This window comes from Psychrobacter okhotskensis, from assembly GCF_965638355.1.
Lineage (GTDB): Bacteria > Pseudomonadota > Gammaproteobacteria > Pseudomonadales > Moraxellaceae > Psychrobacter > Psychrobacter okhotskensis.
In genome coordinates this window covers 1,268,773-1,384,115 of the sequence record NZ_OZ281822.1, presented here as the reverse complement: position 1 = coordinate 1,384,115, position 115,343 = coordinate 1,268,773, and the positions used below count along the sequence as shown (strand labels likewise).

Here is a 115,343-nt window from a genome sequence, read left to right as displayed (position 1 = left end):
CTTTTCGAAAAACAGCACTTGATCCTCAGCATCATTAACAACATAGATAATTTGCTGCGGAAATAAACGTGGATTGATGGTATGACATACCATGCCGGAGCCGGACACCCCATACCATATCTCAAGATGACGACGGTTATTCCATGCGATGGTCGCTAAGCGATCGCCCTGCTCTATGCCCAGCTTGGCTAAAGCGTTTGCGAGGCGCTTACTGTTATTATGTATCGTTTTCCAATCAGTATGAGTCGTACTACCATCAGTCTCACGCGAATAAATCGGTGTATCACCATGGTAATCGGCAGCGTGTTCAATCAAATGGCTAATCAACAATGGCCGTTGCATCATGTGTCCGAGCATACTTTTCATACTTTCTTCCTTGAAAGTTCGTTCTGAATAATAAATATAAAATAGAGGTATAAAAGGGGTATAAAGTACTGATATCAAAAAACCGCTTTTACATAAAACGTGAGGCCAGTTCCTTCATAATCTCATTGGTACCGCCATAGATTTTTTGTACTCGGGCATCGGCATAGAGTCGTGCAATTGGATATTCCATCATGTAGCCATAACCACCAAATAGTTGTACGCATTCATCCATGACGATGCATTGCTTTTCGGTCACCCAATACTTAATTAAAGCCGCATGTTGAACCGTTAGCTCTTTTTCCAGTAATGATTCAATAGCAGCATCGCATAGGGCACTTGAAGCGATATAATGACTGTTACACTCTGCTAACTTAAAGCGGGTATTTTGAAAGCTCCATACTGGCTTACCAAAAGCGGTGCGCTCTTTGGTGTAATCAATGGTGAGATCCAGTGCCAATTTCATGGCACCAACCCCCGCCAAGGCGACGATGAGACGCTCTTGCGGCAGCTCTTGCATCAGCTGCATAAACCCCATACCTTCAACCGTACCCAAGAGGTTCTTTTGTGGCACTCGCATATTACTAAAAAACAGCTCCGAGGTATCTTGAGACGCCATACCGAGCTTTTTTAGCTTCTTGCCACGCTCAAACCCGGGCGCATTGTCCGTCTCTACTACAATCAGCGAAACGCCTTTCGCCCCTTGCTCTCTATCCGTTTTGCAAGCCACGATTATTAAATTGCCCAATTGACCATTAGTAATAAAGGTTTTAGAGCCATTGATAATATAATCATCACCGTCTTTGACTGCGAAGGTTTTGATATTCTGTAAGTCAGAGCCTGTACCCGGCTCAGTCATCGCGATTGCACCAATCAGCTCACCGGTCGCCATCTTGGGTAGCCATTTCTGCTTTTGCTCTTCGGTACCATGATGCAAAATATAAGGGGCGACAATTCCTGAATGCAAAAAGCCGCCAAAACCTGCTTGATTGGCTTCTGACTGTGCATAAATCAGCGCCGCTTCATGACGAAAATCACCGCCTGCGCCGCCATATTCCTCTGGCATCGAGGCGCATAAAAAGCCCATCTCGCCAGCTTCTAGCCAAGCTGCGCGGTCAAGCATGCCGTTCTCACGCCATTTTTCATCATGCACTTCCCAACCTTTAAACACTTTTAGCGCACTCTCATGCAGCATCTCGATTTCTTCGTCCATCCACTTCGGTTTAAAACAGGCGATAGTCATAAAGTCTTCCTTGATATGGTATTAGTTTTAATGGATGTTAAACTTCTTACACGGATAATATAATAAAAAATTATAAAATAGTAATTAATATTACCTTTTATAAAGTTATAAAAATACATATTAATACTAGCCTAGTTGCTTTTATCTTATAAAATAAATCTTACATTTGCAACAGAGTTCATTATAATGGTAATTATAATTATCCTAAATATTAACTGCTGGTTTTAAAAATTGATAAGCTAGAATTATCAAGGAGATACTAAATATGAAAACCACTCGCTCAAAAGCGCAAGCAAGTAGCAAAACTGACATTGATAAAAAAAGCGCCAAAAATAAACGTGGCAAACATAAAAGCAACTCTGCTAATTTGATTGCTCAAACGGAGTCTTTAGCCTTAGCGCCATTGTCCGATATGCGCCCTGCTACTTTAGATAAAATAGAGAAAGCCGTACGCCAGCTTTTTGCTAGTAGTGATGCTAGCGATATTACGATGATACAAATTGCTAAGGCTGCAAACGTCTCGTTGCAAACACTCTATAAGTATTTTGGCGATAAACAAACGGTACTTTATACTATTATGGATATAGTGCTTGGTAGGCTAGCGACAAGGATGATGGATCATTTGCAAGGTATTGATAGCGTAGAAGATCGTCTGCGTAAGACGTTATGGGTGTGCTTAGATTTTGTCGACACTCATCCTGACGCCGTGATGGTGTTATCGAAGGTATCGATAGCGCGTTTTCATAACATCGCTATTTACAATAATAAAGAGCTTATCAATGCTTTTTTGAGCGTGCTTGAGGATGGTCAAAAGCGAGGGGTACTGGTGGAGACGGTTCCACTGCATATCTTATTTGACGTGTTTATGGGGTTTATCAGCCGTCTCGGTATTATGAAAACGATTCGTCAAGCAGATGCCCCGCTCAATGCAAATTTTGATGCCTTATTTGATATATTATGGCGTTCGATGTCAAAACCTGAGGCAATGCAAAACTCGTCTTAGTAGCGCTAGAAGAAGAGAGACACCACTTTAATAAAACCCTCTTATCAGCCGTCCTGAATTAGTTGACTACCACAATAATGAAAAAAGCCAAATGCTACTTTTAACGGTAACGTTTGGCCTTATTATATGTATAGTCAAAATATCCTAAAAACGCGACGGTATTGCTGATATCAATTTTTTGTCGCCTCTGTCTGCGCAGGCACAGCAAGCAAGAAAAATAGATATCAGCAGTGTGTGATGGTTCGATATTATTTTTCACTGACTATATTTTATTATGAGTGCTTTTTAGCAGCTACTTTTTGACTACTAAAAAGAAGTACGACGATAGTTGCGGTATTTTGGTAACCAAAAATTGGCTTGTAATTGACGTTCTAAATTCTCTGCCGTGACAGGTAGCGCCAATTTATCTTCAATTGCTTGTCGTGCAACTGCGTAGGCTATTTTTTCACTGATCTCTCTAATGACTCTAATTGGCGGTAATATTGCACCTGGTGCTTTTTCATATTCCATAGATATATCTGCCAGTGCTTGGCTTGCGGCCATTAACATATTATCGCTGATACCCGTCGCACGTGAGGCTAACACTCCTAGGCCAATACCAGGGAAAATATAGCTGTTATTACACTGCGACACTTCGAAAGTCTGACCTTCAAAAGTGGTGTGAGGAAAAGGGCTTCCGGTTGCAATAATTGCGCGACCTTTGCTCCAATTGGTCACTTCTTGCGGCGTTGCTTCGACACGAGACGTTGGGTTTGAAAGCGGTAAGACAATGGGATGTTCAGTATTAGCACATAACGTTTCGATCACCTCTTGGGTAAACAGACCTTTTTGGCCACTGACGCCAAATAATACCGTTATTTTTGCTTGTTTCACCACTTGGGCTAAACCAAGCTTCTTACTTTTATCCCAATTTGCAATGGCCGATTCTTTTTGTACCAACGGTTCTTGGAATTTTTGTAGCTCTGTCATGCTATCAGTAAGTAGGCCATAACGATCCACCATAAATACTTGGCTACGCGCCTGCGCCTCCGTTAACCCTTCACGCTGCATTTGGCGAATGATATGCTCGGCGATACCGCAACCTGCAGATCCTGCACCCAAAAACGCTATTTTTTGTTCGCTAAGCTTTTGACCCTTATTTAAACACGCTGCAATCAAGGTGCCGACTGAAACAGCAGCAGTACCCTGAATATCATCATTGAAGCAGCATAATTGGTCACGATATCTATTCAATAATGGCGTCGCGTTCTCTTGGGCAAAATCTTCAAATTGCAATAATGCCTCTGGCCAGCGACGTTTGACCGCTTGAATAAACAAGTCTACAAACTCATTATAGTCATCACCAGAGATGCGTGGATTTCTCCAGCCCATGTACATAGGGTCGTCAATTAGCTGTTGATTATTGGTGCCGACGTCTAACAAAATCGGTAAGCAGTAAGCTGGGCTAATACCACCACAAGCCGTATATAACGCTAACTTACCAATGGGGATTCCCATGCCGCCAATACCTTGGTCGCCTAGGCCTAATATACGCTCACCATCGGTGACAACGATCACTTTTACGTTTTGTTTGGTGGCATTTTGCAGCATGTCATCGATTTTATGGCGCTCAGGATAAGAGATAAACAAACCACGTTTGCGGCGATAAATTTGCGAGAATTTTTCACATGCTTGACCAACCGTTGGGGTATATATGAGCGGCATGACCTCTTCAATATGCTGTTCAATTAGATGATGAAATAAGGTTTCATTAGTGTCTTGTATATTACGCAGATAAATATGCTTATCCATATCACTAGTGAATGAGCGCAGTTGATGATAAGCGCGCAGAGATTGCTCTTCAATCGTCTCAATGTTATGAGGTAGCAAACCTGTCAGATTAAAGCTATCACGCTCTTCTGATGAAAAAGCGCTGCCTTTATTTAGTAAAGGGGTTTCTAATAATGCAGGACCTGCAAAGGGAATATATAGTGGACGTTTGGTTTGCATAATAAAGTCTTCTTATTAATTATTAAAGGCGTATGGATGAAAAATCAATGGGTCAAATATTTTACTGATTTATTAGAGCGTGTTGAAAAAATCGTAGTGGTGAACTTGGTAAAACAGCCACTCTATGATGAGTGTATCATGACCAAAAAATTGCAGAGCAATAATGCGGAATTCAAAGCAGAAGCGGTCAAAAGAAGGCATGCTTGTCGTCACAGCAACCTATTATACTGGAGTGCTGACCGTTCTTGAAGGAATCAAGCCACTTAAACGCCAATTAAAAATAGCGGAAGAGAAATGAGAGATATTAAATAAGGAAGGATTAAGCTTCAAACAATTAACCTGAATATTTAACTATAGTCGATGTACTCTAAAAAGAACATAGCGCTACTGGGATGCTGTCTTTAAATATGGGTTGCGCAGCCTATGGGAACGCAGCACGTAAGTAACATTTATACCAGTAGCGCGTTTAAATTTATATAATCGTTTTATTTTTAATGAACTATAATATCAAACTATTCACTAGCGTAAATCATCAACGACCGCCAACATAGCAACTAGCGACGCTTCACCCAGTTTAGCAGAACGCTCTGGTGACCAGCCTGTATCCTCAAAAGGTAAATTATTATTGTCTTTAAACGGCATCTCTAAAGTATTGGCAAGGCAATCAAAACGTTCCGCCACCCAGTGAGTTGCGATAGTCATATTGGCCGTACCTGGCGCATCAATGTCATAGCCAACTTCGGACTGAAAATCAGCACTGGCTATCTTTAACACCTCGGAGAATTTATCGCGTAAACGGGCAAGGCGGTCACTATAACTTGGTGTGCCTTGCGACCCTGCTAAGAAAACATAAGGTAAGGCTTCATCACCATGCACATCATAAAATAGGTCAACGCCTGTCGTCTCCATTTTATTAATGACATGAAAGACTTCAGGGCTTTTTTCTAAGCTTGGATTGGACCATTCACGGTTTAAGTTCGTCCCGACAGCATTGGTACGCAGATGTCCACGCACACTACCATCAGGGTTCATATTGGGTACAATATAGACGTTCGCTTTTTCTAATAATAATTTAGCAGTAGCGTTATCACTGTCTAAGAGGCTATATAATAGTCCCTCAACCAGCCACTCAGCCATGGTTTCGCCCGGATGCTGACGTGCCGTGATCCAAATGTTGCGTTTATTGACCTCATTATTGCCATCGCTAATGTTAACTAAGGTTAAATCGCGCTTATCCAGCGTTTCGCCTAAATGTTCTAAGGTTACCAAGGGATGCGTTTGTACAGCTGCCAATAAGTCTTGATGACGCTCATAACTGTACGGGGCAAAGTAGGCAATTTGAATGGTATCGCATTCAAGCTCTACCGTTATGGTCAACTTGCCATCTGTATAAGAGGTTGGCAAACGGAACCAATACTCTCGATCATAGGAGGCAACCGCTTGGTAATTCTCCCAGCCTGCAAGGTAGGATGCCTGCCCTGCATTCACAATATTCAGCACATACTGCTCGCCCACTTCGCCTGATAAACGAAAGTTAAACCACTGAAAAAACTCTTCGCCAACGTCAGGACGAATCGCCAACTGAATATTGTTTTTATTGTCCAAGTTAATAACGTCAATATTACCCGCATCGAAATTTGCCGTGATATGCATAACTTTTCCTTCCTTCATTATTATCATCGTTTTTGAGACTGCTTACCTTTAAGCTGAAACAATAACAGTCTGGTTAACTCATCTGACTCTGTGTCTTTATGAGCTTAAATATAACATTTTTTCTTTAGATGTCGCCTCTTCTTTGCTGCCTCAGCGTGCTTTTTCAAGCATCACTGCCAAACATCGCTCTCAAACGTTATCCGCAAAAGATTAATCATCATTATCTTCTCAACTTATCGAGGTTAAGCCCTTCTCTTTTATATGCTCAGTCTTAAATAAATTTAAAAGACAGAAATCATTTCTCAGCCTCAAAATATAAGAAAGCCTGTCACGCTGGATACTTTATAGCGTGACAGGCTTAACAAAGGCATGTGCTCAATCTAAGTGATAATAACTAATTTACTGTAAATAACCATCTTCAGACATTAATTCAGGGGGAAGCTCCGTCTCTCCCAATGCTTCGAGCAGATTGATTTCGATGGTGCGGGATATAGCAGTGAGGGGCAAGTGATTGGCAGCAACGCCAAAAGGATCGGTAATTTCTTCATTGAGCGCATCTAAACCAAAAAAAGTATAGGCAATGACACCGCAAACCAAAGGAGTGACCCAGCCCAAAGATGTTGCCAAGCCAAAAGGCAGCATAAAGCAATATAGATAGGTGGTACGATGCACGAGTAAGGTATAGGCAAATGGCAAAGGCGTATTATGAATGCGCTCGCAAGCTGCCAATACTATCGTCATCGAGGTCACACGCTCATCCATGTTCTGTATCATAAGATCTGATGATAGCTGCTGGCGTCGACTATATCCGAGCTTTTTACCCATTAGGCGCAGTAGATACTCGGGTAGATTGCCTGCTTGGCGCATACTAATGTGATGCTCCGGCTCTACAAATCGCTCGACATCCTCCCATGGAGACGTCTTGCGAAGCCTGTGCCGCAGTGCGTGCGTAAAAGCAATCGTCAGATGAATCATAGACTGCTGTGTGTGGCGTCCAGTCTCAGTTTCATCATCTATAAAAGAGAGGACTTGGCGGGTAAAGCTACGAGCATCATAGACCAGTTGCCCCCATAAACACCGACCTTCCCACCAGCGTTGGTAGCTTGCATTGTTACGAAAGCCTAAAAACAACGATAAGGCGATACCAAGCAAGGTAAATGGCGCAGCACCATAAGAGGAAAAAGAGCTTGGAAACCAATGCTGAACCGCTGAAATGATGGCACTTAGTAGGGTAATCAGCAAAACTTGGGGGTAAATATGGGGTATGACAGAGCCGCGCAAAGTAAAAAGTATTCTGAATGCATTCGGTTTTTGCCAAACGATCATGAGAGCTTCCTATTAATATAATATTGGTACGCGCGGTATCAAATACATGATTTGATCGATGATGCGATTAGCCCATTTACACAGGCACTAGCGGCTGGGGTAATAATGACTGGCGATTTTAGCATTAAATCTTTTACCGCTGTTGAGGCAGTTGTGTAATAAGTAGAATACAGTTATTAAAAAATGGAATATTTAGGGCGTACGCCATAAAATTACCCCCATCAGTTGCATCCAACTGATGGGGGTAGGCTTAAATTCTTATATCAAATCTTTAGATCAAATCCTTTTTAGATAACGTAAAGGATTTGTAGGGCATGTCATCGTACCCTTCTTTAATAATCTACAGTGTAGCTCAAGCCGTAAGTTGTGCCCGAGGCAGGTAGACGATTCAAGTCGCCATAGGTTGTTTGATGATAGACCGTTAGATAATCCTTATTGAGTAAGTTATAAACCCCATAGTCTACTCGGCCTACTGGCATTTTTACTTGTCCCAAAACGTCTAGTGTCATATAACCTGTCACTGGCAATGCGCTAGAATCAGGGTCTTTCTGTTGATCCTTAAAGGCTTTATCATCACCGCCAATTGCTAACGCTTGTAGACGTACATTACTGCCTTCATCAAAGTTGTATTGCGCAAATGCGGTGCCTTTAAGTGGCGTCAAGCGCACGGCATCGAGCTCCAACCAATCGCCATCTTTGTCGTACTGACCACGGGTATAGGCGACACTGCCACCCACTTGCCATTGCTCATTAATATCGTGACTGAATGAGCCTTCTACGCCGTAGACACGCTCATCGGTATCGACCACTTCTACCGTATAGTCATTGGTAAAGCGTACCGTTTTGTCTGATTCGTTATAAAAACCGCTCAAGCGTGCCGCTGTATCACCGTGTTTTCCTTGCCAACCAAACTCATAGTTATTGGTTGCAATCGGTTGAACATTGTCTGAATTAACCACGAAACCGGCACGCACATCACGCAGTGCTCGCTGTATATCTGCAGTATCAAGACCTTGTGAAAAATTGGCAAACAATTGATCTTTCGGTGTTATCTGATAGCTGGTACCAAGATTGAAAAGTACTTTGTCATGGTCGGTGTTGCCTTTTTCTACGTCGCCTGCTTGATAGTCAATGCCATAAGCTGCACTTGTCCCGCTAATAGCAGAACTATTAAAATACTCTTCAAGCAGCTGCTCATAGATGGGCGTAAAGGTATCAGTCTCAGATTTTAGCTTTTGATAACGTACGCCAGCACTAGTATGCCACTTGTCGGTCAAGTCAACATCTGCATTGACAAAAGCACCCAATTTATCGATGGTAGTATCTGGCCCACCATTGTAAGTAAGCCCATTGGTTTGGGCGGTCAAGCCATTACTAGCAAGAAATATATTTAAGTCTTGACCATAGTAGGTCTGCTCACTGTTTTCGCGTTCGACATCCACACCATAACTAAACAGTGTGTTTTTGCCTGCGATTTCGGTTTCAGTTTGCATGGCTGCACGTAGACCCATCACTTCGATATCAGCTTCTGACTGGGTCACAAATACTGCGGCACTGGTAAGCTTGTTCACTGTGTTTTCGTTAGTCAAACCATTGGCCTGCCATACTTCAGCTGCTTGGGTTGCTGCACTCTTGGCAGAAGGATAAAAACGGCCTTTTTCATCTCTATAGTAGCCCGTTACACTTAAGCTAGAACCTGAACCCGCAAAATCATCATCACTATAATTTAAATTCACGGAGCTTTTTTCGGTATAAGGCTGGTTTTCTACGTTGGCGCCATCAATGGCTACTAAAGATGGGCTGGCACCATATAACACGGCTAAACCATCACCGTAGTCTGGGCCGTAGTCAGTATCTTGCTTATCTTTATAATAAGTCACTGCGAGATCAAGACGTTGGGTGTCCGTTAGCTCTATACCTAAGCTACCATTCACACTTAGTGATTCGGTATCTTGTTGATCCGTTTGGTTGACATCTGGGCTAACTCGATCGCCCTTGCTATCGAACTTTCCACCTTTGGTCTCATAATCAACATCTAAGCGTCCATAAGCCCGCTCGCCGCCATATCCTAAGGTTTGCCCTACATTATAGCCAAATGAATCTGAGTCAAAGTCGCGGCTACTACTAACGCCCACTCTGGTTTGTCTAATAGGGCCATAACCCACCAGAGATTTAGTCACAAGGTTAATCAGGCCACCTGACGCGCCAGCACCATAGATACTAGTGGCACCCGAAAGCACCTCTACCCGCTCAAGCTGTGACGTATCAATACTGTTAAGCTCACGTGAAAGACTGCGTGAACCGCTTAATGGCACACCATTTAGCAAAAACTGTACTGGACGGCCATGCATGGTGGTGCCGTAGTTACTGGTCGAACCACTACTGGTACCCAAGCTCGGAATCAGCTGTGCCAAGATGTCACCAGTGGTACGGTTGCCCGTCGCCTGCATCTGAATCTCGCTTTCAGTAATTACTTGCGTGACGGCTGGCATCTCACTAATCTTCTGAGCCAGCGCCGTACCCGTTCTGGCTTTAGCAGTGACATTGATAGTGTCTAAAGTCACATTGGGAGTCTCATCAGACACAGTACTTGAAGCCAGTTCCGCTGAGGTCTGTGCATCTAATACGGCATCCGCTTCATTGACATTGTTTTGTGCATATAATTGCTGACTAATACAAAGGGTGAGAACAGATAGAGCAACTTGATGATGGCGTTTCATATTCACTTCACTTAGTTGGAGGGTCAAATAGTGGTAAAAGTTATATTTAGCTAATAATACTGTGTGTACTAAGTTTGTGAATGATATTGTAAATGATAATCATTTTTATTTCTACAATTATTTACAGTATTGTGAATGCCATCCTTGGCTAAAAGAGCTTGCTTAAGCGTTGTTTAAGTAATGACTACTTAAAGAGTTGATCTAACTGATTATGACGATAAGCATCAAAAAATAGCTGAAACTTTATCTCATCTGCTTTGTGCTTGTTTTGGCAATCTAATAATAACTTCTGCGCCACGTCAATAGGCAAGATAAACACGCCATCATTATCCATAATGACGATGTCTCCTGAACGAATCGTCGTAATCTGCTCACCAAAGCGATAGCAAATATCGGACGCTAGCGTGCCTGGTGCTTGGTTGCTCTTGAAAGTGGTTATGGAACTGATACCTTGTGCAAACACAGGAAAGCCCAGCTGCTTAATTTGTACCGAGTCAGTTGCCTGCCCAATGACAATGACGGCTGATAGCTTCTCATAGATAGCCGCGCAAGTTCGCAGTGCTCCCCAACATGCTTTAATGCCTAATACTTGAGCATCAATACATAGCACATCATTTGGCGCTGCTTGAATCAATGCCTGATTGATCACATCCGTGTTGTCAGAGGTTAGCTGTACCGTTAACACTCGGCCGACTATGGTAGCCGTACAAGGATTCAGCGCTTTGATATCTGGCAAATACCCTTCCCCAGTCAGATGACCAATAGTCGATGTACCGATTTTTTTATAAATATTTATGAGTTTATTAATATCAACTTCGCTCATTTTTTTCTCATCATAATACGTTTTAGTTGGATATTATTTTTATAGCGCTATGAGCTAGATGTTTCTATTGACGCGCATAAAGGGGTTTATCGTCCTACTTTCTCCAGCTGGCATACTGCCATGAGGGTCAGAGCCACGTGCTATCACAGGCAGTAGCAATGTCTTATGCGGGTAGTGTGAGTTGCTCAATAACTCGTCACGAATAATCTGACGTTGATCATCATCAAAATCGATAGTCATCAACGCCTCCTCAATACTTGTCATTGCTTCACGCCATAGGGCATCCTCATTAATTTCGTAGTGCTCGACCAAGGATTCGATAATGGCGCGAATATTGACCAACAACCCTAATGACTGTAGATAGAATACCAGCGCTTGCGGCGTCTCTCGGTATAGCCGATTTTTAAAATCTGGCGGGCTCAGATAGTCAGGATCTGCGATTTGGTGGCGTGCCAGCCATGGTAGATAGATACGTACTGAATCATGATCACGCAGTAACAGACTGGTAAAACGATTATCTTTTAGCACGATAACAATATTTTGCCCATGCATCTCAGGCGCAAACCCTAAGCGTAAGCAGCGCAGCATCGTCCCCAAAAACACCTCACACAGATTGCTAAAGCACTTGATAACCGCTATTTTTTTATTCTGCGGCGAGCCTTCTTGAACACTGCTTTGACTACTATTCTGAATACCTTCCTGAACAATATCGTCAAAAATATGGTGACTGACACCTTGCTGATATACCAACATACCCAAGCTTGCCATGGGTAACAGTTGAATTGTATCGTCGCATAGATCTGCTGGTAGTTGGCGTAGCATCGCGCCTAAGTGCGTGGGTTTTCCTTGATAAAAGTAAGGATTGATTGAGCTTTTATCGTGCACATGAGACGGCGACATATAGCCCCACCAAAGACGTTCATCCCATAATCGTAGCTGCGCTGATAGTGCAGGGTCTAACGTTCTTGCCTGCATCAGTATGGCTTGGTTTTTTTCGCCATTGATCAGCTTAAGTGCTGGTAGATAGCGCTTTGAGTTCAGTGCATACACCCCTATAGGCAGCTTAATGCTATTCGGCGTATCCGCGTCAATCAGCATACTACGCATGGATGAGCTGGCATAAGTGATGAGCGTATCAAACTTGAGAGTGACAACTGTGCCATTAGCAAGATCGTCGGCATACATCTCATCAATTACATGAGTTATTTGCCAAGGGTGTACGGGCATCGCAATGTGCGTATCCACAATGCCTTTTTCGTCTAGCTCTCGCATCAAACTCTGCTGCTGCATAGTATCCAAAAGATAAGTCGCTGGATTTTGTATTGTCATGTCTTGAACATGCTCTGCCACCATGACATGGCTTTTGGCAATGGCGACCCATACCAGCTTAATGGGTTGGTTAAAATCTGCCATATAACGTTGGTATTCTGTTGCCGTAAAGCCCAATTTACCTTTTGCCAATGGATGAAAAGGACGATCCATCAACGATGCCCATTGCTCCGCTGCAATCAAGGTTTGATGCCAGTGCGGATGTTGACAAACTGCCGTCGTGATATTTGCAGTTGTTGATTGTTGCTGAGCTATAAAAGAAGCCTCTAAGCTTTCTTTTAGCTTTAAAACACCGACATCAGACAACGTGGCACTATCCATCATTGATAAAAAGATATCTAACAATTGCTGTGCTGAGCTTACTGGCTCTAGCAAAGCGCTATCTTTGTGATGCTTGTTATTGAGGATGCTATTAAGATCGTTATTAAAGTTGTTATTACGACTGTCATTGACACTGTGTATGACAGGCAAACAGGATTTAGATAGTCGCCATGGTGACGTGTAAGCAGGCTCGACCAGTAGTAATAACTGTCTATTTTGGTCAACTTTCATAACCATTAACGAGTTATCTTGGTCAAAGAAGTCTTGATACTGCTGTGGTAGTGATTCTAAAAATTGACGGGTATCTTGAGTTTTAGAAGCTTCATGAATTGATAGATAATATGTCGTTGTTGTCACTTGAATAAGTTGCTCATCCACCCATTGCTCTAATAGAAAACACTCTACTAAATGACTCATCAGCGACCATTGAATGGCCTCGATATCTGGCTCAGGATTTACATCAAGATGGCTGTTTTGCGCAGAAGTTTGCACAGGAAATAATGTATGCATCATTTCACCCCCGACTTTTAAACAATGGGTTATTAATGTATTTAATCGGGAATGCTTTGTCTCCGAATAATCGGCGCTTAGCCAATGACTCAATGCGAGTTTGCTTGGCAAATATATCAAACAAGCCGAACCGTATTTGATGCTCTGGATGGGAGGTTTGATAGTCAGTCACGCAGTCAGTAACCTGTTGCCAAAACGCCACTTCAGCATAGTGATAATGCGTCTGCATAAAAATCGCAATGTCTGACAACGCCACAAAAAATAAGCAAGCAACCGTCATATCCCGAATGCCATCGGTATCTTCGGTCTCGATAAATGAGCCTCTATTTAAGGCAGCATGAGCAGGTGGCAAGCTATAGAAATCTGGACGCAAGTGTTGTTGGGTTAAGTGCTCAGGTGAATAGCGAACCCCGTCATGCAAATCTTTTAATAATATTTTTACGGGATAGCCATCTTCATGTACCAAGATGATGTTTTGCGCATGGCACTCTAATGCCACACCATAACCAAATAAGACATGTAATAAAGGGGTGACAGTGACCTTAATTAACTGCGCAATCCATGTCTCTACGCCATATTTATCAAGCCAAGGTGCTATCAGATGCGAGCCGTCAGCATTGACATAACTGACACCATTGAGCGGAAATGCTACTTGCTCTTTTGATAGATACTGGTTCACGTTTTCTCGCCAAATCGCAGCCAGCCCGCCATACATATTTGGATGCTGATAGCCGCGCGCGCGTAACGCCTCATGGTCTAAACTGACGCCAACCGTCTCACCCAAAAACGCAATGGGTAATGCTTGGGCGGTCTTGTCGTCTGCAATCAGTTGATTTAACCAAGTAGTGACAACAGCAGCGTTCATCACGGTATGCTTTGCTAGTATTCGCGTGCTTGAGGTATTAATCAGATGCATACTTAGTTTTAGGTAGGCTTTATCATTAATAGTGTCATTGTTACCATTGTCATCGCTATTACCAAGTATCGTCAGTGAGCGAATAGACTGCTGAGCGCGGTATTGATGACCCGCGCTACCCAAATAGATAATCTCTTGCGTGGCAAGTAATGGTTGTAATGCTTGAATCAAGGTGTTTTGCCATTGCCAAGGATGCGCAGGTATTAGGCAATAGTCATTAGCCGTCTCATTTGCGATTGTAAGTACTTCTGTCAGTTTGGCATTAAGTGCAGCAAATTCATCAGTACCCACATAATCTTTCACCCATTCATTTATATCGATGCCGGTGGTGGTATTGCTCACCAGTAGCTGTTTTTTGACCGCCAACCACACCACACCGATATTTTGATCAAACTCTGGGCCATAGTCATAGTTATCTTGCAAATCAAAACCAATACGAGACTTAAAACACGGATGATAAGGATGCCCTGCCGTCAAATAGCCTTCGAGTTGCTCATAAGTGAGCGTATCAATAGGCACAGGTATGCTAGAAGCCAGTATCTGAGCTTGTGTTTCATTTACTAAGGTATGACGCAGCTCTTTAATAAAGCTGTCTTTGAGTTCTGCACCCTCAATGTTGAGCAAGATATCACTGATTACATGCTCAAGAATAGCGTCTTCGGCAACACCGTTAACCACTCGCTGCACATTCAAGTCATTTAAACGAATGATGTCAAAACTATAATGAATATGACCTTGCGCGGTATAGTTGACATCATTACCTGCTTTGATAACAAAATTCAGCAGCGTTTCATTACCAGTACTTTCATGAGTGGTGTTCGCACTTTCAGATTCAAACTCAATGATATTTTCATATAGCAATGCTTGTAGCAATTGCTTAATCACTCGTTGCTCAGCGCGTGCTATAATTTTAGAATCGACAGGCGCTTGCCACGGTTTATTTGCATAAGTGATATCAGCACTATGATTGCTATTATTGTTTTTGGTAGAGTTTGCTAGATGATTGGACATAGATATAAGCTTCCTGTCTGAAAATTGAATCAAGTAAAAGTATGAATTTAGATGCGTGCAAAGCGAATGATAATTATTTACATTAATAAGTTAAAGTAAACCCCGATACGGGGTGTTTGTTTATGGGGATCGTGGTAATTTGCACGCTGAAGGAATCGTAAATATCAAAATTACAGCGATAATTACCAATACTTCTTGGATCGCGCTTGCCGTGCTTTCTCGACTGCCTGCCGCTAATAATTGAGCGCCTCGACCATCTATATAAATAGTAGCCAATGCTATGAACAATGTAGAAACGATACGGCGACTGATGTTATTAAGCGCCGCCCCTTCAGTGACCGAGTCTTTGGGTAAACTACTAAACCCAACGGTAGTGGTTGGTAGGTATGCTAGACCCACTCCGACACCGCGCACGCACATAATCAGCATCAGTAGCCAAAGCGTGGGCTGATACAAGCACCACGCCAGCATAAAGGTAGACAGCGCACTAATCACAATTCCAAAAATGCCAATGCTTCTTGCACCGCGCCTGTCTACAATCTTGCCAGCGTAATGCGTGGTGATACTGGCTACGAGGGTCGCGACCATCAAGACAACACCTGTCCATAAAGCACTCTCGCCCATCACGTCTTGTATCAACACGGGTAATAACAAGAGACACAGCATCAAACCGACTGTTTGGGTAATGCTGATAATGGTACTGTGCAAATAGGTTTGATTACTAAACAAGCGCACGTTCAGTAATGGGTGACGCTGACGACGTTCATATGCCCACCAAACCATCGCGGACAGTAAAAATCCGACAGACAACAAACCCAACGTGGCTATCTCTAATAAACCATCATTGCTTGACAGACCACTAGTAAAATCTATTTTCAGTGTACTCAGCCAAACCATCATCGCGAGCAGCCAAATTAGTAAGCTGACAAATCCGATGGTATCGAAAGGGCTTTTTTTGTCATGTGAGCGCATGTCAGGTATTAACCACCACACCATCGCCATGACCGCCATACTAAGTGGTAACGTAATGGCAAACAATGTCCACCACGCAAACTGCTCAACCAAGTAAGCCCCGACCAAAGGGCCAAACGCTAATGACATCATAATAACAATGCCCCATAGCGCCATTACTCTGCCGTGCTGCTTCTGCGGATAAATCTGATATAGAATGCCAATAGACAGCGGGATAATCAGACCGCCACTCAGCCCTTGTATGGCTCTGGCAATGATGACAAAGCCCATACTGGACGCCAACATGCCAATGACTGAGCCTAGCATAAACCCGAAAATCGCGGCTAAATAAACATACTTGAAAGGAAACTTTTTGTTTAAGTAGCCACTCAGCATCAGCCCCACACTCATGGCCAAGACATAAGCATTTAGCACCCAGCCGCCCATCACAATGTCGACATCAAACACCGACATAAAGACAGGAATTGCTGGATTGAGCGCGCTATTACTAAAGCTGACCACCGTGCCGCCGAGTAGTAGTGTCAGTAACACTCGTTGTACTTGCTTGTCGTTCAAGCCATCGCTCTCCTCAAGGGCACTATTTGAAGACAGCTGTGAAGAAGGTTGCTCTGTAGGCAATTCACCTATAGGCGCTTCATTGATAGAGGTGTTGCTCATTAAGCGGTGGCACCATAAAAGCTGAGATATCCTCTAGATTCTAAGAACTCATCACGATTGCAAAAATACAAGGAGGCGGTCTTTTCTGGCATATCAATCAGTCGTTGCACTCTATAAGCGAAGCTATCTGCAATCCATTGGTATACTTCAACTTTGCTATCCGGCTCAACCACGATTTTTTTGGCTTCAGTATGCTCAAATATAAACTTACTAATCATCATCCCAGTTGGTTTTAGATAGCCTTTGCCAACCACCGCTGGATCGCCAAGCAAGATATGCCAGCCCATATCCGTCTCTTTGGCTTTGTAATACTGAGACAACCGGTCACGAGCCGTTTCATAAATCTCTGTATAGCCAATCGGCTCATCATTACAAAGTATGAGGTAAAGACGCTGATGGTCATCGGCAAGCATTTTTTCAAAATGGGTTTTTAGCTGCGCCATTGGTAGATGCAGCTGCCACTGATCAACCACATGTTCGGCATGCATCCATTGATATAGTAATGGCATGTCTTCTGGATAGCTGACAGGTCTCAATGCAAATGTCTTTTGATACGCTTCAATACTAAAAGTATCTGGCAGGTTTTGGGTGATGGTCGGCATGACTTGCTCCTAATTATTATTTTGTTAGATGATTAATATTCTCTAATATCGTTTCTGTTAAATATGAGTCTGATAAAGCACTACGCGCCAAAATTTTGAAACACTGTTAAGGCGTCGGTGTCATAAGTCTGCTCACCCGTCAACTGATTAATGATGCAACCTGCTCGGTACGCACCCAGTCCCAAGTCTGGAGCGCCAACGCCATGGGTATGCACCTCTTGGTTTTGCACAAAAATCTTGCCGTCAGTCGCCATCTCTTTTTGATACGTCAGCACATATTTCAGCACATAGTTTCGATCAATGATTGGCTGCTCAAACTCATCGTGTGCGATGCTAGGTAGTATCGTGTTTAAACACTCAGGCAGACCATAACGATAGCCTGTACCAGCAATCACACAATCATACTCAGCAGTAAAATCTTGATTTTGTTCACGCTGTCTACCTACTAGTTTTATGGTGCCTGTCGGCTCTGGCTCTTCTAGCATTGTTGTCAGCGTTGCCTCAACCACTTCACAGTTAGACAGCAACGTTGAATACAAGTCTTGATTGGTGATACTGCGCTCATAGAGACGATAATAAATATCTCGTATGGTCTCAAAGCCCATGCCTTTATAGAGCAGGTCTTGCTTGGCAGTGATTTGGGGTTTGGTTACTGAGTCTAAATGATAAAAGTAATCGGTATATGCAGGGCTAAAATGCTCCAAGCCTAATGGGGAGTATTCCATGGGGAAAAATCCTGCCGAGCGCGTCATCCAATCTAGCTGAAACTTAGGGTTGTCATTAGTACTATCATCGCCATCAAACTGTTGATCGAATAAGGTTCGATATACCTCTGCTGAGGACTGACCAGATCCCAATACCAATATTTTGGGTAACCCCTCTTCTACCTTACCGCTATTTGGCTTTAGACTATCTAAGTCAAAACTGTCTGCAAAATGGGCGGTGTGCATACAACGGTTGGGTGCTTGCTTGGCAATGTCTTGCAACGATAGTGGTAGCGTGGCCTGTGTGCCCGTGCCTATGACTAAATTTTTAGCATGATAGGTGTTTTGTATACCTTGCTCACAGACCGTCACGACAAACCCATCGTTACTGTCGTCAAACGCCACATCTATGACTGTCGCATCAAAACTCAGACTATCCAGCTGCCCTGCTACCCATTGGCAATAGTGGTTATACTCTTTGCGATAAATTTTAAATTCTTCTAAAAAGTAAAACTTAAGCAATCGCTGCTGAGTATGCAAATAATTTAGAAAGGAATACGGGCTGGTTGGGTCTATTAATGTCACCAAGTCTGCCATAAACGGCACTTGCAGTGTAGTATTCGGTAAAATCATACCTTTATGCCAATTAAACTCGGCTTTTTGCTCAAAAAATTTGGCCGTTACCTCTGTTTTCGTCAGTAATGCCGCTAAACTGAGATTGAATGGCCCGACGCCAATACCGATAATATCTAACACTGTCACCCCTTAGTGATTACTTTTATTCTACTGCTAGTTTCTGTCGTACGCTTATTTGTGCTTTCGTTTCGTGATATAAAAGGCTACGTCATCATAGGGTTTGGAATATCGACATAAATAGACTGGGTCTCAACAGGTGCGGTTAACTCATCCAGCGCATAGAGTCTGGTGAGTAGATTGCCCTTAAACGGCAATGTAGGGCTACGCAACAACAAGTCAAATAACGAACGATGCGGGTATTGTTGCTCTAACGCCATTAGACAATTTCTAAACATCGCAATTAATGCATCCTCACTCACAAGCTGAGTACGAGCAATGGCGGTAATAAGGCCAAATATGCTATTACCAACTAAATAATAGGCAAATCTTGAGTCAGCAAAGTCCTCTGGAATGACGCACTCTCCTTCGCTAATAAGCTCTGGATAAGCATCAATGAGCCGCGTAGCGTACTCTGCGATATAACCAAACCCTTGATTGTCTCTGGCCCAAAACTTAGTAGGATAGCCGTCTGTTAGCTCGATCAGACTGTTTTGCTGATGTACCTCAAACCCAATACCATGCTGATAATACATATGAATGAGCGGTATAAAACCGACTTGCAAATAAGTATCAAACCACTGGACAGCAATTTTATCCAACGGCTCGTCGGTGCCTTTATGAATAGACTTAAACAACGTTTCTAACCGGTTGGTGAGACGAGTCGGATGGTCTTGGCTTAAGCTAGCAAGATTGGTGACTTGCGTATCCTCTGTAAAAGGGTTGTCACGTAAGATACAAATAGTCTCATCAATAATTTTACCGTCGACACGTAAGGCAATCCAAGCAGGATCATTCAATACCGCAATCGTAGGGTACTCGGTTTTGAGCTGGGTACCATAGTCGCTACGCCAGATTCGGCAGGCATGCATCCCGCGTTTGCATTCTTTAGGCAGGTTAATCCGCACCGAATTGGTAATTGCTACAGACAACGACAGTTTAAACATCCAAGGCGCATCAAAGGCCGCTAGCGTGCGTACTGATGTTGTTGGGTGCAAATACCAACCGAGCTCACCCAAGTCAAACAATTGGCCTTTTTCTAGCAGCTTTTGATACCACGGCTGCTGCTGCAAAAACCTTGCTTGCCAAGGGTGCAGTGGCAACAGCTTATAGTCAGGATGCTCATCGACCAGTTGCTGTTGATAATGACTCATGCCAGCTGTTAGCTTTAGTTTGAGCGCTGTGGTAATGCTCTCGCCATCTACGAATTCTTCTGCAATGCAGCTGGGGTGCACCAGCCAATAATGCAGCTGGGTTTTGCTGCTGGTCTCGGGCGCATACTTTGCCCACTCGTCAGCATAAAACCCTGCACGGCCTTTGGGTGTGGGATGCATGGCATGACCGTAAATAAGGTTTTGTTCGGTCTGAATAAAGTCTTGCTGATAGTCAATAATGTCATCAATCTCATCATTGCGATGCTCTAAGATAATCTGTAGCCCTTCATAACTCTCAATCCAACGCTTTAATACCCCATTGGCATCTAGCATCGCTTTGTCTTTATAACGATGGACAATGTCTTCAATAATCAAAGATGCTAAGCTCATAGCAGAAGACTTTATCCATTGTTTGTTTTGCAATGAGCTATCCGTTTGCTTGTTTAATATAAGCGGCGTACCTGCAAAACGGTGCTGACCCAATTGGCTTACTCTATCGACAGGTACGACCATTACTGTGTTTAAAGGCGCTAACGTTAGCACTAATAGAGGCTTATTCTGTGAGGCCTGCTTCTGTATATCATCCTGCTGCTCTACGGCAATAATGTCACCGCGCCCAGTCTCAAAACAGTAAGCGTTGATTAGATTTTGTAGCGTGAGACGATCAAGCGTTTTATGCTGCATCATGTTGTTTCTTCCCATCAACTTTCGATTTGTCAGAATTGAGTTGGTTAAAACCAGCAATAGCCATCTGCTCAATGATGCCTGCAATATCATTGATGTGAGTACTGGGATTTAAAATGGTGAATTTAAGGCAAAGGCGCTGTTCAAACTGAGTGGTGGCCACATTGGCAATATTATTGACCAATAATGCTTGCGCAATGTGACGATTGAGCTGTGCTAGTTGGTCGTTAGATAGTGCAGCCTCTTTAGGGGTAAAATAAAACAAAACACTGCTAATGATGGGCTCATGTACCAGTACAAAATTGTCGTTGGCACCAATCAGCTGTGCCGCCTGCTTAGCGGTATCCAAACAGTTATCAATCAAGGTTGCATAGCCATCCGTACCTAGTAAGTCCAGAGCCATCCACAGCTTCAAGGCATCGAATCGGCGTGTAGTCTGTAAAGAGTACGTCACCAAGTTTGGGATATTGTCTTGTTCATCATCAGTAGAGTTTAGATACTCGCTATGATGGCGAATGCTCTCGAAATTTTGATTGTCTCGTAAGAGAAAAGCACCGCAGCTAATCGGTAAGAAAAAATGCTTGTGAAAGTCCAAGGTGATAGAATCAGCTTGATTCAGACCATCAATCAAGTGTTGATAGCGCTGTGATAATAGTAATGCCCCGCCCCATGCCGCATCGACATGTAGCCATATCTGTGCATCACGGCAAATTTTGCCAATAGCCATGAGAGGGTCAATAGCACCCAAGTCAGTCGTGCCAGCGGTTGCGATGATAGCCATCACATTGTCAGCGCCTAGCTGATTTATCTGATGTTGTAAGTCAGACACCAGCATGGCACCCGATGCATCGGTCGCTATTTTAATAACAGATTGTTGACCTATACCCAATAGTGCTGCATTTTTTTCGATAGAAAAGTGCGCTTGGTCTGAGCATAGAATACTACTAATAGGCTGACCGATCAGGCCGTCCTTTTGCACATCAACGCCTTTAGACTCATAGAACCTATTGCGTGCCAGCAGTAAACCCATCAGATTACTTTGCGTACCGCCACTAGTAAAAACACCACCAGAGTCGCTATCAGCCTGACTATCAAAGCTGTTATCGAAACTGTTATCAAAACCACTGCCAAACTGACATAATTTGCACAGCCATTTGATTAAATCTTTTTCGATATAGGTTGCTGCTGGGCTTTGATTCCACGAGTCCATACTCTGATTGGTAGCCGCGATAATCATCTCAGCAATCTGACCGATGACCAAGGTTGGCGGATGCAAGTGTGCCAAACAATTCGCATTGGCCGTCGAGACACAACTGGGTAAAAACTTGCTTTGAATATCAGCGAGTATCGTGTCGATGTCTCGGCCCTGCTCACGGATGCTAAAAGTATTGGTCGCTTGCACTTGTTGCGGTGTGCCGCCCAAATATACGTTATTGTCGTCTAGCCACTGTTTGATAACAGCGCTGGTTTTTTGCATATGCGTGACATATTGCTCACTGGTTTGTTGATTTAATAAATGCAAAATGTCCTCACCCGTCCTATCCTACGATGTTATAAATCATAGATAAGTGACTTGTTATTAGAGTTGTTATCAGAGTTTTTTTATAGATATGTGAATCATCCTAAGGCGTTGGCAACGCTATTGATTTTCTTCTAGCGCCATATCAAGCCTTTGCAAGACTTGCTGTAGCTCATCTTTGGTCACGTTAAGCGGTGGTAATAATCGCAGTACTGTGCCACCGCGTCCGCCCTTTTCAATCACTAGACCATGTTTAAAACACGCTTGCTGAATTTTGGCAGCCACATCGCTGTCTGCTGGATAGCTACCATCATTTTGCTTAGACAAGCTAGGGTTGATAATTTCTATACCAATCATGAGGCCTCGCCCTCTGACTTGACCAATGCTCGGATAACGCTGTTGAAGTGTCTTTAACTGTGACATAAACCATGCGCCTATTTCTAAAACATAGTCAGCGACATTGTTGTCGTTCAAGTAATTGAGGGTGGCAAGGCCAGTCGCCATTGCCAATTGATTGCCTCTAAACGTGCCAGAATGATTGCCCGCTTGCCATACATCGTATTGTCTTTTGATACCCAATACCGCAAGTGGCAAACCGCCACCAATCGCTTTTGACATGACGATCATATCGGGATCGATATCCGCGTGTTGATAGGCAAACCAACGTCCTGTACGGCAAAACCCTGTTTGTACTTCGTCGATAATCAGCATAATGCCAAGCTCTTTTGTCACTCGGCGCACATGCTTTAACCACTCAATTGGGGCAGGATTGACACCGCCTTCACCTTGTATAACTTCCAAAATAACGGCTGCTGGTTTGACCACGCCGCTCTCTACATCTTTTAAGAAGTTTTCGAAATAGTTCATATGGGCATGAATGCTTTGCTCAAAAGGCAAACCAAATGCACAGCGATACATATTGGGATAAGGTAAAAACTGTACCGAACTCATCAGACCTTCAATACCTTCTTTCGGTGCCAGATTCCCTGTGACAGCCAGCGCGCCATGCGTCATGCCATGATAACCGCCACTAAAACTAACAAGCCCTGAACGCCCAGTGACTTGCTTCGCCAACTTGATAGCCGCTTCTACCGCATCGGCACCCGTTGGCCCGCAAAACTGCAAACAATACTCGTCGCTATTGGTGCCAAGTAGCTCATACATAAATTGGCTAAATTTGTCTTTTAACGGTGTGGTGATATCCAATGTATGCATTGGTAGATTACTGTCTAACAGCGCTTTGATGCTTTCTATGACCACAGGATGGTTGTGTCCAAGTGCTAATGTGCCAGCACCTGACAGGCAATCTATGTAATCATTGCCTTCAACATCGGTAATCCATGCCCCTTTTGCCGATTGAATCGCAAAGGGCAGCTTGCGTGGATAACTACGAACCTTGGATTCAAACTTTGCTTGGCGATGTAAATAGCAGTCGTTATCAAGTGGTTCGTCTAAAAGCAGCGTGTCCATAGCATCAACCTTGTTGTTAGTAATCTTGAATAAACAATCAAACATAAACCTTACGTCTGAAAAGTCATTTTTATTGAAACATTGAATAATAATGTAAATGATAATCATTATCTTTAATGGGGTGTAGTATTTACTATCAGCAATTTGCTGTCAACTCATTTTTTATGATTTTCTGCAATGTTAAAGTCAATCAACTCACATAGCGATTTTTGAGCTATGTCTTTATGAGGCATAGCTGACAAACGCAGCTGAGTTAAGAATTTATCCTAACCTGCGTTTGTCATTATGAAATATCTAGGGCGTGTTGAACATTCACAAGATGTCACTGCCACGGTCAAAAGATCAAACACGCCCCGATCAAAGCAGAAAACTATCGGCTCACTGCGACTGGCACTTTACGAATCAGCCATAAGAAATATCCACCACCGATAATGGCAGCAATGGTACCCGCAGGCAGCTCATAGGGGAAAATGACATAACGTCCAATCCAGTCTGCTATGACCATCACCCCTGCGCCTAACAAAGCCGCTAAAGGTAATTGGCGCTCCAGCCTCACAGCTCCGAGTGATGTCGCCAAGTGCGGCACCATTAGACCAATAAAACTTAATGGCCCGACCGCGAGTGTACTGGCCGTACTTAGCGCTGCTACCAATACCAATAGCGCGAGCGTCACTGGTGTCACTGCCACTCCCAAATTACGAGCGATTCCTGTACCCAAACCAAGTACGCGCAGCGGTTTGATAATCAGCAAACTGAGCGCAAATAAAATAAGAGCAATAGCAATAAGATACCAGACCGTACTCGGCTGGGCGCTATAAGTCGTCCCCGATAGCCAACTGAGCATCGCTTCTAGGCGCGGGTCACCAGATAACTTGACCATATGCATTACCCCATCCATCATCGCGGCAATACCGATACCCACCAATAATAGATAGCCTGAGCTTACCTTGCGTGCTAGCCAAATGATCAGCAATAGTACAGCCATAGCACCTGACAGTCCTGAAATCAGCAACGTCCCTGCCCCAGCGGACAACCCCAAGCTTGGTAACAGCAAAAATCCTAAGATGACCCCAAGCGCCGCCCCCGAGCTGACCCCTAAAACCTCGGGGCTTGCCATCGGATTGCGGGTGAGCGTTTGCAATAGTACGCCAGCGATAGCCAACATAAGACCTGTTGCCGCCGCGCTCAAACTGCGTGGCAATCGATACTGCTGGGTAATCACCCAATCAGTACTAAGCCCCCAACCGTTAACGTCTTGGACAAAAAGACAAGCCAACATGATAAGTGCGAGCACGCTGATGCCCCAGCGCCAAAATGCAATAGACGTATGCTTGCCGGTAAGCATTGGTGTCACGGTTTCTATACGCTCACGGCGCTGGCGTAAAATCAGCCAAATAATCAGTGGCGCACCAAGAATACCTGTCAGCGCTCCTGCTGGGATTTGCATATCGAGTATCGGCTCTAACAGTAGCGCGACATTACTGGTCAGCCATAACAGCAGCGCACCTAGGGCAAAAGCTGCTGCCAAGCGTTTGCTAATGGAGGAGATACCCAGCGCATTGACCAAACTGGCAGCACCCAGACCAATAAAACCAATCAGACCCACTTCACTGATGACCAAAGCCGTTACGATAGCCACAATGAGCACTACTAATGCACGTATACCATTAATAGGCACACCCAACCGCTTGGCTTGCAAATCATCCAAACTCATTAGGGTTAATGGTTTTAGCAGTGGCAGACAGACGAGCGCCATTACGACTGCCGTGATCGCCAGTATCGTACTGGTATGCCAGCTATTTTGTGCCAAAAAGCCAGCCGCCCATGACAACATACCATTACTACGCTCAGCGAAAAACAACACTAGTACATTAGCAACGGCAGCGAGCAAAATATTCACCACCAGACCCGCTAATATGAGAATCAAAGGATTAAAACGACTCGGTGCGGATAAAGCAAATACCAGCCCCATACTGATGAGTGCGCCGACGAAGGCCACATAAAGCCCACCATAAATCGCCAAGCTTGGCAGAAATAGCGTCACGATAAGCATGGCTAATTGCGCACCAACACCGACGCCCAATGTGGTGTCTGAGGCCAATGGGTTTTTGACCAATTGCTGCAGCAAAATACTGACAACGCCCAGCAGTCCCCCTGCCAATAGCGCCACTATACTGGTCGCTACTATATGCAGCTGCGTCGCAAGACTGGTAATATCCAATTGCGCGCTGGGTATCAATAAGTCGCTAACAGGCCGCGTCCACTCTTGATCTATTAATGCCCAGACGCTCCATAGTGATAAAATCGTGAGGCTAAAAAGCGCCGCCCATAATCGTCCTGAACTGGCAGTAGAGGAAGTGTTTTGCGGTCGAGGTGACTTTGGTGATGGGTTTGGTAACGGATTTGATGAGAGCTTAGATTGTGCTTTTTGCGAGTTTGAAGGCTGTTGTGATAGATCAGAAGACTGTGATGAAGAGAGCGAAGTCATAGCATTGCCGTGATGGGTCGTATTGATTGTCATTATGCCGCTCCACCTTTTAACACTACGGTTGATAAATTATCCGCCAAGCTGACCAATGACGACATACCACCATAAATCCATACGGGTGGTAGCTCACCCACACAGCGTGTATCGCCATAGCCTAAACGTTGCCAAACCAAACTATCCTCTATCTCAGCCCGTGTTATCGGACTCAGCGGTTCTATGATTAACAGGCAGGTATCCTCATCTAGTTGTGCCAAGTCACCCATTCGTATGGGCACAAAACCCCAGCTGTTTCCTTTACCTAAAACCACAAGCTCCTTATCCATTTTGTCAAAAGCAGGTTTGAACAAGCTATTGGCCACATACATGCGCATATTATTGGCATCGGCAAACTGCACAACGGCGAATTTCTTCACTTTAGGATAGCGCTTTTTAAACCGCTCACCGGCCAGATTGATGTCTTTCTGACTTTTTGCAATATAGTCTTCAGCTAATTTAGGATTGTCAATCAGCTCACCCAACTTGCGGGTCGGCTCAGTATAATCTGCCCAAGTCGCGGTATCGCCTTTGGCTGCGAACATGACAGACTCAGCGGGCACGTCCCCATAGAGACTGCGCGCATGCTCATAAAAAAAGTTATCCACGACCATATCAACAGGCAATTGGGCAATGAGTTCCGCATTGGGTTGATAGCGAATGCCCAAATCAATGATTGAGCTTGGCAGTGTAGGCTTACCCACCCACCTGTCCCAGACCCTAACATCGCCAGTAGCAATCGGCGGATAACCCATAGCGGTCAAGGTCGCCGCATTACCCCAGTCAGGGGATACGATATTAATGGTTTTGTTAGTATGATTGGTTTTGCCAGTATGGTTGTCTGCTTTTAGAGCATTCTTAGAATGTGGCTCATCAAGTTGGTCAGCGCTTTGTGCAGTCGTTGCATTATTACAAGCCGTTAAAGCTAAACATACTGAAACCGTTAGCCATTTTAGGGTTGCTAGCGGCACAACAGTTGATAGCTTGGATAGTTTGGACGATTTATACTTATAAAAAACAGGACGCATAGAAGCATATCTTTGTAGGCGAGTTAAGAAGAAAGAGCAAATTGAATAGCAAGTTAAGTACCGAGTGCTAAGCCACTGCGACGGGCTGACCAGTAACTGGATGACTGAGTAATTGCATATCGATATTGAATATATCGTGCAATATTTTGGGTTGCATAGTGCTGGACACATCACCGTTATGACAAACACGACCGTTCTTTAGCGCAATGATTCGATCTGCATACTGAGCGGCTAAATTAATATCATGCACAATGATGACCACACTCAAACCTTGCTCATCGACTAAACGACGAATAAGCTGGATGACCTCGATCTGATAGTGAATATCAAGGGCAGCCAGTGGCTCATCAAGTAACAAATATCTGGTATCTTGCGCCAGACACATCGCCAGCCAAGCTCGGGCGCGCTCACCTCCTGAAAGTGTGGCAGTAACACGGTCGGCGAACGCATCTGTTTGGGTCACTCTCATCGCCTGCGTGACTTTATTTTTATCGATTTGGGTTGGCTTTTGTAGCCATTTTTGATGCGGATAACGACCTAGCATGACCAGCTCACGTATGGTAAATCCAGCCGCTTCAGGCAACTGCTGCGGCAGATAAGCCATTTGCCGCGCCAACTCTTTACTGCCGTAATCTCTAATAGATCGCTCATCCAGAGTGATGCTACCGCTACTGCTGCTCATCTCGCCTGCCAAAGCTTTAATCAAAGTCGATTTGCCCGAGCCGTTATGCCCTACCAGTGCGACCAATTGATTGCTGGCAATCTCACAGCTCACGTTGTCTAGTAAAGTATTTCCTTGACGACTGATAGTTAGTTGGTTTGCACGTAGCATATAGGCACTCGTTGTTAATGAAATTAATGGTCAGTAAGATTGTTGTCTGTAAATTGATATAACAATAAAAACCGATTTTACTCGCAAACAATAATAAAAACAATTATCATTACCAAAAAATCACTGACTCTATATCCTAATTCACTGTTGCTTGTGAGTATTACTATGACAGCACCTCTTTTAACTACTAACAAAAGCGTACATAACCAAGTACGCCCCTATACCTTAATGAATGACCCTGAAATATCGAACATTATTGCCCATCTTAATGAAGAGCATCTTGATGAGCTACTTGGGTTTATTAGGGTGTTTACGCCGCTATCTTTAGATGAGTTAAATAACATAGACGTGCAGTTAACCGCTATCTACTCTGAGGGTGTGGCGTTACAAGTACAGCCCAAAAATCAAGAGCAACAGCCCACAGACTCTCAAGATAAAACCCTTTATGATCAGACTTTTTTTATTGCTTTTGCAACCCCCATTACAGAGCCTGATGAGTTACAAACTCAATATATTTTGCTCAAACAAAAAGCGGATAAAAAGCTGGGTAAGAAAAGCATCAAATTAACCAAGCAGACCTTTATAGTGCAGGACAGCTACAGAGTCAGCAAAAATATGCTGCGTCTTACACTGAACGTGCCAACATTAAACGTTCCCGCATCGAGTGAAAATGACCCATCAAACACCAACCCAACCTCGATACCCATTAATGAGGCCGGTTACGCGTATTTGTTTGATTTAGAACACAACGTCATTGTTAGTGATAGCATAAACAGTATAAAAGACAGCTCGCACCCCGCTCGTCAGCATTGCTATTACACCCTAAGAAAGGCATGGCAAAGCTCTGATGGTGTGCAAGCATGGGTCGATGTCTTTGTTCATGGCAATACCCCGGGCGGGGATTGGGCGACAGCCTTGCAGGCAGGTGATACGGTTATCACTAAAAGGGAGTTTCCAGAAAAGGTTGAGCATTTACTTGATGGTCAAGCGCTACTGATCGTTGACGAGACTTCAATGCCAACAGCTGCACGTTTGCTAGAGCTTTGGGACAACCCTAAACCGCCACTGGTTGTATGTGTCACGCAAGATGTAGCCGATCAAAGCTATTTTGATGACATCAAAATGAACGACGACGTTGAGGGCGGTACGGATCGAAACTTTACCGTACTACCTATCGTAACCAGCTCAATAAACTCAGAGCAGAGTTTAGCCACAGTGATCGATAGTAAGCTAAGCGATTACTTGACTCAACATCCATTGCAAATTGATAAGGTATGGGGCGCACTAGAGGCTAGCACGGTGAAAGCGCTCCGACCTATGTTAAGAGAGAGGTTCGAGCTCAGCCGTGCAGAAGTCGTTGTGAAAGTGTATTGGCGTCAAGACTGAGTCGACATAAATATAGTGTGGGTTGAATGAAATAAAGATTTTGAATGACAGGACTTTTGAGTGAGGCTAGCGAGACTGTAGATATAGTTGGCAAGCTAGAAAGGCGATTGAAAGTACGAAAAATATGAAACTTTCTCAAATTGAGGCTTTCCTAAAAACGGTGCCATTGCTTATAATCCTGTAACAGGAGAATAAGCAATGATTAGAGCCTGTGATCAATAAAAAATTAACTAGAGGGTATATTTAACATGATTTGAATACAAAGAAGGTGAGTGAAAATACGACAAATAGTAGACCAAGCGCGAACCTCATACCATATCTGATTTATATAGGACTCACTATATTCAACTTAAAATTCGTATTTGGCCATTACTTCAACTTCTTGACCTTTTTTTACCTGCGAAAGGGTTTTGTCGCTTCGATCTCTAAATTCAATACCGATATCTAGATCTGGCAAATATTCATAGATGAGGTTAATACTTTTTACATTCACAGAGGTATCTGCGGCATCATCTACTTTAATCTCGCCATAACGCGCATTACTCATCAGTTTTTTTGTGAACTTGTGCCTATACCCTACCGTGTAACCCGTTTGCGAGACAAGTTTGCCATCTTCTGCATCACAATCTAAATCACCGGTCATACTAGCGACCTTTCCAACACATACTGTGGAATAGACGCCCATACCTTTGCCGTTGTATACGCTTGCATGTAGCGAATCGTCGCCCAACTTTAGTTTGCCTGCCAGTGAGACACCTACACCTACATCCGAACCTTCTCCATTTTTAGCCTCACGAGCAGTAACAGCCACGTTATAGCCAAAATTAGATATATTATCCTTGTAGCTGACAACCATATCAGGCAGATTAGCTTCCTCGTCAACAGGTTCTTGAGCAGTAAAACGAAACCCCTTATGAACATAATGCACAGTTAAATCTGGGCGAATATAAGCACCGCCACCAGAGATGGTGCCCAAACCCGTGCCCCGAAAATCCATCTGTTCAGTTAAAAGTGGGTAGACAGCTAAGAACTGACCATTCCACGTCTTACCAACAGTTAAATCATCGACCTGAACATAAGCATGGCGGAGCCGCAATTCTGAACCACCATTTGCGGCGTTTCCATAAAAATCGCCTTCAATAAAACCCGTTATTTTTTTATCTTCTAGCATTTTAGTGGTTTTAACATTAATCCGAGATTGGCGTGCACTTCCTTTGAACTCAGACTCTCCTTCATCTGGAGAATAAAATATGCCTTCCGCTTTAACATAACCGCCAATACTTAATGTGGTATCTCCATTTGTGACAATATCTATTGCTTGTGCCTGTGCGCATACCGCAAAAGCGGCCAAACCAAAAGACAGCTTTTTTATATAAAGCATGATTGATACATTCCCTGTTTCATTTTAAAATCCCTTAAGTCCCTTTAAGTAAATCCCACTACTGTGCTTTTAATACCATAACTATCAGCGCCACCTTTTTGTGTAAAACCCATGCAGCCTATTTTAGTTAGAACGTTCAAAAGCAGTAATCGCGGCTTTTTTGGTGTCATCGATATTTTTCTTTTTTCCACTGGTTTTATCAAGATATACCAGCACGGACTCACTCTTAGCAACGATGGTATTTAACACCGTACTATAATAGGTATATTCATGAATCAAGCTGGCATTACCAATTTTCTTAACTCGAACCCCAATCCATAAGGTATCGGGGTGAGTCACGGGTTTGAAGTATTGACAGGATGATGCTGCCATGACGGAAAAAGTGTTTTCATTAAATAGATTTAATTGACTGTTGTAGTAAATTCGAGCGTTTTGGGCATAAGTGTAATAGACCACATTATTGACGTGACCAAAAGCATCCATATCGCCCCACGCTACTTGTTGAGAGTAGATAACCGCGAAGCCATGCATGGGATGGTTTTTGTCTTTGTCCAGCACCTCTTGGATTTCCGGTAATATAGCTAAAGCTTTCATAGTTTTTTCGTCTCGTCATGCCAGTGAACGTACATGTTATTGACACATACGTTAAAATTATTAGGGTCTGTTGAACATTCAAAAAAAAATTTGCAATTATCTTTTGCAGTCATCGATAGAATTTTTGGATTAAATGAGTTTTTCTGCGCACATTATCCGCATTCTTTTCTTATCGAGCTTACCCACACTGGTTCTTGGCATTTCTGCTAAGAACTTGATTTCGCTTGGCACGCCATACTTTGGTAAATGGCCTTTCTCTACCGCTTGATGACCTAAGGCTAAAATATCATCCGCTTTGGTATCGATATATTCAGGTTTTAAAACCACTAACGCTAAAGGGCATTCGCCCCATCTTTCATGTGGCACGCCAATGACAGCAACATCAGCGACGCTGGGATGGAAGGATAAAATCGTTTCGACCTCAAGCGAAGATACCCACTCACCACCAGACTTAATCACATCCTTAAGCCTATCCGTAATGCTTAGAGTACCGTCAGAGGAAATACAGGCAATATCTTGGGTATGCATCCAGCCACCGCGCCATAACTCATTGCCAGCATCTGGGTTTTTAAAATAACTCTGGGTCAGCCAAGGCGCTCGAATGACCAACTCCCCTGTCGATTCACCATCCATTGGTACCGGCTTGCCATTTTCATCCCAAATTTCCATTGAAACGAGCATAATGGGTGAGCCAGAAAGACACCGATAATTGAGCTGATCCTTCATCTCCATCGAGCCCGTTTTATCATCGAATACTGCTCTAGATAGCACAGGACAGGATTCTGACATGCCAAATCCAGACATAAACTCAATACCGCTTTCAATGGCTGCTTTGGCCAACCCTTCATTCAACTTTGAGCCACCGAGTAACAACTTCAGCCCATCAAACTTACGTCCTCGTGCTGCCATCTCTTTTAATAGCATCTGTAAAATCGCAGGAACACCATGTGAAAGCGTGACTTTGTGCTGCTCAATTAAATCCACCAACGTGGGGGCTAGATAGCGCCCCGGATACACTTGCTTAAGCCCTATCATGGTTGCCCCATACGGCCAGCACCAAGCATGCACATGGAATAATGGCGTCATTGGCATGTACACATCATTGTAGCGCGCGCCTTGACCTTCGGCATTTAGCGCAGATGCTAATGTACTTGCCAGCGTCTGCAATACGATCTGGCGATGGGTAAAAAAGACGCCCTTTGGATCGCCCGTCGTGCCACTGGTATAAAATGTGGTAGCGATGGTATTTTCATCGAAATCTGGAAAATCAAACGCATCACTAGCAGCTGCTAGCATGGCTTCATACTCACCCTCAACATAATCTGGCATTCTAACTTGCTCAGTTTTTATTTTATCTTTATCATATTGGTCTTCGATATACTGCGTGTCATCGAGCCAAACAATTTTCTCGATAGAAGGGGCTTCATGACGGTAATTTTTCGCCATTGGCTCAAATTCAGCATTTAGCAACAAAGCTTTGGGCTTAGCATGATTAATGGTATACAGCACTTTATCTTCGGCCAAGCGTACATTGACCGTTTGTAAAATCATGCCAGACATCGGCACGGCAAAATACGCTTCAAGGTAACGATGACTGTCCCAATCCATAACAGCAACCACATCGCCTGCTTGCAAACCCATGTTTTTCAGGACGTTTGCCAAGCGATTAACGCGCTTAAAAAATTCAGCATAGGTATAAGTAACCTTATCGGCATAACTAATGGTTTGATCCGTAGAGGCAATTTTTGCACGGTTAAGCAACTGTTTGATAATTAAAGGAAAACCATACGCTTCTTCAGCTTGTTGGTAGTCCTCATGTTGGTTAAGTATAGAAGTCATTATTGTCGTCCTTGATAATAAAATAGTATGGCGAGGGCATATAGTTGATTCAATTTAAAAGAAGGGCAAGGCAAGCGAGGTTAACGTTGTCACTCTTTTACAGTGGATTAACGAAAGAATTAAACTCGTTCTATTACCATGGCAAGCCCTTGCCCAATGCCAATGCACAAGCTGACCACTGCGTATTTTTCGCCCGTACGCTGTAGCTCGCGCGCTGTGCTCAATGCAAGTCTTGCCCCTGATGCACCCAGCGGATGTCCGACAGCGATCGCCCCACCATTGGGGTTGACACGCTTGTCATCAAAATCAATATCTAAACCTTTTAGACAGCCGAGTACTTGCGAGGCAAAGGCTTCATTAATCTCAATGATGGACATGTCATCAAGGGTCAAGTCAGCACGTTTTAGTGCCAATTTGATGGCCTCAACAGGTCCTACGCCCATAATATTAGGCTCAACACCCATAGCACCAGATGACAGAATCTTGGCAATAGGCTTAAAGCCTAATTTTTCTTCTGCCTGCTTTGAGCCAATAATTAAAGCCGCTGCGCCATCATTAATACCTGACGCATTACCTGCTGTGACGACACCTTCATTGTTTAAAGGTTTAAGTTTTTGTAGCGCTTCCACAGTAGATGTGGCGCGAGGATGCTCATCTTCTGTTATCGCCTTTTCTGGTAATTTTCTACCTTGCGACACCATGATTGGTGTTATTTCATCATCAAAGAACCCAGCTTGCTTTGCCGCTTGGTATTTAGCTTGTGAGGCTGCTGCGAATTTGTCTGCTTGCTCGCGAGTGATACCATATTTGCGGGCGACATTATCACCCGTTTGCGGCATGCTGTCGCTGCCAAACTCTTTAGTCAAAAGTGGATTGGGAAAGCGGCTGCCAATAGTTGTATCGAATACTTTAAATTCACGACTAAAAGGCTGCTCTGTCTTAGCAAACACAAAGGGTGCGCGGGTCATTGACTCAACGCCACCTGCTAAAAATATATCCCCCTCATTACAAGTAATTGCGCGAGCGGCATCAATGACAGTAGATAACCCTGAAGCACATAAACGGTTGACGGTTTGACCGGGGGTTTTGACATCTAGTCCTGCTAGCAATGCAGCATTACGAGCGATGTTGCGTGAGTCCTCACCGGCCTGATTGGTGTTACCGATCAGCACTTCATCAAAAATATCGTTAGGCAGTTGATGCTTTTCGATCAGAGTCTTCATCACTGTGGCGATTAAGTCATCAGGACGCACGGTTGCTAATGCTCCACCATGGCGACCAAAAGGGCTTCTTAATCCGTCATAAATATAGGCATCTAACATAACTGTTCCTTGTTGTGTTTTGAGAATTTGAATTATAGGGTTTATTAAATTGGTCTAGCTCTTAACGTTGACAATTGCTCTGTTGAGTAAACAATGAGACGCCTAACTTGGCACGGCGCTGTAACCATGGGCTTGGACGGTAACGCGGATCACCCGTTAACCCATAAATACGTTCTAAGATAAGTAAAATACGCTCGGCACCAAGCTCGTCCCCCCATGAGATAGGGCCATACGGATAACCCAATCCAAGCTTAACGGCATTGTCGATATCTTTTGGTGTGGCAATACCTTGCATCGCAATATCGCAACCTAAATTAATGACCATAGTAACGACTCGCTGCGCCACAAAACCAGTGCTTTCAGTAATCAGCGTGGCATCGACAGCCATATTTGAGCCCTCATCCGAGCTTTTACCAAACTTATTATTTCTAGAAAATAGAGCATAAGCTTGCGCCACAAAATTATCCTCTGTAACGATACTTGGCATGAGAGTACGATGCTGGGATAAGTCAGTCAGCATATCAATGGCGACCGCTTGCTTTGGATTAACTTGATAGCGAATAGCCGCATTGGTGGTATCTTCGCCATAAATTGCCAGTAATATTAAACTGTCAGGATTTGGCTGATCATTATCGTCGATAGTGATGTCATTAGCGTTTAGATGATCAATCAGCTGTTGTTTATCTTCTGCTAAATCTGCGCCAATCCAAACTGAGAGGTTGGAGGTATCGGAATCTGTCTTATAAGGTAATTGTTGATTTGTATTTGATGTCACTTTTTGACCGTCTTTGTACTGGTAGAAGCCTTCACCAACTTTACGACCAAGCTTGTTACCCGTTAGCATTTGACGGGTCAAAGGATGCGGACGATAGCGAGGCTCAAAGTAATATTGGTTATAAATCGACTCCATCACTGGATGCGAGACATCGATACCAGTGAGATCCAGTAGCTCAAACGGCCCCATTCGAAAGCCAGCGCCATCACGTAAAATACGATCTATATCCTCAAAACTAGCAACGCCCTCGCCTAATATTTTCAACGCTTCTGTGCCATAAGCTCTACCGCCATGATTGACAATAAACCCTGGAGTATCTTTTGCAACGACCCCTAAATGTCCCATGCGTTTGGCTAGAGTTGTAAGCGTTTCTACTACTGAAGATTTGGTAGAGAGTCCCGGAATCACTTCAACGATTTTCATTAAGGGTACTGGATTAAAGAAGTGAAATCCTGCCACGCGCTCTGGATGCTCACAATCGGAGGCTATCGCCGTCACCGCTAGCGATGAGGTATTGGTTGCCAAAATCGTCTCGGCAGGGACAATGCCTTCTAGCTGCTTAAACAGCTGTTTTTTTATGTCTAAATTTTCAATGATTGCTTCAATAACGACATCAACATCGGCAATTTTGGCTATATCTTCGATCACGGTTAGATTCGATAAAGTAGACTGTAGCTGCTCATCGGTGAATTTGCCTTTAGCCGCTAGCTTCTCTAACATAGCTTGAAGCGATTGACGTCCCTGCTCAGCAGCGCCTGCTTTGGCATCAAATAACAGCACTTGAATGTCTGCTTGGGCGGCGATTTGGGCAATACCCATACCCATAATACCGGTGCCAATAATGGCCAATGATTTAACAGTCATAATAATCCTTTATATGGTCTTGTTAATTTATATGCTCTTATTGAATAGTCTCGTTTTCAAAGTATATGTGCTGTTTCTTTCTATGCTTTGAGAAATTTACGCTTTGAGAAATCTATGTCTCGGAAAGTCTATGCTTTGACAAGCTACTGACCTTTATAATTCGCGTCACGCTTTTCTAAAAAGGCTTTCGCGCCTTCCTTTTGATCTTCGGTATCAAATAAAATCTGAAAGGCTTTACGCTCCAAAGCTAAGGCAGCTTGTAGCGGCATATCTACCCCGAGATTGGCGACTTCTTTAATTTGGGTTAGAGCAATCGGTGAATACCCTGCGAGTTGTTCAGCGATTTCAATAGCACGATTAATAGTCGCCTCATCTTCGACCACTTCAGAGACCAGCCCCATTTGATCCGCTGCATCAGCGCTTATCATGTCGCCTGTTAGTATCAGCTTCATGGCTTTATGTTTGCCAATCACGCGAAACAAACGCTGCGTACCTCCTGCACCGGGCATCAGTCCGATTTTGATTTCTGGTTGTCCAAACTTAGCAGACTTGCCAGCGACGATGATGTCGGCATGCATAGCAAGCTCACAGCCACCGCCAAGGGCATAGCCATTTACCGCCGCGATAATCGGCTTACGACAATTGGTGATAGCATCCCAATAACGCTCGCTATGACGGAGATACACATCAACCGTTTTGGCGGTTAAGAAATCATTGATGTCAGCACCAGCCGCAAACACCTTATCACCACCCGTCAGCACGATAGCTTTGGTCTTTGGGTCATCGTTTAATTTGATGAAAATCTCTGCCATTTTTTCGCGTAGTTCAGTGTTTAAAGCATTGCGAACCTTGGGACGATTCAGTCTTATCACACTAACGCCACTATCTAACGTTTCACAAATAATGATTTGCTCTTCCATGATGCTGTCCTTTAAGTAATGTCCTTAGGTAAACTGCCCACCCTTAAAACACCCTAACAATTATGATTATTAATATCGCATAGCGATATTCAGTACCAATATATACTGTTTATTTTCTTTTGTGAAGAGTAAAATCCAGTTAAATTGATAAATAATCAGTTCATTAATACCTTACTTCATTTATAAATACCGCATTGCGGTTTTTTAAACCAAAAGTATTGTAATTTAATAAACTATCGATTATGCTGTTTGTTCGAATTAACCATAAAGTCCCTATTAGCAATATTAGATATCATTTCAACAAGGAAGAACTACATGATTAGAGATAAGGAAGTACTCGACCATATTGTCCAAACCATTCGTCAATTTGTGAATAACCAACTCATACCGAAAGAAGATTGGGTGGCAGAAAATGACCGCCTACCAGAAGAGATTATTAGTCAAATGCGTGAGTTGGGTCTATTTGGACTGACCATTCCCGAAGAGTACGGCGGGCTTGGCGTTACAATGGAAGAAGAGGTCACACTGGCATTTGAGTTAGGGCGCACCTCACCGGCTTTTCGCTCATTAATAGGCACTAATAATGGTATTGGTTCTTCTGGCCTTGTCATCGATGGTACTGAAGCACAAAAACAAAAATATCTACCAAGGCTCGCCAGTGGTGAAATTATTGGCTCTTTTTGCTTGACCGAACCTGAGTCAGGCTCCGATGCCGCATCGCTGCGAACCACTGCAATTAAAGACGGCGATACTTACGTACTCAACGGCACCAAGCGTTATATCACCAATGCCCCTCAAGCCGGTATATTTACTGTGATGGCACGCACTGACCCCGAAAACAAAAGATCGGGCGGTATTTCAGCATTCATCGTTGAGAGCGACACCCCTGGTATTACACTTGGTAAAATCGACAAAAAAATGGGGCAAAAAGGCGCACATACTTGTGATGTCATTTTTGATAACTGCGTCGTACCTGTTGATGCGTTGATCGGCGGTGTAGAAGGCGTAGGTTTTAAAACCGCCATGAAGGTTCTGGATAAAGGCCGCTTACATATCGCTGCAGCGAGTACAGGCGCAGCCACTCGCATGTTAGATGACGCGCTACGCTATGCCGTCGAGCGTAAACAGTTTGGTCAACCCATTGCCAATTTTCAGCTGATTCAAGCGATGCTTGCTGACTCAAAAGCAGAGATTTATGCGGCCAAATCGATGGTATTAGATGCTTCACGCTTGCGCGATGATGGCAAAGATGTCGTTACCGAGTCGTCATGTGCCAAGATGTTTGCCACCGAAATGTGTGGCCGTGTTGCTGATAGAGCCGTGCAAATTCATGGCGGTGCTGGTTATATTGCCGATTATGGCATTGAACGTTTTTATCGTGATGTGCGCTTATATCGTTTGTATGAAGGCACGACCCAAATCCAGCAGATCATTATTGCCCGCAATATGATTAAAGAAGTTAGCGAGTAGTTGTCATTTATTTGAATGCTATTTATTTGATTATTAAAAGGTATTTACATTATCAAAGCATATCGAGGTATTTGCTAGGACGCAGATATCTGGTTTATGTCGCTGTTACCATAAAATTTCTTTCTCACAACAATAAGGATATACATTGTGAAAAGTGCTGCTATAACGTCAACTCCAAGCTCAAGCTCTATCCAAAAGCAACCTTGGAAATTGGCCTTCTTTTTTTGTTTTCTAGTGCTGTTATGTGATGGGGCTGATATTGGGATTCTCGCCTTTACCCTGTCAAGTCTCAAGCTAGAGTTTGGATTGACCAATATACAAGCGGGTGCTTTGGGCAGTTGGTCGTTATTTGGCATGGCCATCGGTGGATTTTTCGGTGGCTGGGCCTGTGATCGTTTTGGCCGGGTACGTGTTATCGTGATTGCGACAGCGATGTTCTCTGTGTTATCTGGTTTTAGTGGCTTTGTACAGAGCTACGAGCAGTTTGTAGCATTGCGATTCACCGCTTGCTTGGGTCTTGGCAGTTTATATATTGCCACTAACACCCTGATGTCTGAAATGGTACCTACCAAACATCGAACGACGGTACTTGCAGCACTGATGACAGGTTTTACGTTAGGGTCTTTAGTGATCACAAGCATTTCGGCTTGGATTATTCCTACCTATGGTTGGCGTACCTTATATCTCTTAACATTCTTACCTATCATTCTCTCGATATCGATGTATTTCCTTATCCCTGAACCAAATTCTTGGAAAGAGGCTCGTGCTCTCAAACTTAGTGGTACGAAAAACTCACTCACAAAACCTGAAAACCCTTATAAAGCCATCTTTGAAAATCCAAAACATCGCATCATGTTCATTTTATGGTCCATGAGTTCAGGGCTATTACTATTTGGTTATTTCGGTGTAAGTAACTGGCTACCGTCTTATCTAGAAACTGAACTGGGTATCAAGTTTAAGGAGATGGCACTATATATGGCGGGTACTTACTTGACGATGATGTTTGCTAAAGTCGTGGCAGGTTTAGTGGCTGATAGAATTGGTCGCAAAATAGTATTTGCCTTCGGCACTATGGGCACAGCGCTATTTATTCCAGTGTTAGTCTATATGCATACTCCAGAGAACATCGGTTGGTTAATGATAACCTTTGGTTTCTTATACGGCATCCCTTATGCGATCAATGCCACTTACTTGACGGAAAGCTTTCCTACCGCTATTCGAGGTACGGCCATTGGCGGTGCGTTCAATATCGGACGACTGGGCTCAGTTATTGCACCAGTTGCCATTGGTTATATGGCTATGCAAAACTCTATCGGCGCAGGTCTGTTACTTATGGCAGGCGCGTATTTCTTATGTGGTCTTATTCCAACGTTGTTCATCAAAGAACAGCAATATGATCCACAAAAGGCGTGATACTTTTAAGTCCATATATACCGCATAGCGAAATACTTTATATTTATAATAGCTATGTTAATAATTTCAATGTACATTAATAGAGTGTTATCAGAAGCGGTATACTACTATTAGCGTACAACTATTGGCTTGCAAAGTACTAGGGCGTGTCTTCATTTCAAAAATGGTGATAAAAATGAGATAAATTGCCGTCAAACAAGAAAAATAGTGCAGATAATATCGGGATATTAACCAGCTATTTGACGATGTTTGGCAAAATTTAGCCATTTTTAGCCCATTTAGATGACTATCGAGTGAATTGAAGACACGCCCTAAAAGTAGTGGATTCTATGCTATTTAAATCAATTTAACTAAGAGCAACAAATCGTATATGACAACTAATATCCTTGCTGATGAAGACTCTAATAAATCAACACATATTGAGCTGTTAGAGCCGATTAGTGACATGAGAGATAAAAACGATAGGCAGTTCATTACCGCTTTGGCACGCGGGCTAGAGCTGCTGCGTTGTTTTACCCCGCAGCGCCCTTATCTGGGTAATCAAGACTTAAGCCAATTAACTGGGCTGCCTAAAGGGACAATTACGCGTCTGACTTATACTCTTGTGAAGTTAGGATATCTAAAGCAATCGACCAACAGTAGTAAATATCAGCTTTCTGCCGGTGTCTTAGGGTTTGGCTATACGATGATGGCGAATATCTCTATCAACAATTTAGTCACCCCCTATATGGAAGAACTGGCAGATTATGCCAATAGTGCGGTCGCTATGGCAACCCGTGATCGCCTGAGGATGGTATATCTCAATGTCGTACAAGGGTCTGGGACGACTACCATGCGACGTAATGTCGGCTCATATCTACCCATTCATTTAAGCTCAATGGGACGTGCGTGTTTAGCCAGTATGCCCGCTGCTGAGCAAGAATTTATCCTTGATGCCATCCGTAGTAAGTATAAAGATGATTGGCTGAAAATTAGACGCGGACTGGATAAAGCCTTTAGAGATTATGACGACTATGGTTATTGCTTTTCGATTAGTGAATGGCAAAAAGACGTCAACGCTGTCGCCACTGCCATCATGCATCCAACTGAGGGCTTACTGACTTTTAATTGCGGCGCACCTAGTTTTGTTCTTAGTCGTACTAAACTAGAAGAAGACATTGCCCCGCGTCTACTGCATATGAAGAATAATATTGAGAGTAATATGTATATTAGCTAAAGCATGTAAGCCATACTTCACATGCTAAGCTCGCCTAATCATCGATGATCCTAACGATCATTTTAATATAATTCCAAAGCTAAAATAGACTGCCCGTATTCAACACCTTGCCCATCCTCAACCAATATATCGCTCACAACCCCTTCTTTGTCACTGACCACAGGTAGCAGTCGAGTCAACTCTTCAATAAAGCAAATCGTTTGACCTTTTTCAATATGATCGCCCTTGCTCACTAAAGGATCAGTTGCCCCATCTTCACTTAAATAAACCCGTCCAACATGCGTCGCGCGCACCTTCGGTAGATTATTTTTAATGGCGCTACCATTTTGATCTGCACTGTTTTTATCCGTACTATCTTGAACAGCCTTTGTTTTTACGGGGCTGGCAGTCTTCTGCTGGTTTATGTTATTAACTACGGTAATTGACTGCCCGTTATCTTCAATCGTTACTTTATACAATCGGCTGCTTTCAACGAGTTTAACCACCCGCGCCACTTGTTCTATATCCATCATAAACTCCTTAACTGATACCAAGATATTGAGCGATAGTCATCACGCTTAGAATACTCATCGCAATAGCAATCAACCAACCAAAGACAGCGATCCAAATAGGGTGTTTATAATTGCCGACGATAGTTTTTCTATAGGCCGCAATAAGTATAATCACCATAGCGATAGGTAGTACTAAGCCATTTAACGTCCCGACTAATACAAGTACTTGAGCTGGCTTGCCGATAGTGGCAAAGACGAATGTCGAGATGACAATAAAACCAATAATAAAATAGCGCTTATGGGTCTCGATAAAGGGATGAAAATTGGTCATAAAAGATACGGAAGTATACGCAGCGCCAATAACAGAGGTCACTGAGGCCGCCCAAATCACCATACCAAAAACAACTTTACCAGTATTGCCTAGGATATACTGAAAAGGCGACATTGCTGGATTTGAGGGGTCTAACGCGATACCTTTGGAGACCACGCCCAAGACAGCAAGGAATAAGAAGACGCGAATAACAGAGGCAATCAAAATGCCAGAGACCGAGCTTCTGGTCACAGAGTCTAGGTTTTCTTCTCCGCTGACGCCTGCTTCTAACAAGCGATGAGCACCAGAGAAAGTAATATAACCACCAACCGTACCGCCTACTAAGGTTACGATCGCTACCGCATCTATCTTATCAGGCATAATGGTTTTGGTAACTGCTTCAGCTAATGGTGGATCAGACTTAAACATTACATAGATAATTAACACAATTAAAATAAAGCCCATTAGCTGAGTGAACTTATCCATGATAGGGCCGGTTTCGCGGCCTAGAAATATAGCAACAGCGATAACACCACTGATCAGTGCGCCAGTAATGGGCGAGATATTGAACATCGACTGCATACCAAGACCAGCGCCGCCAATATTACCGATATTAAATGCTAAGCCTCCAGCAATAATCAGGAAAGCGAGCAAATAACCCACTCCAGGAAACACCAAGTTAGCAATTTCCTGCGCGCGCTTTTTGGATACGGCGACTACTCGCCAAACGTTAAGCTGGACGCCAATATCCATGACAATAGAGATTAAAATAACAAAACCAAAGCTTGCCATCAGGCTTTCGGTAAAAGTAGCAGTTTGTGTCAAAAACCCTGGCCCTACTGCTGAGGTTGCCATCAAAAAGGCGGCACCTAAAATAGCTGTATTGTGTTTTTTTAAGGTACTCATAAACATCCTTGTTTTATACAGAGTAGGTTGTTCAAACTATTATTAATCTAATATTAAGCTGATATCTCAATACCTTTTAGCTCAAGCTGCTTTTTTATTTCTTGAGCAAAAAGAATGGCGTGTTCGCCGTCGCCATGTAAGCAGACGCTTTGGGCATCTACCGGCACTTTTTCACCGCATACACTGGTTACAAACCCTTCAGTAATCATTTGTAGCACATGATTGGTCGCTTCATCCGTGTCCGTTATTAGGGCATTGTCTTTGCTACGCGAGACTAGCGAGCCATCCTTCTCATAGTTCCTATCAGCGAATACTTCAGATATCACCTCTAGACCATGATTTTTTGCTGACTTGACCAGATAGCCACCCGACAAACCCATCACTTTTAAATTGGAATCGAAATTCTTAATTTCACTGACCAGAATATCTGCTAATGATTCATTGGCAGCGGCTTGGTTATATAAAGCGCCATGCGGTTTAACATACTCTAACGGCACACCAACCAAGTCGCAAAGCGCTTTGGTTGCTCCCAACTGATACCGCATTAAGGCACGATAGCCTTCTTCGTCTAAAACTTGATCGGTACGACCAAAGTTCTCTCTATCGTCTAGACTGGGATGGGCCCCTACCCTGACGTTATTTTCTTTTGCCAACTGTAAGGTGATTAGCATCTCGGCATAAGAACCGGCATGTAATCCACAGCACACGTTAGCCGAACTTACTATGGTCATCAGCTTCTCATCTTGTCCGCAGCCTTCGGCAACGTCGGCATTTAAATCAACTTTCATGGGCGTACTCCTTAATTTGCTCGATATAGTATTGTCTTTTTTGCTGCTCACGCAATGCTTGCTCTACCTCTATGATGACAAATTGACAAGTTTTACCAAACCGAATTTGCGCCATGAGCCCTATATCAGCGTTAATTACCGTCGCAATTTTAGGATAGCCACCCGTCGTTTGGGCATCAGCCATCAGAACAATCGGCTGCCCTTGCGGCGGTACTTGAATCATGCCAATATCGACACCGTGCGAGCTCATTTGCGTAGCTTCATTAAACTCAAGTGCGGTACCATCCAAGCGATAGCCCATACGGTTGCTACTGCTTTGTAGTTGCCATTGCTGTGATTCAAACGCGGCTTTTGAGGCAGAGGTAAAGTACTCATACTCACTGTTTTTTATTACTCTAATCCTATTGGTTGGCTCAAGGCGAGCCACTCCTATAACCCGTAAGCTTGAGGATGTTCTCACTTTTAGAACATCATCTGCTTTAAGGTATCTACCTTTAAAACCGCCAAAACTGGCTTTTAGATTGGTGCTGGACGATTGTAGGACTGGCTCGATATCAAAGCCGCCATGTACACACAGATAGGTATACATACCTTGTAATGGACGCAGCAGTTTAAGCGTTTGCCCTGCCTGCGCATTAATACGCCAATAGCAAGGAATACGCTTATCATCTATATATGCCTCGTAGAGCGCACCCGTTAAACAAAAACTGACGTCCTCTTCAAACTGTATCGTGAGACTACCGACCGCTATTTCGATAGCAGGCTCGTTAAGGTCGTTCTTTAACAACGCATTTCCCGCTTGCAAAGCCCAGCTATCCATTACCCCACTTCTATCCACGCCCATGCTTCGATAGCCAAATCGTCCCGAGTCTTGGATGCTAGCAAGCGCACTAGTGGTTAAAATCTTCATTGATAGCCCCTATTTATTGGTATGAGCAGATACCTGATTTAAAGGTGTTTTATTCATAAATATCAATAGCGGTAAATTTCAAGGTATCGCCTGCGTTAAGCAAAGTAGGAGACGCTTTTGTTAAATCAAATAAAGGTATATCAGTTTGGCCTAACAGCTGCCAACCACCTGGGGATTCAAAAGGATAGACACCGGTTTGTTCACCACCGATGCCGACCGAACCTGCAGGCACTTTCGTTCTTGGGGTCGCATGTCTTGGAAAATATAAGGATTCAGATAAGCCGCCAAGATAAGGAAATCCGGGCTGAAAACCAATGAAATAAATCGTATAAGTCGCCTCGGTGTGTAAATTAACAACCGCTTCAACGGAGAGACCCAGTTCAGTGGCCAGTGTTTTTAAATCAGGGCCATATTTGCCGCCATAATGTACGGGAATATCCACATGCTTACCGTTTATGGTTTTTGAAGGAATGTCATCAAGTAGAGCTGATAGTTTATCTTTAAACGCTTCAAGCTCCACCCATGTTAAGGAGACGGTGAAGACACTTAGTGTATTCATGCCGATGACGACTTCTAAGACTTCTGGCATTTGCTGTATGCTGTCGGCGAGCGCCCAGCACTGTTGCTGCTTCTCTAACGTTATAGGTTTAGGGAAAAACAAAGTTAGATTGGTCTCACTGCATAGCTGCCATTGTAATTCCATTAGCACACGCTCCGTTATCTTTGTCTTTCATGTCGGCTTCAGATCTATTTTTAGATATTAAAACTTAACTTAGATATTCTCTTTTATCCATTCGGTTAGATAATGAATACTCACTTGACCCTGACGAAACGCTTCATCTTTAAACAGTCGCTCGTGCAGGCTGATATTGGTATCAATGCCTGTAATTTGCGCTTCTGATAAGGCTGCTTGCATCTTCTTAATCGCCGCTTCCCTTGAATGGTCATACACGCATATTTTCGCGATTAAACTGTCATAAGAGGGCGGAACGGTATAGTTCGACTCGATATGGCTATCAACTCGAATACCGAGCCCTGCTGGCATATGACAGTAATCTATACGGCCAGCATTAGGCAAAAACGTATTCGGATTTTCAGCGTTAATACGGCACTCAAAAGCGTGTCCAGTGATAACGATATCACTTTGTTTATGTGATAGCTCTAACCCTGCGGCCACTCGTATTTGTTCTTGAACGATGTCGACCCCAGTAACCATCTCGGTAATAGGATGCTCAACCTGAACACGAGTGTTCATCTCGATAAAAAAGAACTCGTCGTTTTCGTATAAAAACTCAAACGTACCCGCCCCTCTATATTTCATTTGCTGACAGGCAGTCGCGCAAGCTTGACCTATCCGCTGTCTTTGTTCATCAGTAATCCCTGGTGCTGGCGCTTCCTCTATTACTTTTTGGTGGCGGCGCTGCATAGAGCAATCGCGCTCACCTAGATAAATAGCATTGCCATGGGTATCAGACAGCACTTGGATTTCAACATGCCGTGGCGCTTGTAGGTACTTTTCGAGATAAACGATAGCACTACCAAAATTGGCTTTGGCTTCTGTCTGCGTCATAGAAATAGCGGATAATAAATCGGCCTCTTGTTCCACGACTCGCATACCGCGTCCACCACCACCACTCGCAGCTTTGATAATGACGGGATAGCCAACATCACTTGCAATCTTGATTATCTGATCGCTATCTGCGGGCAAAGCACCTTCGGAACCAGGTACACAAGGCACACTCGCGGCAATCATTTGCTTTTTAGCAGCGACCTTGTCTCCCATCTGTCTAATATTATCTGCGGTCGGCCCGATAAAAACGAGACCCGACTTTTCAATCAAATCCGCAAATTCAGCATTTTCGGACAAAAACCCATAGCCTGGGTGGATGGCGTCGGCATTGGTCATTTTTGCCGCAGAGACAATCGCTTTTTTATTTAAGTAGCTGTGTGTTGCATTGGCAGGGCCGATACATATGCTCTCATCAGCTAAACGTACGGGTAGCGAGTCTCTATCCGCCTCCGAATGGGCTATGACTGATTGGATACCCAACTGTTTACAAGCTCGCACAATGCGTAAGGCAATCTCGCCACGGTTAGCAATTAAGATTTTTGAGAACATGTCGATTTTCCTAAGCTGATATTCCTAAAAAGTATAGTACGTAAGCAATGTACGCTAATCTTAGCTGGCTGGTTCAATAACAAACAAGGCCTGTCCATATTCTACAACATCACCTTCATCAACTAATGCCTCTTTAATAGTGCATGGAAACTCAGCTTTGACCTCGTGCATCATTTTCATAGCCTCAATAATACATAGCGTCTGTCCTTTGTCTACCTTATCCCCTACTTTAACAAACTCGTCAGCTGTAGGCTCTGAGCGTCGATAAAAAGTGCCTAGCATAGGTGCTGTTACTTGTTTTTGGGCGTCTTCATTTGCCTCTTTTTTATTGAGAACTGCGTCATCATTACCAACATCGTTTTGATTGCTCTCAGCGCTTATATTCGCTCGCTGTTTTGAGCCGGAAGTGCTAGCAAGATTGCGCTTATTGTTATTGTTGTTGTCACCACTGATACTCTCGTTGCCATCAGATCGACATATTATAGAGATACGCGCGTCACCATCCGTTACTTCTAAGGAATTTATGTTAGAGCGTTCAGCTATCTTTATCAGCTTTTCGAGGTCAGGGAAGTTAATATTCATATTATTATCTAGTCCATTAGAGTGAAAAGAACACCATTATTTTATTTGAATATATTGAATTGCTTCATTTAATCGTAGCATATATTTTTCGTCGGATTTTAACTAAATAACCATCATCAGCTTGATATCAAACCTATTTAAAAACAGTCAATTCACTATAAAAAAATTACACTCTTAAGCGTGCTTGAGTTATTACATATACATCGGCACTCAGTCACTTTTTATCTTTTTTAAATTGTATAAACTATAGCTTAACACCAGTCAAAAGTTATTATTTACAACCACTAAAAATTGGTTAAGCCTATGTAGAAGTAGAATTAATCGCGTCAAACTTAGCCAAAACCATCAGTTATATCTGATAATTTTGACTAAGTATCAATATATCTAACTAGTATAGAAGATGGGCTACTGAGGTGATAATAACTAAGCTAATTAAAGTACGGAGAATGAAGATCATAAACAGCTCTAACACATTGAGCTTGATATTTGATTTCAAAATTAGCGCCCCGACCTCAGACATATAAATAATCTGGGTAATAGAGGCCGCTCCAACGATAAATCGTGTCATCTCACTTTCAATGCTTTTACCAACCAACGCTGGTAGATACATATCAGCAAAGCCCATAATCATGGCAGGCGCAGCTTCTGCCGCTTCTGGAATCTTTAACAATTCAAGCACTGGCACGAGGGGCGCGGATATCCAGTTGAATACAGGCGTGTACTCTGCTAGCCCCAGACCAATGGTGCCGATAGCGAAAATAACAGGGATTAAGCCGAAATAAATATCAAATAGATTCTTTACGCTATGCTTAAATACGCTCGCCAGACTGGGCATAGAGTGCGCACGCGTCACGGCACGATTGAGCGCCCACTGCGGCATACTATACTGCGCAGGAATCTCTTCATCTAGCATACATTTGCCAGAATGGTAAGTGTTGGCCTTTAATGACAATGGCGGGATACGTGGCATGATAATGGCCGCGACAAAACCGGTCAACGCGATGGTGAGATAAAAGAAGACAAAGTTATTGTCAACGCCAATAGTCTTGGCAACGACATACGTAAAGGCAATTGAGGTCACCGAAAAAGTCGTGGCAATAATCGCCGCTTCACGCTGGCTATAGTAGCTTTTGTCATACTCTTGCATGGTCACGAGCAAACCAATAGACGCCGCGCCAAACCAAGAAGACATCGCATCGACCGCTGAGCGTCCGGGCAGTTTAAACAGCTTGATAAATACCTTGCTCGATAGCGTCCCTAAAAATTCCATCAAGCCAAAATCGGTCAAAAACGGTAACGATAAGATGGCGAAAAAGAAGAGAGGAATCAAAATCGGAATCAAATCTTCAAAAATAACGCCGCCAGTATTACGATTAATAATAAACTCGGGGCCTACTTGTAAAAAGATCATCCAGATAAATACTGCGCCTAAAAAACGGGCGGCGAGCCATAACCATTCAACATCGAAGAGCTTCTTTAGCATCGAGTCTTGCTGCAAAGTAGGTCGTAGCAGCTTAATAGCAAGTGCACCGATAAAGGAGGTAGTAACAATCGCTAAGGCCACGTAAACCACATAGTCTCCTATCCAGCCTTGCAGCGCATCGGTCAATACCCCTAATAAAATAGTAACCTTGCCATCCCACTGGAATGGAATGATAAATAAGGCGATACCAAGGGCGGAAAATAACAGGAATTTCCACAATGCTGCTCGCCATTGTGTGCCCTCTGGTGTTTTTGGATCGACAGCATTGTTACCTAAAACTGGCTGCTGTGACTTACTAATATGACTCGTCATTTTATTCCTCCATGATAGGCGACGACCGCCAATGTTTCTTTCGCTTTTTGACCGATCCTTGGGTTGAGCGAATGAGTCGATTCAGTTTCTTATGGGTAAATTTCTGATGGTTCGGTTTTTCAATCTCTCAAATAAATAAATAGCGATACCGTATCATCGATACCGTATTTAGCAATGAGTTTTTTATCTGCCTCTTTATGTCCTTCATTCAGCACACTTTAATATAGCCAGCCTCACTATTGTTAGTGTTCTTACTATTAATGTCACTGCCTTTAACCTTTAACTAAAACAACTAAAACTCTTACCCATTTCGGTTAGAAATGCATCAGATTCATCAACTTCATAAATAATAGGTTGCTTGCCTTTAATATCTTCTTTCAATGCATCTAGCAGTTGCTGTTTGGCTGTAATTCTACGATAACCAACACCAAAGCCTGCGGCTAATGGCTCAAAATTCGGCGTCTTAATATTAACCCCGATCAGTGGCAACCCGCCCTCCTCCATATAACGACGAATCTCGCCATAGCCTTGGTTATTCCACAGCAGGACAATTAACGGCAGCTCAAGCTCAGCGGCGCAGATGAGCTCGGCAATCGTAAACTGAATACCACCGTCGCCAATCAAGCTAACCACCGGACTGTTTGAGCCAATCATAGCCCCAATTGCAGCAGGCAAACCATAGCCTAACGTGCCAAATCCAGTCGATGAGTTAAACCATCGACGCGTTGCCAACGCTTCAAAGCCAAGGTTGCCGCTATAGACAGGCTGGGTCGAATCACCAACAAAGATAACGTCTTCTACCTCATCCCGAATCAGCTGCAGCAGCGCGTTTTGACCCGCAAAATCTGGTGTCATGTTTTCTATAAGTGACTGTTTTGCATCAGCTACTCGCGCTACTGCTTGATGGTTTAACGCCTGATCCTCTAAACGGCTACACAGCCCACTGATAGCCACTTGCGCATCGGATAATACGGCGATATCGGCTCTAAAAGGACGCTGCAATTGCTGAGCATCGCAGTCAATGCGAATCAGCGTGCCATTGATTTTAAACTCACCATTAAAGAACACGTCATAATCAGTCTCACCCAGCTCAGTGCCAATGGCTAATACTAAATCAGCCTCGCTAATAACAGCACGGCCGGTATCTAATGACTGATTGCTACCCAAACTCAACGGATGATTAGGTGGTAGCAACCCTTTAGCATTGATGGTCAAAAAGGTTGGGGCATCTATCAGCTCTGCCAGTTTTTGTGCATCATGGTCGACATCAACACAGCCACCACCATAAAGAATCACGGGATTCTTTGCGGCTTTCAAAGTTTCAACAATCAAATCTAATTGCGCAGGATTGGGCAGCGGTCGCATCACTTGCGGAAAGGTCAAGCCATTCGTATTATCTTGACCTTTTGCAATATGACTCAAGCTAGGAGGCTTGGCGACATGACTGGCATCGGCGGTAATCACATCAATAGGTAGCTGGATATGCACGGGGCCCGGACGCGCGCCATTAAACAAAGCAAAAGCTTCAGCGATGACTTTCGGTAATGCTTCAGGCTGCCAGATGGTTTTGCTGGTGAGCGCTACCTTACTAACCATGCCTTGTTGGTCATGCAATTCATGCAAGTGCCCTTCACCGCTACCCGTATCTTTTACCTTATTGACACTAGAGATTACCAGCATTGGGATAGAGTCAGCCAAGGCTTGCGCCATAGCAGTCATGATGTTGGTCATACCGGGGCCAGTAATGATAAAGCAGACGCCAACTTTGCCAGACGCACGGTAATAGCCATCAGCCATAAACCCAGCACCTTGCTCGTGACGCGGTGTCACGTGGCGAATACTGGTACTCGGTAGACCTCGATATAGCTCGACCGTATGGACACCCGGAATACCAAATACGGTCTCTACCCCATAATACTCTAGCCATTGCACGAGCAGCTCACCGCAGGTTAGAGACGGCGTGGCTGGTGCTGAAGCAGGCGTTTGCATCGTTTGCGTCATGAGTTAATCATCCTAAAATATTTAATTATTATTTAAAGAAATCGTTAAATCTAATATAAAAACCAATACCACCCTATTAACAAAGGATGAATTTGGCGAAAAGATAACGAATGATGATTAATAGATCGCTTTGACTTTATCGTCGTAGCGGACGCCCGGCAAGATACACAGCATCTCAAACAATAAGTTCGCGGCTAATACAGAGGTGTTACCAAATGGGTCGTACGGTGGTGACACTTCTACTAAATCACCTCCGACGACATCAAGGCCACGCATACCGCGAATAATCTCGATACCTTGCGTCGAGGTTAAGCCACCGATTTCAGCCGTGCCCGTACCCGGTGCAAATGCAGGATCAATACCATCGATATCGAAACTTAGATAAACAGGACCATCGCCTAACTTTTCACGCACTTCTGCCATCAATGGCGTCAGTGACTTATACCAACATTCCTCAGCAGGTACCACGCGAAAGCCTTGCTGGGTTGACCAATCAAACTCTTCAGCACTATATCCAGTGCCACGCAGACCGATCTGCACCACACGATTGCCATCGATGAGGTTCTCTTCGACAGCACGGCGAAATGGCGTACCATGAGCGATTTTTTCACCGAACATCTCATCATTGATATCTGCATGCGCATCAATATGTACCATACCGACAGGGCCATGTTTTTTGGCGAGTGCACGCAGAATAGGCAAAGCAATGGTATGATCGCCGCCCAATGTCAATGGGATAGCACCATGATTCACGACTTTTTCTGTATAGAACTTTTCGATGATATCGATACTTTTTAAGAGATTGAAGGTATTGATAGGTACGTCGCCGATATCAGCGACTTGTAAAGACTCAAAGGGTGCCGCGCGAGTGGCAACGTTATAAGGGCGAATCATGCGTGATTCATCGCGAATCTGGCGAGGGCCCAATCTGGCACCGCTACGGTTTGACGCCCCAATATCCATAGGTACACCAACGAAAGCCACGTCTAATCCTGCTGCATCAGCCTGAGTTGGCAGGCGCATCATAGAAGCAAAACCGCCAAATCTTGGCATGTCGTTGCCGCTCAATGGTTGATTGAATTTCATAATTCACATCCTTGTTTTATGTCGTCGAAATAGACAATTTGTTATATATCAATTTTTATATGACTCTGACAATACCTAAATATCGGTAGGCAGACCATGGTAAAATTCAGAAGTAAACTTCTATTTTTTCGTAGTAAGTTAGATTTAATCGTTATTATTAGAAGTTTTATAAAAGTTTTGGTCAAGACAATAGATACGGGAACATAACTTTCGATGTTAGATGAATTGATAAAAATAGACATCAAAACCTTGCGTAGCTTTATGGCAATCGTGGAGTGTCAAGGCGTGACCGCCGCTCAGTCGCGCTTAAATGTGACGCCCTCTGTTATTAGTGGACATTTAACCCATTTAGAAGATCGCTTGGGTATGACGCTTTGTCATCGTGGCCGCGCGGGTTTTAAGCTGACAGAAGATGGCGCTGCGGTTTACGAGGCTTGCTTGAGTTTTACTGAAGCGGTGGCCAGCTTTCAGCATCAACTGCACTATATTCGCCAATTAGATTCGGTGCGTGGCGGTCATATCCGACTGTGTCTCATTGACCAGATGCCGACGTTTTTTTATGACGCCTTGCGCCAATGCTTGGCTGCTAGCTATCGTGACAATCCACTCATTCATTTTTCTATCGATGTGCAAAGCCCTGAAAGCATGCTGGAGAAGCTGCTGAGTAACGAGAGTGATATTGGCGTGGGTTATTTTGGTAGTTTTCCACCATTACTCACTTTTCAGCCAGCATTTATTGAAAGACAGGTCGTCTGCTGCGGACGCGAGCATAAACTGTTTTATGACTCAGAAAACTTAAGCTTTGAGGACTTGGAACAAAACCATCCATGGATAAAACGAGGGTATATTACTGATATGAGCATCAATCATGTCCGCCCCAAGACGTTAAGCGCTACCACTTATCATATGGAGGCAACCGCGCAGCTGATTTTGGCAGGTCATCATGTTGGCTATTTGCCACGCGATCTAGCAATGCGCTATGAAGAGATGGGGCTGATGAAAATACTACTGCCTGATGAGGCAAGCTATGAAGTGAAGCATCACTGGGCATACCGAGAAAACCTACACAAACATGTGGCAGATTTTTTGAATAAAATGATAAATTTGTTGTCAGAGAATTATTCTAAAGCGTAATTTATCAGCAGATTTTGCTACTCGGATTCTCAGTGTTTCTTAATCACAGTGTCCTAATAGCTGGTGCATTGTCTTGTATTGAAAGTAATGCCTTTAAAGACAAGGCTTTATCTTACTGTTTTGATCATCAGCTGTTAACAATTTGCGACAAAATTTTAGGCGGTCGCTGCTTGGTCTTGGTACTTTAGACCAATGGTTCTTAGCTTCCCTTTGTCATCGACTTCCTTAATAACCAATGACCATTCATCGCTTATCACAACAGTATCGCCTGACACTGGCGCAGTACCTAAGTGTGATTTCACGTACTCGGCCACCGTCTGCTCCCACATGTTTTTTGCGCTGTCTTCATCGGACGTTTTAAGTGTTTTTACCAATGTCTCAGACGCCATAATTCCTGTAAAAAACGGCAAGTCTCCAAGCTTGACACTCGGTGATAGCAACCAATCGCCATAGAAGTCATCGATAGCTTTGCGATCCAATGTCGTGTCATTAAAAATCTTAGCGATTTTGCTCGCGTGATTACCTCTCATGGCATACCAGACACTATCGCCGAATTTTAGCTTTGTGTTGTCATTGACTACTACGATTTGCTGATTACGGACTAGCGCAAAGACACTGATTTCATCTGGATTGATGCCTTTAGAGATACCCATAGGATGACGCCCAATGGCAAATGCACCTGACTTTGCCTCAAACTCATATAGCGTGATACTGGCCTTATCGGATACCCAGACCTCGTGCTCCTCTTTTGGGTCTTTATTGGTTGGAATACGTACTTTAAATAGATTGGCCATCGTCGGGATAGTTGTGCCTTGCAAAATCAATGATAAGACCACGACACCAAAGGCAATATCAAACAGCATAAAGGCATTATCTATACCAGCCATAACAGGTAAAATTGCCAAAGTAATAGGCACTGCACCGCGTAAACCAACCCAAGAGATAAACCCGATCTCTCTGTCTTTAAATTTGAAAGGTTTGACACTGGTATAGACGGCAATAGGACGCGCGACAAAGATCATAAAGAGCGCGATTGCAACCGAATAATGCCAGACATTGAGGACGTTTGACGGAGTGACCAGCAGTCCTAATACCACAAACAGCACCGCCTGAGACAGCCAAGCAAAGCTGTCCATCACTCGCATGACATGCTCAGTCGAGCGCACTTTATGGTTACCGATTAACACACCAGTGAGGTATACCGCCAAAAATCCACTGCCGCCAATGAGATTGGTCGCGGCGAACACAGCCAAGCCAGCGGAGAGGATTAAAATGGCGTACATGCCTTCTGCCAAATGTACCTTGGGCAATAATCGGGATAAGAAATAACCGAATAACAAGCCCATCCCTAGCCCAAAGCTCAGCTGCTGTAGCAATAAAACTAAAAAGCCAGACACTGTCTGACCAGCAGGATCAACATTTAGGGCAATCAAACCAGTGACTAATAAAATAGCCAAAGGATCGTTGGCACCAGACTCAAGTTCAAGCGTGGCTTGTACACGGTCGTTAAGCTTGACACCGCCATTACGTAATAGAGAAAATACTGCTGCCGCATCGGTTGAGCCGACAATCGCTGCCATCAGCAAACCAAAGCGCCAATCGACATCGAGCAGCCAAGTGACAAATACACCTAGCACCATGACCGTGACCAACACGCCCCACGTGGCCAGCGTAATCGCAGGCTTTAGACCCACTCGGAACGATTTAAAGGAAGTGCGTAAACCACCATCTAGCAAGATACAGGCTAAGGCTGCCTGCCCAACGAAATTGGCTAGCGCATATTGAGAGAACTCAATACCCAAGATACCCTGCTCGCCTGCCAACATACCCACTATCAAAAACAGCAACAATAATGGTACGCCTAAGCGCGCCGATAATGTACTCGCCATGATACTGGCGAAAATTAATATCGCGCCTACCAAGTAGAGGATATTTAAGGTATCCATTTTTTAAGCCCTATTTTGTCGTTGTCGTGATTGTATTTGTGGTTATATTTATGATGAGTGGGATATTACTTGATTCAAAAAAAACTTACGTTGTCGCACTGTCAGTAGATATCACACCAGATAAGCGCCTATCAGCGATGGTCAATCGACCACTGCCAAGCGTAACATCTACTATCAAATTTTATAAAAGATATTTTAGCCAAATCATATCCGTTTATAGATGAAAGCTGTCTGTACTACCTCATGTAAACGTCAACTTTTATTCAACGATAATTGTCATCTGTATCAGCTAATCTAAGCCTGAATGCTTAAGCTTGAATGTATTGCCATGTCAGTACTAAGATAGCCGCGGCTATCATCCAAGCGACGACGCCCAATAGTAAAGCCTTATATAAGCTCATATAGCCAATACTGAAAAACACCACAAAAGTATAAATAAGATGCGGGATGACACCAAGCATACTAAATATCAATGCCACTCTTAGATCCGCGGCACTACGCTCAGTACCAACGATGAAATGACTGATCAGGGTAAATGTAGGGAATAGCGGTGCCAATGCCGCCAGATAGAAGAATTTGGTCTGCGCAAATAATTGAATGAGCAAAACCATCAAAGCGCCAATAAGCATTTTTAGCCAAATCACGACGGGGTCATCTCCTATGGAATGATAAGGGCTGGAAATAACCCAATCTACCATGATACTAAAGTCTGCAAACCGACATAAGAGCAATAACTGATTAATTAATCTATAGGATAAAAAAGTGCAAGAAGCCCCATTTAGCAACATTGCTAGATGGGGCTTCTTGCACTTTTTTATGAAGCGAGTTTTTTATTAATTACTCAATCATTTTTTGGCTTCAGCGCGGCACTGATGTCGGCCAGTAGTGGCGGGATATCATGCTTACCAGCGATGACTTCCAACATAACCAGCTTGTCTTTGGCGGCAGCTGCTTGCTTGAGAGCTGCTTTTAACTCACCCGCTGTCTCTGCTTTTAGTAGCAGACTATTATCATCAGTAGCACCAAACGCTTTTGGCATCAGCTGCCAGTCACATTTAGGGATGTCGTTATAATACTGATTTTCACCATGAATCGCCCGCTCAACGGTATAGCCGTCATTATTAATCAGTACAATCACAGGATTGACCCGCTCTTGAATCATGACCGCAATCTCTTGAATGGTTAATAATGCCGAGCCATCACCAATCAGCAAAATACTACGCTTATGCGGCGATGCAATGGCCGCGCCTAAACTCGCCGGCAAAGTATAACCGATAGAACCCCACATAGGCTGTCCATAAGACGTCACGCCTTCTGGCAGACGCACATCACTGATACCAAAATAGGCAGTACCTTGTTCAGAAAACACCAAGTTTTTATCATCAAGCGCATCAGCGATGATATGCCATAAGTCATCTTGACGGATAGCCTCATCATCCTTGCCATGTTGCTCATGCGGCTTTACCTCTTCACAGAACTGCTTTGGCACAATGTTAATATCTGAAGTCATCACCTCATGCAATGTTTTTAGAGCATCTTTTAGGGCAATGGGTGCAAAGTTTCTGCCTGCGATACTTGCACGCTCATAATGCAGGTCAACCACCACATTTTCATCAATATTTTGGCTAAAACCCGCTGTCGTCGTATCCGTATACTGCACGCCAATCTTAATCAAACATTCACAGTTTTCGACCATATCCTTAACGACGGGACGCGATGCCACGCCTGCATAAGTCCCTGCCCAACGATCACTGTTTTCGTCAAGCAAAGTTTTGCCCCACGATAGCGTCGTATAAGGAATATTGGTATCGGCAAGCAACGCTTTTAACTGCTTTTGCAGCCCTAAACGATGCACCATCAAGTCTGCCATAAGCGTGGTGGTTTTGTTTGGCAGAAATTCTATTAGCGCTTGCTTAAAATCATCTAACGCCGCTTGACTGGTGATATCTTCTTCACTATCGACAAGTTTGGTCGTTGGCGGATAAATTGGCGTTTTTGCAACATCTGGTGATAACAGTAAATAACCGGGACGATGCTTTTTAAGAATCAGACGAATAACCCGATCAATCTCAGAAGCAGCATTTTCAGGTGTAATGTGCGCGCGCGCCACAGTCACCGGCTCGACCATTTTAATAAAATGGTTAAATACCCCGTCACCCAAAGTATGGTGAATCCGGCGTTTGGAATCTTGCAATGCTGTGCTTGGTGCGCCGACCACATGCAATACCGGTGCATACTCTGCAAACGAGCCTGCCGTTGCATTAATCGCTGACAGCTCACCGACGCCAAAAGTCGTTACCATAGCGGCAAAACCACGCTCACGTGCATAGCCGTCAGCTGCGTAGCCTGCATTCAACTCATTGGTGTTACCCACCCAGCGCAATTTATCAGAAGCGATAACATTGTCTAAAAATGTTAAATTAAAATCACCGGGCACACCAAATATTTCAGTGGCACCCGCTTCAGCGATTCGATCAAACAAATAATCAGCGATGGTATATTGTTGACTCATTTCTTATCCTTTGACTTATCATTCTAAGTATTGTTGGTTTTTAATTTGATTATGACTAACTATAAAGTACATCCCAGCTTATTTATTTAATGCAAAGCTTTTGGAATGCATATTATAAGAAACTGTTATAACATACATTTATGGCCAGATAACATACCTGTCTTACTAACTTTTACTTTTTTCGTCATAGGTATTGACACTCTTAAAAAACTGCGTATAATACGCCTTCATCAACTAACGACAGTTAATTGATAATCAGCGGGAATAGCTCAGTGGTAGAGCATAACCTTGCCAAGGTTGGGGTCGAGAGTTCGAATCTCTTTTCCCGCTCCAAATTAGCTTGAATAAAGCGCAAAAGCCTCACATCTCTTAATGGGAGATGTGAGGCTTTTTTTTGTCTATTTTTAGGGGATTACGCAGAGCACCTATGATATTCAAATATGGGCGGACTACTGGGCATACAATAATAAAGGCGGCTTTATTAAGCACGTAAAGACGCTTTGCGGGAATTATGAGCTTAGCGCATAAATACAATTTGAGATGATTTCTCAACGCTATGCTCACTTAGATGATGTTGTATGTAAATACTATGGTTATAACTATCCGATTGAAGTACACATATACGTCAGCATGATTTTTAGCAGACAGATAAGTACCAAGAATTAAAAAAGCCAGACAACTAAGCTGTCTGGCTTTTCTTGTGTGCATCATCTATTAAAAACAGTTTAAGGCTTCTATGCCACTACAGTCTCTAACGCTTACGTCCTATAAAGCACTTTAACCACATGCCAGCCAAATTTGGTTTTCACTAAATGTGGGGTAAAGAGTTCGCCGCTGAAGCAGACTTTATCAAATGCTGGTACCATGTCGCCTTTTTCAAACTCACCTAAGCTGCCACCTTTTTTGCCTGATGGGCAGGTGGAGTGTTTCTTAGCCAGTACATCAAACTGCGCGCCTTTTTTGAGTTTGGCAATAATGTCGTCAGCCAATGCTTTATCTTTGACTAAAATGTGTAATGCGCTAGCGGTGCGAGCCATAACGTAAACCTTCATAAAATATTGATTATCAGGGCATTATATCACTACTTACTTTGGTTTCTCACCTAACTTGACTGCGCTATTTTATCAAAAGCCATTATCTACACAGGCGATTTTATAAAGCGCTGAGTTCTTTTATCCAATTTTTCAGGTTTGGAGGGAATTTCAATGTTAGCTCATGTAAATAAATTTTTAATAAATGGACAACCATTAAATGAACAGAAAACAGGTTATCATTACTCTTAAAATGCCCTGTATAACAATGCATAAATACCCATTAACAATTAACCATTAGGAAGAATCTTATGGCAAAATTAGAATCCAACATCGAATTAGAAGCCGCAGCATTCCGTCGTTTATTGGCTCACTTGGACGAGCGTAAAGATGTACAAAATATTGATTTAATGAACCTTGCTGACTTTTGTCGCAACTGTTTATCCAAATGGTATAAAGCAGCTGGTGAAGAGCGTGGGATTGACATCGACTACGAAGACGCGCGTGAGCTTGTTTATGGCATGCCCTATTCTGAGTGGAAAGAGAAGCATCAACAACCAGCAACACCAGAGCAATTGGCACGCTTTAACGACATTGAAGCCGCCAAGAACGAGTCCAATTAAGAGTAATTGTAGTTGCTCTCAATCAATGAATCAATATTGATTGAGAACAACTATAAAAACGCTAAGCAATACTTGGAATACAATCAAGCGAGGCCGCTAGTTTAGCGGCTTTTAGTTTATCTGCTCTCTAAAGACTTGAGCATACTATTAAATACTTTTGTACCTTGTTTTTGCATTTTACGATCCAACGCCCATCCAATTAATGGCACAACTATTCGACCTTCAGACAGCCAAGTCACGTGTGTGGTTCCGTCTCCTAAATCTTTTAGATCAATCATGCCTTTGTTATGTTGCATTCTTATAGGTTTAGATTTTTCGATTTTGTATTGCATATGGGTGGGACGCTCAAACGCCGTAATGCGCTCCCATACTTTAAAGGTGCCCGTTTGTACTGATCGTAAAGCGCCAACGCCATTGCGTTCCTCGTCACCTTCAGTCAACAATTTAGCAGTACCTACAGCTTTAAATAATCCATAGCTAGCGTGGTCACTTAGTGCTTCAAAAACCTCATTAATCGGTTTTTTGACAATGCGTTCTACTTTTATCTTGAACATAATATTATCTCATTAAGGTTAAGATTATTTAGCTTATTGCCATTTCATAAATGAATAAAGCAATCAAACTTTAAGTTATCTGGATTTTGATACAGTATCTTTTGTAAAACGCTCTAAACCAGTCAACCACTACTTACCAATCTATGACTTTGAAGACTGTTACCGCTTAGAGCCTCGACCTTTTGAAGGCCGATTGCCACGTGCAGTAGGTTTGCCATTGCCACGAGATTTATTGCTATCACCAAAAGGACGCTTATCTTTAGAACCTTTCGGCTTTCTAGCACCATCCTTTGAGTGTTTGGTACTTCCCTTTGCGGCGCCCGTTGGTTTTGAAGATGATTTTGGCTTTGATGAGCTATCAGTGCGAGCTTTTTTTCGAGGCGCATTCTGAGACTTCTTGCCCGATTTATTGTCCTCTGAAGAAGACGCTCCTATAGACTTCAGTAAAACAGACAGCTCTTTTTCGGTCAAATCTCGCCAGTCTCCAACGGGAATTCCCTTAAGACTGACATTCATAATCCGTGTACGTTCAAGCTTCACCACTTCATAGCCAAAATGCTCACACATACGGCGAATTTGGCGGTTCAAACCCTGAACTAGCGTGATGTTAAACACGGTGGGTGCGACCTTAGTAACCGGGCATTTCTTTGTCATCTGCCCCAAAATAGGCACACCACCGGCCAAACCCTCGATGAAACTATCGGTGATCGGTTTATTGACCGTGACCAAATATTCTTTTTCGTGATTATTGCCAGCACGTAATACCTTATTCACCAGATCGCCATTGTTGGTCAAAAAGATTAAACCTTGGGAGTCCTTATCCAAACGACCGATGGGGAAAATACGTAAACTATGTCTCACAAAATCGACGATGTTGTTTTTCTCAGAGCTCTCGGTGGTGCTGACAATACCTACTGGCTTATTCAACACAATAAAAACAAAATCATCAGGCTCTCGTGGCTCAATAAGCTGGCCGTTAACTTTTACCGCATCTCCAGCGACTACTTGCGCGCCTACTTGAGCACGCTTGCCATTGACGTACACATTACCTTGTTCAATAAAGCGGTCAGCGTCGCGTCTGGAGCAAATACCGCTTTCGCTGATGTATTTATTTAAACGAGTCGAGGAAGCGTTAAACATAAAGCACCGTTTTACTTAATAAAAGGCTTTTCCTGCTAAGAAAAAAACCTAAATTGAATGAATAATTAATAACTGGATGGCTCGTATTATATAGGAAACTCAGTGCTCATTTGTATCGTCGCTTTTAGAAAACCAATTGACTTCTTATATCAAATTGAAAGCACAGAGCAATCAAACCCACCCTTCTTCCAAAAGCTGCTCGGTGTTACTTATTTTGAATTCATGATATAAATTGAAGAATACCGCAGGGTCTTCAATGTTATCGAGCAACTCGCGTTTATTAAGCGCCACAAACATCGCCAGCGCATAAGCGGCACAATGGATAGTTTTTTTGGGATTAAAATCACGATCAGTAAAGGCCTGATATTGCATGACTTCCTCATGCAGATGCGGGTTTTGCTTTAGGGCATTGATATACAGCCAGTCATAAAATGTCGTCAACGGCTCTACGCTCCATTCCATGCCAAAATAATTATAGCCAATCAGCTCACCTGAAGTTATTAAGCGCTCGTCCTTTTTGGCTTGTCTTGGCGGCACACTTAGCAAGTCGATATAAGGGCCATCATCCTCAAAAACCATACTGCTTTGAAAGGCGTTTTCGACACTATATTGCTGCCCATCTTGCTCATTCGTGAGCTTTAAGCTCAATGGACTGAGCGGAAAACTCAATTTATTGCCCGATTTACTCGATAGCTCTAGGACATGACTAAAGCCATACTTTTTACGAATGACTTGATGCATATCATTAATGGATTTTTTCTTTTGGCGACTCGCAAACCCCACATGCCGCTCAAACCGAACCATGTCCGTTTTGACCAGATTATCACTGTTGGTTCTCGGCATGAATACGGGTTTATGTTCTACAGCATCTTGTCTTTGATCCACAGGGTTCTGTGTTTGTTGCATAGCAATGTGCCTTATATCAATAATCTTGTATAAATGTTCTTTTGTAACGGCTTTTTTATAACAGCTTTGGCATAAACAGTATTTTAAAATAACTGTCATGCGAATTTAGGACATACCCTACTCTTAGCGCTTGCTACCTACTCAGCAGCATCTAATAAGGTGTTAAGCTCGTCCACCATGGCATCGTCTATGATGTTGTCCTCAACATAGCTCACTGTCTCATCTATAGTGTTCAGATCCATTTCTCGAATACCTAAGCTGGCTAGCTGCTTATTGATCGAGTCTAAACTGTCATTCTCTTCGGTATCGTCCAATAGATTTTCTTCGAATCTGCCTCTAACGAACCAGTACATTTTTTCTAATACGGTTTCTTTTTTGGTCAAAGTAGAATAACCGTCACCATAAATGAACAAGTTAAAATGATAAGGTATCTCTACATCGTTAATGAAAAAGGTGCGCTTGCACTCTAGTGTATAAGCTTGAATCTCTTTGTCTTCAGCGTCTAGGTCTTCAATACCTTCATCATTTTTATTGTCTTCATCATATTCAATCACTTCTTTTACCAACTCGCCTAGGATTTCATAGCGCCCTGCTTTGACCTTATGATTATAAATGATAGAGGACTCCGCGATTGCGTCAAAAATAATCGCACTGACGTCTAACGTATGATTGTCAATATCATAAAAACTCTTTAGCGCGGGTAAAAACTCGGTCAGCTTTTCTTCAGGTACTTGAATGAGAAACTGCTGCTCGTATATTTTAATCATGTCTTCAGGAGCATAAGTGTTAGCAGTATCAGTCTCGTTTCTACCAGTCGGCTGCAAAGGTAAAAAATTATACGGGTTATTATTGCTCATTCAGGACGGCCTTTTTATTTGGAGGTACTTTGTTAAATTTTTATTGCTGCTAATTGCTATTAGATAATAAGTGATACATAAAATACCGCTCACACTCTGGCAGCTCACACCCTGGCAGCTCATACTCAACGCTATCAATAATCTCATTACGCTGTTTAGTGATAAGTCGATAACCACTAATTACCAATGACTAATCACGCCGTTATACGGCAGGTTACCATTATACGTCTTATAGTGCTTGTCGATACACTTTTACCCGTACAGTTTCGCCTTAGGAGGCCAAATACTGCTTTTAACCATGAAGCGTGGTTATATCCACTAAGCATCTCGTTAATAACGCACGTTCATCTTAATGAACCCTTATCGTTAAGCACTTAGGGTTAAGAAGGAAACAACACCACATCATCCTCTTCTTGCCAAGGCTGGTACTTTTTCATTGCCTGCAGGAATGATGGATGCGCCAGCCAATCTTGCAACCAGCGCTGTAGATTTGGGTAAGGTAGATCATAAAAAACATCGCGATCCACATGTGCAAACTGACGGACAAAAGGCATGACGCCAATATCGGCAATCGTTATGCTATCGCCTAGCAAATAAGGGTTTTTAGTCAGCAGTTCTTCTAGCACCTGTAAAAAGACTTCGCCCCGTTGTCGATACTCTTCCTGAGTCATCTCAGGATGACGGTCGGCATATTTATAACGATCTAGCCAATGTTTAAATTCGTTATCGTTTTTATCGATCAGAGCGTTGGCCTGTTGCAAAACCTCTGAATCCAGCAACCTTTGCGGATCTTGCTGCTCAAGCACCCACTCCATTATCTCTCTACTCTCTTCAATCACCCTACCATCAGCCAGTTGCAAAACAGGCACTGTAGCTTTGGGACTTATCGCTAGCATCTGCATCGGTTTATTTTTGAGCGTTATCTCCCGCAGCTCCACTTGTAACTCAGCGAATAAGATGCCAAGCCTAGCACGCATGGCATAAGGACAACGACGAAAAGAATACAGGCGATGCAGTGGAACAGTCATAATATCTCTCACAGGTAACTCAAAATCAGGAAAGAAGAATAAAAAAGACCTCGCCCCTAACTCAAAGCAAGGTCATTACTTTAGCATTTATTTATAAGAACAATAATCCCAGACCAATCACAACGCCACTGACAATCAACACGATGACACAAAAGCCCATGATATCTTTGGCTTTTAGTCCAGCGATTGCTAAGGCGGGCAATGCCCAAAATGGCTGGATCATATTTGTCCAAGCATCGCCCCATGCCACCGCCATGGCAACTTTTGCAGGGTCACTACCAAGCATTTCTGCCGCTTCCAACATAATCGGCGCTTGCACTGCCCACTGTCCACCCCCTGACGGGACAAAGAAGTTGACGAGTCCTGCACTTAAGAAGGCAAAAAGTGGCAACGTGTCTGCTGACGAAACGCTGACGAACGCTTCTGACATAACAGCTGCCAAGCCAGACGCCGTCATCATACCCATAATGCCTGCATAAAACGGAAATTGGACAATAATTGCGCCTGCGCCTTTGACCGCTTCTTGCACGGCAATCAAATACTTGCGCGGTGTTCCGTGAAATATGATGCCAAGGAACAAGAACATAAAGTTGACCAAGTCGAGCGTCAATGCAAAGCCGTTTTGCACAAAATAATAGATGATAAAGGCTATGCCCATGACACCGATAACCATCGATAGTATCCAGCTGTTTTCCAAACGCTCTGCTGGTGTCATGGCTGATTTTTCTGGTAGTTCCTCAATGATTGGATCAGCCAACACTTTTGGATCCACCGTCACCGTATCTTCTTTTTTTGGCATCATCAGACGGTTTAATAACGGCACAATAATAACCAAGGCTGCAACGATAATTAAATTATAACTCGCAAAGATAGTCGCACTCGTCGGAATAATACCAATTTTATCAACGAACGGATGGCCTTCTGTGGCAATCGATAGAGGAATCGATCCCGAGAATCCGGCATGCCAAATAATAAAACCAGAATAAGCACTGGCAATCAATAAGCGGTAATCGACATGTTCAACACGCTTCGCTAATTCTTTGGCGAATAACGCACCGATGACCAAGCCAAATCCCCAGTTGATCCAACTCGCTGCAAGCGAGACTAAGGTTACTAAAATAATCGCACTACCGGGCGACTTGGCAAAGCCGGCAAGTTTGCCCAATCCTTTTTTAAATATTGGGCTGCTTGCCAATACAAAGCCAGTGACGAGTACCAGTACCATCTGCATTGAGAACGCGAGTAATGCCCAGAAGCCCTCACCCCAATATGCCACCATCTGTACCGGTGAAGAATCGGTTAGACCTAAGCCCATACCAAAAATCACGACGGTTAAGATGATGACAAATAAAAATGGATCCGGTAAGTATTTTTCCATCAAACTATTCGAAAAACGCGTGATTCCCTTCATTGTAAAACTCCCTTTTTATTGAAAATCGTCCCTTACTTCTAACGCTAATGTTACCTCATTCTTCCTTTATATTCTTACTCATTCAGCAAGAATTAGCTCTTATTACGCTGTATTAGCTTCTAAAATCTTCTGTCTCATTAGTTAACAGAAAAAGTCTTTGCAGAGCGATATCGCTCTGCAAAGACTTCTAATGATCAACAACAGTTATCAAAATTTTTTATAAGCTCTCATAGTCTTTGATAATCTGTCAGATGCAATCAATAAATAGATAATATTTAAACTTTTATCTTTTTCACGATAAACAGCAGCAACATCTTTCACTCGCTTATGATAACAATGCGAACACTGACCCTCAATAATAATTTTCACTCTTAGAGGATATGGTACTCATAGGCTCCTTTAGGTGTATGACAATGGTGAGATCATAAGAAATAAAATTGGAGGATACAAACGTTTAATCTAATTATCAAAATAGAAATTAAATGAAATCTATTGATTTCAAACATCTATCTTAAACGTGTCATAAGCGAGTAACAGTTATCTTTATAAAGAATTCAATTGCTTTTACTTATCGTAGGATATAGATTTGAGGGAGCCGTGCGGACAAAATGATGGATTCATCGCCTTTCAAAAATAGCTAAGAAATTCAAGGATGACATAATGAAAAGCAATTCAACACTCAATGTAAATGAAACGTAAAAGACAATGTAACTGAACAAGAATGGCAGATGCGAGTCAACCTTGCCGCTTGTTATCGATTGATTGCCTTGTATGGCTGGGATGATTTGGTCTTTACTCATATTTCGGCACGTGTGCCAAATACTGAGGATGAATTTTTGATTAACCCTTATGGTTTACTATTTGAAGAGATTACCGCCTCTAGTCTGGTCAAAGTCAATCAAGCTGGTGAAAAAGTGTCGTCATCAGAATTCGATATCAATCCTGCAGGGTTTACCATTCATAGTGCCGTCCACGAAGCTCGTAATGATGCCCATTGCGTTATCCACCTCCATACCAGCGACGGTGTGGCTGTATCTACCCAACAGCAAGGATTACTGCCTATCTCGCAACAATCCTTATTTCCATTATCTAACTTGGCTTATCATGACTATGAAGGTGTCGCTTTGAACCCTGAAGAAAAAGTGCGCTTAGTGTCTGATCTTGGAGAAGCCAATTTCATGATTTTACGCAATCATGGTTTGCTCACTTGTGCAAGCACTGTGGCCGATGCCTTTTTAAACATGTACATCTTGCAAAAAGCGTGCGAGGTCCAAATCAAAGCGCAGAGCGGCGGCAGTGAATTAACCTTGATATCACCGCAAATATTGGCTGGCATTCAAGCGGCATCGAAGCAAGTAACTAAAGAAGCCAATGGTGATATTGCGTGGCCGGCCTTATTAAGAAAGCTGCACCGAACTGATCCGTCTTTTGAGGAGTGAGCCAATAATGATAACGCTGAATGAATGGCAACAACAGGGACAATTCGTATTTATTGACGGTCAGAAAATTTTTACCCGTCAGGGTGGAGATAAAAATGCGCCAGTATTACTGTTAATTCATGGTTTCCCCAGTGCCAGTTGGGATTGGGAAGGTATGTGGGAGAAGCTCACTGAGCATTATTACGTTGTCACTCTCGATATGTTGGGGTTTGGCTTGTCTGACAAACCCAAAGACGCGCGCTACTTAATTAGTGAGCAGGCTGATATTTTTGAGACTTTTTTGCAAAATCTTGGCATCCATGACTATCATATTTTGGCACACGATTATGGTGACACAGTCGCACAAGAGTTATTAGCTAGGCAAGTTAGTGGCAGTAGTGACAATAGTAAAAGGCGCATTGACAGTGTTTGTTTTCTAAATGGTGGCCTGTTTCCTGAGACTCACAAACCAATCTTGATTCAAAAATTATTATTGTCGCCCTTAGGTCCTTTGGTATCCAAATTCATTAATAAGCAGAAGTTTGCGGATAATTTACAACAAATATTTGGGCCAGCAACGCCGCCAACCCCTGAGGTCATCGAAACGTTATGGCAGCTGTTAACTCATAATAATGGTCTAGCAGTGATGCATAAACTGATTAACTATATACCACAACGTCAACAATATCGTGAACGCTGGGTAGACGCGATTATCAATAGCAGCATACCAATTAAACTGGTGGCAGGGGCCAAAGATCCCATCTCAGGTAAACATATGATTCAGCGTTACCGTGAATTGATCCCGAATGCCAATGTTACTGAGATGTCAGCGTTGGGACATTATCCACAAATTGAAGATGCCAATGCTATCACTGCCGAATATCTAAGCTTTAGAAGTAATGTGAATTAAAGAATATCTGTAACAAGACGAGCAAGGAAAGGTGTGTGAAAAAGCGCCGTTAAGTGACTAGTCAAATCTCGCACTCGGCACCACTGTCAGCAGTCTGACATTACCGTCAGGCTTTGCTTAGACATTTAGCATTTAACACGCCTTAGATTTTGGTAGAGCATATTTTACGCTATCAACCACTTCATTACGCTGTTCAGTGATTAATTGATAACCTTTAACCATACCATTATTAGGTAGGTTGCCCTCGTACTGCCAATAATGCTCGGCAATGCTTTTTTTCACTATCGACGCTCGCTCAGACTCATCTAGTTTGGCAAATCCCTCTGGCAGCCTTATATGAGCCAAGCGTGAAGCAGCACCACGAGCCATCCAGTTCACGTTCGCAGTAAACTCAAAGTTTACCTCTGCTCGCAAACTATATTTTGGCAACCGGCTAGGATAATGCGTTAAATCCTCTTTAATTTGAGCAATATCTTCTGCAAACGGTACATGAGGTATCTCAAGCACTGTAAATAATGCTATTAAAAACTCATCAGCAGTAAAATATTTATCAAGATAGCTGCCATCAAGCCCAAGATATTTGTTCGACAATACATGACGCAGTCGCTCACAAGCAGGGATGGTATGCTTGATAGGATAACCCATGGCTTTGATAATATCTTGCGGACGCAGCTCAAGTGTTGCTATCTGATTGATCGCATACTGTGCAAGAAGATGACGTGGATGATAATGACGGGTATATTTGGATTGGTTGGCAATGTGGCTCATGATATTGAACACCTTAGACTCCTGTAACTCCGACGAAAAAGGTTGAAATAAGCCCAAGTAGGCAAATAAAAACAGGCACAGATGAGGATGTCGGAGTACAGGCTCATGCGCTTTACCAGAATTGTTTTATATCGTGCTGGAAGTTGCAAGGTTTGTACGCTGCCATTCATTAAAATAACGGATGACGATACAAAACTGTTAAACCCACGATAATGACTCAGTGATGATAGCATATCAGATACTAGAAAATAAATATTGATATTGATACGCTTTAGTAATCAAACAAATATTAATGTCTTTCTATCATCGTCAAAGTCTAAATATCTTGATATTTAAAAAAATTTAGCAAAATCAGACGATAACTCAATAAAGTTATCCAATATAAAGCTATCCAATGATTCTCAAGCATTGACCCGCATGATATAAAGTCAGTCCCAGCTCAGTAAAGCCAGACTTAATCCCTCCAAAAGAGACTTTTGCCTCTTCTAACCTCTTAAATGGTAAGGGAATACTGTCTCTATTACCTGTCATTATATAATCTGCAAAGCACTTACCCATTAGCGTGCCTGTGGTAATGCCACGACCATTATAAGCCGTTGCTGTCAGTAAACCTTCAGCGGGTTCCATGACTCGAAAGATATGATCTTGCGTAAAGCCGAAGCTACCAGTCCACTCATACTGCCACTTAAATGCTGGCAAATCTGGATAGTAGCTTTGTTGCACCGCATTGGCCCAAGATTGATAGAAGGATTTAGGTTTAAGCTGTGTACCACCCACTGTTCCCAATAAGAGGCGATCATCGTCATCACGGCGAAAGCTAGACAAGGCCAAGCGTGTATCCCATGCCCCTGTTTTGTATGGCAAAATACGATCTGCCGCCTCTCCGCTGAGCGGCTCAGACGCAATCTGATAGTAATACACTAGATAAAACGTCTTTTTGATTTCTGTCCACTCGCCTTCGGTATAAGCGTTGGTTGCAATAATGACGCGCTCAGATTTCACGCGCGCTTTAGTGGTTCTTGTATACCAATGACCGTCTACTTTTTCTAGTGCCTCAACGGCTGAATGTTCGTAGATAGTGACACCAAGACTGGCCGCTACTTTGGCCAGTCCTCTGACATAAGCCAGCGGATTGATGGTACCCGCACGGTGATCGAGTAACGCTTTATTGATATTTTTGGTGCCACAATATTCGTGGCATTTACTGCCAGTTAATACCTCAACATTCGCGCCGCGACGACTTAGCTGCTCGTATCTAACATCGACATCGACTTCACCTTTAGCGTTATGTGCCATGTGGATATTGCCAGCTTGAGTGGCTTGTGCATCGATATTATAACGCTTGATTAAGTCGAATACTAAGCTTGGGGCTTGTCCAAGGGCTTCAGTTAAACGCTCACCTGCTGCTTCACCTAGCGCAATATTCAAATCATCAGGGCGCGCCCAAGTACCTGCATTGACGAGCCCTACGCTTTTTCCTGAACCGCCACTGCCAATGGTATGGCTCTCTAAGAGGATAACTTTGACACCTTTTTCTGCCAAATGAATCGCAGCCGATAACCCGGTATAACCGCCGCCTATAATACAGATAGTTGCTTGAGTATCATTAGTCATTTGACTGTGGGACTCAATATTGGGTGCAGTCATGTTCCATAAACAGTGCTCTTGTAACATCTCATGCTCCCTTGTATCACACGTCACTAATTGACGTTGAAGTAGTCGTGTCAAGCTTTTCTACGGATGGCTCTTCACGTGGTATAAATTTACCCAAGAATGCCCATAACAAACCAAATAGCGGCGATAACCAGCAGGCAAAGGCAAAGGGCGCATAAGTAAGGGTCGCAATACCTAGGGTTGCCGCAACGAAACTACCACCCATGTTCCAAGGAATCAGAGGAGATAACAGAGTGCCAGTATCTTCAATAGAGCGCGTAAGCGTCGTGCGCTTATAGCCCATTTCTTGATATTTGTCTTTGAGTAGACGACCTGGCAACACCAGTGTGGTATAGACGTCACCAATCAAAGTACCGACACCGATCGTGCTGGCATAAGTGGTTATCACTAAACCAAATCTCGATTTCACCATCTTATTAATTTTTGCCATGATGGCTTTGAGCGTACCGTAATGCTCAATGGCGCCGACGAATGCTAAGGCAAAGATGGTCAAGGTCACAACCCATGTCATTGACATGACACCGCCTTTAGACAGCAGTTGGTCGACGACAGCAAAGCCAGTTTCGCTGACAAAACCATTTTGTAAGACGTTGAAGATGTCATGAACACCCACGCCTTGCATAAAAAAAGCAACCAGCCCTGCAACCACTACACCGGATAATACCGTTGGGATGGCTGGCATTTTCATCACCGCCGCAATGACAACCACGAGTGCAGGTAATAAAGTAATAATACTGAGGTTATAGTTTGCCGCTAGTGAGGTTTGAATGTCTTTAATCGACGATAAATCGACATTTTCTGCACCGTAACCCATACCAATCCAAGCGTAGATAATTAATGCAGTCACCATGGCAGGTACCGTCGTTGGCAACATACCGCGAATATGATCCCAAAGCTCAACACCAGCCGCTGCTGGCGTTAAGTTGGTGGTGTCTGATAGAGGAGACATCTTGTCGCCAAAAAAAGCACCAGAAACGATAGCGCCGCCCGTTAGTGACGGCGGGATTCCCAAGCCTAGCCCAATACCCATCATAGCAAGACCGACTGTACCAACCGTGCCCCAAGAGGTACCGGTTGCGACAGAAATAATGGCGCAGATAAGACAAACGGAGACTAGAAATGATGAAGGGGAAAAAATGCTAAAACCGTAGTATAAAATCGTAGGGACGGTACCAGCGATAATCCAAGCCCCGATGAGCATACCAACGCCCATCAAGATAATCATGGCCGGTAGACCAATTTTAACAACCTTTAAAAAGCGTTGTTCCATGCCGTCCCAATCACGGCCACGCAGCTTCATAAACAAGCCGGTGATTAAAAGACCGCAAGCTAAGGGAATGTGAGGGGTAAAATCTTTGAATACAAAAAACTGCACCATCAGAATAATGGCAGTCAACACCAGAGGTGCAATATCTAATAAAAAACTAGAAGACGGACCGTAGCCATCTTTAGCTTCGTCATAAGGTTTATCATCCATCATAAGACACCTACCTTCCTTAGTAGTGGTTACTGTTGTCATAGATATAACAGTAGTGGGAACAACCAATCCATGGCTGCTGATAATGCTAAAAAAAACGCTGAAAAGAGTACTAAAAAGGGAGTAAAAAAACCTGTTTTTGAAATCATGAATAGTTATTCATCACTTGCGCAGGCTTTCATACCAAAACAATAAATACTTAATAATTGGCTACCAAAACAATTGATACTTGGCTTGTTAAATAGGCGCTGAGCCTACTTAACAAGCGTCACATCACATCACATCACATTCTTACTAGCCAAAGTTGATGCCTTGCGCCAGTGGCAGCTCGGTTGAATAGTTGACCGTATTGGTCTGACGACGCATATAAGCTTTCCATGCATCAGAACCTGATTCACGACCACCGCCGGTTTCTTTTTCGCCGCCAAATGCGCCGCCAATCTCAGCACCGCTGGTGCCGATATTGACGTTGGCGATACCGCAATCACTACCGCGATCGCTGAGGAACGTTTCAGCTTCACGCAAGTCATTGGTAAAGATACAAGAAGACAGCCCTTGTGGTACATCGTTTTGCATCGCTAGCGCATCGTCAAATTCTTTATAAGGCATGACATATAAAATAGGCGCAAACGTCTCACTACGTGCCACGTCATTTTGCTCATCAAGCTCAACAATCGCAGGGGTCACATAATAAGCATCGGGGAATTTATCCATTAGTACACGTTCGCCGCCCGTGACTGTACCGCCAGTATTGCGAGCCTTTTCTAACGCCGCTTGCATGTTATTAAAGCTGTCTTCATCAATCAGTGGACCGACCAAATTGCCTTCAAGCGGATGGCCGATGCTCACCGTCTCGTATGCAGACTTAACGCGCGGTAAGATATCGTCTTTGACTGACTCATGAACGAACAGACGGCGTAAGGTGGTGCAACGCTGCCCTGCCGTTCCTACTGCTGAGAATAAAATGCCACGTAGCGCCAAATCTAAATCGGCAGTGGGTGCCAAAATCATGGCGTTATTACCGCCAAGCTCAAGCAAGCATTTACCAAAACGCTCAGCGACTTTTGGCCCCACTTCTCGGCCCATGCGCGTACTACCGGTGGCACTGACTAAAGCGATGTCTTTGTTTTCAACCAACGCATTACCGATATCGGTTTTGCCCAATATAATTTGCGATAAATGTGCTGGTGCTTCACCAAATTTTGCCAAGGCTTTTTCAAATAACGCTTGGCAAGCTAAGGCGACAAGTGGGGTTTTTTCTGAAGGTTTCCAGATGACAGGGTTGCCACAGACGATGGCCAGTGCCGTATTCCAAGACCAAACGGCGACTGGGAAGTTAAAGGCAGAGATGACGCCGATGACGCCAAGTGGATGCCATGTCTCACGCATGTGGTGACCTGGGCGTTCTGAGGCGATGGTTAGACCATAAAGCTGACGCGATACGCCCACGGCAAAGTCACAAATATCAATCATTTCTTGTACTTCGCCAAGGCCTTCTTCTTTGATTTTTCCGGCTTCTAGCGATACTAAGATACCTAAGTCTTCTTTGTGTTCACGCAGGACTTCACCCAACAGACGAATCAGCTCACCACGTTTAGGGGCAGGAACGACACGCCATTCTTGAAAGGCTTGTTTGGCATTTTGGATTTTATTATTAACATCATCAACGCTATCTAGAGTTATCTTGCCAATAACCGTACCGTCTATAGGCGTATTGACTTCAAAATCGCCATGTTGATATTGTTCTTCTTTGACACCCATGGCAGACATGTATTGCTTAATCATAATCAATCCTTTGCTTATTGGTATAATGGTTTACTACGTCCTTGACTGACTTATAAAATTACCCTGCTACCTACTAAGTTGCAAAATAATAAATTTCTTGCAGTCATTCCTTTTTGGAATGACGTAGTAATAAGTCGGCTATACGCTGGCTATTTTTAGCCTAAATTTTACTAAATATTGACACTAGACAGGCACTGCTCAAGGCTTTGCGCCTGCATCGCTTCATACAATGCCATCTCATCGTAAATGACTGCCCCCAAATCACGTTCAAACTCTTGTTGGCTTGAGTAACCATCATATTGGCTTGGCTGCGCCTGTTGCAGATTCGATTGAAAGATACCGGCGGCACTGACAGGCAAAAAGTCCTCATAAACGATGGGTTCAATGCGAAGCACTTCATCATTAATCAGAGCAGTCAGCTTAGCATTAGGCAGTTTATTCAAATCATCATTGCTTAAGCTGCCGGCCAACAACGCTTGACCGTCCTCAGAATCAAGGGTGCTGTCCGTCAACTGGTAATAAAAATACGCCAGCCCCTCATCGTGTAGAGTTTGATAATCATCAGGAAAAGCGGTAAATACCTCAGTTAAAATTTGATTATACTGAGCCGCATTGTCCTCATTTGGGGTAGCACCAAGCTGGCGGCGAGCTGCGGCCAATAATTCATCATAAAGCGCGCGGCCCTTTTGTGTTAACGCCACACCGCGTTGCTCAATCTCTCCAAAGCGCGCGGTATGATGCCCTTGCTCGTACTCTTCATGGCTAGCGTCTGAGTTATTAGCAACTTTAAAGCCAACCGCTTCTTGTAGCGCTTTAAAACTGGTTTGCCTTAATAAGATAGGACACGCTCTACGCGGTGGCCCTTCGATAATGGCTTTTGAGGGTATGCCTCTTGCTTGCATGCCTTGTTGTACGGCATCAATATCCAAGGTTCGAGGCGTTAAATGATTGATATGTGGACCCTTAAAGCCGACCACATCAGCGACGAGCGGATGCTGATTTAATAGACGCTGATAGAGCGCTTTTGCCACCGGCGTTTTATCATGCCAACGAAATGTCTCTAACGCTTCTTGGACAAATTGCTCTGCTTGCTCAGTAGTCAAACCACCTTGCGCCTCAAAGACTTCAATAAGCTCAATAACGCCAGCAGTGAATATCTGACGCTGCGCCAGTGTGGCCGTGGCTTCTTGTTGTAAATTTTCATCGACAATCAAATCTAAACGCAATAACGAGGTAAAAACGCGAAAGGGGCTTTTATGCAATGAATGCGAGTCAAGCGCGCGAAAAGCTGTTGAATGCACCGGCACGCCAGCAGGCGCTAAATCGTAGTAGCCGACAGGGTGCATACCCATCACGGCAAAAAGACGGCGCATCATGCTCAGCTCTGCTGCGCTACCCAGCCGAATCGCCCCGTGGCGCTCCATGCTTAGGCGCTCAATCTCGCCCGTATGCAGCAGTTGTGATTTGATATCAGGATGTGAGGTTAATACTTCGGTATTGACCTCACTGACCAAATCAACCAAGTCGCCGTATAGCGGCACCTCGTTCTGATACATGGCTGACATGGCCATAGAAAAATGATGGCGGATATCATCGCTGCAGATAAAATCCTTATCTGGACTGACGCTACTATTTTTCACAAATAAACATCCTTGTAATAGAGTTAATAAATCTTTAGCTTAATAATAAGTATTTTGTTTCGAGCATTTGGTTATGACGATGCGCTATCTATCCTCAGCACGCCTAAGCACTCCTAAACATGCCTAAGCACTCCTAAACATTAAGCGGCAGGCAATCCATCAGGAAGCGCGATGAGTACCTCTTTTAGAATATCCAACCCTTCTTTTAGGGTGTCAGAATCTATGGTAAGTGGCGGTAATAAGCGAATGATATGGCGATATTGCCCACTTGGCATCAGCAATAGACCACGCTCGCGGGCTTTGGTTAATACTTGCGCCATCACACTTGGATGCACATCATGCTCAGGATGGCGCAGCTCGATACCGCGCATCGCACCGATACCAGTAAGACCAAATAACCAAGGTGAGATACCTTCTTGCTGCCATTGGCTGATGGTCGTCTCAATCGTCTGGGCATAATGCTTGGCTGACTGCCAAACGTCATTAGCTTGCATGATATCAAGCGTGGCATTGGCAGCGGCGCAAGCAACTGGATTGCCAGAATAAGTACCGCCCAAACTGCCTTTAGGAAGACCATTGACCACACTAGCCTTGCCTATGACCGCACCTAAAGGCAAGCCGCCTGCTATACTTTTGCCAAGTAAAATAAGGTCAGGCTCAATCCCTAAATGGGTAAAAGCAAACGGCGTACCCGTACGACCATAGCCGGATTGAATTTCGTCCATGATGAGTAACATGCCGTGCTCATCACAAAACTTACGTAGATATTGCGCAAAGGTGGGCGACATCAATTGAAAACCGCCTTCCCCTTGTACAGGTTCGACGATGATGGCACCGATATTATCGATATCGGTTTCTACCATAAATAAACGCTGGAGCGCATCAATCGCTTGCTCGTCGCTGATATTGTTATCGGGGCTGGGAAAAGGAATATGATAAACGCCGCTCCCTAATGCACCAAGCCCGCGCTTATAAGGCGCGACCTTACCATTGAGATTGACCGCAGCCAGTGTGCGCCCATGAAAGCCACCATCAAACGCAATGACGCCTGTGCGACCCGTTTTCATGCATGCTATCTTTATAGCGTTTTCGGTTGCTTCTGCACCGCAGTTGGTGAGCATCCCTGCCAGCTCGCCGCTAATAGGCACAAGCTCACACAATCGCGGCATAAAGCTTTGATACGGCTGATGCGCTGCCGCATTGTAGGCATAGTGAATCAGCGCCTGGGCTTGCTGAATGATGGCGTCAACGATGTAAGGATGGCAATGACCAAAGTTTAAAACGCCGATACCGCCGACAAAATCGATATAGCTGCGGTCATTGTCGTCCCAAACTCTGGCATTTTTGCCTTTGACGAGCGTGAGCGGATGCACCATCGTAAAGGCATCGGTCACGTTATAAAGCTTGTCCATGATGAATCTCTATCTCTTCCTTGAGTTAGACTCATTTCAACAAAACATCATTCCGGCAGCAAACGAATAATAGTTGTGGTGGCATTCCTTTTTGTCATTGCCAGTAAATTAGCTCCCTAAACGAATCCTTTAAAAACAAAAAAAACTGCGTATTAAGGCAGTTTTTTTAGCTTGTTAAATTTTCACAGCAAATAACTTTGTAGGATAAAAAAAACAAGACCAGTGCTATAAAAAACACTTTAGATTATCGAAAAAAACAGCAGGACATTATAAAACCAACCCTAACGCCTTTTCACGCTCATCTGAGATTGCTAAATAAGCCGTAATCCATTCTAAAACCGCTTTGACCTTATGCGATTGCCCTGAAGAGACAGGATAAGTCACATAATAGCTGCCGCGACCCTTTGCCGCATAATCCCACGCCAGCACTAAAGCGCCTGATTGTAGCTCGGGCTCAACCAAACGTAACGGCACTAAGGCTATACCATAGCCCAGTAAGGCGGCAGAAATGCAAGCATGGAAAGTCTCAAAACGTGGACCTACAAAAGTGCCATCGACGCTGATATCTTGTTGCTTAAAGTACTCATACCACGCACTTAAGCGCGAGCTTATTTGCAATAACACATAGTCATTTATACACTCAGTACTCAGTGTTTTATCTCGCAAATACTGCGGCTGACAGACCGCAACGCAGTATTCATCGAACAGTTTTATGGCCTCCATATTGCTCCACATGCCATCACCATATAAAAAAGCAATATCGACATTTTGGTCTTCAGAAAAAAATGGCCCCGCCAGCTCTTTAATATCCAAGTTAATAAGCGGGTATTCTTGACTAAAGCCACTGAGTGCTGGAATCAACCAACGGGCACAAAATGTCGGATGTGAGACGATTTTTAGCAGCTCGGTATTACTGCTATGCGACATCAAATTGGTGGTCGCCACCTCGATATGTTTTAAAATCTCTAACACTTCAAGATAATATGACTTGCCAGCAGGGGTCAGTGAAATCCGGTGCGGCGTCCGATAAAACAAAGACAGGTTTAGCATCTCCTCCAACTGCGCCACTTGCTTACTGATGGCGCTTTGGGTCATGTGCATCTCTTGCGCGGCATTGGTAAAACTCAAATGACGAGCAGCGGTCTCAAAACATTGCAGCGCCGTCGTTGAAGGATATCGTCTAAAGGCTAATGGTTTATTGGTGTCGGTTTTCATAGATTGCTTTTCTTTTATCCCATCTTAGGGCGTGTTTTCAATTCACTCGATAGTCATCTAAATGGGCTAAAAATGGCTAAATCTTGCCAAACATCGTCAAATAGCTTGTTAATATCCCGATATTATCTACGCTATTTTTCTTGGTTGACGGCAATTTATCTCATTTTTATCGCCATTTTTGAAATGAAGACACGCCCTAGTAAAATATCAATGATTATTTAAAATCACGTTATCAGGCATTCCTAGCCTATGGCGTCATCATACCTATATTCAAGCGTAAATAGCGATACCTCACTATAAACACTATGTAACTGACACTGATGCCATCATCAGATTTACTTAGCCATTCAACCAATTATTTGGTCGCTAATTTTAAAGACTCTCCTACAAAAAAACGGTCGATTCCTGATAAAATAGTAGGGTCTGATGATAGGCTCTGACATACCGCAACTGATTTGCTATCTTGCCCTCCTCTTTTTCATCATTACGACCTATGCCGCCATGTATTTCCGACATCACGCTTAAACTCATGAATTATTTTTCAGCTAATTTGCACTATTAGCGCCTTCTTTATTTGTATTGGATCATATGAAACATAACCTTGAGGTGAGCGCAAATGCTCGCCGAACTCAGTATTTCCAAGTATTTTTGATGGGCGTCAGCGCCTTTATTATGAATACTACCGAATTTGTCCCCGTTGCCCTATTAAGTGACATCGCCCAAGATTTTTCCATCACTACAGCAGAAACTGGCTGGATGTTGACGCTGTATGCGTGGATTGTCGCGGCCATGTCATTGCCATTGATGCTGCTCACCAGCCGATTTGAGCGTAAAAGCTTACTTTTGGGCTTGTTTGTGGTATTTATTGCCAGCCACGTGTTATCAGTATTTGCTTGGAGCTTTGATGTATTGCTGATTAGCCGCGTTGGTATTGCACTTTCGCACGCGATATTTTGGTCAATCACAGCGGCGATTGCGATACGCGTAGCACCAGAAGGCAAAAAAGCACTGGCACTTAGTGTACTTGCAACCGGTACTTCATTGGCGATGGTGCTCGGCGTGCCACTAGGGCGCTTAGTCGGTCAATGGTTTGGCTGGCGGGCAACCTTTGGCGGTATTGGGGTGATTGCTTTTATCGTCTTTATCTTGCAAGCAAGGCTATTGCCCATGCTACCAAGTATGTTTGAAGGCTCGTTTAGAAAAATTCCAGAATTGCTTAAAAACCCCTTATTGGTCTGTTTGTATCTACTCATTTTACTGGTCTTTACCGCGCACTATGCCGCTTATTCTTATATCGAACCCTTTATGCGGCAGGTTGGCGCTATAAGTGAAAACGCCGCGACGGTTGTCTTGCTATTATTTGGAGTAGCAGGGATTGCAGGCAGTGTGATATTCAGTCGCTGGGGTGATCGTTTTAATACCAGATTGATGCTGATATCGATCATATTAATGCTGATATCTATGCTGGTGCTATTGTTTGCCGTGACCTCCATCTGGGCGCTGAGTTTCATTGCGTTACTGTGGGGCGCGGCGCTGATGCTGCTGATTATCTCCATGCAAGCCAAAGTCATCATGGTCGATGTCACGGCGCAAGACATGCTGATGTCGATGTTCTCAGGGATTATTAATTTAGGCATTGGCGCAGGTGCGCTGTTTGGTGGTTATGCAGTAACGCATATTTCAATATCAAGCGTCGGCTATGTTGGTGCCGCTATCGCCAGTGTGTCACTGCTACTGATGTTATTTATGATAAAGCGCTTTCCCGAATTAAGCAGAAGACTTGGTTAGCTAAAAATCTGATAATAAATAAGCCTATATAAAATGCCAGCCAATTAAATGGGCTGGCATTTTGCTGTTTGGTTTATTTAAAAGTAGCAAACAAGCAGTCTATTTAAAAATCTACCTTGCCACGTAACGCTTTGGTCTTACCGCGCTGGGTTTTTTGATCGACGCGTTTACGTTTGGCATTTCTGCTAGGTTTGGTCGCTTTGCGGGTTTTATTGACATGAGTGGCTTTTATAATAAAGCTTTGCAGCCGCTCAAGCGCATCAATTCGATTACGTTCTTGGGTACGAAACTGCTGCGCTTTAATAATAAGCACACCTTCTTTGGTGATTCGGCTGTCTTTGCTGTCCAATAAACGCTGTTTAATGACATCGCTCAAGCTCGAAGCGGGAATATCAAAACGCAAATGAATCGCAGAAGAGACTTTATTGACGTTTTGCCCGCCTGCTCCTTGCGCGCGTATGGCGCTAATCTCTACTTCACTGTCATTCAGGCTAATGGTATTGCTGATAAAAATCATAGAATGCTTTTATAAATGATTGATAGATAAGGTTAATGATAAAGCATTCTCAATTAACGCGCCACTTGCCCGCTTAATAGCGTTCAAAACGCCGTATCTCTTAACCTCTATAATCTGCAATTTATAGGGTAAACCTTATAAAGGTTATCGTTTGACGTTGCTGTGTCTATCCTCTGTATATAAAGCGTAAGCCTGCGCAGTGATTTGATTTTAAGGTGGTAGGATGACTTTAAGCAGATACGATATTAAAAGAACACAGTATCAAACAGATAGGGTATTGTTGAATCAAAGCGTTAATAAGCCGATTTTAGTCAAAGGAATAAGCGTTGTATGACAACCAATAATAAGAAATCTAATCATAGAAAATCTAACACTTCTCTCAAAAATCACAACCTTACCGCTGCACAAAGCATTCAGGTCAGGGGCGCGCGGGTGCACAATCTCAAAAATGTCGATGTAGATTTACCGCGTAATGCGTTGGTCGTTTTTACCGGTATATCAGGCTCAGGCAAATCGTCACTGGCATTTGGTACCTTGTTTGCTGAGTCGCAACGCCGCTACCTTGATTCGGTATCGCCTTATGCGCGGCGCTTGATTGACCAAGTTGGCGAGCCTGATGTCGATTCGATAGAAGGCTTACCGCCTGCGGTCGCCTTGCAACAGCAGCGCGGTACGCCGTCGGTACGTTCATCGGTTGGTAGCGTGACGACGATTTCAAATGGTCTACGCATGCTGTACTCGCGAGCAGGCGAATATCCTGCTGGGCAAGACATGCTATATGCCGATGCCTTTTCGCCAAATACGCCAGAAGGTGCTTGCCCTACTTGCTCAGGTATTGGCCGCGTGTTTGAGGTCACAGAAGATTTGCTCGTGCCTGACAAGACGAAAACCATTCGAGAACGCGCCATTGCTGCTTGGCCACCAGCATGGCAAGGGCAGAATCTGAGCCGGATATTGACCACACTGGGCTACGATATCGACAAACCTTGGAACACCTTACCCAAGGAAACCCGCGATTGGATTTTATTTACCGATGAAACCCCAGAAGTGCCAGTTTACCCAGAATACAATCTCGAGCAAGTACGCGAAGCAATCAAAAAAGGTGAAAAACCCAATTATAAAGGCACTTTTACCAGTGCAAAAAATTTCGTCTTACATTCTTTTGCCACCACTCAAAGTCCACGTACCAAAAAACGTGTGGCGCAGTTTATGCAAATTTCAGAATGCCCAAGCTGCCATGGCAAAAAGTTAAAACAAGAATCGCTGTCGGTTAAATTTGCAGGGCTTGATATTGGCGAGTTGTCACAATTAACCTTGACTGAACTGGCGCTTAAACTTCACAACGCTGCCAATAAAAAACTCAGCGATGATATGCCCGATCGTGAAAAAGCCATCGTTGCCAAGCGTATTGCCAGCGACATTTTATCGCGTGTAGAAGCGTTAACCAGACTTGGGCTAGGTTACTTATCACTTGAACGTACCACACCTACCTTGTCGCCCGGTGAGCTACAGCGCCTAAGACTTGCCACTCAAATTCGCTCTAAACTATTTGGCGTGGTTTATGTACTCGATGAACCGTCCGCTGGCCTGCATCCTGCCGATACTCAGGCGCTATTAGGCGCTCTAGATGAACTGGTAGCCGCGGGTAATTCATTATTCATTGTCGAGCATGATGTCAGCGTCATTCGCCACGCCGATTGGATAGTCGATGTCGGACCAAAAGCGGGCAGTCACGGCGGTGAAATCATCTATAGCGGCCCTGTCGCAGGCTTGCAAGATATCTCTGATTCCTATACTGGACAATATCTTTTTAATGGGGATTCCAAAAATAAAAAATTAAAAACCCAGCAACCAAAAGCCCATCAATTAACAAGCCAGCAGCCAAGACAACCTAATCATTGGCTAAAACTTGCCAATATCGAGCGTAATAATCTACAAGGGTTAGATGCGGCATTTCCTTTAGGGGTGTTAACCACAGTGACGGGCGTTTCAGGTTCGGGGAAATCGAGTTTGGTCAGTCAAGCGTTGGTTGAACTGGTCTACAATGCGCTAGGGCAAAAAACTGTGATTGAAGCGCCCACCGATGAAGCGGCCTTACTGGAGCAAGAACAAGAAACGCCAATAGGCGGAGAGATAGTCAGTGGTATGGAGCATATCAAACGCTTAGTCACTGTAGACCAAAAAGCCATCGGGCGCACACCGCGCTCAAATCTGGCCACTTATACTGGACTGTTTGACCATGTGCGCAAGTTATTTGCTGCCACCAAAGTAGCAAAAGCAAGGCACTATGATGCTGGACGTTTTTCATTTAACGTTAAAAAAGGACGTTGCCCAAATTGCGAAGGTGTCGGTTTTGTCAGCGTTGAGCTGCTATTTCTGCCGAGTGTTTACTCGCCTTGCCAAGTGTGCCACGGTCAGCGCTACAATGACGAAACCTTAGAAATTACTTATCAAGGTAAAAATATCGCTGAAGTACTTGATTTAACGGTCGAAGCGGCTTCTGAATTTTTCGTTGATGATGCCCCAATAATGCGCGCCTTAGATGCCTTGCTAAAAGTTGGGCTTGGCTACCTAAGACTTGGGCAACCAGCGACCGAGTTGTCTGGTGGCGAAGCACAGCGCATCAAGCTTGCTACCGAACTGCAGCGTACCCAGCGCGGCGATACACTGTATGTGCTCGATGAACCAACGACTGGCTTACATCCTTCTGATGTCGCGATGCTGATGGCACAGTTAAATGGGCTGGTCGCAACCGGTAATACGGTGATTATGGTTGAGCACGATATGCAAGTTGCTAGCAACAGCGATTGGATTATCGATATGGGTCCGGGTGCTGGTGATGAGGGCGGTCTTATTGTGGTAGAAGGCACGCCAGCAGAAGTCGCAAAGTCAAAAACCAGCCGTACTGCGCCTTTTTTACTTTTTTAGCCTATTTCGGCGCACTCTATTAACAACCTTTTATCCACTCAGCAACTGACGGCAGCGCTCGATTACGGGCGCATCGACCATCTGACCTGCTATTTTAAACACCGCTTGTCCGCTTCTGTCGTACTCTTCTAGCACTTGTTTGGCAAATGACAATTCGCTCTCTGTTGGTTGTAAAGATGCTTGCACGGTGGCGACTTGCTTGGGATGAATACACAGCATCCCTGACATGCCCATCTGTGACCAAAGCTGTACTGTAGCACTTAAACCTTCGTCGTCCTTAAAGTCAGGATAAACCGTATCAATAGGCGCTAATAATTGATGTACTGTTGCCGTTAAGATTAATTGATAGCGAATCTGATTGGCGATGATGTCTGCTGCTGGCGTTCCAACAGTGACACCCAAGTCATTACACAAATCTAAAAAACCATAGCTAAATGTCAACAGCCCTGATGCTTTTGCCATCTCGTCTATCTGATACAGACCAAGCGCACTTTCTATTAAGGCAATTACCGATAAGTTAGTGGCTTGATAAACTGCTTCAATATCCGATGCTTGTTCGGCTTTCGCCAATACGACACCCGCCAGATTAGGCAGCTGTTGGCACAATTCTAAATCCTTTTTATACTCATCACTACCCGCTTTATTGATACGTAGCCAAATCGGTCGTGGGTTTTGTACATTATCCTGCTCGTCATAATAACTTTTTACAGAGTCGCGAGCTTGCGTTTTATCTTCGCAGGCGACCGCATCTTCTAGATCGACAATCACTGCATCTGCGCCGCTCGTAAAGGCTTTTGCTACTCTATCGATTCGAGTCGCAGGGACAAATAGCCACGTCTTCGTTTTTATATGATTGTTTATCATTACATTATGATGAGGCTGCTTTTTATCTTTAATAGGACTTTTCATATTTGCTTCTATTGTGGTTTCTATTGTTGTTTTCATCGTTATCCTCACAATTAATCGCCCGTAGTCATCCATCTATTTGTGACCAACATTCACGTTATGGCGTTGATTTTTTGCTATGGGATTTGCGGTAATGACTGGGTGACTGCCCGTAACGCCGCTTGAATGCACCACTAAACGAGTGATCTGACGCATAGCCTACCAATTCGCTAATCTTGCTAATTGAATACTGTTCTTGCCGCAAAAATCTTGCCGCCAGTCGCAAGCGATAGTGACTCAGATATGCCAGCGGCGTGATACCAACGGACTGCTTAAAACGCTCATTAAGTCCTGAGCGCGACAGCCCAGATGCTTTTGCTAGGCTCTGTAGCGTCCAAGCATCTTCTGGGTAGCGGTGCATCAAATAGAGGGTATTTGATAGATAAGGATCTTTTAGGGCAGCTAGCCAGTTGCCCTTTTCATCTCCGTTACTAATGGCATTATTTTCACCACTGTTGTCGGCATCAATGTTTATCTGCCATGGATGATCAATCCACGATGGCGTACTGTCTAGGGTATTATCCGTAGCGTGATTTATGCTGTCATTAAATCCTGATGCCATTTCTAGCTGTTCGACATACTCGCGTATACATTCAATCATCAACATGCCAGCCAAGCGCTTAAGCATCGTGGTTTTGCCGGGGCGCTGCAAGCTCACTTCTAATAAGAAAAACTGCAACCCAATATTCACCACATCATTGTAAGCCGAGTGCTTTTGGGTCACTGGCGGCAGACTGGCTGGCAACGCAGATAGCAAAGGTCTTGCCATATCGGTGTCAAACTGACTGCGTACCACAATAAATTGAGTCTCATTATCTTGCATATGATTAGTTTGAGTATGCTTAGTTTGAACATGGTTACCTTGGGCAATAATTTTATGACCGCTATCTGTATTGTCAATCTCTAAGCCAATCTGACCTTCAGTGTGTGCAGGCATGATTGTTTTAGCCGTTAGATTAGACACCATTGGTGCTGATTGACAGACATAGCTGTCTTGTGTGGTCAACATCATCATATTGTTGGCTGTGATCACTTGCCTGTCATTATTATCATTACCATAGCACAGATGCACCTCGCCACTGATAACCACAATAAAGCTCAAATAATCATCCTGTCTACTCTGTACCAGTTGCCAAGAGCCGCGCGCATTGACAGTGATATATTGCACCTTTTGCAAATGCATCTCATCAAACAGTCGACTTAAAATATCCATATTTTAGACCAATACTAGGGTGTGTCATCATTTAGATTGTGAGGCTTAAAATGAGGAAAATTGCAGCCAAACAAGGAAGTAATTGCCGTAAATATGAACATATTGACAAGATTTCTGACGATGTTTGGCAAAATTTAGCCATTTTAAGACCACTAAATGTATCAATATGCTAATTGATGACACGCCCAAACTACTCACTTCAAAGAGCGTTATCAACGTTAATTACCGTATATACGCTATGTATAAGTTCTCAACATAACGAAGTCCGACGATTAAATCTGAATATATTTGCACTTTTGGACGCAAAGTGAGATTTTTTTGTCAATCAACGCCGTCTTGAATGATATCAAAGGTCATAATAAATTATCAGAATTTTGATTGATACTATAGTCAATTCGACATAAAACCGATACGCTAATATTACCAGTGCTACTGGTATAAATTTTACTTGCATGCTGTGTCTGCGCTGACAGAGGCTGCGCAAAATTCATCCCAGCAGCACTATATTTTTTATAGTGATTCAACTATATATAAATGGAACGGTTTGAAGTGGCTATCAGGCAATCAAGTAAGAGTGCAATAAATAATAGACTGGATAAGTCTGAGACCGTTTCTGATTTATAGAAGCTTAACTATACAAGGACCGTATAATGACTAAGACATTAAGCATCAAAGAACATGCCATCATTCAAGATGCGGTGGATGGCTCATTATGGCGCGACCCAGAAAGGCGGTTTTGGTTGTGTAGTCCATCACTGCCTCTATTAGGCTGCTTGTTCGCGTTAGGATTACGAGATCAAAAAGGTTTTGAGCTTAAAAATACAGCGCTGGCGTGGGCAGGGACTATCTTGATCCACGGTATCATACCGTTGGCGGATGTGTTGGTCGGTCGAGATGATAGCAACCCACCTGATAGCGCTATGCAAGCGCTTGCCCAAGACCCCTATTATAAGTGGATTGCTCATGCTTTTATACCGTTACAATATATGGCTTTTGGTCTGCTAGCTTACCAGTATAGTCAGCGAAAATTGCCTTGGTATAATCGTTTAGGCGTTGCCTTGACAGCAGGCATTGGCAGTGGTATTGCGATTAATACCGCGCACGAGCTTGGTCATAAGTCTGACCACTTAAATCGTACTTTGGCGCGCGTCAGCCTTGCACCAGCGGCCTATGGACATTTCGCCATAGAGCATAATTTCGGTCATCACCGCTGGGTCGCGACCCCAAAAGATCCAGCCAGTAGCAAGTACAACGAGAGCTTTTGGCAGTTTTTGCCGCGTACGGTTTTTGGTGGTCTACGTTCCGCCGTAAACATTGAAACCGAACGGCTCGCCCGTCGACAAAAAGGCTTTTGGAGTAAAGACAACGAGCTGTTGCAAGGTTGGGCGATGTCGGCGGTACTTTATGCCACCCTTTATAAGGCTTTTGGCAAAAAGATTCTACCCTTTATTGGCTTGCAGGCGGTATACGGCTTTAGTCTGTTAGAAGTGGTGAACTATCTAGAGCACTACGGTCTGCTCAGAGAGCAAGACGATAACGGGCAGTTTGAGCGTACGCAGCCGGAGCACAGCTGGAATAGTAATCACACGGTGACCAATTTGTTTTTGTATCAGTTGCAGCGCCATTCTGATCATCATGCGCATCCAAGCCGCGCCTATCAACTGCTTAGACACTTTGAGGAAGCGCCGCAACTGCCGATAGGTTATGCCACGATGATTATGCCCGCCTATATCCCGCCACTGTGGTTTGCTATTATGAATAATCGTGTCAGAGCCCATTATGGTAATGATATGAGTAAAATTAATATGCACCCCAAGCCATTGAGTCCATTAATGCAGCGGACGACGAATATCATTGAAAAGGGCTTACACTTATTAAATCGCCTCATATCAAAACGTGCGAGTAGATAAATTTAAAGCAATGAGCTGAAAGTAGTGAACTAAAAGTAATGAACGTTGAGACATAAAAAAACACGTTACTAATGAACGTGTTTTTTATTATAAAAATATAGCGATAGTGATAAACGGATTAAGCCAACATGCCGCCATCAACCACGACCGTTGCGCCCGTCGTATAACTTGACGCGTCAGAGACTAGGTACAATACCGTACCTGCCATCTCGTCAGGATTAGCCACGCGTCCTAACGGAATTGCATGTAGCGCCATCTTTAAGACTTTATCATTGGTAGTCAATGCTGAGGCAAATTTGGTGTCGGTTAACCCTGGCAGCAGCGCATTAACGCGAATATTTAATGGCCCGCATTCTTTGGCAAAGGCTTTGGTCATGCTAATGACAGCCGCCTTAGTGATTGAGTAGATACCTTGCTTGTCACCCGCGACCAAACCATTGACCGATGCGGTATTTAAAATCACTCCGCCGCCCTGCTCGCGCATCATCTTACCTGCTGCCGTCGACATAAAGAAATAACCGCGGATATTGACCTCTACAGTTTTATCAAAAGCGGCTAAGTCGGTATCTAAGATATGGCCGTAATAAGGGTTTGCCGCGGCGTTATTAACTAAAATATCGATTTGACCAAATTCGCTTTTGATATGCTCAAAAATCGCCTCAATCTGATCCATATCACCCACATGACAAGCAAAGGCGCTGGCTTTATGACCGTCGGCGACGATGCTATCAGCGACCGCTTGGCAAGCATCAATCTTACGGCTAGAGACAATCACATGCGCGCCTCTTGACGCCAATAAGCGGGCGATAGATTCGCCAATACCACGACTGGCACCAGTGACTAAAGCAATCTTGCCGGTTAAATCAAATAAATCTTTCATCGTTATTCCTTATATTTTGAATTAGCTATTCAGTTTTCAATTTTTTATCGTAACCACTTAATAAATTATAGTCGAAAAACTGCAAATCTATTACAAGGCAGCTGAGTGTAGATAGTACGCATGGTACATCGAGCGAGGCTAACAGCGTAATGATTTAGCAGTTATTTGACTATTAAGCCAACATACCGCCATCAAGGGTAAACGCATGACCATTCATAAAGCTGCTTTCATCACTCGCGAGCCAAGCAATCGCGCCAGACACTTCATCGACTTTACCTAAACGGCGTAATGGACTGGCATTAATAGTGGCTTTTTGCGCGCGCTCGCCCATCTTCGCCATGGTATTCTGCACCATTGGCGTATCAATAAAGCTTGGACATACGGCGTTAAAACGAATATTGACGCGCGCATATTCATGAGCAGCAGACTTCGTCAGTCCCATCACGCCATGTTTGGCAGCGCTATAAGCTGATAGCAACGGCGCAGAACGAAGTCCTGCGATTGATGCCACATTAATCACATGACCACCGCCATTCGGAGCCATACAAGTGACGGCGGCACGCATACAATGCCAAACACCCTTTAAATTAACGGCGATATTGCGGTCAAAATCCTCATCGCTTAGCTCATGCATCGGTGCAGGCTGATGGTCGATGCCCGCATTATTTACCACCACATCAAGACCACCCAGCGTTTCCATGGCAAAGGTAAATAATGCGCGCACTTCGTCGCCACTCGTCACATCAACTTTTTTAAAGACGATACTATTGCCCGCATCTTGACCTTGCTTGGCAACGGCTGCGCCCATCTCTTCGGCCATATCACCGATCACGACTTTCGCACCGCGACTGGCTAACAATAACGCACTTGCCGCACCAATGCCAGACGCACCGCCCGTGATTAAAATACGTTTACCAGAAACGTTACTGGCTACGTCTGATGCAATTCCATTTGTATTCAGTGTCATGATTTATCCCTCTACCTTAAGTACCAGTTTGCCGAAATTTTCACCTTTAAAGAGCATCATCAACGTATCAGGGAAAGTCTCGATACCTTCAACGATATGATCTTTTACTTTTAACTCACCCGACTGAATCCAGCCAGCAATCTCTTTCATCGCGATTGGATACTCTTTGATATTATCAAAGACAACGATGCCTTCCATACGGGCACGATTGACCAATAATGACAGATAGTTTGACGGCCCTTCTACCGCTGTGGTGTTGTTATATTGGCTAATCGCACCGCAAATCACGATACGCGCGCGCAGATTAATTTGGGTCAGGACGTCATTTAAGATATCGCCGCCTACGTTGTCAAAGAAGACATCTACCCCATTTGGACAAGCTTGCTTTAAGCCTTTTTTGACATCCTCATTTTTATAATCTACCGCAGCATCGAAGCCTAGCTCATCGACTAAGAATTTACATTTCTCAGCACCGCCTGCGATACCAACGACACGGCAGCCTTTTAGTTTTGCAATCTGTCCAACCAAACCACCAACCGCACCCGCAGCACCAGAGACGACCACCGTCTCGCCAGCTTTTGGCTCACCTGTTTTTAATAAGCCAAAGTAACCGGTCATACCCGGCATACCGAGCACGCCTAAGTAATAAGATAAGGGTGCAAGGTTTGGATCAACTTTGTATAAACCAGTACCATCACTAACTGCATACGACTGCACGCCATTGTGACCACAGACATAATCGCCGACGGCAAACTTCTCATGCTTACTTTCAATCACTTCGCCCACGGTACCCGCGCGCATGACATCACCAATCTGTACCGGTTCGATATAAGATTTGGCATCGTTTAACCAGCCACGCATCGCTGGATCCATCGAGATATATTCAATTTTTATCAGTAACTGACCGTCTGTGATGGTCGGTAGTTCTGACTCGGTATAATCCCAAGTCTCCGCACTCGGTGCGCCAACAGGTCTTTCTTTTAAACGCCACTGCTTATTCATTGTTGTCATTATTTATTCCTTTAAATTTTTATAAAAAGCCATTGGTATCGTTTGCTTAAAAAGAGTTTATTCAAAATAAGCCAAATATATTAAAAAGCGTTCTTCTGGGATAAATTTTTCTCGCTTGCTGTGCGCTTTGCACTCCAGAGGCTTCGAAAAATTCATCCCAGCATCACATTAGTCGTATTGTTCAGGCATGTTCTTATATTGAAAACATTCCAAACAATTACTTAAAACCATTCTGCTTGCATATTGGTACATACCGCATTGTCATTATTTAGCAGTTCGATATCACGATTGATTAACGGCAACTCCCAATCGATAAAGTATTTTGCTGCTTGGATTTTACCTTGATAGAAGTTTTGCTTTTCAATATCTGTTGTCTCGCTTAGCAATTGCTCAGCTTTACTCGCTTGGCGAATCCAAATCCAGCTGACCACGATAGAGGCAAAGATATTCATTAGTGCTTGTGCGTTACCCGTTAATGTAAGTGCTTTTTCCGTTTGCAGGATTTTGCTTAGATGTACCAATACTTCATGCAGATGACCCATATAAGGCATCAATTTACCGGCAAGTTTGGCGGTTTCTGGTGTGCTGATACTTTCTAAGTCTTGGGTAATTTCACGTTTTAGAATTTGAATACCAAGACCCTTGTTTTGCCATAACTTACGGAATGACAAATCTAACGCTTGCACGCCATTTGTGCCTTCATGAATGGGATTGAGACGATTGTCACGCCAAAACTGCTCGGCTTGATATTCACGCGTATAACCTGCGCCGCCCAATACTTGAATGCCTAAATCATTGGCTTTTGGACCATATTCAGATGGCCATGCTTTTAACACTGGCGTGAGCAAGTCCAATAACTCTGATAGCTCAGCTTTTAGTGTTGCATCTTCACAAGTATTGATACGGTCGATCAGGTTTGAGCCGTATAAACACAGCGAGATACCGCCCTCGCTATAGGCTTTTTGCGCCAACAACATACGCTTCACATCGCCATGCTGGATAATCGCCGTTGCTGCATCTTCAGGCTTATTATTGGGCGCGATTCTGCCCTGTGTTCTGTCTTTGGCATAATCGAGCGAGTATTGATAACCACGATAGCCAATCATCGCTGCGCCAAAGCCAACCGCGATGCGCGCTTCATTCATCATCTTAAACATATAACGCAGACCAAAATGCTCTTCGCCGATAAGATAGCCATAGCACTCGCCTGCATCACCAAAGCTTAATGCCGTGGAAGTCGCGCCTCGATAGCCAAGCTTATGAATGAGTCCGGTTAAATGTACATCATTGCGCTCGCCGACCGATGCATCGTCATTTAAACGATACTTCGGCACGGCAAATAAAGAAATACCTTTGACGCCACCAGGACCGCCGGGCACTTTAGCTAAGACCAAATGCACGATATTGTCAGACAATTCGTGATCGCCTGCTGAGATATAAATCTTGCTGCCTTTTACGCGATAGCTGCCGTCGTCTTGTTTAACAGCGGTAGTTTTGATATCGGCAAGCGATGAGCCAGCATGCGGCTCGGTTAACGCCATGGTGCCGGTAAATTCACCCGTTAGCATACGCGGCATAAAGGCATTTTTAATCTCATCACTGGCGAAATGTGAGATAACATTAATCGCCGCCGTGGTCAAAAACGGATAAGCCGTCGTTGATGGGTTGGCCGCCATAAAATAGCCTGCCACTGCGGTCATAACCGTTTCGGGTAATTGCATGCCACCATCGTCAAAGCTATAACGACCAGCGATGAAACCCGACTCGCGGAACGCATCAAAGGCGACTTTTACGTCACTTATCATGCTGACTTTTTTGCCATCGAACTGTGGCTCGTTTTTATCTGCCACATGGTTATGGGGCAAGAATAAATTGGTCGCGATTTTATTGGCGGTGCCTAATACCGCATCAAAGGTTTCGCGGCTGTGTTCTGCAAACTTCGGATGCTCGGTTAAATGTTCAGTGCCCAATACATCATATAGTTGGAACGGTAACTCAAAGTCATTGATAAGCGTATCTGCTGCCATAGTATTCTCGTTAACTCATTAAATTTGATGATTCATTGATATTAATCTAATTTAACGCCTTGCCGTATTGTCATTTATGACATAATTATGGTCAAATAAGACATCTTCTCTAACCTATAGTGAGTGAATTTCAAATTACGTATCGTGCGGCTGGTGAATATCAGCTATAAATTTGCATACACTTAAAGGAAGCCAAATTTTGCCCTACTTCAAACCGTTTAAAGTGATTATCGTTGGCTTCGATGGCGTGCTCGGTAGTGTGCTTGCTGGGGCGCTAGATTTATTTTCGTTTACTGGCGTCAGCTGGCAGCGATTCTTGGATGAGGCAGTAGAACCAAGGTTTGACGTGCAGATTGCAAGCTTAGGTGGCGCGGATATCAGATGCAGCAACCGTTTGATTATGCGAGCGCATTGCGATATTCAGGAAGTCACAGAGTGCGACTTACTATTAATTCCAACCATTGGCGATTCAATTGATAAAGTATTGAGCCAAAATAGCGATTTAATTTCACACATCAAGCGACTGGCGAATACCAAGGCGGATATCGCTAGTAATTGTAGCGGGGCTTTCTTTTTGGCAAAAGCAGGCTTGCTCGATGGCAAAGTAGCCACCACCCATTGGGGTTATGCCCGTAAGTTTAAGACCGATTTTCCATTGGTTGATTTGCAGGAAAACCAGTTTGTCACTCAATCAAAGAATCAATCTGGCAATATATTCTGTGCGGCAGGCGGTAGCGCCTTTTATGACTTGGGACTATTATTAATCGAGCGGTATTGCGGACGTGAGATTTCTACCCAAGTGGCAAAAACTCAAATTATTGATAGTAAACGCGGCAATCAAAACAGCTATACCAATGTAACCTTGCATAAACCACATGCTGACCAGTTGGTTAAGCAGGTACAAGAATTTATCGAGGAAAACTTCAAACAACCTATGCAGGTGAGCAATTTGGCTGCTATGGTGAATATCACCCCGCGCACCTTAAACAGGCGTTTTCAGTCATGCGTTACTATGCGCCCAATTGAGTATATTCAAGCAGTACGAATTGAGCAGGCCAAGCGCTTACTGGAATTGGGCGATGTGACGATAAAATCGCTAGCTGAGCAAGTCGGCTATGATGATATCTCGTCATTTACGCGGCTGTTTAAACGCGCTACTGAGCTAACCCCGAAAGAATATCAGGATAAATTTTCACGACTGGCGATTTAACTTGATAGTAGACTTTTTAGAAGTAATACGTGGCTGCAATAAATTTATCACAGCAACAATTTTTATATAATTCATTCGATATAAAAACGATACAGCGAGATGAAACGTTGTTTTTTGTAGCCTCTGTCGGCGTAGGCACAGCACGCAAGAAAAACAACGTTTCATTGAGCGACCTGATAACTACGTATCTGATTTATTTGGATTTGACTATAGGCTTAAACTTTTTTGCCACAAGCCTTCGACATGAATGGCATCGGCTTTAATCGTTGGATAATCGCTAAATGCCAATTGATAGCCACCAACTGTATTTGGACTAATCTGACACATCGCGCCAAGTGTAAAGCTGTGCTTTTGCCCAATATGACCAAAGCGCATGCCGCTATAAATCGGCAATCCTGTCAGCTGATGCAATTGACGAATGACGGTGGCGACATCATAACGCTTATCATAACTGTCCTCACCGCTACCCGATAACGCACCGAATACAATCGCTTGCTGACCTTTAAACACCCCTGCCAAATACAAATCATAGAGCATGCGCTCGATGCGGTAAGCTTGCTCGCCGACGTCTTCTAAAAATACGATACCGCCAGCAATACGTGGCAAATACTCACTACCTGCCAGCGCCGATACCACGCTTAGATTGCCACCCCACATAGTGCCGGTTAGATTTTTTGGCTCAGAATTTGTCAGAATACTGGGTAAATTTACACTGGTTAACGACGCATCTGCTATATTGATAGTCAGATTGGGATTGGTTAATGCTTCTACAAATTGGCGACAGCTGACTTGGTCGGGTTTGGTTTTGCCAAACTCGCTATAGAGCATCGGCGCGGCAAGTGAGCTCATACCGCCTTTTGCCAGTAGCGCACACTGAATCGCGGTCACATCGCTAAAGCCCGCCAGTATCGTGCCGCGCTCCTTCATAATACGACCTAAAGTTGACCAATCAACCATCGGCAATAAACGCATCGCACCATAGCCGCCGCGTACACCAAGTAGCAGTTTAGGCGCTTTAATCGCACCCGTAGCAATGTTTTGCAAATCACTAGCGCGCTGCGAATCTGTACCTGCAAAGCGTAAATACTGCCGTTTGGTAATCGCAGGATTATCCACCTTAAAGCCCGCACAAGCCATGCGATCTAACGCCAACTCATTACGCTCGTCACTACCGCCGACATTGGAGCTGGCAAAAAGCCGCGTCTCAATATTTGGCGTGATACAACTCGTTTGCACCTGCAATGTTTCGGGCGCTGCTTGTTGTGCTTGTCCTGATGGCAGGCTCTCATCCATCAACGCCGTTGGCAGATCATCTTTGGTAAATTGCGTGCTGTTATCTTGCCCAGTAGTATTAGCAGCCAGTGCTTGAGTAATGCTTTGGGTCGCTAACAGCCCTGCCCCTGCGCTGATTCCGACTTGACGTAAAAACTGGCGACGATTCAGCTCAGAAAATTTCTTAGTCATTATTCTACCTTTTTTGCCATGCAGCTAGGGTCTGTTGGACAGACGTCTTTAGCACACGTTAAATATTTGTTTTATAAGATCTCATAAACTGGATTATAACGCAGGTTTGGACAATATCGCGTCTTAGGATGGTTTAGCTCAGCTCAATCTATCGCTGCTATAGTCAACAAAACGATACAGAATCACTCACAGTCTTATTTGGCTGAAGTCGCTACTCTTGTTATAGTAAAGGGCGTTCAATAGTCTTTAACAAAAAATAAGGAATATGAGTATGGCTGACAAAGAGAAAGATAATAAAAGCCTGATAGACAGTATTAAGGTCATTTTAGGTAAAGAAGATAAGCTCAATGACCAGCTCGAAAATGGTCGCGGCCTTGAGCGTTATGCTAAGGATTTGCTACTGCTGATGAGTTTAGTCAAAGATTATTATCAAGGCAACTATCGCGATATTCCCTACAAAACTATTTCTGCGGCAGTGGTCGGTCTGCTCTATGTCCTAAACCCTATTGACATCATTCCAGATTTTATTCCCTTTATCGGTCAAATCGATGATGCATTGGTACTGAAATTTTGTCTCAAGCTCATGGAAAAAGACTTGCGCAAGTACAAAACTTGGAAAGATGAGCAGACAGCTTCTAAAGATGAAAAGTCTAATAAAGACGCTGCCTCAAAGCCGACTGATAAAAAGCTAGAAGATAAAAGTAAAAGCTCAAAGAAAACAGATAAATAATCTAGTAAACAATCACTTATAAAAAACACGATCAATGAGGCACTCACTGACCGTGTTTTTTACAAGCTTAGAATAGAAACCTTTTAAGCTATTTATACATTTACCTTTTCAACTCTTTATCAATCTGGCACATCATAACGGGCTTTTTCTGGATTAAGACCGAATGAATAAACAAAGGTCGCAACGAGGCTGTTTATAATGATAAACGGCAAATCGATAGCGGTATGCCCAAGCAAGTAGCGACCGATGAGCCATGAGATAATGAGCATAACAATAAAGAACCCGCCCAAATACGCCAAGATGGCTGGATGCTTAAGATTATAAGGCTGCTCAGGTTCAGGTTTTTTGTTTAATACATAGCTTCTTATCGCCCAACCAGCCGCATAAGAAAACCCACCCAACACCACATAACTAAAAAAATTCATATTACCTGACTCTAATGACTTGACTACTTATGAGAAAAGACTACTTATAAGAATAGACTGCTTATAACAAAAGATTGTTTATAATCGATGACCTATGCTTAGCTGCCTGTACCAACATTATCAATGATGATATTGGCATGGGGATTGGCTAAAATATCAGTATTAACGTCATCACACTCTACGCGATAGATAGTATTGGCACCGCGATAGATATACGACAAATACTCACTGTCCAGTAGCGGATCGATATTGGCATAGACAGGCTTCACATGAGCCAGTACCAGCACCCTATCGGGACGGCCGATGACTGCATCGACATTGTCAGGGTCGATAGAGAAAAACGTGGGTATCTCGCTATTTTCGAGTACTTCTAACGGTTCAGCGTCATCCCAAACACGCTTGGCGCTTGCTGGCTCCTTCATTTGCATCACCCAAGCGCCGTCCTGTTGACTGACTTTTATTTGCGCAGGCTCGTCATGACTGACCGTATAGCAGCCTTCAAAGACAGACAGATCTGCTGCGGCTTCAACCACGTCGGTATCGGCTTGGGTATTACTATCATTACAAGCGCTCAACAGTAACGCGCTGCTTGCCGTGATACTGACCATCAACAGCGTCAATCTTTTATAAAAAACGTTTGAGCGTAAGGACATAATAGGGTTATCCTGCATTCATGCATTAAAACTTTTAGGAAGCAAGCCGTTGATAAACAGTATCGTTAATTTTAATTGTTAATGGCGAAAAAGTAGCCATGACCATCGTTATTTAAATGGCAGTTTACGCTATTTTTTATGCATTCATCTTTAAAACGACGCAGCTACTTTGAGAATTGCTACTAGTGCTATTTTGGGTTAAATACGTTGATGCTCGTGCTGCCAAATGCTGGTCAGCTTGGCGCAATCCTGCTTATTTTAACAGAAAACTGCAGGGTTACTATTATGATATGTGGTTTTGCGATTTTGTGCGTTACGATTGCCCATATCAGCGATAGATTTGTTATACTCAAGCGCAGTTAAGTGGTGCGCCGCTATTGTTTTTATGGTGCTCCCAAAATCTCTTAACGCCACCCTACGTTTCTCATTTATTAGGTCACAAAGTTTTTATGTCAGACAATCGTACCTCTACGCCACATAGTTATAAAGACCACGCGATTGATCCGTTGGCCGCCAAAGCAAACACCACAGTGGCCTACACCGATGGCGCCTGCAAAGGCAACCCGGGCGCTGGTGGTTGGGGCGCGCATTTGATATTCAGTGATGGGCGTACGCAGGATTTATATGGTGGCGATAAAGAAACGACCAATAATCGCATGGAGCTGATGGGCGCGATACAAGCATTGACTCATAGTCCACATGAGCAAAACCTCGAGATTTGGACAGACTCCAGCTATGTCAAAAAAGGCATTACCGAATGGATTGAAGGCTGGAAAAAACGAGGCTGGAAAACAGCCAGTAAAAAACCCGTCGCTAATCAAGACCTTTGGCAACAATTAGATGCGCTATGCCAACAGCGCGATGTTGACTGGCACTGGGTGAAGGGTCACGCCGGACATGCGGGCAATGAAAAAGCCGATGAGCTGGCAAACTTAGGCGTGACGTCCAGTAGTGAAGCATCATCGAGCATAGAGTCGCAAGAAATGGCTAAAAAAAAAGAGCAAATAATGCCTGATAAAGCACAAAGTGGCTCTAATCAAAGCGCCTCTAATCAAAGTGGCTCTAATAATGATGACTGGCTAAAATATGATCCGTTGGGTCTTGATATCGATGATGAGCTTGACGAAGAAGCGCTTGACGAAGAAGCGCTTGATGAAGAAGTCCTCGATGATGAACCATTCGACAACCCTTTATTAGACGAACAAAGCCATGACAATGCTAGCAAACCAATGAGTACCCCCAACATGCCAGAAGCCCAGACGATGACGACTGACACCATAATAAATAATGATAATCCAGATATGGCAACTGATGAGCCAAAATTTGATGGTGACACCAGTCGTGCCAATCCATATTTTAAGCCATTGCTACCCAAGCCGATACACCGTCACGAGTCCGATCGCCAGCTCATTATGGATACCGAGACCACCGGACTTGATCCACAAAAAGGTGACCGTATCATTGAAGTTGGTATTGTTGAGATGATCGGGCGCAAATTCACCGGTGAAAAGCTACACGTCTATATCAACCCGCAGCGCGGGATGGATGAGGAAGTGATTCGCATTCATGGTATCTCTGAAGCGTTTTTAACCGACAAGCCAACCTTTGATCAAGTCGCTCAGTCGCTCTATGACTTTATGGACGGTGCTGAAATCATCGCTCACAACGCCACCTTTGATATGAACTTCTTAAACATGGAGTTCGCTAAAGTTGGCATGCATGACTTTGCACAGCGGGTAAAAGTCACTGACTCGCTAGTCATGGCCAAACAGCAATATCCAGGACAAAAAAACACCCTAGATGCCCTCGTGCGCCGCTTAGATGTCGGTAAACAAGACCGTACTTTCCACGGGGCATTATTGGATTCCGAGATTTTAGCTGAAGTCTATCTAGCAATGACGGGCGGTCAGGTCACCCTCGCCATCGAAGAAGACTCACAAGCAGACGGCGGACAAACAGCCCACGCCAGCTTTGCTAATTTGGCGTCCTTATTATTAGTGTCACCCACCGATGAGATGGCCAGCCAGCAGTGGTATAGCGAGTTGGCCGAACAATATCCTGAATTAAAAGCAAACATGTAGCACGTGATTAAAATAACCTCTTATACTGACATTTGGATACGGTAGTCTTGATTGTTATAAGCGTTAGCCTTTACGCATAAACGCCTGTTAACTCATCCTCTAAATGATCGCTATTTTCATCAGTACGTTATGGAAAAACACCTATGAACCAGTCTGCCCAAATGAAATTAACTGCTCCCACGCTTAGCGTTACTGACTTTAATTTGCCATCGCTACATTTGTTGCATGATGAAATTATCGTCACCCTTAAAGACACTGAGATTCATCTAAGCGAATTTAACGATGATAACAGTCAAGCGCCTTTATTATTAGACTCTATTACCGTGCTAAAGCAGCTGTCTTGTATTTTTGAGCTGATTTCTTTGGTTGGTGCAGAAGTGTTAAATACCGCCATCGTCAATGGTCTGCAGCGCCTTTATGACAGTGGTGATAATAATGATACTGCCTTGATTATGGATTTATCAGAAGCCATCATGACCCTCGATCGTTATGTGGAATTTGTACTGTTGACAGAGTCAGTAGAGCCGACTTTATTATTACCAATCATTAATAAGCTTAATGCTCATGGGCAGCTAGCGCCAATCGAATCGGATTATTTTGCGAAGTTTGGTAGTAGTAGTGTCATTATTGCCAACCCTGAAAAGAACTTTCAGCCCTTACAAGAGCTTAACCTTGACAGTGAGCTACTGACGTATGCGTATCGTAGTGGTCTTGGTATTGCACTGCTCAACCAAGATGGCGTAGTGACTCAAGACGCTCAGAAAAAATTAGATGCCATGAGTGCTGCTTGTGCTTTGATAGCTGCTCAGAGCAAGAGTCTATTCTGGCAAGCTGCCGCCGCCGCTGTCACTGATATCGCGACCATTTTGCCGCTTAACCTCAGCCAAAAGCATACGCTTATTTATTTAGAGCAGCAGTTCCAGAGCTATCTACCTATCATGGACACGCGTTTTGCTGATCTAGTCAGCTTTGCCTGTCAGCGTGATAATGAAGCGGCGCAACTGCTGCGTGAACAATATGCGGTCAACCAATTAGAAGACCCACAGCGCGAACAAATGAAGCGCTTCTTATTCGGTCCTAACCGCGCGCTGACAGACACTTTAAACGCTATTATTCAGACTCAAATCAATACGATTAAAGAAGATGTGGATAGCTACGCGCGTGGTGATTCGCTCAATCCTGCTGATATGCAGACGGCACAAATTATCGAACAGCTGACGGTACTGGGCTCAGCATTACGCTTGTTGGGACTGTCAAATGCCGCGAGCAGCCTGAGTACAGCAGCCGACGCGGTAAGCAAGTGGCGTGCGCCCTCGCCTGAAGATTTCGATCATTTACTCTTGGCATTGATGCATGCTGAAAATGCCACTATTTCCATGGCTGAGATGCATACCCCTGGGGCTATCTATCTGCCGCTGAACAACCCCCATATCTCATTGCATCAGCTCAATACTGCCTATGATACGTTAATACAAGAAAGTCGTACGGCTATCGCCAGTGCTGAGCAAGCGATTAATGATTATTTATCTGAGCCTGAGCGCGATATGCTCAATATTCAGAATATACCTGAAATGCTACGCCAAGTGGCAGGCGCGGTACGCTTTTTGCAACTGCCGACCCCAGCTAGCATGCTGAGCCAATTGGCCAATTATATACAGCAGCGCATCGAAAGCGGACACCGTATCGATGATAGTACGCTGGCTTATATCGCTGATGTGATTATGGCTGTCGATCATCATTTAGATGGTTTTGAGCACAATCGTCCCGTGAGTAAACAGGCGCTTGATGTTGGTCAACAAAGCTTAAGCCAATTACTTGCCGCTTAAGAATGATAGCGGCGACGGCGCTGTGATAACGATTGATTTTGAATGTTACTTTTGAATGTTACTTTTGAAATAGTTACTTCAAAACAGCCACTTAAAGCAAGTTCGCTCTTCATTTGCTACGTACTTACTTTAGACTGTTTGGAAACCTGCTTATGACTCGTGCTTTTGTATTTAGTGATGATACTGTCCTCTGCCATCAGACGATTGACGGTTGGTGGCCATTACAAATCCAACTACCACCATCGTCAAATGCAAACGACAATGGCAACCTACCAGTGCCCGCCTATCAAATAGGCAACGTCGCCCTACTCGAAAGCCTAGCACCAAGTCACTGGCAGTCCGATGCTGATAATAGGGTTAATGATGGTACAGAGAATTTAGTTGTTACTGAGTCTGAGGCTGCCACTTTTACTGCACCAGTAGCCAATGCCATCACTTATGACTATGCGATCGCGCATGATATCGTATTGCCTATTACTGCAGAGGGCAGCGGGAACGCTTTTGTGCCGTATCGACAGCTTATCACCCAGCTACCTGCCGCCTTATCGGCTCAGATTAGCCAAGCAATACAGTTGTTACGCTGGCAAACCGATACGCAGTTTTGTAGTCGCTGCGCATCCCCAGTCGTTCATGCCACAGCAGATGAGCGCGCCATGGTCTGTCCAGTATGCCGATTACGCCAATACCCCCGTGTCCAGCCTTGCGTTATCACGGCTATCACTCGCCCCAATCCACAGACGGGAGAGATGCAAATTTTGCTCGCACACCACCACCGCCATGGAGAACAAAAACGTCCTCTCATGTACGGCTTGATTGCAGGTTTTGTAGAAGTGGGTGAAAGTCTAGAGCATGCGGTCGTTCGTGAAGTGGCAGAAGAGGTCAACATCAGCCTATCAGATATTCGCTATGTCAGCAGTCAGCCATGGCCATTTCCTTCCAATTTAATGCTTGGTTTTCGCGCATCTTATGCGGCTGGCGATATTGTAATACAAGAAGATGAGCTGTCGCACGCCGATTTTTTTGACCTCTCTAATCTGCCCAAAATACCGTTTAAGGGCAGCATTGCCTACGAGCTGATTGCCAAGATTGCCCATGAGCAAGGCATCGCACTATAGTAGGTTGACTATATAACTAGATTAAAAGACAATCATTTCAATATTTATATCTATTTTAATAACGACAGTCTTGATGACTGATGTTAAGGTTTTTAATTAAATGCAAAGCAGTCGTAATATTCGCCTAATCAATCTGCCAATCCTGTTCGATACCTTGCGTATCGAGACATTGCCTGCTGATATGCAGGCAAAAATTGCCCGTATTGATGCCTGTCTGCCGCAGACGCAGTGCGGTCTGTGCGAACATCCGGACGGTTGCTTGCCTTATGCTACCGCGATTGTAGTGGATAACGAGCCATACAATAAATGTGTGCCGGGCGGTCAACCAGTTACTGATGCTATTGCGCAAATCGTCAATCCCGCCAGCGCTACAACAACCCTTAGAGCCGCGCCATCTCAGTGGCCGATAGACGCCACATCGACGCGACCGACCGAGGTACGTGCCGTTATCCGTGAAGATGACTGTATCGGCTGCACCAAATGCATACCCGCCTGTCCTGTTGACGCCATCGTCGGTACTGGCAAGCACATGCATACTATTTTTACGGACTTGTGCACGGGCTGCGAGCTTTGTATCGCCCCTTGCCCAGTCGATTGCATTGACCTAGTCACAATTGAGCGCGAGCTGTCTATCTCTGAGCGCGAGGCAGAACAAGAGGATTTAAGGCTGCGCTATCATACGCACCTTAGGCGCGTCACTGAGCAGCTTGCTGACAGCAGCAATAGCAAGCCTGTTGTCAGTATGGTAGAGGCAAAACTGAATAATGCCGCCAGTCAGTCTATAGATATCAGTGAAGCTCAAGCAAAAAACACCATTGCCGCTGCCAAGCTGCGCAGTAAAATTAAAAAATTAGAAAAGCAGTTAAATGTGCGTCCAAATGAGCGCAAAAAAATAGAACTTGAAGGATTAAAAACTGAACTTGCACAACTTTAATAGCGAGTACTCACTTCTGAATAACCAACGAATAAAATCATAGTAAAAATACCATGAGTAAAACTGTCAAACACAAAACTGCCGATACCCCGCCGTCTCGGCGTATGCCCAATCGTGACGTCCGTCCGTTCTTTGAAAAGTTGGCAGCAACGATTGATGAGCCGGTCACGGAATTACATTATAGAAGTAATTTTGAGCTACTGATTGCCGTCATCTTATCGGCACAAGCGACGGATGTCAGTGTCAATATTGCCACCAAGCAATTATATCCTGTGGCGAATACCCCTGAAGCCATCTTGGCATTGGGTGAAGAGGGTTTAAAATCCTATATCAAAAATATTGGCTTATATAATGCCAAAGCCAAAAACGTCATTAAAACCTGCCAAGATTTGATTGAGAAATTTAATAGTACCGTTCCTGATAATCGTAAGGACTTAGAATCACTCGCTGGCGTTGGACGTAAAACTGCCAATGTGGTCTTAAATACCGCTTTTGGGCAGCTGACCATGGCAGTCGATACGCATATCTTTCGCGTCGGCAATCGTACTGGCCTCGCCACTGGTAAAAACGTGTTAATCGTTGAAAACAAGCTGGTCGAACGTATCCCAGATGACTTTATCGTAGATGCGCATCATTATCTGATTTTGCATGGCCGCTATACCTGTCAGGCTCGCACACCCAAATGCGGTGCTTGCCCTGTTTATGAGGAATGTATGTTTAAGGACAAAGCCAAGTTTTTAGAACTATAGCTTTCAGGATTATATTTTTTGGAATTGTAGTTTTTAAGATTATAGTTTTTAAGATCATAGTTTTTGGAATTATAACCATTCTTTATTTAGAATTAAGGAATCCTAATGCATACGCTGACTGCTCTACTCTTTGATGATTTTGAAACTTTGGATTTGTTTGGGCCTATCGAGATGTTTGGCTGCTTGCCTGAGCACTATCGTCTGCAATTTGCCTCACTGAGTGGTGGTATCATTCGCAGTAAGCATGGCGTTGCGATGCAAACGGTCGCTGTCACAGAATTGGCGTATCAGACTGATATTGTATTGATGGTTGGCGGGATGGGTACTCGCCAGCAAGTCTATCACAAGCCGTTTTTGCAGGCGCTTAGGGCATTGGTTGAGCACGCTGATTGGGCGCTTAGCGTTTGTACAGGCAGTGCATTATTGGCTAAAGCTGGTGTTCTGGATGGCAAGCGCGCAACGTCTAATAAGCTCTCATGGCAATGGGTAATATCGCAGTCTGATAAAGTTGATTGGGTAGAGCAAGCGCGCTGGGTCGTCGATGGCAAGTTTTATACTTCTTCAGGGGTTAGTGCTGGCATGGATATGGCGCTTGGCTTTATCACTGATAGACATGATATAGAGACGGCTCGTCAGATCGCTCACTATACTGAATATCGCTGGCAAGAAAATAGCGATATTGATGACTTTTACCGTGGCTAACCCATGCCTAGTTACTTCTTAGTATTATCCATCGCTAGAGTTTTCACTCAATTCACGGTAAAATGTCATAATTTTTTGATTCACTTTTGCCTTATTTTTCCGTTAACATTTAATCATGACTGAGTTTATAGATTACAGTCCTTGCCATTAAGCGATCCAACTATGCGCGAATACAACTTATTTACCTCAGAATCTGTGAGCGAAGGCCATCCTGATAAAATGGCTGACCAAATATCAGACGCTATCCTTGATGCCATCTTACGTGAAGATCTTCATGCCCGCGTTGCCTGCGAAACTTTGGTTAAAACCGGTGCCGTGATATTGGCAGGTGAAGTGACCACGACGGCAAATATCGATGTTGAGCGTATCGTACGTGATACCGTCAATGGTATCGGTTATCACCATTCAGACTTGGGTTTTGATGGCGAGACCTGTGCGGTCATCAACATGCTTGGTAAGCAATCTCCAGAAATTGCCCAAGGTGTCGATCGTAGCGATCCTGAAGAGCAAGGTGCAGGCGATCAAGGCTTGATGTTTGGCTATGCCAGCAACGAGACTGAAGTATTGATGCCAGCCCCTATTGAATATGCCCATCGCTTAATGGAGCGTCAGTCTGAGTTACGCCGCGCAGGTGAGCTACCATGGTTACGTCCCGATGCCAAGGCGCAAGTGACCTTAAAATATGATGGCACTCGTCCTATTGCTATCGATGCTGTCGTCCTATCGACCCAGCATGACCCTAGTATCTCGCAGGCAGATCTGCAAGAAGCGGTGATGGAATCTATCATTAAGCAAGTATTACCAGCGGATCTACTGCATGCTGGCACTCGCTACCATATCAATCCCACGGGCAAATTTGTCATTGGTGGGCCAGTTGGTGATGCTGGATTAACAGGTCGTAAAATCATCGTTGATACTTATGGCGGCATGGCACGTCATGGCGGCGGCGCTTTTAGTGGCAAAGACCCTTCAAAAGTAGATCGCAGCGCCGCTTATGCCGTGCGTTATGTGGCCAAAAACATCGTCGCTGCGGGACTGGCTGACCGCTGTGAAGTACAAGTGAGCTATGCCATTGGGGTCGCTGAACCGACGTCTATCTCGGTCAACACCTTTGGTACTAGCAACATCAGCCATGACGAGATCATTCGCCTGATTCGTACCCATTTTGATCTGCGCCCTTATGGCATTACCCGTATGCTGAACTTATTGCAGCCTATGTATCAGCAGACTGCGACGTTTGGCCATTTCGGTCGTCCCGGCTCTGAAACTGCCTTTACGTGGGAAAAAACAGACAAAGCTGAAATCTTAAAAGCAGACGCAGGGTTGTAAAATATTACCTGATGCCCCTTAGTCTCTTACATACAGACCGTCTCTATAAATTGAAAATTACCGATACTTATTAGGAATTGCTTATGTCTCAAGACAATATTCAAGACAGCAACACTCAAGACAACAATGTTGATGCTAATGTTGAAATCACCCCTGAAATGCAGGCATTTTATCAACGTGCGGATGCCATCATCGGTGTAGCAAACAGTCAATTGGGACCTGATGCTCATTCAGGTCAAGTCGGCGCGTCTTTATTGTACGCCGCCGCGCGTTATAGCGCCTCAGTGGCCTCTATCGGTTTTGTTAAAGGCGATGACTTTGCCAAAGAAAAAGACGATATCGTCGAGTTCTATGTCAAACAATATCGCCAGATGCTAAGTGATAACTTAACCGATTATGCGCAAAACTTTGATAAATACGTTCAACTCAATCAAGATGATAAAGTTGCTAAATAAGTCTTCTTAAATCTATGAGATATCGTTAAATATTAAACCCAAGTCTAATAGTGAACTGACCCCCATAAGTTGGACACAACTTCTGGGGGTTATTTTATGAAATACGACATAGACCTTAGATTAACACACCAAGTGCAACGCTAATTAATATTATAGAACGCCTGCATAGGCGTTTTAAACCCTAAGCGTTTTCTTGGTCTGTTATTTAGTTTGTTCTCAATGTCCTGCATCTCATCATCAGAGACTTGTCTAAAGTCACAGCCTTTAGGCAGATACTCTCTGATCAAGCCGTTGGTATTTTCGTTGGTTCCTCGCTGCCATGACGCATAAGCATCGGCAAAGAAGAAAGAGCTAAAGAGCTTTTGTTTCACCTTTTTATGCTGAGCAAACTCTTTACCATTGTCAGAGGTAATGGTCTTAACCTGCAACCTCACTGGCTTTAAGAGCTCTATCATTGCCTCTGATACTTGCTGTGCCGTTTTATTATCCACACGTTTCATCTTCAGCAGCCCTGTTTTACGTTCAACGAGCGTGACAATCGCTTGCTTGTGATGCTGACCGATAATGGTATCCGCCTCCCAGTCGCCAATCCGCGTGCGCGCATCAACGATGGAGGGGCGCTCATGGATAGAGACTCTGTCATTAATACGACCACGAGTCTCAGCAGTTAAACGCTGCCGATAAGGCTTGGCTTTACGTCTGAGACACTGCCATAACCTGCCGCCCTTACGCTTGTTTGTCCATATATAGCGATAAATGCTCATATGACTGAGTCCACCATGAACACCTGCTATTTGCTGGGGACTCCAGTTCTCTTTAAGCTTGTCTGTGACCCAGTCCCATACGTCAGCGATGATGCTGAGCGCATTGTTTGATCGTCTTGCACAAGCTTTCTTGTGAGCGTTATTGACTCGGTAACCGCGCAGGCTTTTATTGCGTCTGATTTCTCTTAATATGGTACTGGGACTTCTGTTTAACGCCCGCGCTATAAAATTAATACTATGTTCTGCCCCTATAAGGGCATAAATCTGGTATCGTTCCCCTAGGCTTAGATGCGTATAGTTTATGGTTGCAATCTCACTTTGGTCGGTGGATAAAGACTTTGATGCTAGCGCATCTAGGTCTTTTTTTCACCTCACATTTGGTATTGCACTTCATGTGTTAATCTAAGGACTTTAAGATCAAAGTCATAGCATACTATCGTCAAGGACATAGTAGCGGTGCGACAGGTGAGAAGTTTGGACTTGATAACAAAATGGTATCTAAGTGGGTTCAGCAGTATCAGCATAGTGGTATAGACGCCATCAAACCTAAGACTAATAAAACTAAATACAGTAGCGACTTTAAGTATAAAGTGATCGCTGTGATGTTAGCAGAAGGATTAAGTCAATCTGAAACTGCCCTTAGGTTTAATATCAGCTCACCTGCGCTTATTAGCCACTGGCATAAAGCTTACAGGCTCCATGGTATGTCTGGACTCACATCCAAATATAAAGGTAGTCATCCCATGACCTCTTTTATCACAGACAAACCCGATAATGAAAAGACACTAGCAGAGCTCAAACGTGAAAACGCATATCTACGAGCGGAGAATGCCTATCTAAAAAAGCTTGATGCCTTGCTTCGGGAAAGGGAACAAGCCGCGACAAAGCAAGGCTCATCGAAGGATTGAGACTAAAGCACACGTTATCTGACTTACTCAGCATAGCAAAGCTTGCGCGGAGTAGTTTCTACTACCATAGGGCGAGTCTTAGTAGTCAAGATAAATACGCCGAACTCAAACAGCGTATTAGTGATATCTATCATCAGCATAAAGGTCGATATGGCTACCGTCGAATCACCCAAACCCTTAAGAATGAGGGTCTCATTCTTAACCACAAACTGATTGCACGGCTGATGGGACAGCTTAAGCTGACAGCGAGAATCAGACGACAAAGGTACCGATCCTATAAAGGAGCGTGCGGCGTCATTGCTAAGAATAGAGTCAAGCGCAAGTTTCGGGCGGGTGCGCCCAATCGCAGATGGCTGACAGACATTACTGAATTTAAAGTCGGCGATGACAAGCTATATTTATCACCGATACTTGACTGCTTTAATAATGAGATTGTCAGCTACCAGCTATCAAAACGACCTGTCTATGACTTGGTCAAACAGATGCTTGATTGTGCGCTTAAGGGCATACCAACAAAGCGCACCGAGCAGCTCACGCTGCATTCAGATCAAGGATGGCATTATCAGATGAAAGCGTTTGCGAATACGCTTAAAGAGAATAACATTAAGCAAAGTATGAGCCGAAAAGGGAACTGCTTAGACAATGCATTGATGGAAAGCTTCTTTGGGTCTTTAAAGTGTGAGACGATTTATATTAAGAAGCCGAAAACCATTGAAGATTTAGAGAAACAGATTCATGAGTATATGCATTATTATAATCATGAGAGAATTCAGCTTAAACTAAAAGGACTGAGCCCTGTACAATACAGAGCTCAGTACTATCTTTAATTAAACCGTCCAAGTTTCGGGGGTCAGTTCATAGTAGGCTTGGGTTTTTTATTGACCTTATTAAAGTAGCTGAATAAAAAGTCCCAGCACAAGGCTGGGACTTTTACGTTTTATGGTACTTTTAGCAGATAGCTAGGCTATTAATCATTAGGCTCAATGATTTTTGGTGGACCTGTCAGTAAACCTTCGTCGCGGAACTCATTGGCTGAGTTATGCTCTGCCGATTCTTCGGTGATGAACCACTGCTGCTGACGATACAAAATCAATCTATCGCGGCTCAATCCCCGCAGTAGTGAATACATCATGATTAATATGACAACGGCAAAGGGAAAGCCTGAGACAATAGAGGCTGCCTGTAGCGCACCCAAACCGCCTGCCGCTAACAATACCGCCGCAATCACACCTTCTGTCCCTGCCCAGAATAAACGCTGAATCTTCGGTGGATTGGTATCGCCGCCTGAAGTCAGCATATCAATGACAAAACTGGCTGAATCTGACGAAGTAACGAACCAAAGAACAATCATCACGACAATCAACAAGTTAAGCGCTGAAGTAAATGGATAAGACTCCATTAGCTTAAAGATGGCACTACCCGTATCTGCTTGCACAGCTTCAACCAGACCAGGACTGGCCATATTAGGATCAATCGCTGCCATCAGCTCCATATGTACCGCTGAACCACCAAAAGCGGTGAACCATAAGAATAAAATGGTAATAGGGATTAATAACACGCCTAGTATGAACTCACGAATGGTACGACCACGCGAGATACGAGCGACGAATACACCGACGAATGGCGACCAGCTAATCCACCATGCCCAATAGAATACTGTCCATGATGACTGCCAGTTTTCTTGACCTTCATAAGACTCTGTCCACAGACCCAAAGGAATCACTTGATGTAAGTAATTACCAATGTTTTCAACGAAGCTGTTAAAAATAAACTGCGTGGGACCTAAGATAATGACAAAGCTTAACAGTACAATTGTGAAGAAAATATTGATGTCACTTAAGCGCTTGATACCTTTATCAAGACCCATCAAGAGCGACATGCCTGCCAACATAGTAATGAACGCAATCAAAATGATCTGTACGGTAATGTTATTCGGAATACCGAATAGCGTCTCAAGACCGGAGTTAATCTGCAGCACCCCAAGACCTAAGGTAGTCACCACGCCAAACATGGTACCGAATACCGCAAGTGTATCAACTGTATGCCCCATAGGACCATAGATTTTTTTACCGATTAACGGATACAGCGTCGAGCGAATCGCTAATGGCAAGCCAACACGGTAGTGAAAATACGCCAAAGCCAAGGCTACAATGCCATAGATTGCCCAGACGTGTAGGCCATAATGCAAGAATGAGATATTCATCGCTTGTTTGGCCGCTGCAATGGTTTCAGCTTCACCCAATGGCGGTGCCATAAAGTGATACAACGGCTCAGCGGTACCCCAATAGAGCAAGCCAATACCGATACCTGCCGAAAACAGCATCCCAATCCAAGAGACTAAATTGTACTCTGGCTTCTCTGTTTGGTGCCCAAGCCTGATATCGCCGTATCGGCTAAATATCAAATAAATACTCATGAGCAGAGCTAAGTTGACCACCACAATAAAAAACCAACCAAAGCGCATAGAAACAAAGGCTTTTGCTTGGTTAAATACCAGCTCTGCTTGCTCGTTAAAAAAGGCACCAAAAATAATGAACGCGACGATCAAAATCGCCGAGGTTAAAAACACGGGTTTACTTACCCGTGGAAAAGGGCCCAAACGGCCAACTTTAACGTGATCCATTTAATAATCTCAATTTTTTAGGATGCCAACCTTAACAAGATACTTACGAACTATCAAATTAGGTTAACAACCATTTATTGTTATAAAGCAAAAAATCCTAAGATATCGGTTTATCTTAGGATTTTTTACAGTAAATAATTGATCGTTGCTTGTCTTAAATATTTTTTTAAGGCCTGTTTTAAAAACTTTCTTAAGGACTCAGATAACAGGCTTAATTAAAACAAGCAACAATCAGCATATCATTAATGCCCTAGTCACCCTTTGCAATTTTAGGTGGACCTTTTAGCAAATGCTCATCTACGAACTCATTAGCCGAGTTATGATCAGCAGACTCTTCGGTGATGAAATATTGCTGCGCACGATATAAAATCAAGCGATCGCGACTTAAACCACGCAACAGCGCATACATCATGACAAAGACTACCAGAGCAAACGGCAAACCTGCCACGATAGCGGCGGCTTGTAGCGCACCCAAACCACCAGCTGCTAATAATATTGCAGCAATGACCCCTTCCATCGTCGCCCAAAACAAGCGCTGAATCTTTGGCGGGTTGGTATCGCCGCCTGCCGTCAACATATCGATGACAAAGCTTGCCGAATCAGAAGACGTGACGAACCATAATACAATCATGATAACAATCAACAAGGTCACAGGTTTTGTCAGTGGATAGTATTCGACCAGTTTAAAGATCGCACTACCGGTATCGGCTTGCACTGCTTCAATCAGTCCAGGACTCAGCATGTCAGGGTTGATCGATGCCAATAGCTCCATATGGATAGCAACACCGCCAAACGTAGTAAACCAGAAGAATAAAATCGTCATTGGGATTAATAAGACCCCCAAGACAAATTCACGAATAGTACGACCACGACTGATACGGGCAATGAATACGCCGACAAAGGGTGCCCAACTTACCCACCACGCCCAGTAAAATATCGTCCAGCCGCTTTGCCAATCGGTATTGCTATAGGCTTCGCCCCACGCCGATAACGTCACAATCGACCCTAGATAATTACCGATATTTTCGATAAAACTGTCGAAGATAAATAGCGTCGGACCCAAAATCACCATAAAGACCAACAGAATACCCGTCAGTCCCATATTAATATCACTTAGACGTTTGATGCCTTTATCAAGACCCAGCATCAAAGAGATACATGCCATGGCAGTCACAAATGCAATAATCGCAAATTGCACGCCCAAACTATTAGGAATACCGAACAAGTTCTCCAGACCAGAATTTATCTGCATCACCCCTAAACCCAAAGAAGTCACTACCCCAAACATCGTACCGAATACTGCTAAAATATCAACGGTATGACCCCAAGGACCATAAATCTTGCGGCCCAATATCGGATACAGCGTCGAGCGAATCGATAATGGCAGACCACGGCGAAAATGAAAGTAAGCCAACGACAATGCCACGATGGTATAAATCGCCCAAGCGTGTAAACCCCAATGTAAAAACGAGATGTTCATCGCTTGTTTGGCCGCTTCTATTGTCTCCGCTTCACCAAGTGGTGGGGCCATAAAGTGATACAACGGCTCAGCCGTACCCCAATAAACCAAACCAATACCGATACCTGCCGAAAACAACATCCCTATCCAAGAGATGAGGCTATATTGCGGACGTTCTGTTTGTTTACCCAAGCGAATATCGCCGTAACGGCTCATGGCTAAATAGATACAAAAAACGAGTGCCACGTTGACCAAGACAATAAATAGCCAACCAAACTTATCGGTAATAAAGCTCTGTAAAAAACTAAAAAGTGCGCCGGCAGCTTCCGTAAAAAAAGCGCCAAAAATAATAAATCCGACAATCAACAACGTCGAGGTTATAAACACAGGTTTACTGACCCGTGGAAACGGACCCAATCGACCTACTTTTACTTCGTCCATGTGCTAATCTCGTTATATAAGGGATGCTACCTTAACAAAATAACCTTTGATTATCAAATAATTACAAAATATAGCCATCAAGAAACACCCTATTTGCTCTAATGTTTTCCTATTCTTAAACTTGTCTAAAAATATGATGTATAGATGGTAACAAGTCAAAATTCTGGTTTAGAGTAAAATAAAAGCCATCTACTCTATTCATTTTCTAAGCTTTAAAACTACAAAAGGCGCTGGATTTATGGTAAAAATCGCAGTACCCTTTATGTAGATTTATGAATTAGTTTTAACAGTGCTATCATTCACTCTTTATAGCAATATACTATTTAGGTAGCAATTGCAGTAACTTAGCCGCATCGCCGTCCTCTAATAACCAGACTTGTCCATCCACGTTCAGTACACTACGAATACGCTTCCCCATATCATAGCGGTAACGTTCAGAGGCACTGTTGCTGTCATCAAAACTCACTATGATGAGCGCTTTTGATGACAGGCCGCTGATTAGCGCATTGCCTTGCCATGCTGGAAAATCATTATGAGTCCCGGCTGAATATATACTTAATGAAGAAGGTGAGATGACGGGTGTCCAAGTCACTTTGGGCGCAGTCAAGTCAGGCCGAGTGTCATGGTCAGGGATATCTGTACCCGAATAGTTGCGACCATTAGAGACCAGCGGCCAGCCATAGTTATTGCCTTTTTCGATTAAATTAAACTCATCACCACCTCTTGGCCCCATCTCATTTGCCCACAGCCGACCACTGTCATCAAAGGCCATACCCAGTACGTTGCGATGCCCAGTTGTCCAAAACTGTGCCTTAATTTCCTTATTTTCGTTGGCGAATGGATTGTCTGCGGGTACGCTACCGTCAGGGTATAGTCGAATGATTTTGCCCAAGTTGACGCTCATATCTTGCGCTGGCGTTTTTTCTTGCCGCTCACCTGAACTGATATAGAGATAGCGACCATCGGGAGAGAATAGCAAACGGTGACTATAATGCCCCTGCCCTTTTACCTTTGGCGTCTGCTGCCAAATCGGGGTAATAGATTGCAGACTAGGAGCAGCGCTACCTATACCTGAGAGCTTAGCGCTAATCACTTTCGCGCCAAATTTATTGTCATCAGCGCCCGTGCCGCTTTCAATATAACTGAGATATATGACATTACTGGTAGCAAAATCTGATGCTAGAATAATGTCACCTAGACCGCCTTGCCCGCCATACGCAACGGTCGGCACACCGCTTACTTCGGTTTTAGTACCGGTAGCAGTATCGACCATGAAGAGCTCACCGGTCTTTTGGGTAACCAGTAATGTTGGTGGCTCATCATTGGTATTGGGTAGCGCGGTCATCGCCCATGGTTCATTAAAGGTAGCGACAGTCTTAGTGGCAAAGGCAGGTTTTTCAGTGCTCGCTGCCGAATCTTTGGCAGAAGCCTGACCTTCTTTGTACTCTGTCAGATCTGCATCGGTATTGACTGCTGATGGGTTTGAGCACGCAGAGGCGCTAAATAGCAGGGCTGCTATGATTAACGGCAAGATTAATGGCGTGCTAATATATTTTTTATTGGTCATCATCATGATGTCATCTCCCTTAATGTTATATTGGCTTTATTAGGGCTTAAGTGATAGTGCGTGAAAAATAATATCGAACCATCACGCACTGCTGATATCCATTTTTCTTGCTTGCTGTGCCTGCGCGGACAGAGGCGACAAAAAATTGATATCAGCAATACCATCGTATTTTTAGGATATTTTGACTATAGTTATAACATAATCAAAGTATGACAACGGTAAAATGATTATAGAGCGCAAAGTAAAAACCCCTTATCTGCCTATATAAAAAATAGACAAATAAAGGGTTGGTTTTAAAGCATAACCGTCATTTAGCAACAATTATTTAGCGTTTACTATTAGCTCATTCGAAGCTTATCAAAGGTAAGCTTATCATCAGCGCCGACATCGACTTTGATGATATCGCCAGCGACAAAGTCACCAGACAGCAATTTTAATGACAGCGGATTTTCGATCTCTTGCTGGATAGCACGTTTTAGCGGACGCGCACCATACACAGGGTCATAACCCACGGCGACCAGCTTGTTCATCGCATCAGAGGATAGCTCGATGTCCATCTCGCGCTCATGCAAACGCTGACGTAATCGATCCAATTGAATGTCAGCAATACCTGCCATTTGCGACATACCGAGCGGATGGAAAACCACAATCTCATCAATACGGTTGACGAACTCTGGACGGAAATGCTGACCGACAGAATCCATGACCTCCGCTTTGATATCGTCGTAGCTTTCGCCAACCATCTCTTGAATTTTATGCGAGCCTAGGTTACTGGTCATGATAATAACGGTGTTTTTAAAGTCCACCACGCGACCTTGCGAATCGGTCAAACGACCATCATCCAACACTTGTAGCAAGATATTGAACACATCAGGGTGCGCTTTTTCGACTTCATCAAACAATATCACGCTATAGGGCTTACGACGTACCGCTTCGGTCAACGCGCCACCTTCTTCATAGCCAACATAACCTGGAGGCGCACCCACTAAGCGACTGACGCTGTGCTTCTCCATATACTCACTCATATCGATACGAACAATCGCATCTTCAGAGTCGAATAAGAAGTTCGCCAATGATTTGGTCAGCTCGGTTTTACCGACACCAGTAGGCCCAAGGAACAAGAACGAACCAGATGGTCGATTCGGATCCGACAAGCCCGCACGGCTACGACGCACGGCATTGGCGACCGCTTCGACTGCTTCATCTTGACCGATGACGCGCTCGTGGAGTTTCTCTTCCATCGCCAGCATTTTGTCACGCTCGCCTTGCATCATTTTACTGACCGGAATGCCCGTGGCGGCGGCAACCACTTCGGCAATTTCATTATCCGTGACCTTGTTACGTAGTAGTTTTACCCCACTATTTTCACCAGTCTGCTCTTTTTGCTCAGCCAAGTCCGACTCATGAATTCGGCGCTCTAACTGCGGAATGGTCTCATACTGCAGCTTACTCATGGTCTCATAATCGCCCTCGCGGCTGGCTTTATCATAGGCGATACGCGCTTTGTCTAGCTCGTCTTTTAGCTGCTGACTGCCTTTGACCAGCGCTTTTTCTGCTTGCCAAATCTCATTGAGATCGGCGTACTCTTTTTCTAACTCTTCTATTTGTGCATCAAGTACTTTACGCTCGACTTGCGCGCCAGCGTCTTCTTCATTTTTGAGCACTTCACGCTGCATTTTTAACTGAATCAAACGGCTATCAAGCTTGCCAAGTGACTCAGGCTTGCTGTCCATCTCCATACGCAGACGACTGGCAGCTTCGTCGATTAAATCAATCGCCTTATCCGGCAGCTTGCGGTCAGTAATATAGCGATGGCTCATGCGTGCGGCAGCAATAATCGCACTGTCTTGAATATCGACCCCATGATGCAGCTCGTAACGCTCTTTGAGGCCACGCAAAATCGCAATGGTATCCTCGACCGTTGGCTCATCGACCAATACTTTTTGGAAGCGACGTTCAAGCGCGGCATCT

The 115,343-nt window shown here is 43.9% G+C and carries 92 protein-coding genes and 1 tRNA gene (2 of these 93 only partly in view); 27 read left to right on the top strand and 66 right to left on the bottom strand.

Features of this window, described 5'->3' with window-relative positions; genetic code table 11:
- Both ACSUPM_RS05925 and ACSUPM_RS05920 read right to left on the bottom strand, forming a co-directional pair.
- On the bottom strand, positions 1-357 hold the start of the coding sequence (locus ACSUPM_RS05925; protein ID WP_201566079.1) for a long-chain-fatty-acid--CoA ligase. It extends 1,284 nt beyond the left edge of the window; the window shows 357 of its 1,641 coding nt (coding positions 1-357); its start codon is at positions 355-357; the stop codon falls past the left edge of the window.
- Positions 358-454: 97 nt separating this feature from the next.
- Positions 455-1,606, bottom strand: a complete 1,152-nt coding sequence (locus ACSUPM_RS05920) for an acyl-CoA dehydrogenase family protein (protein ID WP_201566071.1) — start codon at positions 1,604-1,606, stop codon at positions 455-457.
- A 265-nt stretch (positions 1,607-1,871) separates the two neighbouring features.
- On the opposite strand from ACSUPM_RS05920, the gene ACSUPM_RS05915 reads away from it, so the two are divergent.
- A complete protein-coding gene (locus ACSUPM_RS05915) occupies positions 1,872-2,609 on the top strand; it encodes a TetR/AcrR family transcriptional regulator (RefSeq protein WP_201566070.1) in 738 nt (245 codons plus the stop codon).
- A gap of 306 nt (positions 2,610-2,915) precedes the next feature.
- On the opposite strand, the gene ACSUPM_RS05910 is transcribed toward ACSUPM_RS05915, so the two are convergent.
- Positions 2,916-4,598 (bottom strand): NAD-dependent malic enzyme, encoded by a 1,683-nt coding sequence (locus ACSUPM_RS05910; protein ID WP_025650720.1) that lies wholly within the window; start codon positions 4,596-4,598, stop codon positions 2,916-2,918.
- Positions 4,599-4,634: 36 nt separating this feature from the next.
- On the opposite strand from ACSUPM_RS05910, the gene ACSUPM_RS05905 reads away from it, so the two are divergent.
- Positions 4,635-4,847 carry a hypothetical protein gene (locus tag ACSUPM_RS05905; protein WP_201566069.1) on the top strand — a complete coding sequence of 71 codons (213 nt, stop codon included), beginning with the start codon at positions 4,635-4,637 and terminating at the stop codon, positions 4,845-4,847.
- Positions 4,848-5,117: 270 nt separating this feature from the next.
- Here the strand turns inward: ACSUPM_RS05905 and ACSUPM_RS05900 are convergent, their stop codons facing one another.
- The 15 genes from ACSUPM_RS05900 to ACSUPM_RS05830 all read right to left on the bottom strand — a co-directional run bounded on the left by ACSUPM_RS05900 (position 5,118) and on the right by ACSUPM_RS05830 (position 28,142).
- Positions 5,118-6,251 (bottom strand): M14 family metallopeptidase, encoded by a 1,134-nt coding sequence (locus tag ACSUPM_RS05900; protein WP_173239890.1) that lies wholly within the window; start codon positions 6,249-6,251, stop codon positions 5,118-5,120.
- A 399-nt stretch (positions 6,252-6,650) separates the two neighbouring features.
- Entirely contained in the window at positions 6,651-7,577 is a 927-nt protein-coding gene (locus tag ACSUPM_RS05895; protein ID WP_025650724.1) for a bestrophin family protein, read from the bottom strand.
- 332 nt (positions 7,578-7,909) lie between these two features.
- Positions 7,910-10,297 carry a TonB-dependent receptor gene (locus tag ACSUPM_RS05890; RefSeq protein WP_201566068.1) on the bottom strand — a complete coding sequence of 796 codons (2,388 nt, stop codon included), beginning with the start codon at positions 10,295-10,297 and terminating at the stop codon, positions 7,910-7,912.
- A gap of 184 nt (positions 10,298-10,481) precedes the next feature.
- Entirely contained in the window at positions 10,482-11,120 is a 639-nt protein-coding gene (locus tag ACSUPM_RS05885) for an RraA family protein (protein ID WP_201566067.1), read from the bottom strand.
- 54 nt (positions 11,121-11,174) lie between these two features.
- Positions 11,175-13,283 carry an IucA/IucC family protein gene (locus tag ACSUPM_RS05880; RefSeq protein ID WP_201566066.1) on the bottom strand — a complete coding sequence of 703 codons (2,109 nt, stop codon included), beginning with the start codon at positions 13,281-13,283 and terminating at the stop codon, positions 11,175-11,177.
- 1 nt (position 13,284) lies between these two features.
- A complete protein-coding gene (locus ACSUPM_RS05875) occupies positions 13,285-15,207 on the bottom strand; it encodes an IucA/IucC family protein (RefSeq protein ID WP_201566065.1) in 1,923 nt (640 codons plus the stop codon).
- Positions 15,208-15,327: 120 nt separating this feature from the next.
- Positions 15,328-16,836 (bottom strand): MFS transporter, encoded by a 1,509-nt coding sequence (locus ACSUPM_RS05870; protein ID WP_201575750.1) that lies wholly within the window; start codon positions 16,834-16,836, stop codon positions 15,328-15,330.
- Entirely contained in the window at positions 16,836-17,438 is a 603-nt protein-coding gene (locus ACSUPM_RS05865) for a GNAT family N-acetyltransferase (protein ID WP_201575748.1), read from the bottom strand. The genes ACSUPM_RS05870 and ACSUPM_RS05865 overlap by 1 nt, the downstream gene beginning before the upstream one ends.
- Before the next feature lie 80 nt (positions 17,439-17,518).
- Complete coding sequence (locus ACSUPM_RS05860; protein WP_201575747.1) at positions 17,519-18,898, bottom strand: lysine N(6)-hydroxylase/L-ornithine N(5)-oxygenase family protein; 1,380 nt, start codon at positions 18,896-18,898, stop codon at positions 17,519-17,521.
- Between the two features lie 83 nt (positions 18,899-18,981).
- A complete protein-coding gene (locus ACSUPM_RS05855) occupies positions 18,982-20,775 on the bottom strand; it encodes an IucA/IucC family protein (RefSeq protein WP_201575746.1) in 1,794 nt (597 codons plus the stop codon).
- On the bottom strand, positions 20,762-22,294 hold the full coding sequence (locus ACSUPM_RS05850; protein WP_201575745.1) for a pyridoxal phosphate-dependent decarboxylase family protein: 1,533 nt from the start codon (positions 22,292-22,294) through the stop codon (positions 20,762-20,764). Before ACSUPM_RS05850 ends, ACSUPM_RS05855 begins: the two co-directional genes overlap by 14 nt.
- A 117-nt stretch (positions 22,295-22,411) precedes the next feature.
- Positions 22,412-23,761, bottom strand: coding sequence for a diaminobutyrate--2-oxoglutarate transaminase family protein (locus ACSUPM_RS05845; RefSeq protein ID WP_201575744.1), 1,350 nt, complete (start codon positions 23,759-23,761; stop codon positions 22,412-22,414).
- A 370-nt stretch (positions 23,762-24,131) separates the two neighbouring features.
- Positions 24,132-26,282 (bottom strand): Fe(3+)-hydroxamate ABC transporter permease FhuB, encoded by a 2,151-nt coding sequence (gene fhuB / locus ACSUPM_RS05840; RefSeq protein WP_227687548.1) that lies wholly within the window; start codon positions 26,280-26,282, stop codon positions 24,132-24,134.
- Positions 26,282-27,310, bottom strand: a complete 1,029-nt coding sequence (locus tag ACSUPM_RS05835) for an ABC transporter substrate-binding protein (protein WP_201575743.1) — start codon at positions 27,308-27,310, stop codon at positions 26,282-26,284. Before ACSUPM_RS05835 ends, fhuB begins: the two co-directional genes overlap by 1 nt.
- A gap of 67 nt (positions 27,311-27,377) precedes the next feature.
- The gene (locus tag ACSUPM_RS05830) at positions 27,378-28,142 is read right to left on the bottom strand and encodes an ABC transporter ATP-binding protein (protein WP_201567902.1); all 765 of its coding nucleotides are present in this window, start codon (positions 28,140-28,142) and stop codon (positions 27,378-27,380) included.
- 165 nt (positions 28,143-28,307) lie between these two features.
- On the opposite strand from ACSUPM_RS05830, the gene ACSUPM_RS05825 reads away from it, so the two are divergent.
- A complete protein-coding gene (locus ACSUPM_RS05825) occupies positions 28,308-29,528 on the top strand; it encodes a siderophore-interacting protein (RefSeq protein WP_201575742.1) in 1,221 nt (406 codons plus the stop codon).
- Between the two features lie 349 nt (positions 29,529-29,877).
- Here ACSUPM_RS05825 and ACSUPM_RS05820 read toward each other — a convergent pair whose 3' ends face one another.
- From ACSUPM_RS05820 to ACSUPM_RS05795, 6 genes are all read right to left on the bottom strand, one after another.
- Entirely contained in the window at positions 29,878-30,909 is a 1,032-nt protein-coding gene (locus ACSUPM_RS05820) for a porin (RefSeq protein ID WP_201575741.1), read from the bottom strand.
- Between the two features lie 123 nt (positions 30,910-31,032).
- Positions 31,033-31,503, bottom strand: a complete 471-nt coding sequence (locus tag ACSUPM_RS05815; protein WP_201575739.1) for an acyl-CoA thioesterase — start codon at positions 31,501-31,503, stop codon at positions 31,033-31,035.
- A gap of 129 nt (positions 31,504-31,632) precedes the next feature.
- The gene (locus ACSUPM_RS05810; protein ID WP_201575737.1) at positions 31,633-33,342 is read right to left on the bottom strand and encodes a fatty acid--CoA ligase; all 1,710 of its coding nucleotides are present in this window, start codon (positions 33,340-33,342) and stop codon (positions 31,633-31,635) included.
- Positions 33,343-33,461: 119 nt separating this feature from the next.
- Positions 33,462-34,664, bottom strand: a complete 1,203-nt coding sequence (locus ACSUPM_RS05805; RefSeq protein ID WP_201575735.1) for a 3-oxoadipyl-CoA thiolase — start codon at positions 34,662-34,664, stop codon at positions 33,462-33,464.
- Between the two features lie 61 nt (positions 34,665-34,725).
- Complete coding sequence (locus ACSUPM_RS05800) at positions 34,726-36,309, bottom strand: 3-hydroxyacyl-CoA dehydrogenase (RefSeq protein ID WP_201575767.1); 1,584 nt, start codon at positions 36,307-36,309, stop codon at positions 34,726-34,728.
- Between the two features lie 137 nt (positions 36,310-36,446).
- A complete protein-coding gene (locus ACSUPM_RS05795) occupies positions 36,447-37,223 on the bottom strand; it encodes an enoyl-CoA hydratase (protein ID WP_201566057.1) in 777 nt (258 codons plus the stop codon).
- A 315-nt stretch (positions 37,224-37,538) separates the two neighbouring features.
- On the opposite strand from ACSUPM_RS05795, the gene ACSUPM_RS05790 reads away from it, so the two are divergent.
- The 3 genes from ACSUPM_RS05790 (at position 37,539) to ACSUPM_RS05780 (ending at position 41,322) form a co-directional block, all read left to right on the top strand.
- Positions 37,539-38,693, top strand: a complete 1,155-nt coding sequence (locus tag ACSUPM_RS05790) for an acyl-CoA dehydrogenase family protein (RefSeq protein WP_173239897.1) — start codon at positions 37,539-37,541, stop codon at positions 38,691-38,693.
- A gap of 147 nt (positions 38,694-38,840) precedes the next feature.
- A complete protein-coding gene (locus ACSUPM_RS05785) occupies positions 38,841-40,106 on the top strand; it encodes an MFS transporter (RefSeq protein WP_101212060.1) in 1,266 nt (421 codons plus the stop codon).
- A 370-nt stretch (positions 40,107-40,476) separates the two neighbouring features.
- Positions 40,477-41,322: an IclR family transcriptional regulator gene (locus tag ACSUPM_RS05780; protein ID WP_025650885.1), complete on the top strand. Its 846-nt coding sequence runs from the start codon at positions 40,477-40,479 to the stop codon at positions 41,320-41,322.
- 62 nt (positions 41,323-41,384) lie between these two features.
- Here ACSUPM_RS05780 and ACSUPM_RS05775 read toward each other — a convergent pair whose 3' ends face one another.
- The 10 genes from ACSUPM_RS05775 to speB all read right to left on the bottom strand — a co-directional run bounded on the left by ACSUPM_RS05775 (position 41,385) and on the right by speB (position 52,310).
- Entirely contained in the window at positions 41,385-41,834 is a 450-nt protein-coding gene (locus ACSUPM_RS05775; RefSeq protein WP_227502333.1) for an acetyl-CoA carboxylase biotin carboxyl carrier protein, read from the bottom strand.
- A 7-nt stretch (positions 41,835-41,841) separates the two neighbouring features.
- On the bottom strand, positions 41,842-43,029 hold the full coding sequence (locus ACSUPM_RS05770; protein WP_025650883.1) for an NRAMP family divalent metal transporter: 1,188 nt from the start codon (positions 43,027-43,029) through the stop codon (positions 41,842-41,844).
- 53 nt (positions 43,030-43,082) lie between these two features.
- Entirely contained in the window at positions 43,083-43,817 is a 735-nt protein-coding gene (pxpA, locus tag ACSUPM_RS05765) for a 5-oxoprolinase subunit PxpA (RefSeq protein ID WP_025650882.1), read from the bottom strand.
- The gene (locus ACSUPM_RS05760; RefSeq protein WP_025650881.1) at positions 43,807-44,727 is read right to left on the bottom strand and encodes a biotin-dependent carboxyltransferase family protein; all 921 of its coding nucleotides are present in this window, start codon (positions 44,725-44,727) and stop codon (positions 43,807-43,809) included. Before ACSUPM_RS05760 ends, pxpA begins: the two co-directional genes overlap by 11 nt.
- Positions 44,728-44,776: 49 nt before the next feature.
- The gene (gene pxpB / locus ACSUPM_RS05755) at positions 44,777-45,430 is read right to left on the bottom strand and encodes a 5-oxoprolinase subunit PxpB (RefSeq protein WP_201566056.1); all 654 of its coding nucleotides are present in this window, start codon (positions 45,428-45,430) and stop codon (positions 44,777-44,779) included.
- Between the two features lie 69 nt (positions 45,431-45,499).
- Complete coding sequence (gene accC, locus ACSUPM_RS05750; RefSeq protein ID WP_436880266.1) at positions 45,500-46,846, bottom strand: acetyl-CoA carboxylase biotin carboxylase subunit; 1,347 nt, start codon at positions 46,844-46,846, stop codon at positions 45,500-45,502.
- Between the two features lie 60 nt (positions 46,847-46,906).
- The gene (gene accB / locus ACSUPM_RS05745) at positions 46,907-47,428 is read right to left on the bottom strand and encodes an acetyl-CoA carboxylase biotin carboxyl carrier protein (protein WP_201555356.1); all 522 of its coding nucleotides are present in this window, start codon (positions 47,426-47,428) and stop codon (positions 46,907-46,909) included.
- Positions 47,429-47,816: 388 nt separating this feature from the next.
- On the bottom strand, positions 47,817-49,223 hold the full coding sequence (locus ACSUPM_RS05740; protein WP_201575721.1) for a YjiH family protein: 1,407 nt from the start codon (positions 49,221-49,223) through the stop codon (positions 47,817-47,819).
- Between the two features lie 279 nt (positions 49,224-49,502).
- Positions 49,503-51,224 carry a 5-guanidino-2-oxopentanoate decarboxylase gene (locus ACSUPM_RS05735; protein WP_350587827.1) on the bottom strand — a complete coding sequence of 574 codons (1,722 nt, stop codon included), beginning with the start codon at positions 51,222-51,224 and terminating at the stop codon, positions 49,503-49,505.
- Positions 51,225-51,341: 117 nt separating this feature from the next.
- Positions 51,342-52,310: an agmatinase gene (speB, locus tag ACSUPM_RS05730; RefSeq protein WP_201584031.1), complete on the bottom strand. Its 969-nt coding sequence runs from the start codon at positions 52,308-52,310 to the stop codon at positions 51,342-51,344.
- Between the two features lie 213 nt (positions 52,311-52,523).
- Here speB and ACSUPM_RS05725 point away from each other — a divergent pair, with 213 nt between their 5' ends.
- Complete coding sequence (locus ACSUPM_RS05725; RefSeq protein WP_201566051.1) at positions 52,524-53,444, top strand: LysR family transcriptional regulator; 921 nt, start codon at positions 52,524-52,526, stop codon at positions 53,442-53,444.
- Between the two features lie 155 nt (positions 53,445-53,599).
- Here the strand turns inward: ACSUPM_RS05725 and ACSUPM_RS05720 are convergent, their stop codons facing one another.
- From ACSUPM_RS05720 to ACSUPM_RS05710, 3 genes are all read right to left on the bottom strand, one after another.
- Positions 53,600-55,390 (bottom strand): potassium/proton antiporter, encoded by a 1,791-nt coding sequence (locus tag ACSUPM_RS05720; protein ID WP_201566050.1) that lies wholly within the window; start codon positions 55,388-55,390, stop codon positions 53,600-53,602.
- A 308-nt stretch (positions 55,391-55,698) separates the two neighbouring features.
- Complete coding sequence (locus tag ACSUPM_RS05715) at positions 55,699-56,034, bottom strand: GlpM family protein (protein ID WP_436880265.1); 336 nt, start codon at positions 56,032-56,034, stop codon at positions 55,699-55,701.
- Positions 56,035-56,231: 197 nt separating this feature from the next.
- Positions 56,232-57,902, bottom strand: coding sequence for an alpha-keto acid decarboxylase family protein (locus ACSUPM_RS05710; RefSeq protein ID WP_025650871.1), 1,671 nt, complete (start codon positions 57,900-57,902; stop codon positions 56,232-56,234).
- Positions 57,903-58,160: 258 nt separating this feature from the next.
- Between ACSUPM_RS05710 and ACSUPM_RS05705 the strand changes: the two genes are divergently transcribed.
- A tRNA-Gly gene (locus ACSUPM_RS05705) sits at positions 58,161-58,235 on the top strand.
- Positions 58,236-58,660: 425 nt separating this feature from the next.
- Here ACSUPM_RS05705 and ppiC read toward each other — a convergent pair.
- Positions 58,661-58,939 carry a peptidylprolyl isomerase PpiC gene (gene ppiC, locus ACSUPM_RS05700; protein ID WP_201566049.1) on the bottom strand — a complete coding sequence of 93 codons (279 nt, stop codon included), beginning with the start codon at positions 58,937-58,939 and terminating at the stop codon, positions 58,661-58,663.
- 305 nt (positions 58,940-59,244) lie between these two features.
- Between ppiC and ACSUPM_RS05695 the strand changes: the two genes are divergently transcribed.
- On the top strand, positions 59,245-59,556 hold the full coding sequence (locus ACSUPM_RS05695) for a DUF1244 domain-containing protein (RefSeq protein WP_025650869.1): 312 nt from the start codon (positions 59,245-59,247) through the stop codon (positions 59,554-59,556).
- A gap of 116 nt (positions 59,557-59,672) precedes the next feature.
- Here the strand turns inward: ACSUPM_RS05695 and ACSUPM_RS05690 are convergent, their stop codons facing one another.
- The 6 genes from ACSUPM_RS05690 to ACSUPM_RS05665 all read right to left on the bottom strand — a co-directional run bounded on the left by ACSUPM_RS05690 (position 59,673) and on the right by ACSUPM_RS05665 (position 65,452).
- Positions 59,673-60,110 carry an SRPBCC family protein gene (locus ACSUPM_RS05690; RefSeq protein WP_101212045.1) on the bottom strand — a complete coding sequence of 146 codons (438 nt, stop codon included), beginning with the start codon at positions 60,108-60,110 and terminating at the stop codon, positions 59,673-59,675.
- Between the two features lie 159 nt (positions 60,111-60,269).
- Positions 60,270-61,250 carry a 23S rRNA pseudouridine(2604) synthase RluF gene (gene rluF / locus ACSUPM_RS05685; protein WP_201566048.1) on the bottom strand — a complete coding sequence of 327 codons (981 nt, stop codon included), beginning with the start codon at positions 61,248-61,250 and terminating at the stop codon, positions 60,270-60,272.
- A 171-nt stretch (positions 61,251-61,421) separates the two neighbouring features.
- A complete protein-coding gene (locus tag ACSUPM_RS05680; protein ID WP_201575760.1) occupies positions 61,422-62,135 on the bottom strand; it encodes a DarT1-associated NADAR antitoxin family protein in 714 nt (237 codons plus the stop codon).
- Positions 62,136-62,293: 158 nt separating this feature from the next.
- Positions 62,294-63,013: a hypothetical protein gene (locus tag ACSUPM_RS05675; protein WP_025650865.1), complete on the bottom strand. Its 720-nt coding sequence runs from the start codon at positions 63,011-63,013 to the stop codon at positions 62,294-62,296.
- Positions 63,014-63,393: 380 nt separating this feature from the next.
- Positions 63,394-64,041, bottom strand: coding sequence for a glutathione S-transferase (locus tag ACSUPM_RS05670; protein WP_201576336.1), 648 nt, complete (start codon positions 64,039-64,041; stop codon positions 63,394-63,396).
- 91 nt (positions 64,042-64,132) lie between these two features.
- Complete coding sequence (locus tag ACSUPM_RS05665; RefSeq protein WP_025650863.1) at positions 64,133-65,452, bottom strand: short-chain fatty acid transporter; 1,320 nt, start codon at positions 65,450-65,452, stop codon at positions 64,133-64,135.
- A 728-nt stretch (positions 65,453-66,180) separates the two neighbouring features.
- On the opposite strand from ACSUPM_RS05665, the gene ACSUPM_RS05660 reads away from it, so the two are divergent.
- Both ACSUPM_RS05660 and ACSUPM_RS05655 read left to right on the top strand, forming a co-directional pair.
- A complete protein-coding gene (locus ACSUPM_RS05660) occupies positions 66,181-66,891 on the top strand; it encodes a class II aldolase/adducin family protein (RefSeq protein WP_201566044.1) in 711 nt (236 codons plus the stop codon).
- Positions 66,892-66,898: 7 nt separating this feature from the next.
- Positions 66,899-67,780, top strand: a complete 882-nt coding sequence (locus ACSUPM_RS05655; protein ID WP_350642519.1) for an alpha/beta fold hydrolase — start codon at positions 66,899-66,901, stop codon at positions 67,778-67,780.
- Between the two features lie 132 nt (positions 67,781-67,912).
- On the opposite strand, the gene ACSUPM_RS05650 is transcribed toward ACSUPM_RS05655, so the two are convergent.
- The 3 genes from ACSUPM_RS05650 to nhaC all read right to left on the bottom strand — a co-directional run bounded on the left by ACSUPM_RS05650 (position 67,913) and on the right by nhaC (position 71,702).
- Positions 67,913-68,548, bottom strand: coding sequence for a hypothetical protein (locus tag ACSUPM_RS05650; RefSeq protein WP_350642521.1), 636 nt, complete (start codon positions 68,546-68,548; stop codon positions 67,913-67,915).
- A gap of 387 nt (positions 68,549-68,935) precedes the next feature.
- The gene (gene amaA, locus ACSUPM_RS05645) at positions 68,936-70,222 is read right to left on the bottom strand and encodes an L-pipecolate oxidase (protein ID WP_350642523.1); all 1,287 of its coding nucleotides are present in this window, start codon (positions 70,220-70,222) and stop codon (positions 68,936-68,938) included.
- Between the two features lie 16 nt (positions 70,223-70,238).
- Positions 70,239-71,702, bottom strand: a complete 1,464-nt coding sequence (gene nhaC, locus ACSUPM_RS05640) for a Na+/H+ antiporter NhaC (protein ID WP_350642525.1) — start codon at positions 71,700-71,702, stop codon at positions 70,239-70,241.
- A 69-nt stretch (positions 71,703-71,771) separates the two neighbouring features.
- Between nhaC and ACSUPM_RS05635 the strand changes: the two genes are divergently transcribed.
- Complete coding sequence (locus tag ACSUPM_RS05635) at positions 71,772-71,894, top strand: hypothetical protein (RefSeq protein ID WP_264754737.1); 123 nt, start codon at positions 71,772-71,774, stop codon at positions 71,892-71,894.
- A 99-nt stretch (positions 71,895-71,993) separates the two neighbouring features.
- On the opposite strand, the gene amaB is transcribed toward ACSUPM_RS05635, so the two are convergent.
- From amaB to ACSUPM_RS05615, 4 genes are all read right to left on the bottom strand, one after another.
- Complete coding sequence (gene amaB, locus ACSUPM_RS05630) at positions 71,994-73,484, bottom strand: L-piperidine-6-carboxylate dehydrogenase (protein ID WP_201575708.1); 1,491 nt, start codon at positions 73,482-73,484, stop codon at positions 71,994-71,996.
- A 170-nt stretch (positions 73,485-73,654) separates the two neighbouring features.
- Positions 73,655-75,055, bottom strand: a complete 1,401-nt coding sequence (gene hglS / locus ACSUPM_RS05625; RefSeq protein WP_413786496.1) for a 2-oxoadipate dioxygenase/decarboxylase HglS — start codon at positions 75,053-75,055, stop codon at positions 73,655-73,657.
- Positions 75,056-75,264: 209 nt separating this feature from the next.
- Positions 75,265-76,536 (bottom strand): 2-aminoadipate transaminase, encoded by a 1,272-nt coding sequence (locus tag ACSUPM_RS05620; RefSeq protein WP_201575704.1) that lies wholly within the window; start codon positions 76,534-76,536, stop codon positions 75,265-75,267.
- Positions 76,537-76,803: 267 nt separating this feature from the next.
- Entirely contained in the window at positions 76,804-77,751 is a 948-nt protein-coding gene (locus ACSUPM_RS05615) for a LysR substrate-binding domain-containing protein (RefSeq protein WP_201575696.1), read from the bottom strand.
- 588 nt (positions 77,752-78,339) lie between these two features.
- Here ACSUPM_RS05615 and ACSUPM_RS05610 point away from each other — a divergent pair.
- Positions 78,340-79,539, top strand: a complete 1,200-nt coding sequence (locus tag ACSUPM_RS05610) for a sugar transporter (RefSeq protein ID WP_025650853.1) — start codon at positions 78,340-78,342, stop codon at positions 79,537-79,539.
- Between the two features lie 103 nt (positions 79,540-79,642).
- On the opposite strand, the gene arfB is transcribed toward ACSUPM_RS05610, so the two are convergent.
- A complete protein-coding gene (gene arfB / locus ACSUPM_RS05605; protein ID WP_201578215.1) occupies positions 79,643-80,056 on the bottom strand; it encodes an alternative ribosome rescue aminoacyl-tRNA hydrolase ArfB in 414 nt (137 codons plus the stop codon).
- Between the two features lie 330 nt (positions 80,057-80,386).
- Between arfB and uvrA the strand changes: the two genes are divergently transcribed.
- A complete protein-coding gene (gene uvrA / locus ACSUPM_RS05600; RefSeq protein WP_201584005.1) occupies positions 80,387-82,984 on the top strand; it encodes an excinuclease ABC subunit UvrA in 2,598 nt (865 codons plus the stop codon).
- A gap of 30 nt (positions 82,985-83,014) precedes the next feature.
- Here the strand turns inward: uvrA and ACSUPM_RS05595 are convergent, their stop codons facing one another.
- Both ACSUPM_RS05595 and ACSUPM_RS05590 read right to left on the bottom strand, forming a co-directional pair.
- Positions 83,015-83,929 (bottom strand): HpcH/HpaI aldolase/citrate lyase family protein, encoded by a 915-nt coding sequence (locus ACSUPM_RS05595; RefSeq protein WP_227693100.1) that lies wholly within the window; start codon positions 83,927-83,929, stop codon positions 83,015-83,017.
- 58 nt (positions 83,930-83,987) lie between these two features.
- Positions 83,988-85,142 carry an AraC family transcriptional regulator gene (locus ACSUPM_RS05590; RefSeq protein WP_201584002.1) on the bottom strand — a complete coding sequence of 385 codons (1,155 nt, stop codon included), beginning with the start codon at positions 85,140-85,142 and terminating at the stop codon, positions 83,988-83,990.
- 650 nt (positions 85,143-85,792) lie between these two features.
- Here ACSUPM_RS05590 and ACSUPM_RS05585 point away from each other — a divergent pair.
- The gene (locus tag ACSUPM_RS05585) at positions 85,793-87,052 is read left to right on the top strand and encodes an alkane 1-monooxygenase (protein WP_436880264.1); all 1,260 of its coding nucleotides are present in this window, start codon (positions 85,793-85,795) and stop codon (positions 87,050-87,052) included.
- 118 nt (positions 87,053-87,170) lie between these two features.
- Here ACSUPM_RS05585 and ACSUPM_RS05580 read toward each other — a convergent pair whose 3' ends face one another.
- The 4 genes from ACSUPM_RS05580 to ACSUPM_RS05565 all read right to left on the bottom strand — a co-directional run bounded on the left by ACSUPM_RS05580 (position 87,171) and on the right by ACSUPM_RS05565 (position 91,937).
- Positions 87,171-87,932, bottom strand: coding sequence for an SDR family oxidoreductase (locus ACSUPM_RS05580; protein WP_101212030.1), 762 nt, complete (start codon positions 87,930-87,932; stop codon positions 87,171-87,173).
- Between the two features lie 172 nt (positions 87,933-88,104).
- Positions 88,105-88,899, bottom strand: a complete 795-nt coding sequence (locus ACSUPM_RS05575; RefSeq protein WP_025650848.1) for an SDR family NAD(P)-dependent oxidoreductase — start codon at positions 88,897-88,899, stop codon at positions 88,105-88,107.
- A 3-nt stretch (positions 88,900-88,902) separates the two neighbouring features.
- The gene (locus tag ACSUPM_RS05570) at positions 88,903-89,910 is read right to left on the bottom strand and encodes an NADP-dependent oxidoreductase (protein WP_436880263.1); all 1,008 of its coding nucleotides are present in this window, start codon (positions 89,908-89,910) and stop codon (positions 88,903-88,905) included.
- Positions 89,911-90,131: 221 nt separating this feature from the next.
- Positions 90,132-91,937: an acyl-CoA dehydrogenase gene (locus ACSUPM_RS05565; protein WP_201583996.1), complete on the bottom strand. Its 1,806-nt coding sequence runs from the start codon at positions 91,935-91,937 to the stop codon at positions 90,132-90,134.
- Positions 91,938-92,136: 199 nt separating this feature from the next.
- Here ACSUPM_RS05565 and ACSUPM_RS05560 point away from each other — a divergent pair, with 199 nt between their 5' ends.
- A complete protein-coding gene (locus tag ACSUPM_RS05560) occupies positions 92,137-93,147 on the top strand; it encodes a GlxA family transcriptional regulator (RefSeq protein ID WP_201583994.1) in 1,011 nt (336 codons plus the stop codon).
- Between the two features lie 207 nt (positions 93,148-93,354).
- Here ACSUPM_RS05560 and ACSUPM_RS05555 read toward each other — a convergent pair whose 3' ends face one another.
- Positions 93,355-94,611: an LD-carboxypeptidase gene (locus ACSUPM_RS05555; protein WP_350587815.1), complete on the bottom strand. Its 1,257-nt coding sequence runs from the start codon at positions 94,609-94,611 to the stop codon at positions 93,355-93,357.
- Positions 94,612-94,882: 271 nt separating this feature from the next.
- Between ACSUPM_RS05555 and ACSUPM_RS05550 the strand changes: the two genes are divergently transcribed.
- Complete coding sequence (locus ACSUPM_RS05550; RefSeq protein WP_201576290.1) at positions 94,883-95,341, top strand: YkvA family protein; 459 nt, start codon at positions 94,883-94,885, stop codon at positions 95,339-95,341.
- Between the two features lie 119 nt (positions 95,342-95,460).
- Here the strand turns inward: ACSUPM_RS05550 and ACSUPM_RS05545 are convergent, their stop codons facing one another.
- Together ACSUPM_RS05545 and ACSUPM_RS05540 are read right to left on the bottom strand one after the other, a co-directional pair.
- A complete protein-coding gene (locus ACSUPM_RS05545) occupies positions 95,461-95,766 on the bottom strand; it encodes a hypothetical protein (protein WP_025650842.1) in 306 nt (101 codons plus the stop codon).
- 98 nt (positions 95,767-95,864) lie between these two features.
- Entirely contained in the window at positions 95,865-96,419 is a 555-nt protein-coding gene (locus ACSUPM_RS05540; protein WP_217271560.1) for a hypothetical protein, read from the bottom strand.
- A gap of 449 nt (positions 96,420-96,868) precedes the next feature.
- Here ACSUPM_RS05540 and dnaQ point away from each other — a divergent pair, with 449 nt between their 5' ends.
- The 8 genes from dnaQ to ACSUPM_RS05500 all read left to right on the top strand — a co-directional run bounded on the left by dnaQ (position 96,869) and on the right by ACSUPM_RS05500 (position 105,610).
- Positions 96,869-98,500 carry a DNA polymerase III subunit epsilon gene (gene dnaQ / locus ACSUPM_RS05535; protein ID WP_436880262.1) on the top strand — a complete coding sequence of 544 codons (1,632 nt, stop codon included), beginning with the start codon at positions 96,869-96,871 and terminating at the stop codon, positions 98,498-98,500.
- A 143-nt stretch (positions 98,501-98,643) separates the two neighbouring features.
- Positions 98,644-100,326, top strand: coding sequence for a hypothetical protein (locus tag ACSUPM_RS05530; RefSeq protein WP_201576783.1), 1,683 nt, complete (start codon positions 98,644-98,646; stop codon positions 100,324-100,326).
- A gap of 152 nt (positions 100,327-100,478) precedes the next feature.
- Positions 100,479-101,441, top strand: coding sequence for an NAD(+) diphosphatase (gene nudC / locus ACSUPM_RS05525; RefSeq protein ID WP_201566027.1), 963 nt, complete (start codon positions 100,479-100,481; stop codon positions 101,439-101,441).
- 100 nt (positions 101,442-101,541) lie between these two features.
- A complete protein-coding gene (locus ACSUPM_RS05520; RefSeq protein WP_350587808.1) occupies positions 101,542-102,375 on the top strand; it encodes an RnfABCDGE type electron transport complex subunit B in 834 nt (277 codons plus the stop codon).
- Positions 102,376-102,428: 53 nt separating this feature from the next.
- Positions 102,429-103,124, top strand: a complete 696-nt coding sequence (gene nth / locus ACSUPM_RS05515; RefSeq protein WP_350587807.1) for an endonuclease III — start codon at positions 102,429-102,431, stop codon at positions 103,122-103,124.
- A 105-nt stretch (positions 103,125-103,229) separates the two neighbouring features.
- Positions 103,230-103,826, top strand: coding sequence for a DJ-1/PfpI family protein (locus tag ACSUPM_RS05510; protein WP_101212026.1), 597 nt, complete (start codon positions 103,230-103,232; stop codon positions 103,824-103,826).
- 162 nt (positions 103,827-103,988) lie between these two features.
- Positions 103,989-105,155 (top strand): methionine adenosyltransferase, encoded by a 1,167-nt coding sequence (gene metK, locus ACSUPM_RS05505; protein ID WP_025650834.1) that lies wholly within the window; start codon positions 103,989-103,991, stop codon positions 105,153-105,155.
- A gap of 158 nt (positions 105,156-105,313) precedes the next feature.
- The gene (locus tag ACSUPM_RS05500) at positions 105,314-105,610 is read left to right on the top strand and encodes a DUF3144 domain-containing protein (RefSeq protein WP_173239734.1); all 297 of its coding nucleotides are present in this window, start codon (positions 105,314-105,316) and stop codon (positions 105,608-105,610) included.
- A 140-nt stretch (positions 105,611-105,750) separates the two neighbouring features.
- Here ACSUPM_RS05500 and ACSUPM_RS05495 read toward each other — a convergent pair whose 3' ends face one another.
- Positions 105,751-106,677: an IS30 family transposase gene (locus tag ACSUPM_RS05495; protein WP_160020909.1), complete on the bottom strand. Its 927-nt coding sequence runs from the start codon at positions 106,675-106,677 to the stop codon at positions 105,751-105,753.
- Positions 106,678-106,790: 113 nt separating this feature from the next.
- Between ACSUPM_RS05495 and ACSUPM_RS05490 the strand changes: the two genes are divergently transcribed.
- On the top strand, positions 106,791-107,282 hold the full coding sequence (locus ACSUPM_RS05490; RefSeq protein ID WP_436880316.1) for a helix-turn-helix domain-containing protein: 492 nt from the start codon (positions 106,791-106,793) through the stop codon (positions 107,280-107,282).
- Positions 107,279-108,109 carry an IS3 family transposase gene (locus ACSUPM_RS05485; protein WP_436880261.1) on the top strand — a complete coding sequence of 277 codons (831 nt, stop codon included), beginning with the start codon at positions 107,279-107,281 and terminating at the stop codon, positions 108,107-108,109. The genes ACSUPM_RS05490 and ACSUPM_RS05485 overlap by 4 nt, the downstream gene beginning before the upstream one ends.
- Before the next feature lie 140 nt (positions 108,110-108,249).
- Here ACSUPM_RS05485 and ACSUPM_RS05480 read toward each other — a convergent pair whose 3' ends face one another.
- The 4 genes from ACSUPM_RS05480 to clpB form a co-directional block, all read right to left on the bottom strand.
- Positions 108,250-109,905 carry a BCCT family transporter gene (locus ACSUPM_RS05480; protein WP_025651074.1) on the bottom strand — a complete coding sequence of 552 codons (1,656 nt, stop codon included), beginning with the start codon at positions 109,903-109,905 and terminating at the stop codon, positions 108,250-108,252.
- 250 nt (positions 109,906-110,155) lie between these two features.
- Complete coding sequence (locus ACSUPM_RS05475; RefSeq protein WP_025651073.1) at positions 110,156-111,805, bottom strand: BCCT family transporter; 1,650 nt, start codon at positions 111,803-111,805, stop codon at positions 110,156-110,158.
- A 319-nt stretch (positions 111,806-112,124) separates the two neighbouring features.
- The gene (locus tag ACSUPM_RS05470; protein ID WP_198015411.1) at positions 112,125-113,378 is read right to left on the bottom strand and encodes a PQQ-dependent sugar dehydrogenase; all 1,254 of its coding nucleotides are present in this window, start codon (positions 113,376-113,378) and stop codon (positions 112,125-112,127) included.
- 332 nt (positions 113,379-113,710) lie between these two features.
- On the bottom strand, positions 113,711-115,343 hold the 3' portion of the coding sequence (gene clpB, locus ACSUPM_RS05465) for an ATP-dependent chaperone ClpB (RefSeq protein ID WP_436880260.1). It continues 965 nt past the right edge of the window; only the last 1,633 of its 2,598 coding nucleotides appear in the window; its start codon lies beyond the right edge, outside the window; it ends in the stop codon at positions 113,711-113,713.

Coding starts and splice junctions, on each gene's coding strand:
- ACSUPM_RS05920 (WP_201566071.1), bottom strand. CDS start 1,606: ATGACTATCGCCTGTTTTAAACCGAAGTGGATGGACGAAGAAATCGAG.
- ACSUPM_RS05915 (WP_201566070.1), top strand. CDS start 1,872: ATGAAAACCACTCGCTCAAAAGCGCAAGCAAGTAGCAAAACTGACATT.
- ACSUPM_RS05910 (WP_025650720.1), bottom strand. CDS start 4,598: ATGCAAACCAAACGTCCACTATATATTCCCTTTGCAGGTCCTGCATTA.
- ACSUPM_RS05905 (WP_201566069.1), top strand. CDS start 4,635: ATGAAAAATCAATGGGTCAAATATTTTACTGATTTATTAGAGCGTGTT.
- ACSUPM_RS05900 (WP_173239890.1), bottom strand. CDS start 6,251: ATGCATATCACGGCAAATTTCGATGCGGGTAATATTGACGTTATTAAC.
- ACSUPM_RS05895 (WP_025650724.1), bottom strand. CDS start 7,577: ATGATCGTTTGGCAAAAACCGAATGCATTCAGAATACTTTTTACTTTG.
- ACSUPM_RS05890 (WP_201566068.1), bottom strand. CDS start 10,297: ATGAAACGCCATCATCAAGTTGCTCTATCTGTTCTCACCCTTTGTATT.
- ACSUPM_RS05885 (WP_201566067.1), bottom strand. CDS start 11,120: ATGAGCGAAGTTGATATTAATAAACTCATAAATATTTATAAAAAAATC.
- ACSUPM_RS05880 (WP_201566066.1), bottom strand. CDS start 13,283: ATGATGCATACATTATTTCCTGTGCAAACTTCTGCGCAAAACAGCCAT.
- ACSUPM_RS05875 (WP_201566065.1), bottom strand. CDS start 15,207: ATGTCCAATCATCTAGCAAACTCTACCAAAAACAATAATAGCAATCAT.
- ACSUPM_RS05870 (WP_201575750.1), bottom strand. CDS start 16,836: ATGAGCAACACCTCTATCAATGAAGCGCCTATAGGTGAATTGCCTACA.
- ACSUPM_RS05865 (WP_201575748.1), bottom strand. CDS start 17,438: ATGCCGACCATCACCCAAAACCTGCCAGATACTTTTAGTATTGAAGCG.
- ACSUPM_RS05855 (WP_201575746.1), bottom strand. CDS start 20,775: ATGATGCAGCATAAAACGCTTGATCGTCTCACGCTACAAAATCTAATC.
- ACSUPM_RS05845 (WP_201575744.1), bottom strand. CDS start 23,761: ATGGACACGCTGCTTTTAGACGAACCACTTGATAACGACTGCTATTTA.
- fhuB (WP_227687548.1), bottom strand. CDS start 26,282: ATGACAATCAATACGACCCATCACGGCAATGCTATGACTTCGCTCTCT.
- ACSUPM_RS05835 (WP_201575743.1), bottom strand. CDS start 27,310: ATGCGTCCTGTTTTTTATAAGTATAAATCGTCCAAACTATCCAAGCTA.
- ACSUPM_RS05830 (WP_201567902.1), bottom strand. CDS start 28,142: ATGCTACGTGCAAACCAACTAACTATCAGTCGTCAAGGAAATACTTTA.
- ACSUPM_RS05825 (WP_201575742.1), top strand. CDS start 28,308: ATGACAGCACCTCTTTTAACTACTAACAAAAGCGTACATAACCAAGTA.
- ACSUPM_RS05820 (WP_201575741.1), bottom strand. CDS start 30,909: ATGCTTTATATAAAAAAGCTGTCTTTTGGTTTGGCCGCTTTTGCGGTA.
- ACSUPM_RS05815 (WP_201575739.1), bottom strand. CDS start 31,503: ATGAAAGCTTTAGCTATATTACCGGAAATCCAAGAGGTGCTGGACAAA.
- ACSUPM_RS05810 (WP_201575737.1), bottom strand. CDS start 33,342: ATGACTTCTATACTTAACCAACATGAGGACTACCAACAAGCTGAAGAA.
- ACSUPM_RS05805 (WP_201575735.1), bottom strand. CDS start 34,664: ATGTTAGATGCCTATATTTATGACGGATTAAGAAGCCCTTTTGGTCGC.
- ACSUPM_RS05795 (WP_201566057.1), bottom strand. CDS start 37,223: ATGGAAGAGCAAATCATTATTTGTGAAACGTTAGATAGTGGCGTTAGT.
- ACSUPM_RS05790 (WP_173239897.1), top strand. CDS start 37,539: ATGATTAGAGATAAGGAAGTACTCGACCATATTGTCCAAACCATTCGT.
- ACSUPM_RS05780 (WP_025650885.1), top strand. CDS start 40,477: ATGACAACTAATATCCTTGCTGATGAAGACTCTAATAAATCAACACAT.
- ACSUPM_RS05775 (WP_227502333.1), bottom strand. CDS start 41,834: ATGATGGATATAGAACAAGTGGCGCGGGTGGTTAAACTCGTTGAAAGC.
- ACSUPM_RS05770 (WP_025650883.1), bottom strand. CDS start 43,029: ATGAGTACCTTAAAAAAACACAATACAGCTATTTTAGGTGCCGCCTTT.
- pxpA (WP_025650882.1), bottom strand. CDS start 43,817: ATGAAAGTTGATTTAAATGCCGACGTTGCCGAAGGCTGCGGACAAGAT.
- ACSUPM_RS05760 (WP_025650881.1), bottom strand. CDS start 44,727: ATGAAGATTTTAACCACTAGTGCGCTTGCTAGCATCCAAGACTCGGGA.
- pxpB (WP_201566056.1), bottom strand. CDS start 45,430: ATGGAATTACAATGGCAGCTATGCAGTGAGACCAATCTAACTTTGTTT.
- accC (WP_436880266.1), bottom strand. CDS start 46,846: ATGTTCTCAAAAATCTTAATTGCTAACCGTGGCGAGATTGCCTTACGC.
- accB (WP_201555356.1), bottom strand. CDS start 47,428: ATGAATATTAACTTCCCTGACCTCGAAAAGCTGATAAAGATAGCTGAA.
- ACSUPM_RS05740 (WP_201575721.1), bottom strand. CDS start 49,223: ATGACGAGTCATATTAGTAAGTCACAGCAGCCAGTTTTAGGTAACAAT.
- ACSUPM_RS05735 (WP_350587827.1), bottom strand. CDS start 51,224: ATGACGCAAACGATGCAAACGCCTGCTTCAGCACCAGCCACGCCGTCT.
- speB (WP_201584031.1), bottom strand. CDS start 52,310: ATGAAATTCAATCAACCATTGAGCGGCAACGACATGCCAAGATTTGGC.
- ACSUPM_RS05725 (WP_201566051.1), top strand. CDS start 52,524: ATGTTAGATGAATTGATAAAAATAGACATCAAAACCTTGCGTAGCTTT.
- ACSUPM_RS05720 (WP_201566050.1), bottom strand. CDS start 55,390: ATGGATACCTTAAATATCCTCTACTTGGTAGGCGCGATATTAATTTTC.
- ACSUPM_RS05710 (WP_025650871.1), bottom strand. CDS start 57,902: ATGAGTCAACAATATACCATCGCTGATTATTTGTTTGATCGAATCGCT.
- ppiC (WP_201566049.1), bottom strand. CDS start 58,939: ATGGCTCGCACCGCTAGCGCATTACACATTTTAGTCAAAGATAAAGCA.
- ACSUPM_RS05695 (WP_025650869.1), top strand. CDS start 59,245: ATGGCAAAATTAGAATCCAACATCGAATTAGAAGCCGCAGCATTCCGT.
- ACSUPM_RS05690 (WP_101212045.1), bottom strand. CDS start 60,110: ATGTTCAAGATAAAAGTAGAACGCATTGTCAAAAAACCGATTAATGAG.
- rluF (WP_201566048.1), bottom strand. CDS start 61,250: ATGTTTAACGCTTCCTCGACTCGTTTAAATAAATACATCAGCGAAAGC.
- ACSUPM_RS05675 (WP_025650865.1), bottom strand. CDS start 63,013: ATGAGCAATAATAACCCGTATAATTTTTTACCTTTGCAGCCGACTGGT.
- ACSUPM_RS05670 (WP_201576336.1), bottom strand. CDS start 64,041: ATGACTGTTCCACTGCATCGCCTGTATTCTTTTCGTCGTTGTCCTTAT.
- ACSUPM_RS05665 (WP_025650863.1), bottom strand. CDS start 65,452: ATGAAGGGAATCACGCGTTTTTCGAATAGTTTGATGGAAAAATACTTA.
- ACSUPM_RS05660 (WP_201566044.1), top strand. CDS start 66,181: ATGCGAGTCAACCTTGCCGCTTGTTATCGATTGATTGCCTTGTATGGC.
- ACSUPM_RS05655 (WP_350642519.1), top strand. CDS start 66,899: ATGATAACGCTGAATGAATGGCAACAACAGGGACAATTCGTATTTATT.
- ACSUPM_RS05650 (WP_350642521.1), bottom strand. CDS start 68,548: ATGAGCCACATTGCCAACCAATCCAAATATACCCGTCATTATCATCCA.
- amaA (WP_350642523.1), bottom strand. CDS start 70,222: ATGTTACAAGAGCACTGTTTATGGAACATGACTGCACCCAATATTGAG.
- nhaC (WP_350642525.1), bottom strand. CDS start 71,702: ATGATGGATGATAAACCTTATGACGAAGCTAAAGATGGCTACGGTCCG.
- ACSUPM_RS05635 (WP_264754737.1), top strand. CDS start 71,772: ATGGCTGCTGATAATGCTAAAAAAAACGCTGAAAAGAGTACTAAAAAG.
- amaB (WP_201575708.1), bottom strand. CDS start 73,484: ATGATTAAGCAATACATGTCTGCCATGGGTGTCAAAGAAGAACAATAT.
- hglS (WP_413786496.1), bottom strand. CDS start 75,055: ATGGCCATGTCAGCCATGTATCAGAACGAGGTGCCGCTATACGGCGAC.
- ACSUPM_RS05620 (WP_201575704.1), bottom strand. CDS start 76,536: ATGGACAAGCTTTATAACGTGACCGATGCCTTTACGATGGTGCATCCG.
- ACSUPM_RS05615 (WP_201575696.1), bottom strand. CDS start 77,751: ATGAAAACCGACACCAATAAACCATTAGCCTTTAGACGATATCCTTCA.
- ACSUPM_RS05610 (WP_025650853.1), top strand. CDS start 78,340: ATGAAACATAACCTTGAGGTGAGCGCAAATGCTCGCCGAACTCAGTAT.
- arfB (WP_201578215.1), bottom strand. CDS start 80,056: ATGATTTTTATCAGCAATACCATTAGCCTGAATGACAGTGAAGTAGAG.
- uvrA (WP_201584005.1), top strand. CDS start 80,387: ATGACAACCAATAATAAGAAATCTAATCATAGAAAATCTAACACTTCT.
- ACSUPM_RS05595 (WP_227693100.1), bottom strand. CDS start 83,929: ATGAAAACAACAATAGAAACCACAATAGAAGCAAATATGAAAAGTCCT.
- ACSUPM_RS05590 (WP_201584002.1), bottom strand. CDS start 85,142: ATGGATATTTTAAGTCGACTGTTTGATGAGATGCATTTGCAAAAGGTG.
- ACSUPM_RS05585 (WP_436880264.1), top strand. CDS start 85,793: ATGACTAAGACATTAAGCATCAAAGAACATGCCATCATTCAAGATGCG.
- ACSUPM_RS05580 (WP_101212030.1), bottom strand. CDS start 87,932: ATGAAAGATTTATTTGATTTAACCGGCAAGATTGCTTTAGTCACTGGT.
- ACSUPM_RS05575 (WP_025650848.1), bottom strand. CDS start 88,899: ATGACACTGAATACAAATGGAATTGCATCAGACGTAGCCAGTAACGTT.
- ACSUPM_RS05570 (WP_436880263.1), bottom strand. CDS start 89,910: ATGACAACAATGAATAAGCAGTGGCGTTTAAAAGAAAGACCTGTTGGC.
- ACSUPM_RS05565 (WP_201583996.1), bottom strand. CDS start 91,937: ATGGCAGCAGATACGCTTATCAATGACTTTGAGTTACCGTTCCAACTA.
- ACSUPM_RS05555 (WP_350587815.1), bottom strand. CDS start 94,611: ATGACTAAGAAATTTTCTGAGCTGAATCGTCGCCAGTTTTTACGTCAA.
- ACSUPM_RS05550 (WP_201576290.1), top strand. CDS start 94,883: ATGGCTGACAAAGAGAAAGATAATAAAAGCCTGATAGACAGTATTAAG.
- ACSUPM_RS05545 (WP_025650842.1), bottom strand. CDS start 95,766: ATGAATTTTTTTAGTTATGTGGTGTTGGGTGGGTTTTCTTATGCGGCT.
- ACSUPM_RS05540 (WP_217271560.1), bottom strand. CDS start 96,419: ATGTCCTTACGCTCAAACGTTTTTTATAAAAGATTGACGCTGTTGATG.
- dnaQ (WP_436880262.1), top strand. CDS start 96,869: ATGTCAGACAATCGTACCTCTACGCCACATAGTTATAAAGACCACGCG.
- ACSUPM_RS05530 (WP_201576783.1), top strand. CDS start 98,644: ATGAACCAGTCTGCCCAAATGAAATTAACTGCTCCCACGCTTAGCGTT.
- nudC (WP_201566027.1), top strand. CDS start 100,479: ATGACTCGTGCTTTTGTATTTAGTGATGATACTGTCCTCTGCCATCAG.
- ACSUPM_RS05520 (WP_350587808.1), top strand. CDS start 101,542: ATGCAAAGCAGTCGTAATATTCGCCTAATCAATCTGCCAATCCTGTTC.
- nth (WP_350587807.1), top strand. CDS start 102,429: ATGAGTAAAACTGTCAAACACAAAACTGCCGATACCCCGCCGTCTCGG.
- ACSUPM_RS05510 (WP_101212026.1), top strand. CDS start 103,230: ATGCATACGCTGACTGCTCTACTCTTTGATGATTTTGAAACTTTGGAT.
- metK (WP_025650834.1), top strand. CDS start 103,989: ATGCGCGAATACAACTTATTTACCTCAGAATCTGTGAGCGAAGGCCAT.
- ACSUPM_RS05500 (WP_173239734.1), top strand. CDS start 105,314: ATGCAGGCATTTTATCAACGTGCGGATGCCATCATCGGTGTAGCAAAC.
- ACSUPM_RS05480 (WP_025651074.1), bottom strand. CDS start 109,905: ATGGATCACGTTAAAGTTGGCCGTTTGGGCCCTTTTCCACGGGTAAGT.
- ACSUPM_RS05475 (WP_025651073.1), bottom strand. CDS start 111,805: ATGGACGAAGTAAAAGTAGGTCGATTGGGTCCGTTTCCACGGGTCAGT.
- ACSUPM_RS05470 (WP_198015411.1), bottom strand. CDS start 113,378: ATGATGATGACCAATAAAAAATATATTAGCACGCCATTAATCTTGCCG.